Raw genomic sequence first — 98,762 nt, 5'->3', positions numbered from 1 at the left:
CCCGCCGCGCGGGGCGCCGCACCGGCCGCATCGCCAGCCGCCGCGGCAGCCGCGGGCGCGCCTGCAGCCACCAAACCGAAGGAACCGGCACGATGAACCGCCCTCACTATATCCTGCTGCCGGTCAGCCCGCTGTTCATCGCCTTCAGCCTGTTCTGCGCGTTTCTACTGAACCTGCTCCCCTGGGGGAACTTCATCGGCGTGCCGGACTTTGTGGCGCTGGTGCTGGTGTTCTGGGGCGTGCACCAGCCGCGCAAGGTCGGCATCGGCACCGCCTTCTTCCTTGGCCTGCTGATGGACGTGCATGACTCGACGCTGCTGGGCGAGAACGCGCTGGCCTACACGCTGCTGTCCTACTTCGCGATCATGCTGCACCGCCGGGTGCTGTGGTTCCCGCTGCTGACGCAGGCCATGCACGTGTTCCCGCTGCTGCTGATGGCGCAGTCGGTGCAGCTGGTCGTGCGCTTCTTCGTGTCCGGCAAATTCCCCGGCTGGTTCTACTTTGTCGAAAGCGTGATCGCCGTGGCCCTGTGGCCGCTGGCGACCTGGCTGCTGCTGGCGCCCCAGCGCCGCGCGGTCGACCGCGACCACACCCGCCCGATCTGACGCCCCGGCCGGGCAGTGACTGAGCATCATGACTGAACTCAAGGACAACCAACGCGAGCTGCACCAGTTCCGCCTGCGCCTGACGGTGCTGGGCGCGCTGGTGTTCTTCTGCTTCGCCGCGCTGCTGGTGCGCTTCGTCTGGCTGCAGGTCTACAAGCATAGCGACTACGTCGCCCAGGCCGAAGGAAACCGCATCGCCCTGGTCCCCATCGAGCCCAATCGCGGGCTGATTTTGGACCGCAACGGCGTGGTCCTGGCGCGCAACTACTCGGCCTTTACGCTGGAGATCACGCCGTCCAAGCTGAGCGCCACGCTGGACGAAACCATCGACGAGCTGTCCAAGCTGATCACGGTGGAGCCCAAGGACCGCAAGCGCTTCAAGAAGCTGCTGGAGGAATCCAAGGGCTTCGAGAGCGTGCCGCTGCGCACCCGCCTGACCGACGAGGAAGTGGCGCGCTTCTCGGCGCAGCGTTTCCGCTTCCCCGGCGTGGAGGTGCAGGCGCGCCTGTTCCGCCAGTACCCGCTGGGCGAGATCGCCTCGCACGTGATCGGCTACATCGGCCGCATCAACACGTCGGAGGCCAAGGCCATCGCCGATGGCGAGGACGCCGCCAACTACAACGGCACCGACCATATCGGCAAGGAAGGCCTGGAGAAGAGCTACGAGAAGCAGCTGCACGGCGTCAGCGGCTACGAGCAAGTGGAGAAGTCGGCCGGCGGCCGCGCCATCCGCACCTTGTCGCGCACGCCCGCCAAGCCGGGCAGCAACCTGATACTGTCGATCGACATCGAGCTGCAGAAGGTGATCGAGGAAGCCTTCGGCGAATGGCGCGGCGCGCTGGTCGCCATCGAACCGGAAACGGGCGACATCCTGGCCTACGTATCGCGCCCCGGCTACGACCCCAACCTGTTCGTCGACGGCATCGACTCGCAAAGCTGGAACGAACTCAATACCTCGCTGGACAAGCCGATGGTGAACCGCCCCCTGTCGGGCACCTATCCGCCGGGGTCCACCTTCAAGCCCTTCATGGCGCTGGCCGCGCTGGAGCTGGGCAAGCGCACGCCGGGCCAGACCATCTTCGATCCGGGCTCGTTCACGCTGGGCGGCCACAAGTTTCGCGACGATAAGCCGGGCGGCCACGGAACGGTCGACATGTACAAGTCCATCGTCGAATCCTGCGACACCTACTACTACATGCTCGGCAACGACATGGGCATCGACGCCATCACCGACTTCATGAAACCGTTCGGCTTCGGCCAGTTGACGGGCATCGACCTGGAACACGAGAAGCAGGGCGTGCTGCCGTCCAAGGAATGGAAGCGCAACCGTTTCAAGAAGAATCCGGCGGCGCAGAAGTGGGTCGGCGGCGACACCATCTCCATCGCCATCGGCAACGGCTTTAACAGCTACACGCCGTTGCAGATGGCGCACGCGGTGTCCAACCTGGCCAACAACGGCATCGTGATGAAGCCGCACCTGGTGAAGATCATCGAGGACAGCGTCACCCGCGCGCGCAAGCTGACGGTGCCCAAGGAAAGCTACCGCATCCCGCTCAAGCAGGAGCACATCGACATCATCAAGAACGCCATGGTGGGCGTGACCACCGGCGGCACGGCGGCGCGCGCGTTCGTCGGCGCCGGCTACACCTCGGGCGGCAAGACCGGTACCGCGCAGCTGGTGGCGATCAAGAAGAACGAAAAGTACAACGCCAACCTGATCGCCGAGCGCCTGCGCGACAACGCGCTCTATACCGCCTTCGCCCCGGCCGACAAGCCGCGCATCGCCATCGCGGTGGTGGTGGAGAACGGCGGCTTCGGCGCCGGCGTGGCCGCGCCCATCGTGCGCAAGGCGCTGGATTACTACCTGCTGGGCAAACGTCCGAACGAAAAAGAAACCACCCGCGTGCCGAAGGAGGACGCCGAGCTGCGCTCCGTCCAGGACGTCCAGGCCGAACAGGGCGTCAGCGACGACAACAAGCCGGGCGCCGAAACCCCCGGCAACAAGGAATAAAGGACCAGCATGCGTATCAACGAAAGGCGCTCCCTGGGGCGCCGCCTTCGCCCGTACTTCACCGTGTTCGACCTGCCGCTGATGCTGATCATCTGCGCGCTGCTGTCGGTCGGCCTGGTGACGCTGTACTCGGCCGGCATGGGCATTCCCGGCAAGGTGGAGGACCAGATGCGCAACATCTTCCTGGCCTTCATGGTGATGTGGTTCGTGGCCAATATCACGCCGCAGATGATGATGCGGATCGCCGTGCCGGCTTATGTGGTCGCGGTGGCGCTGCTGGTCGCCGTGGCGCTGTTCGGCACCGTCAAGCTGGGCGCGCGGCGCTGGCTGCACGTGGGGGTGGACATCCAGCCGTCCGAATTCATGAAGATCGCCATGCCGCTGATGCTGGCGTGGTTCTTCCAGCAGCGCGCCGGCCATTTGCGCTGGCAGGATTACGCCATCGCCGCCGTGCTGCTGGCGATCCCGGTGGCACTGATCGTCAAGCAGCCCGACCTGGGCACCGCCTTGCTGGTGGTGGCCGCCGGCTTCTGCGCGATCTTCCTGGCCGGCCTGGCGTGGCGGGCGCTGATCGCGCTGTTCGCAGTCGCCCTCGCCAGCCTGCCGGTGATCTGGACCGTGGGGATGCACGACTACCAGCGCGACCGCGTGATGACGCTGATCGATCCGTATCTCGAACCGCTGGGCAAGGGCTTCCACATTATCCAGTCGATGATCGCCATCGGCTCGGGCGGCGTGTCCGGCAAGGGCTGGACCCACGGCACGCAGGCCCACCTTGAATTCATCCCCGAACGCACCACCGACTTTATCTTCGCGGTGTTCTCCGAGGAGTTCGGCCTGACCGGCAACCTGGTGCTGATGTTCCTGTACCTGCTGCTGATCGGCCGCGGCCTGATGATCGCCGGGAACGCGCCCAACTTGTTTAGCCGCCTGCTGGCCGGCTCCATCACGATGATTTACTTTACCTACGCCTTCGTCAACATGGGCATGGTCAGCGGCATCGTGCCGGTGGTCGGCGTGCCGCTGCCGTTCATGAGCTACGGCGGTACCGCGCTGCTGACGCTGGGCCTGGGGGCGGGCATCCTGATGAGCATCCAGCGCCACCGCAAATTGGTGCAAACCTGATGCGCGTGCAGGACGGGCGGCTCGCGCCGCGGGTGTGGGGAGCGGCGGCATGACGGAGATTAAGGATACGGAGCGCGAGCTCCAGCAGTTCCGCGCCCGCATCACGTTGCTGGGGGCGATGGTGTTGCTGTGTTTTTGCCTGCTGCTGGCGCGCTTCATCTGGCTGCAGGTGGTCAAGCACAACGACTTCGCCGTCAAGGCGGAGGAGAACCGCATCGCCCTCGTACCCATCGTGCCCAATCGCGGATTGATTTTGGACCGCAACGGCGTGGTCCTGGCGCGCAACTACTCGGCCTTCACGCTGGAGATCACGCCGTCCAAGCTGACGGCGACGCTGGACGAAACCATCGACGAGCTGTCCAAGCTGGTCGAGATCGAGGTCAAGGACCGCAAGCGCTTCAAGAAGCTGCTGGAGGAATCCAAGGGCTTCGAGGGCGTGCCGCTGCGCACCCGCCTGACCGACGAGGAAGTGGCGCGCTTCTCGGCGCAGCGTTTCCGCTTCCCCGGCGTGGAGGTGCAGGCGCGCCTGTTCCGCCAGTACCCGCTGGGCGAGACGGCGTCGCACGTGATCGGCTTTATCGGCCGCGTCAGCCGCGCCGAGGCCATGGCCATCGCGGACGCCGACGATGCCGCCAACTACAAGGGCACCGACCATATCGGCAAGGAAGGCCTGGAGAAGAGCTACGAGAAGCAGCTGCACGGCACCACCGGCTACGAGGAAGTGGAAGTGTCTGCGGGCGGCCGCGCCGTCCGCACCTTGTCGCGCACGGCGGCGGTGGCGGGCAGTAACCTGATCCTGTCGATCGACATCGAGCTGCAGAAAGTGGTGGAGGAAGCCTTCGGCGAGCGGCGCGGCGCGCTGGTGGCGATCGAGCCGTCCACCGGCGACATCCTGGCCTACGTGTCGCGGCCCGGCTACGATCCTAACCTGTTCGTCGATGGTATCGACGCGCAGAGCTGGAACGACCTCAATACCTCGCTGGACCGGCCGATGGTGAACCGTCCCCTGTCCGGCACCTATGCGCCGGGTTCGACCTTCAAGCCCTTCATGGCGCTGGCCGCGCTGGAGCTGGGCAAGCGCACGCCAAGCCAGGTGACCTATGATCCGGGCTTCTATAACCTCGGCGGCCACCAATTCCGCGACGACGTGGTTGGCGGCCACGGCGCGGTGGACATGCACAAGTCCATCGTCGTCTCCTGCAATACCTACTACTACGCGTTGGGCCACGACATGGGCATCGACGCTATTCACGATTTCATGAAGCCGTTCGGCTTCGGCCAGCAGACCGGCATCGACCTGGAGAACGAAAAGACCGGGGTGCTGCCTTCGCAGGAGTGGAAACGCAAGCGGTTCAAGGGTGCGGCAGGGAAGTGGGTAGGTGGTGATACCATCTCGGTCAGCAACGGTTCCGGCTACAACGCCTACACGCCTTTGCAGATCGCGCACGCGGTGGCCAACCTGGCCAACAACGGCGTGGTGATGAAGCCGCACCTGGTCAAGATTGTGGAAGACAGCACGACGCGCAGCCGCAAACTGACGGTGCCCAAGGAGAGCTATCGGATCCCGCTGAAGCAGGAGAATATCGATTTTGTCAAGAATGCCATGGTCGGCGTGACCACGGAAGCGGGAGGCACCGGCGTGCGCGCCTTCGCCGGCGCCGGCTACACGGTGGGCGGCAAAACCGGCACCGCGCAGGTGATCACGATCCGCTCGGGCGAGAAGTACAACGCCGCCAGGCTGGCCGAGCGCCTGCGCGACAACGCGCTGTTTACCGCGTTCGCGCCGGCGGACAAGCCGCGCATCGTGCTGGCGCTGGTGGTGGAAAACGCCGGCAAGGGCGGCGCGGAAGCGGCGCCGATCGCCCGCAAGGCGCTGGACTACTACCTGCTGGGCAAGCGCCCGGCCGAAAAAGACACCACCAAGGTGCCGAAGGAAGACGCCGAGACGGTGCTGCCGGTGGAAGGGCAGACGCTGGAAGAGCAGGCCGCGGCGGCCGAATTCGAACGGCGCGCTCCGGCGGCGCCTGCGGCACCGCCTGCACCAGCGGCACCAGCGGCACCAACCGCGCCTGCTCCGGCAGCCGCGCCGCCGACCGTGCAGCCAGTGCCGCCGGCGCGTAAAAAATCGTAAGGATGAAGTGATGCGTATGACCCGTAGCCGTATTTTGAATGTCTGCACCACGCTGGCCATGCTGGCGCTGGTCGGCTGCGGCACCGCGCCGACGGTCACCGATACCGGCACGCTGTCCAAGACGCCCCGTACCTCCAAGCCGGTGATCAAGGCGCCGTCCAACGCCAAGCCCGATGGCGGCCTGCCGGCGCTGCCGCCGGCGAATTCGGGACGTGGCGGCTACTACCAGGATGACGGTCCCGGTGACGCGCCGCCCGCCAACCTGGCCGACGTGCCGGACGCCGACGTGCGCAACGATCCGCTGCTGCCGTACTCCAACCGTCCCTACGTCGTTTTCGGCAAGACCTACACACCGATCACCGGCAACCAGCCGTTCACGCAGATCGGCATCGGCAGCTGGTACGGCAAGAAGTTCCACGGCCAGCGCACCTCGTCCGGCGAGATCTACGACATGTACAAGATGACGGCCGCGCATCCGACGCTGCCGATTCCTTCCTACGCGCGGTTGACGAACCTGGTGAGCGGTGCCGTGGTTATCGTGCGCATCAACGACCGCGGGCCGTTCCACGCCAACCGCGCCATCGACGTGTCGTACACGGCGGCGCTCAAACTCGGCCTGCTGGGCAAGGGCAGCCACGAACTCCAGATCGAACGCATCCTGCCGGATGAAGTGGACCGCATGCTGGCCACGCGGGCCGGCGTTTCGGGTACGGTGTCGCCGCGCCTGCAGTCGCAGTCGTCGTCGCAGAAGGCGTCGCCGGGTGGCCTGGGTGGCGGCCCGCTGTTGCTCACGCCATCGACAACCTTGAGCGGCGAGCCGCTGGTGTTGGCGCCGAAGGCCATGCCGGCAGCGGCATCCTCCGATGCTGCTGCGGCGGCGGTGATGCTGACCGACCGCGCGCCGGCCGATGCCGAAACACTGGCCGCCAGCACCGCCAAGGGCGGCTTCTACCTGCAACTGGGCGCCTACTCGCGCGCCGAGAACGCGGAAGCGGTGCGCGGCAAATTGTCCGGCAAGGGATTGAATGGGCTGGAAGTCGTGCAAGGCGGCGCCGTGCATCGCCTGTTCACCGGACCGTTCGCGACCCGCCAGGAAGCGCTCCAGGCGGCGCAAGGCTTGCCGTCAGCGTTGCACCTCAAGCCCATCGTCGTCCAGCGCTGATCCGATCACAGGACCGGCCACAATACGGCGGCGGTTGTCGCCACCTCGACCAGGTCGACGGCCAGCATGTAGGCCGCCGACAAGCGTCCCTGCATGTATGCGCCCAGCGCCCAGAAGCCTCCCATCGCCGCTGTAATCGCCAGCGCGGAACGCGCGTAGGACAGCGCCGCCGAATGCCACAGGCACGCGGCGGTGGCCGTCACGCAAAGGCCGAACTGCGCCGCCGCCATGCAGCGCTTCCGCGCCGTCAGCGGCGGATCATAGCTTTGCCTGGCGGCCTCCAGGTCGAACGGCTTGCCTGGCAGCGCGAGTTCGGCGGGCCGCCAGCCAGGAGGCTTCAACCAGATCTTCACTTTGTCGGACCAACGCCCGGCCTGCCGGGACAGGTTCAGCAAGACCCAGTATTCCGACACGATGGCCCAGGCAGGGTCCCAGCTGTTCAACGGACTGCGCGTGCCGTACACGCACGGCTCCCGCTCCTCGGCGAAGGTGCCGAACATGCGGTCCCAGATGACCAGCATGCCGCCATAATTCTTGTCGAGGTATTGGTCGTTCACCGCGTGATGCACGCGATGGTTGGATGGCGAGGAAAACACGCGATCGAACCAGCCGAGTCTTCCGATATGTTCGGTGTGTATCCAGAACTGATACAGCAGCACGATCAGGCCGGCCACCGCGAACTGCTCCGGCGGCACGCCCAGCAGCGCCATCGGCAGATAGAAGGCCCAGCCGATGAAGATCACCGAGCTTTCCTGCCGCAGCGCGGTGGAGAAATTGAAGTCCTGGCTTTGATGGTGGACCTGGTGCGCGGCCCACATGACGGCGCACTCGTGGCCCATGCGGTGCAGCCAGTAGTCGCAAAAATCGAACAGCACGACGGCGGCGATCCAGCCGTACCACGCCGGCCAAAACTCCGTGAACGACACCAGGCGGACCTTGTCGAACACCCAGGCATAGAGGCCGATCTGAAACAGCTGCGTGAGCACCGCGACGAGTTGGCTGATCAAGCCCTGACTGAGGCTGCTCAGCGCGTCGTTGAGGCGATACGTATTGCGCCGTTTCGCCCACCCATACGCGAATTCCGCCACCATCAGCAGGAAAAATACGGGGAAGATCAGGACGATGAATTGTTCCATATTGAAGGCAGCATTGAAAGTAAGCCGATAGTTTGCCAGATTATCCTGAATGCGGCTGGAGGCGCCGCGGACGCTAGTCCGCCGACAGCAATTGCGCCAGCCGCTCGGTGCGGAAGCGCTCGACGACAAATTCCACGAAGGCCCGCGTCTTGGCCGGCAGGAGCTTCTGCGCCGGATAGTAGATCGATACGGCGCCGCCATCCACATGCCATCCGGGCAGCACGCGCACCAGCGTGCCCGCTTCCAGATGCGCCAGCGATTCCGAGTAGTTGATCAAGGCGATGCCCAGGCCCAGGGCCGCCGCGTCGCAGGCCGCGCCGGGATCGCTCATCGTCATGCGGACGCGCAGCGTGATGGGCGCTTGCTGCTTGCTGCGGTTGGTCAGCGCCCACGGGCGTATCCGCCCCGTTTGCGGTGAACGAATCAGAATGCCGTCATGTTCATGCAGGTCGGCGGGCGATTTCGGCGCACGATGTTCTGCCAGGTAGGCGGGCGACGCCACCAGCACCCGGTTCGCCGGCGCCAGCCTGCGCGCCACCACGCCGGGCGACAAGTCGATTCCGCCGCCCAGCGCGGCGTCGAAGCTTTGCGCGATCAGGTCCACCGGACGGTTGTCGAAAGCCCAGTCGGGCGAGATGGCGGGATAGCGCTGCAAAAATTCGCCCAGCATCGGCACGATGTACTGGCGGCCAAAATTGACCGGCATGCTGACCCGCAGCGTGCCGGCAGGCTGGCCGCCGGCGCTGGCCAGGTTGGCGACCGCGTTCTGTATCGTCGACAGGCTGCCGCCCACTTCGTCGAGGAACTGCTGTCCGGCCTCCGTCAGCGACAGGCTGCGCGTGCTGCGCTGGAACAGGCGCACGCCCAGCCGCCCCTCCAGCCGCGCGATGTTCTTGCCGACGGCGGCCGGCGTCAGGCCGAGCCGGCGCGCGGCTTCGGAGAAACTGCCCGCTTCGGCGCTGCGCACGAAGCACTCGATGCTGATCATGGTTTCCATGGCTTTTATTTTAAACCAAATGGATCAACTGCTTATAGCGATTACCGTCTAGTCACGACATAATTCGAGGCGGATACTGAAGGCTCCAAATCACCAACAGGAGCTTCACATGAACAACGGTAAAATCGCATTTGTACAGGGCGGCTCGCGCGGCATCGGCGCGGCCATCGCAAAACGGCTGGCGCACGACGGCGCCACCGTGGTGCTGACGTATTCCAGTTCGGCCGACAGGGCCGCGCAAGTAGTGGCGGAGATCGAAGCCGCAGGCGGCAAGGCGCAAGCCGTCAAAGCCGACAGCGCCGACGCCTCCGCGCTGAAAGCCGCCATCCGCAACGCGGCGGAAGCCCACGGCCGCATCGACATCCTGGTCAACAACGCCGGCGTGCTGGCGATCGCGCCGCTGGAAGACTTCACGCTGGAGGATTTCGACCGCACGCTGGCCGTCAACGTGCGCAGTGTATTCGTGGCGACCCAGGAAGCCGCGCGCCACATGGGGCAGGGCGGGCGGGTGATCACCATCGGCAGCACCAATGCCGATCGCATGCCGTTCGCCGGCGGCGCGACCTACGCGATGAGCAAGTCGGCGCTGGTCGGCCTGACCAAGGGCCTGGCCCGCGACCTCGGACCACGCGGCATCACTGTCAACAACGTGCAGCCAGGCCCGGTCGATACCGAGATGAACCCGGACGGCAGCGATTTCGCCGGCGCCCTGAAAGCCATGATGGCCTTGCCGCGCTATGGTTCGGTGGAGGAAATCGCCGGTTTCGTGTCGTACCTGGCGGGGCCGGAAGCCGGCTACATCACCGGCGCCAGCCTGTCGATAGACGGCGGTTTCGGCGCGTGATGCGGTAACACAGTCCGGCGGCCTTCCTGCCGGTGATAATCCACGCATTTTTTGACGCGGCGGGATGCTAAGCTTCCCGCCGCGGCATTCCATCAACTCCGGCGACGCGTTGTCGTGACGCTGTCGTGCCTGCGTCGTGCCCCTGTCGTGGCGCGTTTCAATCCATTGGTCATACTGGCGGCTCCGCAGAAGGAGATATTTATGTCGATTCAAAAAATGCGCCTCAAACGAGGTTGGTCGCAACAACAGCTGGCGGATGCCAGCGGTTTAAGTTCCCGCACCGTTCAACGGATCGAGTCTGGTCATCCTGGCAGTGTGGAGTCGCTAAAGTCTATCGCTGCGGTCTTTGACGTTGATTTTTCAACCCTTACCAAGGACGTAATCATGGCAGACGACAGCATCACCGCCCAAACCACCCAGGAACGCATCGCCTTTAAAAGGGTGCGGCGTGTCCGCGACTATTATTTGCATCTGCTGATGTATTTGGTGGTCAATCTCGGGTGCATCGCGGTTAACCTTCTAACGACGCCCGCGAAGATCTGGTTTATCGGATTGACTTTGTTCTGGGGGCTCGGCCTGCTGGCCCATACGTTGACGGTTTTCGTCTTCGATAAATACTTCAACGGCCAGTGGGAACGCGCCCAGGTGGAGAAGTTCCTGGGCCGGCCGCTGTAGGCGGCCATGGGGGACCATGTGCTACATCAATGGTCCCCCTGAGTTCGCTGGCTAGACTGGAATTCCACTAACGATGGAGGTAATCATGGAAATCCAGGACGATACCGATGCACTGCGCAAACTGTTTGCCGAAATGAATCCCGACTCGGGCGAGGTGGAGTCGGTCCACCGGGCCGAGTTGGATCCCGAGATGGCGCTGGCGCTCATGGCCAATCCCAAGGCCGCGCTCAAGGCGATGAATATTCCGGTCAGCACCGAGTCGCGGGTGGACCTGACGATGAAGAACCGCGCCGACCGTGCGACGATGGAGCTGGGCTTCACGTCCATGGCGCGGCTGCGCCGCATCTTCATCATCGTGATCCACTACCGGAACTGCGATTCTGACATTATCATCATCGCTACCCGTTAAGCGATCACCCCAGGGCGGATTGGGACGCACAGATAGATGAAAGCGAATTTTGATGGAGATTCTTGAAGCTACCCAGTCCGAACTTGGGGATGTCGCGAGCTTGTATGCCGAAGCAGGTTATGGCGCCGCGATCGATCCGGCGGATATCGTCATCGTCGCGAAAGATTGCGGTGTGCTGGCCGGCGCGGTGCGGCTCTGCACCGAAGAGGAAGTCACGGTCCTGCGCGGCATGCAGATCCGAAGCGCGTTTCAACGGCAGGGCATCGGCTCCCGGTTGCTGGCTGCGTGCGTGCCTTTTCTGGACAGGCGGCAGGCGTTCTGCCTGCCCTACGCGCATCTGGTGACGTTTTATGCCGCCGCCGGTTTTGAGCTGGCGGCCGACGCTGAGCTACCAGATTTCCTCAAGCGGCGCCGGGATGCCTACAACGCCCAGGGGCAAAACGTTGTCGCGATGCGCCGTGCCTGATCTTACTTGCAGGCGTGGCTTTGCGCGTTCGGATAGCCGGCGCGCAGTTGCTCCAGCTTGACCTTCAGTTCCGTATCCACGTCGCGGAACTGGAAGGCCAGCAGTTTGCTGCCGCTCATGCGCGGCGCCACGCGCGCGGTGCGCACGCCTTGCTTCATCAGCGCCGCCAGCTGGTTCTGCGCCGCGCCTTCGGTCTTGAACACGCCCAGCGAAATCCCCCAGCGCAGCGGCGAATTGTCGTTCATGATGAAGTAGTTGGTCACGCCCAGCCCGCGCAGTTCGGCGGCCTTCTTGTCGGCGCCTTCCTTGCTGCCCTGCGGCGGCATATAAACGATATAGCTCGATACCTCGTTGCCCGGCAGGTTGTGGCGCGACTGGCGGTCGCCCAAGTTCAGCGGCGCCAGCTGGGTTTCGAAACGGCGCGCGTCGGCCAGCACGAAGCTGCCGATTTCCACGCAGGCCAGCACCTCTGGGGCCGGCTTGGCTGCCGCGGCGGCGCTGGCCGCGGCGGCCGTCGCGGCCGAGGCGTCGTTGGCTTTTTCGGCGGAGATGATGGCCAGCTTGCCGGCGTTGAGTTGATTGAGCATGCGCTCCGGCTCGCGCTCGTTGCCGCTGAAATGGCCGAGATAACCTTTGCCGTACGCGAACAGCGCGGCATTGATGGCGACCAGCGACCAGAAAATAAATTTCAGCACGAAGCTTCCCTTGCGAGCTTATTCGGCGCTGCCGGCGGCAGCATGCAAACCGATTAACACGATGTTCTCGACGATACGGTAAGGCACCTTCAGCATCGGCGCGATATAGGGCGCCGCGCCGCCGGAGATGATGCACTCGCTGGCGCCATGCCGCGCGTACGCATGCTCGATGGCGCCGCTCTGCGCGGCCAGGCAGCCGCTCAGGATGGCGTCGTCGGTATTGTCGGCGAATCCGTCCGGCAGCTTACCGTCTTGCGCAATTTGCGGCAACTGCGCCGTGTTGCGCGCCAGCGAGCTGGCCATCAGGCCCAGTCCCGGCAGGATCATCCCGCCCAGGAACATGCCGTCGGCCGTGATGGCGTCGATGGTGGTGGCGGTGCCGCAGTTGGCGACGATGACTTCGCGCCCGGCCGCCAGCGTGTGGCCGGCGATGGCGGCGGCGAAGCGGTCGCACCCCAGCTGCGCGGGATTGCGGTAGACGTTGGTCACGCCGGCCAGCGCGGGCAAGGAGGCAAACCATTCGATGGCCTGCTCCGGCAGGATCATGGCGGGGAAGGTCCGCTGCAGCACATACTCCAGCTGCACGCGCAGCGCGCCGCCGGCCACGTTGGCGATGACGATGCGGTCGACGCCGCGGTCGGCCACCGCTTCGCTCAGGTGCAGTTCCAGCTGCTGCAGGTCGGCGTGCATGACGGCGCCGTGGGCGATCCATGTGCCGGGCGCCGTGCCCAATTCGGCCAGCGCCCATTTGACGCGGGTGTTGCCGGCGTCGATCAGTAGAATCATGTTAGTCCGATAGAGGTGGCGAAGGTTGACGATAAGCGCAGCGAGACGTCGCCGGACAGCACTTCCGCGCGGCCTTGCTCCGTGTCGAGCATCAGGCGGCCGATGGCGTCGACGCCGGCGGCGCGGCCCTGCTGCAGCACTTTGCCGTTGTCGAGGATGACCACGTCCTGGCCGCGCCACGCGTGCAGCGCGTTCCAGCGCTCGGCGAAGGGAGCGAAGCCGGTGTCGTCGAATTCGGCCAGCACGGCGGCCAGGCGGCTGAGCAGCGCGGCCATCAGCTGGTTGCGGTCCATCTTGGCCAGCCATGGCGCGGCGGCCACTTCGCGGCCGATCTGCGCTTCCAGCTCGTCCGGCATGAGCAGGTTGATGCCGACGCCGATCACGGCCCAGATGGCGCCATCGTGGCGCGAGGTCTGGGTCTCGACCAGGATGCCGGCCAGCTTTCTACCGTCGCGCAGCAGGTCGTTGGGCCACTTGATCTGCACCGGCACGCCCAGCGAGGCGATGGTCTCGGCCAGCGCGACGCCGACCGCCATCGGCAGGCCGGACATCCGGTGCAGCGGTCCCTTGAAGCGCCAGGCCAGCGAGAACATCAGCGCGGCGCCGGGCGCGGACAGCCAGCTGCGGCCCGCGCGGCCACGGCCCGCCGTCTGGTTGCCGGCGATGCGCAGCACGGGACCGCTCAGCGTGTCGACGCGGGCCAGCAGGTCGGCGTTGGTGGAGCCGGTTTCGGTGACGGTTTCTATCGCCACGTGCGTGGCGCTGGTGGCGCAGTGGCCGTGGATGGCGGCGGCGTCGAGGCTCATGGCGCTGCCTTGCGTGGCTTGTGCGGGGCCTTGGCGAAGGCCAGGTCGTACAGTGGATTCGGCAGCATGCGCAGCACCTTGGCGACGATGCCCATCTGCCACGGGATCACCTTGTAGCTGCTGCCGGCGGCGATGGTGCGCGCGGCCTGGGCGGCGAATTTGTCGGGCGCCATCAGGAAGGGCATCGGGTAGGGATTCACCTGCGTCATCGGCGTGTCGATGTAGCCGGGGCAGATGGTGACGACGCGGATGCCGTACGGCTTGAGCTCCAGCCGCAGCGATTCGCAGTAGCTGATCACCGCCGCCTTGGAGGCGCTGTACGCTTCGGCGCCGGGCAGGCCGCGTATGCCGGCCACGCTGCCGATGCCGACCAGGCGCGCCGGCGTGCGTTGTGTTTTCATGGCCGGAATGAAGGGCGCGAAGGTGGCGGCGGTGGCCACCACGTTGGTGGCGATGACGGCTCCGAAAACGGGAATGTCTTCGGCGAACTCGGTGAGCGTGCCGACCGAGATGCCGGCGTTGGCGATCACCACGTCGATGCCGCCGGCGTGCGCCATGAAGGCCTGCGCGGCGGCGGCGATGGCGGCGTGGTCGCGCACATCGGCCGCGTAGGCGCGGTGGCGTCCGGGATTGGGGAGGGTGGCGATCAGCTGGTCCAGCATCTCGCTGCGGCGGGCCAGCAGGCCCAGTGTGGCGCCTTGCGCGGCATATTCGGCGGCGAGGGCCGCACCCAGTCCGCTTGAGGCGCCGGTGATGAAGACCCGCTCCGGCCCGGCGCCTTGCTTGTTCATCTTTATTTCTTTTCCGCTTTCGCCTTGGCGACCAGGAAGTCCATCACCTGCACGGCCTGCGCATGCAGCTCGGCTTCGGTGGTGGCGGACTTGGAGCCTTCGTTGGCCATGGTCGGCGAGGTGACGTATTTGCCGTCGATGGCGATCATTGGCCACGAGTCGACGCCGTAGGCATCCATCATCGATGCCGAGCGGCGCACGCTGCCGGCCACGCCCAGGCCGCGGTAGGTCTCGATGAACTTCTGGCGGTCCACGCCCTGCTTGGCGACGAAGTCGAACGCCATCTCGTCGCGGCTCATGCGGTTGTGGTTGACGTGCATCTCGGTGAAGATCCTGGTGTGCATGGCGTCGGTCAGCAGGCCCATGGCGCTCAGCGTGAAGAACATTTTCTCCTGCGGCAGGTCGGTGCCGCTGCGCGAGATGTGCACGCGCTTGAAGACGATGTTGTCGCCCTGTTTCTTGACCCAGGCCGACAGCGTCGGATCGAAGGCGAAGCAGTGCGGGCAGGCGTAGTCGAAGAACTCGATGACTTCGACCTTCTTGCCGCTGTCGACCGGCTGCGGCGCGGGCAGCGTCTTGAATTCGACGCCGTTCTTCGGCGCCGCCGGGGAGGCCGACGACAGGGCGGCTACGCTCAACATCAATGCACCAACCACGAATTTCATGAATCGCATCTGCATACTCCTGGCTTATTTTTGATTGCGCACGACTGCGACGTCGACGCCGTTTTCGGACAACTTGCTACGAACCTTGTTCATCGTTTCGACCTGGTTGAAGGGGCCGAGGCGCACGCGATGCAGCACGCCGGTGTCGGTGGCGCGGTCCGAGACGTTGGCCTCGAAGCCCAGCAAGGCCAGCTTGGCGCGGGCGCTCTCGGCGTCGGCGATCTCGCGGAAGGCGCCGGCCTGCAGGTAGTAGATGAATTTGTCGTCGCCGCTGTCGGCCGCGGCGGCGGTGGCCGGCTTGGCTGGCGTCGGCGCCACGTTGGTCGCGCCCGGGGGGGCGGCGGCGGCCTTCGGCTTCTCGGCCAGAGCCGGCGCCGGCGCGGCCGGCGCGGGCGTTCCCTGGATCTTGTCGACCACCGCCTGCAGCGGATCGGCCGGAGGCGGCGCTTTCGGCGGCTCCTTGGGCGTGTCCTTGGCGAAGTCCTTGGCCGCTTCGCGCACCGCGTCCTTGTTGCCGTACATCGGCTTGTTCGGATCGGCGGCCTGTCCCGCGGTCGGTTCCACCGCCTTGCTGCTACGCCCCTTGTCGGTGAAAGGCGTCGCGCCCTTGTTGATCACCAGGGCGACGACGACCGCGATCGCCAGGCCGATGATCAGGCCGATGACGATGCCGATGATGGTGTTGCCGTGCTGGCGCGAACGTGGGGTAAGGCGGGAGCGGAAATTCATTGTGCGGGATGTCCTTCGCAATTACATTTTGTTGGGAGCGGAGACGCCGATCAGCGCCAGGCCGTTGCGCAGCACCTGGCGGGTGGCGACCATCAGCGCGATACGGGCCGCCTTCAGCGCCTCGTCGTCCACCAGCACGCGCTCGGCGAAGTAGAAGCTGTGCAGGTTGGCGGCCAGGTCGCGCAGGTAGAACGCGATCTGGTGCGGGCCCAGCTCCGCTTGCGCGCGCGCCAGCGTTTCAGGGTAGGCGGCCAGGGTGGCCAGCAGCGCCGCTTCGGTCGGCGCGGTCAGCGGCGACAGGTCGACGTTGGCCAGCGAGGCTTCGTCGCCGGTCCACTGTTCCAGCATGCGGCAGATGCGCGCGTGGGCGTACTGCACGTAATACACCGGATTCTCGTCCGAGGTTTTCAGCGCGACGTCGACGTCGAACACGAATTCGGTGTCGGCCTTGCGCGAGATGAGGAAGAAGCGCACCGCGTCGCGGCCTTTTTCGATGTCGCCGCCGCCCGACCATTCGATCAGGTCGCGCACGGTCACGTAGGAGCCGGCGCGCTTGGAGATCTTGACCTCTTCGCCGCCCTTCATCACGGTGACCATCTTGTGCAGCACGTAGTCGGGGTAGCCCTGCGGGATGCCGACGTTGACCGCCTGCAGGCCGGCGCGCACGCGGGCGATGGTGCCGTGGTGGTCCGAACCCTGGACGTTGATCGCCTGGGTGTAGCCGCGCTGGAACTTGACGATGTGGTAGGCCACGTCCGGCACGAAGTAGGTGTAGGTGCCGTCCTTCTTGCGCATCACGCGGTTCTTGTCGTCGCCGTAGTCCTCGGTGCGCAGCCACAGCGCGCCGTCTTCCTCGTAGGTCTTGCCGGACTTGTTGAGCATGTCGACGGCGGCGTCGACCTTGCCGTCGGCGTACAGCGACGATTCGAGGTAGTAGTTGTCGAACTTGACGCCGAAGGCTTGCAGGTCGATGTCCTGCTCGTTGCGCAGGTAGGTCACGGCGAAGTGGCGGATCGATTCGATGTCTTCGACGTCGCCCGAGGCGGTGGCCGGCGAGCCGTCCGAGGCCGACACGGTTTTCTTCAGCTTGAAGTCTTCGGCGATGTCGGCGATGTAGTCGCCGTTGTAGGCCGATTCGGGCCATTGGGCGTCGCCCGGCTTGTAGCCGCGCAGGCGCGCCTGCACCGAGTTGGCCAGGGTCTGGATCTGCACGCCGGCGTCGTTGTAGTAGAACTCGCGGGTGACCGCGTAGCCCTGGGAGCCGAACAGCGACGACAGCGCGTCGCCCAGCGCCGCCTGGCGGCCGTGGCCCACGTGCAGCGGGCCGGTCGGGTTGGCGGAGACGAATTCGATGATGACGCTCTTGCCCTTGCCGGCATCGGCGGTGCCGAAGGCGGCGCCTTGCGCCAGCACGGCCTTGACCACGGCCTGCTTGGCGGCGGCGCTCACGCGCAGGTTGATGAAGCCCGGGCCGGCGATGTCCGCCGATTCCACCAGGCCTTTGCCGGCCGGATTGGCCAGCAGCGCGTCGACCACTTTGGTGGCCAGTTCACGCGGGTTCATTTTCAGCTGCTTGGCCAGTTGCATGGCGATGTTACAGGCCACGTCACCATGCGACGGGTCGCGCGGGCGCTCCAGCACAACGTTGGCGGCGACTTCTGTGCCGGCCAGGATGGGGGCGAGGGCGGCCTGGAACAGGGCGGTGATATCTTGTTTTTGTTGGGCGAGCATGAGCAAATTGGCGGCTGAACCGCGAGTATGAATACATCCGAAAGCGAAAACGGCCGGCGCGCTGGCACCGGCCAAACAGCGGTAATTATACTGGTTTGCCGCAGCCGGGTCACCGCAGCGGGACGCGATCGTTACAAGCGTTACAATCAGCTTCGTCCCCTAGTCATATGCACTGCTGTATACTGCGCGATCACGCCCGCACGCCAGACCTGGAATTAGCATATGAACAAGCGCCCGACGCTCTCTTTGAAGTCCCCCGCCAAGGCGGCAGCGCCCAAGCTGCGCGCCAGCCATGCGCGCGACCTGAAACCGGCGCTGCAAACCAGCTTCCAGACCGGCCTCAAGCCCGATTCGCTGGCCTACAGCCTGATCGGCGCGGCCCAGGCCGTGGCCCAGGTCCGCACCGGCACCAACCTGCCGCAGGCGCTGGCCCAGGTCTGGGCCAAGGGCGACGCCAGCCCGCAGGCGCGCGGCGCGATGCAGGACATCGCCTACCGCTGCATGCGCCAGCTGGGCCAGAGCGAGGCGCTGATCGGCCTGATGGCGCCCAAGGCGCCCGAGCCGCTGGTGGCGGCCCTGCTGGCCTGCGCGCTGGCGCTGATGACGGCGCCGGACGAGGTCCAGCCGTACGAGGAATTCACCGTGGTCGACCAGACCGTGACGGCGGCCGACGCCCATCCGGACACGGCGCGCGCCAAGGGCATGGTCAACGCCGTGCTGCGCCGCTTCCTGCGCGAGCGCCAGGCGCTGCTGGAGTCCGCGCTGATGCAGCCGGTGGCCAAGTGGAACTACCCGCAATGGTGGATCGACGCGGCCAAGGCGGCCTGGCCGCAGGACTGGCAGGGCGTGCTGGCGACCGGCAACAGCGCGCCGCCGCTCACTTTGCGCATCAACGCCCGCAAGACCACGATGGAACAATACCTGGCCACGCTGGAGGCGGCCGGCATGGCGGCCACCCGGATCGGCCCGTACGCGGTGCGCCTGGCCAAGCCGGTCGGCGTGAGCTTGATCCCCGGCTTCGCCGACGGCGTGGTGTCGGTGCAGGACGCCGGCGCCCAGCTGGCCGCGCCGCTGCTCGATGTCCAGGACGGCATGCGGTTGCTGGACGCCTGCGCCGCGCCCGGCGGCAAGACCTGCCACATCCTGGAACTGGCCGACGCCCGCGTGACCGCGCTGGACGCCGATCCCAAGCGCCTGGCGCGGGTCGGCGAGAACCTGGAACGCCTCGGCCAGCAGGCCACGCTGCGCACCGCCGACGCCCAGAGCGCCGGCTGGTGGGACGGCGTTCCCTTCGACCGCATCCTGGCCGACGTGCCGTGCACCGCGTCCGGCATCGTGCGCCGCCACCCGGATATCCGCTGGCTGCGCCGCAAGGGCGACACGCTCCAACTTGCAACACTTTCGTCCAAAATCCTCGACAACCTTTGGCAGATGCTGGCACCGGGTGGTAAATTGCTATTCGTGACATGTTCCTTGTGGCCGCAGGAATCCGAGGCGCAGGCAGCCGCGTTCGCAGTACGCAACCAGGCTGTGCGGCTCGACGCGCCGGGCCAGTTGCTCCCCGCCGGTGGCGCAGGGCAGGATCACGATGGTTTGTTCTACGCGCTGTTCCAGAAAAATGCGTAACCGTTTTGCCTGTTTAGTTGCCGACTTAGGCGCCTCTTTGCTACCGACGGACCTTTTGAGCACCGGCCCCCACGTGACATCACGATTTTTCCGCCTCCTGATCGGACCCCTGCTGCTGATGATGGCCTGCCTGCTGCCGCAGACGGCCAGTGCGGCCGACGGCGTGGAAATCCGCCGCTGGCAGATCGAGGCCAGCGACGACGGCTACCGCCTCAACGGCCGCTACGGCTTCGAGCTGACCCACGACATGGAGGACACGCTGCAATACGGCGTGACCCTGTACTTCACCACCGAGATCGAGTTCACGCGGCCGCGCTGGTACTGGTTCGACGAGAAGGCCATCGTCAAGCGCCAGACCATCAGCCTGTCCTACAACGTGCTGACCCGCCAGTACCATGTGACGGTGGACGGCAACGTGCGCCAGACCTTCTCGTCGCTGGACGACGCGCTGTTCCTGATCCGCAGCCCCAACCGCTGGCTGGTGGCGCAGCGCGGCCAGCTGGAGGTGGGCAAGACCTACAACGTCAAGCTGAGCATGGGACTGGACCCGAACTATGTGTCCAAGCCGCTCAAGGTCACGGCGCTCAACAGCAATGAATGGCGCCTGGCGTCCGACAAGAAAATCTTCCAGTACAAGGCGGAGTAAGTGAGCACTGCCTTGCGGTACTTCTCCGTCGTCGGCGGCGCCATCGTCAGTATCCTGCTGTTCCTGCTCGCTTCGGCGTCCGACAACTCCGGCTTCTTCGACCGCTACTACGCCTGGCTGCTGGGCCTGAACGCGGCGGTGGCCGGCGCGCTGCTGCTGCTGGTGGCGGTGTCGCTGTTCCGGCTGTACGGCCGCTACAAGAGCGGCAAGTTCGGCTCCAAGCTGATGACGCGGCTGGTGCTGCTGTTCGCCGCCATCGGCGTGCTGCCGGGGCTGGTGATCTTTTTGGTGTCGGTGCAGTTCGTCTCGCATTCGATCGATTCCTGGTTCAACGTGCCGGTCGAGGAGGCGCTGGAGTCCGGCATCAACCTCAGCCGCGCGGGCCTGGACGCGGCGCTCAAGGAACTCACGTCCACCGCCAGCCAGACCGTGCAGCAGTTGTCCGAACAGCCCTACGGCACCGAGCGCGCCGCGCTGGCCGGCCTGGTCAAGGAGCACGGCGGCATGCAGAACGCCATCATCGTCGACGGTGACGGCGGCCTGATCATCAGCGCCCGCGCCAGCCGCAGCGGCAACCTCAGCGCCGACCTGCCGACCCGCGAGATGATGGCCAAGGCCAAGGACGGCGACGGCTACGGCGCGCCCGAGGGCGGCAGCGAGCTGCGCAGCAACCTGATCAACGCGCCGGTCAATCCGCAGGACAACGCCACCCAGCTGCGGCTGCGGGTGGTGATGGCCATCCCGGACCGGGTGCAGGCCAACGGCACCCACCTGGCGCCGCGCTACCTGCAGCTGATCCAGCTGGCGCCGGCCCAGCTGGCCGCCGACGGCGAGACCATCCGCAGCGCCTATTCGGACTACAAGGAACGCTTCGTGGCGCGCGTGGGCCTGCGCAAGATGTACATCGTGACCTTGACGCTGACCCTGCTGCTGGCGGTGTTCGGCGCCATCGCCAGCGCGTTCCTGATCGCCAGCGACCTGGCCCAGCCGCTGCTGCTGCTGGCCGAGGGCACGCGCGCGGTGGCCGAGGGCGACCTGTCGCCGCGCCCCATCGTCGCCACCTCGGACGAGCTGGGCACATTGACGCAATCGTTCAACACCATGACGCGCCAGCTGTCGGACGCCCGCAGCGCGGTCGAGCGCAACCGCGCCGCGCTGCAGAACGCCAAGGCCCACCTGGAATCGGTGCTGGCCAATATGTCGGCCGGCGTGATGGTGCTGGACCACGAGTTCCACCTGATCAGCTGCAACGACTCGGTCGAGCGCATCCTGCAGCAGGCCGGCGTGACGATGATCGGCCAGAAGCTCGACCAGATCGAGGGCCTGCAGGAATTCGGCGGCGCCATCGTGGCGGCGTTCGCGGCGCAGAGCGCGCAGTCGGCGGCCGGGCGCAACCTGCAGCGCATGCACTGGCAGCGCCAGATCGAGGTGCCGCGCCGCTCGGCCAGCCTGGACGACAACGACCTGACCCTGCTCACGCGCGGCTCGCGCCTGCCGGTCGAGGGCGGCGGCAGCGGCTACCTGGTGGTGTTCGACGATATCTCGGACGTGATCTCGGCGCAGCGCTCGATCGCGTGGGGCGAGGTGGCGCGCCGGTTAGCGCACGAGATCAAGAATCCGCTGACGCCGATCCAGCTGTCGGCCGAGCGTTTGCAGATGAAGTTGGACGGCAAGCTGTCGGGGGCCGACAATGAATTGCTCAACAAGGGCACGGCCACCATCGTCAACCAGGTGGCGGCGATGAAGCGCATGGTCGACGATTTCCGCGACTACGCGCGCACCCCGCCGGCCGTGCTGGAACCGCTGGACCTGAACGCGCTGGTCGAGGAGATCCTGCATCTGTACCTGCGCGGCGAGGGCGACGACATCATCCATCCGCAGCTCACGCCCGGCCTGCCGCTGGTGATGGGCGACGCCACCCAGCTGCGCCAGGTCATCCACAACCTGCTGCAGAACGCGCAGGACGCGATGGCCGAGCTGCCGGCCGGTTCGCCGCAAGCGCACATTGACGTGATCAGCGAAGCCATTCATTATCAGGGCGCGGACGGCACCACGCGCACGGCGGTGCGGCTGGCGATCTCCGACAACGGTCCGGGCTTCGCGCCCAAGATCCTGGCGCGGGCGTTCGAGCCGTACATCACCTCGAAGGCCAAGGGCACCGGCCTGGGCCTGGCGATGGTGAAAAAAATTATCGATGAACATGGCGGACGGATCGATATCCAGAACCATGTCGATAGAAGTGGCGCGTCGGTATTGATTTTGCTGTTAAAGTTAGCACCGGCGTCGCAAAATACCTGAGAAGCACTGATTAAAAAAATCATTGCCGGCCATGAGCCGGCGAAATGAGGAAGGCAAGGGAAGATGGCAAACATTCTGGTAGTGGACGATGAAATGGGTATCCGCGAGTTGCTCTCGGAAATCTTGAGCGACGAGGGACATGCGATACAACTGGCGGAAAACGCCCAGCAGGCGCGCGAGGCGCGGGCCGGCGGCGCGCCCGACCTGGTGCTGCTCGATATCTGGATGCCGGATACCGATGGCGTCACCTTGCTCAAGGAATGGCAGCGCGACGGCTTGCTGACCATGCCGGTGATCATGATGTCGGGCCATGCGACTATCGATACGGCAGTCGAGGCGACCCGCATCGGCGCGCTCAATTTCCTGGAGAAGCCGATCGCGCTGCAAAAGCTGCTCAAGGCGGTCCAGCAGGGCCTGACCCGCGCGCAGGAGACCGTGCGCGCGCCGGCACTGGCGCCGCGTCCGGTGGCGGCGGCCCAGCCCGAGGAAGCGCAGGGCTTCAACCAGCCCAACCCGGCGGCGGCGATCTCCGTGCGCGGCGGCGCCACCGTGGCCGGCGCCGACAACCACATGTTCAACCTGTCGTTCGACCTGCCGCTGCGCGAGGCGCGCGACGCCTTCGAGCGCATGTACTTCGAGCACCACCTGGGCCGCGAAGGCGGCAGCATGACGCGCGTGGCCGAGAAGACCGGCCTGGAACGCACCCACCTGTACCGCAAGCTCAAGCAATTGGGCGTGGAGCCGGGCAAACTCGCAAAAAAGGGCGCCTGAGCCCGTGACCGGACCCATGTCCACCGGCGCTGCCCCAGTCAAGCGGGCGCCGGTGCCGACCTGGCTGGTGACGGGCTCCCGCGCCACCGAGCGCGAAGCGGCCATCGCGGCGCGCCTGGAAACAGGCGTGTCCTGCGTCGCCATCCTGGAAGGCCTGGCCGATGGCGGTTCGGCGCTGGCCTTCGACGATCCCATTCCCTACGATCCCCCACCGCAAGTGTTGCGTATCGCCCCCGGCTGTCTTCATTGCAGCGGCAATCTCATTTTGCGAGTAACATTGAACCGAGTGCTGCGCCATCCTCCCGCGCGGCTCTACATCAGCTTGGCATCGGCCGAGCACCTCGAGCTGCTGCGTTCCTGGTTGTCCGAGGCGCCCTACGGTGACTTGCTGGATTTGCAATCCGACATCGCGGCCTAAGCCCCGCCCGCTGATCGGCCTTGATTTGGCCTTGAATCGTCCGCTTTCAGCCCCATTTCGGTACTGAAGGCGCAACCGAGTAGTGTTACGCCCCCTTGTGAAAGGAAGCAACATGAACCTCATCTATAACAGCGAGCAATATAGTGTTGTCGAATTTGGCGCGGACCGTACGCTGGACGCGCTGCGTTTCGGCGGCTACGAGATTGTCGACAAAGGCGGCAAGCGCGAAATCTTCATCAACGGCATCTTGGCGCAACATTTCCGCCGCGACGTCAACGAGTTGATCGCGGGCGAGCCGACCATGGCGGAAATCGATGAATTCCTGGGCAGTTACGATGAGCTCATGAGCCAGCCGGTGCTGCTGCACTAAGCAAAGCAGGCGGCGCATGGTATGGTTCTGCTGTAACAACAGAGAACCCGACCATGTGCCAACTTCTAGGAATGAACTGCAATGTCCCGACCGACATTGTGTTCAGCTTTACCGGCTTCGCCATGCGCGGCGGCCAGACCGATACCCACCACGACGGTTGGGGCATCGCCTTTTTCGAGGGCGCCGGCGTGCGCCACTTTGTCGACCACCAGGCCGCGATCGCCTCGCCCATCGCCGAGCTGATCAAACGCTACCCGATCAAGTCCACCAACGTCATCGCCCACATCCGCAAGGCCACGCAGGGCCAGGTGGCGCTGGAGAATTGCCATCCCTTCGTGCGCGAGCTGTGGGGGCAGTACTGGGTGTTCGCCCATAACGGCGACCTGAAGGAATTCGCGCCCGTGCTCAACGGCGCCTACCACCCGGTCGGCACCACCGACAGCGAGCTGGCCTTCTGCTACATTTTGCAGCACCTGCGCGCCCGCTTCGGCGAGCAGCGCCCGCCGCTGGCCGAGTTGCGCGCCGCGCTGGCCGACATGACGCGCGAGATCGCCGGCTACGGCACCTTCAACATGCTGCTGTCGTCCGGCGGCGAGCTGTTCGCGCACTGCTCGACCAATCTGTACTACCTGGTGCGCCAGTATCCGTTCGATACGGCCAAGCTGTCGGACGAGGATGTCAGCGTGGATTTCTCGCAAGTGACCACGCCCAACGACCGCGTGGCCATCATCGTCACCCAGCCCCTGACCACCAACGAGCAGTGGACGGCCTTCGCGGCCGGCGAGCTGAAACTGTTCATCGATGGCGTTCCGCAGGCCGAAAGCTGAGCCAAATTATCCAAGACAGGGCTAGATATTGCTGTCAGAATATTAGTACGGCGAAATACAAGCCCCATGTTTTGTACTGACAGAAGCGATGATCGATCTTACCCTACACGATACCGGCCCCCGGAGCCTGCGCGTGCGCGAGTTCTATCTGGGGCGCCAGCCTATCCTGGACCGCAATCAGACCGTGTTTGGCTATGAGTTGCTTTTCCGCAACGCTCCGGTCGGCCCGGCGCACATCACCAATGAATTGTCGGCCACGGCCGCGGTGATCGCGCACGCTTCGCAACTGGGCATGGAAAAGACCATCGGCGACGCGCTCGGCTTTGTCAATGTGGACGCGGACGTCCTGATGACCGACATTTTTTCCTTCCTGCCGCGCGAAAAAGTGGTGCTGGAAGTGGCCGAAAGCATGCCGCTGACGCCGCAGGTGCTGGCGCGCATGACGGACCTGGCCAGCCACGGCTTCCGTTTCGCGCTGGACGACGTCAGCGGCGAGGGCGTCAACTTGGCCGCACTGTTGCCGCTGACCGACTATGTGAAGATGAACATGCGCGCGCTGCCGCCGTCCACGCTGGCCAGGCTGGCGCCGCGCTTCCAGCAGGACAAGAAGAAGCTGGTGGCCGAAAAGGTCGAGACGCGCGACGAATTCAAATCCTGCGTGGACCTGGGCTTCGATTACTTCCAGGGCTATTACTTCTCCAAGCCGGTCATCATGAGCGGCAAGAAGCTGTCGCCGTCGCAGCTGGCGGTGATGGAGCTGATGACCCTGGTGACCTCGGACGCGGACAACCAGGAAATCGAGCGCGCCATCAAGCGCGACGTGTCGCTGGCGCTGAACCTGCTGCGCCTGGTGAACACGCCGGCGGTCGGCGCGCGCCAGCGCATCGATTCGCTGAGCCAGGCGGTGACGATACTGGGCCGCCGCCAGTTGCAGCGCTGGCTGCAGATCATGCTGTACGCCGAGCCGAGCAAGCGCGGCCACAGCATGACGCCGCTGCTGATGCTGGCGACCACGCGCGGCCGCCTGCTGGAGCTGTTGGCCGGCAAGCTGCGCCCCAGCCACCGCCATGTGGCCGATATCGCCTTCACGGTCGGCATCATGTCGCTGATGGACACGCTGTTCGGCATGCCGATGGCCGAGATCCTGGCGCAGATCCCCGTCAACGACGAGGTGTCGCAAGCCTTGCTGCACCGCGCCGGCTTCTTCGGCGACCTGCTCAAGCTGGCCGAATGCATCGAACGCATCGAGGACATGGACGACCAGATCATGCCGGCGCTGAACGACCTTGCCATCTCCACCGATGAACTGGTGGAGCTGGAGATGTCGGCCTTCGAGTGGAGCGACAACGTGGTGCGCTACGCGCTGTAACGCACCACCGCTTCAGCTCACCGCCTGCGGACCGGTCACGTTGCGTGGCCCGCGCCCGGCCAGTGCTTGTGCAGCTCGGGATCGGTCTGCATCTCCCACAGCGCCAGCACCACCACGGCGATGCCCACCACCACCGAGTTCCACATCAGCTCGCGGTTGTCGGCGATCCGCAGCACCCACGGGGACACCGCGATCCATATCCCCACCAGCAAATTCAGCACCACAGCCCAAAAGTAGGTCTTGTACAGATCGAAGGCCGCCAGGATCGCCACCACCGCGCCGGAAATGAACGCGGTCCACGCCTGGATCGACGGTATCGGATATGCAAACACCCACGGTGAAATGAAGAACCACAGCCCTAGCAGCAGGATCACCTGATCCTGCCAGCGTTTGACGGTTGGATTGGTTGCCATATGCGCCTCCCTGGTCACAAGTCAAAATGCCGCCGGCTGGCGACGTTCATTCTTAGGCTGCCCGCAAACGTAAAAGTTCACTCGCCCGCCGCGATGGGCTTGCCATAAAAGTATCGCACCGCTATGCTTGCCGCTTATCGAAAACACACGACGGGATGGCGTATGGCATCGGTTTTACTCAGCGTGAATCAGGTCTCCAAATCGTATGGCGCGCGCAAGGCGGTCGACGGCGTGTCGTTCCAGGTGCAGCAGGGCCAGACCATTGGCCTGATCGGCCCCAACGGCGCCGGCAAGTCCACCACGGTCGGCATGATCTGCGGCCTGCTGCGCAGCGACAGCGGCGGCATCGTCATGGATGGCGAGGCTATTGGCCAGGGGCCCAGCGAGGCCAAGCGCAAGATCGGTTTCGTGCCGCAGGACCTGGCGCTGTACGAGGACCTGTCGTCGCTGGAAAACCTCAAGCTGTTCGGCGCGCTGTACGGTCTCAAGGGCGCGCTGTTGAAGCAGCGTTGCGAACAGGCGCTGGCGCTGGTCAACCTGGCCGACCGCGCCAACGACAAGCCGTCCACCTATTCCGGCGGCATGAAGCGGCGCCTGAACATCGCCGCCGCGCTGCTGCACGATCCGCAGTTGCTGATCCTTGACGAGCCCACCGTCGGCGTCGATCCGCAAAGCCGCAACGCCATCTTCGACACGCTGGAGACGCTGAAGGCGCAGGGCCGCTCGCTGATCTACACCAGCCACTACATGGAGGAAGTGGAGCGGCTGGCCGACCACATCGTCATCATCGACCACGGCAAGGTGCTGGCCGATGAAACCCCGGCCGCGCTGTACCACCGCTTGCCGGCGCAGGCCGCCTTGCACGCCGAGCTGGCCGCCGCGCCGCCGGCCGCGCTGCTGTCGGGCGTGCGGGCGCTGCCCGGCGTGACCGGCGTGCAGGGCGAGGGCAACGCGCTCGACATCGGCCTGGCCGACGCCACGCACGCGCCAGCCACGCTGGCCTGGCTGGTGGAGCAGGGCGTCACGCTGCTGCACTTCGCCACCGCCAAGACCTCGCTGGAAAACATCTTCCTCAACCTGACCGGCCGCAGCCTGCGCGACTGATAGGAATCCCCATGACTGCATTGATCGCCCTGGTCCGCAAGGACCTGATCCTCTACATCAACGACAAGCGCGCGCTGATGCTGCACCTGCTGATGCCGGTCATCCTGGCGGCGTTCTTCGGCTCGCTGTTCGGCGGCGGCTCGGAGGCCAAGACCAGCAAGATCGACGTGGGCCTGGTGCAGCTGGACCAGTCCGACAGCGGCAAGAAAATCGCGGCCGGCCTGAAAGCCGACAGCGCGCTCAATATCGTCGAGCTGAGCGCCGACGACGCCAAGGCCAAGGTCCGCGCCGGCAAGCTGCCGGTGGCGGTGGTGATCCCCGACGGCTTCGGCGAACAGGCGGCCGACGCGCTGTTCGGCGGCCGGAACAAGCCGCAGCTGCCGGTCTACTACGACCCGTCGCAATCGACCGTGCTGGCCATGGTCAAGGGCCTGTTGACGCAGCAGGTGATGCAGGTGACCAGCGCCGCCGTCATCAGTCCCAAGGGCGCCAGGACCACCGAGAAGCAGCTGGCCGCGCTGCGCGCCAGCACCGACAACAATCCCGATAACGCGCAGTTGAGCGACTTCCTCACCAGCCTGAAGAAGTTCCAGGACCAGCGCGCCGCCGCCGAGGCCGAGAGGGAAGCCGCCGCCAAGGTCAGCGGCAAGCCGGCACCGGCCGCCGAGCCGGTCGGCATGACCATGCCCTACACCACGCAGGACCAGGCGCTCAGCAGCGGTCCCAAGTACAACGGCTACGCGCACTCGTTCGCCGGCATGGGCGTGCAGTTCATCCTGTTCATGGGCATCGACATGGGCGTGGGCATTTTGCTGGCGCGCCGCACCGGTGTCTGGAACCGCCTGCTGGCGGCGCCGGTGTCGCTGACCACCGTGCTGGGCGGGCGCGCCATCTCCGGCGCGCTGATCGCCATGGGCCTGATGTGCGCGATGTTCCTTTGCGCCATGCTGATCTTCAAGGTCGAGATCGGCAGCCTGGGCGGCTTCCTCGGCATCGCGGCCAGCTTCTCGCTGATGACGGCGGCGTTCGGCCTGCTGATCGCCGCCTTCGGCAAGACGCCGGAAGCGGCGCGCGGCATCGCCGTTTTCGCCACGCTGATCATGGTGATGCTGGGCGGCGCCTGGGTGCCGTCGTTTGTCTTCCCGGAATGGGTGCAGCAGTTCACGCTGGTGGTGCCGACCCGCTGGGCGATCGATGGCTTCGACGCCGTCACCTGGCGCGGCCTGGGCCTGGAGGGCGCGCTGATGCCGATCGCCGTGCAACTGGGCTTCGCGGCCGTGTTTGGCGGCATCGCCGGTTGGAAATTCCTCAGCGACCACAAGTAGCATGCCGCGTTAAAGTTTCCGTAAATCAATCCGATACATAAGGATACAAATCGTTTTGTGAGTTTTTTGAATGCCGTTATCCGTCAGAGCGCTGATCGCGCATTGCGTGAACCAGGTGATCCGTCAGTATTACCCCGAGCAATATTGTTCGTTGTGCCACGTTTACGCTGTCATCGGCTCCAACCTGGCCAGCATCGTGCTGGGGCGGGTGTACCGGCCGGTGGCGGGACTGGCCGCGGTCGATTGCGGCGGCGGCCAGTTGATGCGCATGATGGATAACTCGGCCTTCGCCAATCCGGCCGGCGGCTCCTATCACTGCTGGATCGAATCGGCCGATGACCTGGTCGCCGAGTGCGAGGTGATTGATTTGACGTTCCGCCACAACCACGTCTACGCGGTCAAGAACGGCTACGGCTGGCAGCGCGAACTGCCGCCGGATTTCCTGTGGGGGCCGCGCAGCGACATCGTGGTGCAGGCGCCGCCCGACGCGATTCCGTCGGCCTTCCCGGACGGCACCGTATGGCTGCACGAAACCGACGAGGGCTGGCAGTGGATGACGCAGCAATTGCTGGCGCATCAGAACGCCTTCGTGGCGCTGACGGCGGAGGCCTTGAGACTATTCCAGGCCAGCCTGCCGCCGGACTCCAGGCTGCTGCCGCAGCCGGCCGAGGCGCTGGCCACCATGGCGGTGGCCGAACTCTGAATCAGGACAGGTTGGGCGCCAGCCAGCGTTCCACCTCGGCCTTGTCCACGTGGCGGCGGGCGGCCATGTCGTTCACCTGATCCTCGCCGATTTTCCCCACCACGAAGTACTTCGATTCCGGGTGCGCGAAGTAGAAGCCCGATACCGCCGCGCCGGGATACATCGCGTAGGACTCGGTCAGCACCATGCCGATTTCCTCGGCCTGCATGGTGTTGAACATCTCGCGCTTGACGGTGTGCTCCGGGCAGGCCGGGTAGCCTGGCGCCGGGCGGATGCCGACATACTTCTCGGCGATCATGTCGTCGTTGCTCAGCGCCTCGCCGGCGGCATAGCCCCACAGGTCGGTGCGCACGCGCTCGTGCAGGTATTCGGCGAAGGCTTCGGCCAGGCGGTCTGCCAAGGACTTGAGCATGATCGACGAGTAGTCGTCGTGCGCGTCCTCGAAGCGCTGCTCGTACTTCTCGATGCCCAGGCCGGCCGTCACGGCGAACATGCCAATGTAGTCCTTGATGCCCGACTCTTTAGACGCGATGAAATCGGCCAGGCACTGGTTCGGGCGCTGCACGCCGTCCACCACCGGCTTGACGCCTTGCTGGCGCAGGCCGTAGTAGGTGAAGTCGACGGTGCTGCGGGTGTCGTCGGTGTAGATCTCGATGTCGTCGTCGTTGACGCTGTTGGCCGGCAGCAGCGAGACCACGCCGTTGGCGGTCAGCCAGCGGCCGTCGATCAGCTTCTTCAGCAGCGCCTGGCCTTCGGCGTACACCTTGGTCGCTGCCTCGCCGACCACTTCGTCGGTCAGGATGGCGGGGAAGGGGCCGGCCAAATCCCAGGTCTGGAAGAACGGACCCCAGTCGATGTACTTGGCGATGGTGGCCAGGTCGACGTTCTTGAACTCGCGGCGGCCGATGAACTTCGGCTTGACCGGCGCGAACGACAGCTTCATCTTGTTGGCGCGCGCATCCTTCAGCGACAGCATCGGCAGCGCCTTCTTGTTGGCGTGCTGTTCGCGGATGCGCACGTAGTCCTGCTCGATCTCGTCGATGTACTGCTGGCGGCTTTCGGGCGTCAGCAGCGACTGCGCCACCGACACCGAACGCGAGGCGTCCGGCACGTACACCACCGGGCCCTCGTAGTTGTGGGCGATCTTGACGGCGGTGTGGGCGCGGCTGGTGGTGGCGCCGCCGATCAGCAGCGGGATCTTCATCATGCGGAAATGCTCGTCGCGCTGCATTTCCTTGGCCACGTGGGCCATCTCTTCCAGCGATGGCGTGATCAGGCCGGACAGGCCGATGATGTCGGCGTTTTCCAGCTTGGCGCGCGCCAGGATCTCGGAGCAGGGCACCATCACGCCCATGTTCACCACTTCGAAGTTATTACACTGCAGGACCACCGAGACGATGTTCTTGCCGATGTCGTGCACGTCGCCCTTGACGGTGGCGATGACGATCTTGCCCTTCGGTTTGGCGACGATGCCGGTGCGTTCTTCCTCGGCCTTCTTCTCCTCCTCGATGTAGGGGATCAGGTGGGCCACGGCCTGCTTCATCACGCGCGCCGACTTGACCACCTGCGGCAGGAACATCTTGCCCTGTCCGAACAGGTCGCCGACGATGTTCATGCCGTCCATCAGCGGGCCTTCGATCACGTGGATCGGACGGCCGTTGGCGGCCAGCACCTGCTGGCGCATCTCCTCGGTGTCCTCGGTGATGAACTGGGTGATGCCATGCACCAGCGCGTGCGCCAGGCGCTTCTCGACCGGGGCGTTGCGCCATTCGAGGTTCTGCGCGTCCTGCTTGCCGGCGCCGGCCTTCAGGGTGCCGGCGATGTCGATCATGCGTTCGGTGGCGTCCTCGCGGCGGTTTAGCACCACGTCCTCGACGCGCTCGCGCAGCTCGGCCGGCAGGTCGTCGTACACGCCCACCATGCCGGCGTTGACGATCCCCATGGTCATGCCGGCCTTGATGGCGTGGTACAGGAACACGGTGTGGATCGCCTCGCGTGCCGGGTCGTTGCCGCGGAAGGAGAACGACACGTTCGACACGCCGCCCGAGATCTTCGCGTGCGGCAGGTTGTCCTTGATCCAGCGGGTGGCGTTGATGAAGTCCACCGCGTAGTTGTTGTGCTCTTCGATGCCGGTGGCGATGGCGAAGATGTTCGGGTCGAAGATGATGTCTTCCGGCGGGAAGCCGACCGTGTTCACCAGCAGCTTGTAGGCGCGTTCGCAGATTTCGATCTTGCGCTCGAAGGTGTCGGCCTGGCCTTTTTCGTCGAAGGCCATGACGATGACGGCGGCGCCGTAGCTCAGGCACAGCTTGGCCTGGCGGATGAATTCCGCCTCGCCTTCCTTCATCGAGATCGAGTTGACGATGGACTTGCCCTGCACGCACTTCAGGCCCGCCTCGATCACCGGCCATTTCGACGAGTCGATCATGATGGGCACGCGCGAGATGTCCGGTTCGGAGGCGATCAGGTTCAGGAAGCGCGTCATGGCCGCCTGCGAGTCGAGCATCGCCTCGTCCATGTTGATGTCGATGACCTGGGCGCCGTTTTCCACCTGCTGGCGGGCCACGCTGAGCGCTTCGTCGTACTGCTCGTTGAGAATCATGCGCGCGAAGGCCTTGGAGCCGGTGACGTTGGTGCGCTCGCCGACGTTGACGAACAGCGAGTCGTCGTCGATGGTGAACGGCTCCAGGCCGGACAGGCGCTGCGCCACCGGCACCTGCGGCACGGTGCGCGGCTTGACCGTGGCGAGGATCTCGCCGATGGCCTTGATGTGGTCCGGCGTGGTGCCGCAGCAGCCGCCGGCGACGTTGATGAAGCCCGCCTCGGCGAACTCCTTCAGCAGCGCGGACGTATCGGCCGGCAGTTCGTCGAAGCCGGTGTCGCTCATCGGGTTGGGCAGGCCGGCGTTGGGATAGATGCAGACGAAGGTGTCGGCGATCTGCGACAGCTCCTCGGCGTAGGGGCGCATCAGCGCCGCGCCCAGCGCGCAATTGAGGCCGATGGTCAGTGGCTTGGCGTGGCGCACCGAGTTCCAGAACGCCGGCACGGTCTGGCCGGACAGGATGCGGCCGGAGGCGTCGGTCACGGTGCCGGAGATCATCAGCGGCAGGCGTGGCACGCCGGGGTTCTCTTCGTAGAATTTGTCGATCGCGAACAGCGCGGCCTTGCAGTTCAGGGTGTCGAAGATGGTCTCGACCAGCAGCACGTCGACGCCGCCTTCGATCAGGCCCTTGGTCTGCTCGTGGTAAGCGTCGACCAGCTGGTCGAAGGTGATGTTTCGGGCGGCGGGGTCGTTCACGTCCGGCGAGATCGACGCGGTCTTGGGCGTCGGCCCGAGCGCGCCGGCCACGAAGCGCGGCTTGTCGGCGCTGGTGTACTTGTCGCAGGCGGCGCGCGCCAGCTTGGCCGCTTGCACGTTCATCTCGTAGGCCAGGTGGCCCATGTGATAGTCGTCCTGCGCGATGGTGGTGGCGCCGAAGGTGTTGGTTTCGATCAGGTCGGCGCCGCCGGCCAGGTAGCGCTCGTGGATCTCCTGGATCACTTGCGGCTGGGTCAGCGTCAGCAGCTCGTTGTTCCCCTTGACGAACAGCTCGCGCGCGCCGCTGTCGGCCGGCGCAGCGAAGTCGATGAACCGGCCGTTAGGGCCGCCGCGGTAGGCGGTTTCGTCCAGCTTGTACTGCTGGATGATGGTGCCCATCGCGCCGTCGAGGATCATGATGCGGCGCGCAAGGATCTCGCGCAGCTGGGCATCGGTCTTGGACATGACGGGGCGGGACACGTTGTTATTCATTTGTTACTTTCTGAGGTCGTGGGCGAGCGCGCCGGGGATGGCTGGCGGCCTAAAATTATACGGCATCACGGAACTTGCTTCAGCGGACTGCCGCAACGCAGCAACAATCTGCCAAATTTGCTTGCTTTTACATCGCGCCGCTTTGCGACACAGTGTGATACCCAGGCACTACAGTGCGCAATCCTCCTGCAACATGGCGCCGGGAGAATGGGCTTTCCTCCATTCACCGCGCGCCACGATGAAAATCTCCGTCATAATTTCGGCGCACCGCAAAGGGCGCGAGCTCGAATGCGTGCTGACCGGCTACGCCATGCAAAGCCGCAGGCCCGACCAGGTCATTATCGCGCAGGACGGTCGTGATCCGGCGATCGGCGCCGCGCTGGAGGCGGTGCGGCGGCGCGGCTGGGCCATTCCGCTGCTGTACCAGAACCAGGAGCAGCGCGGCTTCGGCAAGTACCGCGCCCTCAACCGCGCGGTATTGGCCGCCACCGGCGACCTGCTGCTGTTCACCGACGGCGACTGCGTCCCGCGCGACGACTATGTGGCCAACTTCGTGCGGCTGATGCGGGGCGGGATTTTCTTGTCGGGAGGAAGCCACGTCAGCATCCCGGAAGCCTACCATCTGCGGCACGACCTGCTGGAGGCGGTGCGCGACCAGAGCTTGTTCGATTACCGCTACCTGAGCGCGATACCCGGCTTTTGCAAGAGCGCCAGCCGGCTCACGCGCAAGCGCTGGCTGGCCCGCGCGCTGGACCTGCTCACGCAGCGCAACGCCTTCAGCGGCTCCAACAGCTGCGCCTGGCGCGACGACGTGCTGGCGGTAGGCGGCTTCGACGAGCGGATGGCCTACGGAGGCGGCGACCTGAACATGGGCTTGCGGTTGAACCACATCGGCGTGCGCGGCGTGCGGGCGCGACATACGCTGGTCAGCCTGCACCTGGACCATGAGCGCAGCTACTACTGCGCCGACAAGGAGCGCGCCAACCACGACTGGAACCGGCAAGTACGCCAAAGCCGCCTGGTGCTGCCGCGCGAGTCGCAAATTTGCGAAAGCTTTGCCCAACTTGTCTGAGGCGTACCGCTGATCTACCGCAAGTGAGCACCCAGCAGCCGCGCGCACACTTTTGATGGCGCGCGCAAGTACTGCGCGTTCTATACTGTGATGGAGCGACTATGCTCTATGAATGGGACGAGCGTAAAAATCAGCGCAACATCAAGAAGCACGGGGTCAGTTTTGAAGACGCTTCCGCTATTTTTGAGCATACGACGCTGACCTATTTTGACCCCAATGCTGGGCATGACGAGGACCGCTACATCGCCATCGGACTTAGCGGCGTCCGCATGTTGACGGTTGTTTTTACAGAGCGGGGCGACGATACCGTCAGAATTATCTCGGCCAGAATGTCGTCGCCGTCCGAGGAGAAGCGATATGAACGAGGCTATTGATTTCAGCGATATTCCCGAGCTTGATGACGAGTACTGCAAGGACGGGAAGATGCGGCCGCCGCTGACGCAAAAGAATACGGTACTTTTGGATCACGATATCTACGAGTGGTTCAAAAGTAAGGGGCCGGACTATCAGCAGCGGATTAATTTACTGTTGCGTAGCCATATGAAGCAGTAACGGGCCGGACGGAAAACTCCTATCTCGGCGTTGCGCCGGCGAAGAACATTTCGGTGGCGCGCTTGACCATCGCGCGGATTTCCGGCTGCGACAGCGGTGGCGGGTTGCGCTGGTACAGGCGCACGTCGGCTTCCGCCGTCAGCAGCGCCAGGAACTGTTGCGCGGTCACCGGCGGATCGGCCCGGCGGATGTCGCCGCGCTCCATGGCGCCCGACAGCACCGCCGCCAGCGTTTCCACCGAAGTCCTGGGGCCGGCGTCGTAGAACAGCTGGCCGACGTCGGAGCGGCCCGCTTCGGCCACCACCATGCGGTACACCGCCAGCGCGCTCTTGTCGTTGCCCATCACGCCCAGCATCCGCTCGCCGAAATGCTCCAGCGCCGCCTCCAGCCCGGCCAGGCTGGTCGGCGCGGTCGATAATTCCCGCGTCGCGTCGGCCAGGTGGCCGGTGGCGCACGATTCCACCACCGCCATGAACAGCGCCTCCTTGGACGGGAAGTAGCCGTACAGCGTGACCTTCGATCCTCCCCAGCGCTTCGCCACCTCGCTCATCGTCGCGCCTTCATAACCTGCCTCCTGAAACAGCGCATCGGCTGCCTCGACGATGGCCTTGCGGCGCGCCTCGGTACGTACCTTCATTCCTGCTCCATATCTGAACCCCGTCGTACATTTTATGCGCAAAACACGCTTGACAGTAGTGGCTGATCATTCAATACTGTACGCATGTGTTCAGTTTTGGAAATCCTGGACGCCCGCCTTCTTCCCCTTCAAATAAGGTCTCGCCATGCACTCATCGCTCAAAATGCAGCTTCCGCTCGTCCTCGTCCTGTGCGGCGCCATCGCCGGTTGTGCCACCACCCAGCCGGTCCCATATGGCGGACTGGCGTCCGTGGAGCAGCTGCGTCCCAACGCCGGCGACAAGACCGGGCGCGTACCCTACAGCTATTCGACGGCCGTCACGCTGCGCGATTATTCAAGCATCATCATCGATCCGGTGCAGGTCTATCGCGGCCAGGACAGCCAGTTCGAGGAGGTGACGGACGACGAGAAGGCCATGCTGGCCGCCTACATGCAGGGCGAGTTCGAATCGCGGCTGCGCAACCGCCTGCGCATCAGCCGCGACGCGGGCTGGAAAACGCTGCGCCTGAAGCTGACGCTGACCGGCGCCAAATCCAGCACGCGCTTCCTCAGCACCGTCTCGCGCTTCGACCTGGTCGGCGGCCCGTACAACCTCGTCCAGAGCATCCGGGGCAAGGAGGGCGCGTTCACGGGATCGGTGAGCTACGCGGTGGAGCTGTACGACGCCAGCACCAACCTGCTGGTGAGCGCCTACATCGCCAAGCAGTATCCGAGCCCGATGAACATATCGGCCAGCCTGGGCACGATGGACGCGTCCAAGGCCGGCATACGGAACGGCGCGGACGAGCTACTCGCCGCGTTCAATTGAAAACATCTATACTTGCCGTTTGAAAAATTGAGGACATCCAATGCGCATTTCCCTCCCATTTCGCCTGATCGCTGCCGCCGGCGCGCTGGGCCTGGCCCTGCAGGCTAACGCCGACAGTTTCGTTTCCTCGGCATCGAGCGCCGGCTCCGCGTCCAGCGGCAGCATTTCCGATTCGCTGAACGGTTCGAGCAACAGCTCGAGTGGCGACAAGCGCAAGGTCGCCGACGGCGAGTACCGCATCATCCAGATCGCCGCCACGCCGGACCGCGCCGACCGCACCCGCGTCACGATGCAGGCCAACGATCCGCAGCAGCGCGTGGTGCTGGACCTGCCGCAGGTCACCTTCGACAAGCAAGGCCTGGCCGTCGGCGATGCGATGTATGCACAGAACCGCGCCTACGGCATCGAGTTCGGTCGCGGCGATACGCACCAGCCGTTCTACCTGGTGCTGGCCGACGAGTGGTACGGCGAGCTGGCTTCGCGTCCGGTCTCTCTTTGAAGCCAGTCCGCGCGCTGGCGCTGGCGGCGCTGACCTGCGCGGCGCTGGGCGCGGCGGGGGCGGCGCAGGCTGGCGGTTCGTCGGGGGCGTCGCGCTTCTGCGACCGCGGCCAGCCGCTGACCGCCGCCGAACAAGACCGCCTGCTGCGTTTTGCCGCCGTGCTGCGCGAGGAGTTGGCGGACGTCGGCGACGGCGTGGCGCTGGTCAGCCGCTCCGGCCTGGACTTGTCGCGCTTCGATATCCGCTACTCGCATGCCGCGCTGGCATGGCGTTCGGAGGCCGGCGTCTGGTCCGCGCGCCAGCTGTACTATGCCTGCGATGAAAGCCGTCCCCGCATCTTCGACCAGGGCCTGGCCGGCTTCGCGCTCGGCACCGACGACCCGGCGCTGGGTTACCTCTCCATCGTGCGCCTGCCGGCCGAGGCGATCGCGCCGCTGCGGCCCGCGCTGCTCGACGGCCCGCGCGTGCAGCATCTGCTGGCGGCCAAATACAGCGCCAGCGCCTACGCATTCAGCGTGCGCTACCAGAACTGCAATCAGTGGGTGATGGAGATGCTGGCTGCCGGCTGGGGCGATCTGCCCGACGGCGACGATTTGCGCGAACGCGCCCAGGCCTGGCTGCGCGATGAGCGCTATACGCCGCAACCGGTGCAAGTGGGCTCGCGTTTTTTGATGCTGGCGTCGCACTTCGTGCCGCTGCTGCATCTGGACGACCATCCGGACGAGGACCGCTCGGCGATGCAGCTGCGCGTCAGCCTGCCCTCGACGGTGGAGGCATTCGTGCATCAGCGCTATCCGGCCAGCACGCGCGTGGAGCTGTGCCACGACGATGAGCAGGTCGTCATCCATCGCGGCTGGACGCCCATCGCCGCTGGCTGCAAGCCGGGCGAGGGCGACCAGGTGGTGTCACTGCGAGATTAAGCGATCTCGGTGATCAGGTTCGGGCGCGAACGGCGCACCTTTTTCAGGTTGACCAGCCAGTCGCCTTCCGGCTGGCGGTAGCCGATCGGCAGCATCACCACGCTGCGCAGCTTGCGCTCTTTCAGCGACAGGATCTCGTCGACGGCGGCCGGATCGAAGCCTTCCATCGGCGTGGCGTCGACGCCTTCAAACGCGGCGGCCACCATCGCCACGCCCAGCGCGATGTAGGCCTGGCGCGCGGCGGCGTCGAAGTTGGCCTGCTCGGTGCGCGCGGCCACGATGCCCAGCAACTGCTTGCGATAGGCTTCCCAGCCTTCGTTGATGAAGCCGCGCTGCTCGTTGGTCAGGTCGAACATCATGTTGACGCGGTCGGCGGTGATGTTGTCCCATGCCGCGAACACCAGCAGGTGCGAGCTTTCGCTGATCTGCGCCTGGTTCCAACCCACCGCCTGGATCTTGGCGCGGATGTCCGGGTTAGTGATGACGAAGACTTCGAACGGCTGCAGGCCGCTGGAGGTCGGCGCCAGGCGGATCGCTTCCAGGATGTGTTCCAGTTTTTCGTCGGTCACCTTCTTGGCGGGATCGAACTTCTTGGTGGCGTAGCGCCAGTTAAGCTTGTCAATTACATCGGTCATGTGTGAACTCCAGTGATAAATCGTTAACGCGCCCCCAGCCAGCAAGCTCTGGAGTACCGATCTATAATAAGTTTCAAGCTAACTTGAGAGTCAAGGCAAAAATGAAAATAGGTGAACTGGCCCGTAAAACCGGGCTGACTCCGTCCGCGATCCGGTTTTATGAGGAGCAGGGTTTGCTGTCGCCGATCTCGCGCACCGCCAGCGGTTACCGCGAGTACGCCAGCAATGCCACCGAGCGGCTGTATATGATCCAGGCGTCGAAGCGCTTGGGCTTCTCGCTCGATATCATCCGTGGCATGTTCACGGAAAGCGGGCAATGTTCGAAAACGAAGACGCTGGCGCTGACGGAGATCCGCCTGCGCGAGATCGAGGAGCAGCAGGCCACGCTGGCGCAGCAGCGCAGCGACCTGCTGGCGCTGCGCGTGCTGCTGGAGGACGACAGCGTCAGCTCGCCGTGCCGGAAGAACTTCGCGGTGAACTGAGCGACATCGCCAGCGCGTCGTCCAGCCGGTCGTTCCCCCAGAACATGGCGTCGCCGACCAGGAAGGTGGGCGCGCCGAAGATGTGGCGGGTCTTGGCCTGTTCGGTGCGTTCGCGCAGCCTGGCCTTGTTCTCGTCGGTCTGCGCGGCGTGCAGGATGGCTGCGGCGTCTTGGCCCAGGGCGGTCAATATCTCCGCCATGCATTGCTCGCTGCCGATGTCGCGGTCCTCGGCGAAGTTGGCCAGCATGGTGCGTTCGCAGAAATCGGTCATCCACGGCCGCTCTTCGCACAGGATGCCGATGCGCGCGGCCAGCAGCGAGTTGCGCGGGAAGGTGGACGGCTGCCGCCATGGCAGGCCGTATTTGGCGCACTGGCGCGGCATGTCCTGCCACACGTAGGCGCCTTTGTCCTTTTGCAGCACGAAGGGCGAGTTGTTCCAGCCAGCGTCCTTGAAGATGGGACCGAGCAGGAAGGGGCGCCACACCAGGCCCTCCGGCGCCAGTTGGCGGATGCGCATCACGCTCAGGTAGCTATAGTTGCTGGCGAAGTCGAACCAGAATTCCATTTTCATTTTTTATCTCCCTTGATAAATCAGCAAGCAGCGGATTTCGATGCTTTCCCTTGGCGGCGCATCCGGCGGTGCGTCGGCGTGCTCGAACGCGGCGTGCGGCGTGTAGCGGGCCACCGGGCCGGGTGCGGAATCGAACTGCTTGAACACAAGTACCTCGTCGCGCGTCATCGCCGGGAAGTAGGACCATGCGTGATCCGTATTGTGCACCGCCTGGTAGATTTCGCCATTCCGCTCGGGATAAAAAATGTCGCTGGCCACCAGGTCGGCCGGCGTGGCGCTGCGGGCGTCGCACACGGCCAGCGGTGCGTCGAGCACCGGATGGCGGATCGGGCGCCACAGGTTGACGATGCTGTAGCGCTGGACCTGCGCGGTGTCCCCTTGCAGCTCAAGCTCCAGCCGGCGGTGCGCCGATGCGGGCGTGAAGTCGCAATGCACGCGGCCGGCCGCGCCGGGACGTTGGCCTTCGATGCGGCCGAACGCCTGCGGCGCGCCGGGCATGCGCTTGCGTACCAGGTGGTCGAACACGAAGGCCTGGCTGGCGCCGGTGAGCGCCAAGGCCAGTTCCGCCACTTCGGGATAGTAGAGCCGCACGACTTGCTCCTTGTCGGTGAAGTCGCGTACGGCGCTGGGGGCTGAGCGCAGCAGATAGCCTTCGCGGTCCAGCGACAGGTGCGTGTCGGCGCGGGCGTCGCGTATCGTCACGGGCACGTGCTGGTAGCTGGCGTTCTGCCATGGCTGGCCGTCGGGTGGCGGGTACATGTAGGTGTATGGACGCTCCTGTGTCGGGCACAGATACTCCAGCGTGGTGGTGGTTGTGTATGTCATCGCGTTCTCCCTGAAAGCTCCATTGAATCCGATCGCCGTGCCGCGCTCAAACGATATATCCGGCGGTTTCACATTCCCATTTCGCATGCGTGATACATTCATGGAATGGCTAATCGTCTTCTGGATCTTCCCCCGCTGGACTTGCTGCGCAGTCTGGTCGCAGTCGGGCGGCGCATGAGTATCACGCTCGCCGCGCAGGACATGTGCGTGACGCAGTCGGCGCTCAGCCGCCAGATACAGGCGCTGGAGGCTACGCTCGGCTATCGCGTGCTGGTGCGCGGCCATCGCTCCATCGAATTCACCGCCGAGGGGCGGCGGCTGTTCCGCCACGCCGACGCGATGCTGGAGCAGCTGGGTGAAGTGGTGGCCAGCCTGCGGCCCGGCGATGCGCGGCAGGCGGTGACCATCAGTGCGAGTATCGGCGTGACGGCCTTGTGGATACTGCCTCGCTTGAACGCCTTCCAGCAGGCCGCGCCGCAGGTCGATGTGCGTGTGGCGGCCAGCAACCGCTTCGTCGACCTGGAGCGCGAGCAGGTGGATTTATCGCTGCGCTATTGCCGGCCGCAGGATGCGCCGGAGGGTGCGCTGCGTTTGTTCGACGAGTCGCTTGTGCCGGTGGCGCATCCGGCGTTGGCGGTGTCGGCGATCGAGGATGCGGCGCAGTTGCGCAAGCAGGTGCTGCTGGAGTTTGACGATGTATCGCGCCCGTGGTTGCAATGGCCCGCATGGTTGCGCGGCGCCGGTGTGGGGCGCACCAGGCCGAAGGGCGTGCTGCGCTTCAATCAATATGACCAGGTGGTGCAGGCGGCGTTGGCGGGGCAGGGCGTGGCGCTGGGCCGGCTGGAACTGGTGCGGCCCTTGCTTGAGCAGGGCAAGCTGGCGCTGGCCAGCGCGCTGCCGGCAACCGCCAGCGATTATGCGTACTGGCTGATCGCCCGCAGTGCGCTCAGCGCGGATGCGGTGGTGGTCCGGGATTGGATCGTGGAAGAGGCGGCGCGCAGTGGCGGCCCGCTCAACGCCCGTCGCGCGGCGCGGCACAAGGCGCGCGCCGGCTGAGTTATCAGGCGAAGCTCAAGCCTTCGAGCGGGAAGCCTTTGATGAATTCCGCCGCCGGCAGGCGTTTGCCGCCCGGTTTTTGCAGCTCGGTCAAACGCAGCGAGCCGCTGCCGCACGAGACCACGATGCCATGCTGCGCATCGGCGGCCAGCACCTGGCCCGCCGGCGCCTTGCTGTCGGCTTCCAGTACTTCGGCGCCCCACAGCTTGACGTTGACGCCGTTGACCGTGCCATGTGCGCCAGGGAAGGGATTGAAGGCGCGGATCTTGCGGCCGATCTCCACCGCCGATTGCGAGAAGTCCAGCGCCGCTTCTTCCTTGCTGATCTTGGCCGCGTAGCAGACGCCCGCTTCCGGCTGCGTCACTGCTTCCAGCTGGCCGTGCTTCATCTTGCGCAGCGCTTCGACGATCATCTTGCCGCCCAGGGCGGCCAGCTTGTCGTGCACCATGCCGGTGGTGTCCTGCTCGCCGATGGCGATGCGCTCGATCAGCAGCATCGGGCCGGTGTCCAGGCCTTCTTCCATCTCCATGATGGTGATGCCGGTTTCGCTGTCGCCGGCTTCGATGGCGCGGTGGATCGGCGCGGCGCCGCGCCAGCGCGGCAGCAGCGAACCGTGGATGTTCAGGCAGGGCTTGATGTCCAGCGTGGCGCGCGGCAGGATCAGGCCATAGGCCGCCACCACCATCACGTCGTACGGCGTGGACAGCAGGCGCGCATGCGCTTCCTTCGCCTGCTCGGCGCGCACCGGATCCTTGCTGTCGGTGCGCAGTGACAGCGGCTGCAGCACTTCGATGCCATGTGCCAGCGCGTACTGCTTGACGGCGGACGGCTGCAGGTGCATGCCGCGTCCCGCCGGACGGTCCGGCTGGGTCAGCACCAGCGGAATCTCGAAGCCTGCCTCGTGCAGGGCTTGCAGCGCGACTGCGGCAAATTCCGGCGTGCCGGCGAAGATGACTTTCATGCGGTTTCCCTGTCTGGCTTAGAAGCGGCGGCCGGCGGCGCGCAGCTGTGCTTCGCGCGCCATGCCGCGCTCTTCCTTGACCAGCTTGGCCTTGATGCGGTTGCGCTTCAGCGGCGACAGGTATTCGACGAAGACCTTGCCCAGCAGGTGGTCCATCTCGTGCTGGATGCAGACCGCCAGCAGGCCGTCGGCTTCCACTTCGAATGGCTGGCCCTTGACGTCCAGCGCGCGCACCTTGATCTGGGCGTGGCGTTCGACGCCGTCGTAGATGCCCGGCACCGACAGGCAGCCTTCGTCGTAGACCTGCTTCTCTTCGCTGGCCCAGATGATCTCCGGATTGATGTAGGCGACCAGCGCGTCCTTGGTTTCGGAGATGTCGATCACCACCAGCTGCTCGTGCACGTCGACCTGCGACGCGGCCAGGCCGATGCCGGGCGCTTCGTACATGGTCTCGGCCATGTCGGCCACCAGCTGTTCCAGCTTGGCGTCGAAGACGGTGACTGGCTTGGCGACTTTATGCAGGCGCGGATCGGGGTAACGCAAAATATTTAAGATGGCCATATGCTGTGACTGTGTTGATAACTATGTGAAAACTAAGTGACTGCCTTGATAACGCGCGCCGCGTCGTGGGCGCCGCCGCCGTCATTTTCCCGATCAAAAACGCAACAACCGCGCCGGCTACCGTTGCGCGGTTTCTCTTGCTAGTTCAGGGTTTTATGGGCAGAATTTGATTCAATTTAGCAAGCCTTTTCCGTCGAAGGGCGCTTCTTGCTAGCGTGTGCCTGCGCAGTTGTTTGCGCATTTACTGGATCTACTAATGAAAAATTTTAGCACAGTCGGCACCCGCTTAGTATTGGCGGCGCTTTTTTCGGGCTGGACGGCGGCCTACGCCGAGCCAATCAAATGTGAATTCCGCGCCGACGCGCCGGACCAGCATCAGGTGGTCAAGGGCGATACGCTGTGGGATATTTCCGGCCGCTTCCTGGAACGCCCGTGGTGCTGGCCCACCGTCTGGGGCATGAACCGCGAGGAAATCGCCAATCCGCACTGGATCTATCCGGGCCAGATCATCTGGTTCGACCGCGCCGCCGGCCGCCTGCGCCTGGGCAACCGGATCGACGCCAGCGACGGCAGCAACAGCGCGTCCAATCTGCGCCTGAAGCCGCAGCTGCGCACCGAGGGCCTGGGCAAGGATGCCGTGACGTCCATCCCGGCCGGCGTGATCGAACCCTTCCTGACCCAGCCGCTGATCATCGAAAACGACGAGCTGGCCGGCGCGCCGCGCGTGGTGGCCACGCAGGACGGCCATGTGTTCCTCGGCAAGGACGACAAGGCCTATGTGCGCGGCGACCTCAAGGGCGGCAGCTCGTTCCAGGTGTTCCGTCCCGGCAGCCCGCTGAAGGACCCGGTCACCAAGGCCGTCATCGGCTACGAGGCGTTCTACCTCGGCACGCTGAAATTGCAGGCCGAAGCCCGGCCCGGCAGCGGCAGCGACGTCCACACCTTCGTGGTCGCCAGCGCCAAGGAGGAGATGGGCAAGGGCGACCAGCTGCGCGCGATTCCGCCGATGCCGATGCAGAACTACGTGCCGCATCCGCCCGAGCAGAAGGTGGGCGCGCGGGTGGTGGCCATTTACGGCGGCGTCACGCACGCCGGCCAGAACCAGGTGGTCAGTATTAATCGCGGAAAGCTTGATGGACTCGACATCGGCTCCGTGCTGCAGTTGTACCATGCGGGGAAGACTGTCAGCGACACCACGGCCGCCAAGAGCTGGCTGGGCATGCGCGAACAGCAGGTCAAGCTGCCGGACGAGGAAGTGGGCAGCTTGTTTATCTTCCGCGTGTTTAAGCATATTTCCTACGGCTTGATCATGCAGGTGTCGGCGCCGGTGGAAGTGGGCGACGTCGCCAAGTCGCCGGAGTGACCCGCGCCGTGCAAGCCACGGATACCCCCAATACCCCGTCCCAGCCAGTCAGCGCCGCCGCGCTGGCCGGCTGGCTGCGTTTGCAGATGACGGATGGCGTCGGCCTGGGCAGCGCCCATCGGCTGCTGGAGCGCTTCGCCACGCCCGAGGCGGTGTTCAGCGCCGGGCGCGAGGCCTTGCTGGAGGAGGTCAAGCCCGCGCAGGCAGACGCGTTGCTGCAAGCGCCGTCCGCCGAGCTGGCGGCGCTGGTGGACGCCACGCTGGCCTGGCAGCAGCAGCCGGGCAACCTGCTGCTGAGCTACGACCATCCCGAGTATCCCGAGGCGCTGCGCCACATCGCCGCCGCACCGCTGTTGTTGTACATCAAGGGCCGGGCCGAGTTGCTGGCGCGGCCATCGCTGGCCGTGGTAGGCGCGCGCAATGCCAGCGCGCAGGGCGTGCTGAACGCGGAGCGCATGGCGCAGGCGCTGTCCGAGGCGGGGCTAACCATCGTGTCGGGCCTGGCGCTGGGCATCGACGCGGCGGCCCACACCGGCGGCTTGAACGGGCCGGGCAGCACCATTGCCGTCATCGGCACCGGGGCCGACCGCATCTATCCGGCCCGCAACAAGGCGCTGGCGCGCCGCATCGCCGAGGAGGGCTGCATCGTCAGCGAATATGCGCTGGGCACGCCGCCGTTGCGCGACAACTTCCCGCGCCGCAACCGCGTGATCAGCGGCCTGGCGAGCGGCGTGCTGGTGGTCGAGGCGGCCGCCAAGTCCGGCTCGCTGATCACGGCGAAACTGGCGGGGGAGCAGGGCAAGGAGTTGTTCGCCATTCCGGGTTCCATCCACGCCACGCTGGCCAAGGGGTGCCATAAGCTGATCCGCGAGGACGGCGCCAAGCTGGTGGAATCGGCGGCCGACATCCTGACCGACCTGGGCCGGCTGACGCCCGGCGCGCCCGGCTGCCGGCCGTTGCTGGACGACACCTTCGTCGACCGCGTGCTGGACGCGCTGGGCGAGCATCCGGCCGCGCCCGACCTGCTGGCGCTGCGGCTGAACCAGTCAGCCGCTGACTTGCAGGGGCAGCTGCTGGCGCTGGAACTGGCCGGCCTGGTCGAGCGTTTGCCGGGCGGCATGTTCCAGCGCTTGCGCGGGTAATTGCCTGAAAAAAAGGCGATCTGTGCGGCACTTGTGCGCGATCTGTTTTAGCTGATAGAGTAGAGCCATGTTCGACATCCTTGTTTATCTCTACGAGACCTACTACCGTCCCGATGCCTGCCCTGAACCGGCGGCACTGGCCAAGAAACTGTCGGCGGTCGGTTTTGACGATGTCGAGATTTCCGAGGCGCTGGTGTGGCTCAACGACCTGACCGCCATGGCCGGGGTGGAACATACGCTGACCGCCGCCTCGACCGGCACCCGTTTCTACGTGGACGAGGAGCAGGACGTGCTCGGATCGGCCGCCATCGGCTTCATCCAGTTCCTGGAGTCGGCCAAGGTGCTCACGCCGCTGCAGCGCGAAATCGTCGTCGAGCGCGCGCTGGCGCTGGAAGAGGCGCCGGTGTCGCTGGGCAAGCTCAAGGTCATCGTGCTGATGTTGCTATGGAGCCAAGGCAAGGAGCCGGACGCGTTGATGTTCGACGACCTGTTCGGTTCCGACGAAGACCAGGCGCCCCGCCTGTTGCACTAATATATAGGCGGCCGCAGGGCCGCACTTCCTCTAAAGTAACTATTTAAGCAACAATCGGTCGTGCGATACGCCGTATTGCGGCCGTATTGCGCTGTTTGCTTGCGGTGTGGCCGGCAAGGCGCTTATCATTTGCGCTTTGACAAGACTGTCACGTGCCGGCCTTGCCTTCGGCGACGCAAAAGTGCAGACTGCGACGCGATCCATGTATGATGCGCATGCTGCACCCACCCAAAGTGTTAAAAAACGAGATACAAAATATGACCAAAACCCTCATCATCGCCGAGAAGCCTTCTGTCGCGAACGACATCGCGAAGACGCTTGGCGGCTTCACCAAGCACGATGAGTACTTTGAATCCGACGAGTACGTGCTGTCCTCCGCCGTCGGTCACTTGCTGGAGATCGCCGTGCCGGAAGAGCACGACGTCAAGCGCGGCAAGTGGAGCTTTGCCCACCTGCCGATGATTCCGCCGTATTTCGCGCTGAACCCGATCGCCAAGACCGAGGCGCGCCTCAAGGTGCTCAACAAGCTCATCAAGCGTAAAGACGTCACCACCCTGATCAACGCATGTGACGCGGGCCGCGAAGGCGAGCTGATTTTCCGTTTGATCGCGCAGAACGCCAAGGCCAAGCAGCCGGTCAAGCGGCTGTGGCTGCAATCGATGACGCCGGGCGCGATCCGCGAAGGCTTCACCCATCTGCGCAGCGACGAGGACATGATGCCGCTGGCCGACGCGGCCCGCTGCCGCTCCGAGGCGGACTGGCTGATCGGCATCAACGGCACCCGCGCGATGACCGCGTTCAACTCGAAAGAGGGCGGCTTCTACCTGACCACCGTGGGCCGCGTGCAGACGCCGACGCTGTCGATCGTGGTTGAGCGTGAGGAAAAGATCAAGAAATTCGTGGCGCGCGACTTCTGGGAAGTGCGCGCCGAGTTCGTCTGCGCGGCCGGCGTCTACGAAGGCCGCTGGCTGGACACCAAGTTCAAGAAGGACGAGACCGACCCGGAGAAGCGGGCCGAGCGCCTGTGGAGCAAGGCCGCGGCCGACTCCATCGCGCTGGCTGTGCGCGGCAAGCAGGGCAACGTCACCGAGGAAGCCAAGCCGACCACGTCGATGGCGCCCGCGCTGTTCGACCTGACCAGCCTGCAGCGCGAGGCCAACTCGCGCTTCGGCTTCTCGGCCAAGAACACGCTGGGCCTGGCGCAGGCGCTGTACGAGAAGCACAAGGTGCTGACCTATCCGCGTACCGATTCGCGCCACCTGCCGGAAGACTACATGCCGACCGTGATGCAGGCGCTGGAAGTGGTCAAGGACAATCCCAACTACCACCAGTTCGCCAAGCAGATCCTGGACAAGAAGTGGGTCAAGCCGAACAAGCGCATCTTCGACAACACCAAGATCTCGGATCACTTCGCGATCATCCCGACCACCATCGCGCCGAAGAACTTGTCCGAGCCGGAACAGAAGCTGTACGACCTGGTCACGCGCCGCTTCATGGCCGTGTTCTTCCCGCCCGCCGAGTTCCAGGTCACCACCCGCTACACCGAAGTGGCCGGCCATCAGTTCAAGACTGAAGGCAAGGTCATGACCAATCCGGGCTGGCTGGCGATCTACGGCAAGGAAGCCTCGTCGGACGACGACAAGGAAGGCAACGCCAACGGCAACCTGGTGCCCGTGGCCAAGGGCGAGAAGGTGCTGACCGACACGGTCAACGCCAACGGCCTGGTCACCAAGCCGCCCGCACGCTACACGGAAGCGACGCTGCTGTCGGCCATGGAAGGCGCGGGCAAGCTGGTCGAGGACGACGAGCTGCGCGACGCGATGGCCGGCAAGGGCCTGGGCACGCCGGCAACGCGCGCCGCCACCATTGAAGGTCTGCTGACCGAACGCTACCTGCTGCGCGAAGGCCGCGAACTGATGCCGACCGCGAAAGCGTTCCAGCTGATGACGCTGCTGCGTGGCCTGGGCGTGAACGAATTGACCGCGCCGGAGCTGACCGGCGAGTGGGAATACAAGCTGTCGCAAATGGAGAAGGGCAAGATCTCGCGTGAAGAGTTCATGCGTGAGATCGCCCAGATGACGCAGGTGATCGTCAAGCGCGCCAAGGAATACGACAACGATACGATCCCGGGCGATTACCACACCCTGCACACGCCGTGCCCGAACTGCGGCAGCGTGGTCAAGGAAAACTATCGCCGCTTCGCCTGCACCAAGTGCGATTTCTCGATGAGCAAAACGCCGGGCAGCCGCCAGTTTGAGATCGAGGAAGTCGAGCAGTTGCTGAAGGACCGGACCATCGGCCCGCTGCAAGGGTTCCGCTCGAAGATGGGACGTCCGTTCGCGGCCATCCTGCGCATCGTGCGCGATGAAGAGATCAAGAACTTCAAGCTGGAGTTCGACTTCGGCCAGAACGACGATTCGGAAGATGCGGAACCGGTCGACTTCACCGGCCAGACCGCCTTGGGTCCTTGCCCGAAGTGCGCCGGTGGCGTGTACGAGATGGGCCTGGCGTATGTTTGCGAAAACAGCGTCGCCAAGCCGAAGACGTGCGACTTCCGCAGCGGCCGCATCATCCTGCAACAGGAGATCCTGCCGGAGCAGATGGCCAAGCTGCTCAACGAAGGCAAGACCGATCTGCTGCCGGGCTTTGTTTCGCAGCGTACCCGTCGTCCGTTCAAGGCTTTCCTGACCAAGGGCAAGGATGGCAAGATCAGCTTCGAGTTCGAAGAGCGCAAGGCCAAAGCGCCCGCCAAGGGCAAAGCGGCCGCGGTAGCGGACGAGGGCGCGGACGGTGCGGCGGAAGGCGCGGCGCCAGCGAAGAAGGCTCCGGCCAAGAAGGCCGCAGCGGCGAAGGCTCCGGCCAAAGCGGCCGCAGTCAAGAAGCCGGCCGCCAAGAAAGCGCCTGCAAAGAAAGCGGCGCCTAAAAAAGCTGCCGCCACCGCTGAGTAATTTTTAGCGGCACCAACAAAAACGGGACCTTGATGGTCCCGTTTTTTTTTGCCGCGCCGGACCTTTTGATTGCAACGATGGCGTTTGCGCCACAGTCCAAACTGCGCATATCAATTCTCGCGACGCTATGTTAATGCGCAGGGGGGTATCGCCCCGCATTTGGTCACTGGATGCCGATGGCGCATAAAAGTGACGGTTTGACCATATTGTTTATTCCATTGGCAAGCGTTACGATTTCCGGTTGAGCTTCCGGTTACGCTGCTGCATTCGCAGTGCGGCCGGAGTACGTACGGAGAACAAATATGCAGAACATCATTCCAAAACTGACTTTCAGCGCCTTGATGGCGGTCGCTTCTTTCGCCCAGGCCAGCACCTTCATCGACACGCCAGCGTTTAGCATTTCCTATGTGGACGGTTCCAAACCTTCGCAGTGGAGTATCGGCCTGATGGACACGACAGCCGGCTCGGCCACCTTCGACCTGAACACCCTGAACCGCCAACTCAGCAACGCGTACGCCGGGCCGAACGGCACGCTGGAGAACGAGGCCAGCGCCTACCATTACAGCGTCTTCCACATCGATGTCCACGACGGCTACCGGATCAACAACCTGACGTTCTCCGGCGTGGCGAACGGGATGCACCACTCGTATTGGCAGCCCGGTGAGCAACCGGGCTTTGCCGACAACAGCCTGGACCTGCGCTGGAACGTCACCGGCGCGGAAGGCGGCAACCGTGTCCTGCTGAGCGACAAATCCCTCGATGGCGGTTACACCTTCCGCTCGGAGTTCGGTGCGGTCAACTATGGCAACTCGTTCGACGTCGCGCTGAATGGCTGGGTCTGGGCCTACGTTGTTCAGAGCGCGGACGGGAAATGGGGGCCGACATCGCAGGCAGCGGCAAGTATCCACAACACCGCGCTGACGATCGACTACGCGGAAATCAAGTCGCCGGTGCCTGAGCCGACCACCGGCGCGATGTTGCTGGGTGGCTTGGCGCTGCTGGCCTGCGTCGCCCGCCGCCGCGCCGCCAAGCAGGCCTAAAAGAGCTGGTGCAACCGCAGAGTAATCTTCAGCGGCATTAACAAAAAAATGGGACCTCGATGGTCCCGATTCTTATTGATCGCCAGGAAGCGTGCGATCGCGTGTGCGGCGTCTGCTGTGAATAATTGCCAGGATGACGATGGCATCGGTTTCCACTCGATAGATCAAGCGATAGTGAAAAACCACGCGCTGTCGTATCGCAGGGTTATTCGATTCAGGAACCACTACGCCAAGATGAGGAAATCGGTTCAGGTCGTCGGTGGCGGCCAAGATCTTTTTAACGACCTTGGATGCATTCGATGGAGAGTCCTGCGCGATCCGCTTTGCTAACGTTTCGAGATCCTCGGTCGCAGCTTCCGACCAAACTATCCTTCGAGCCATTTGGCAAGGCGCCGTTTGACATCGTCCTGAGAGAGCGTTCCCTCAGCTTTTACCAGCTCTTCGCTTTTCTCAATCTTGGCGAGTACGTAAAGATGATACTGGATGTCGTCCAATGAGCAGTCGTCTGGCAGCGACTTCAGAAGGCTGATGACGCGTTGTTTGGCGGGTGACATGGCTCGGCTCCAGAATCTGATGTCTTTGTGTGACTTTAGTATATCGCGTCGGCGCGATCTTTGATCTTGCCAAATGTCGTGGTAGCCGGAGCTAAACGCGCCAGGTTGTACCCGGTTTCATGGGCACTTCGACCAGTTGGCCCGCCTGCCATTGCAGCGCATCTTTATTGCTGAGTACGATCGCGGGTATGGACGTCGCCAGGTTGGAGGCGATGGCCGTCCATTGCTGCTGTTCGCATTGATAGACGGTGATCTCACAGGCGCTGGTCGGGCTGCCGCAGGCCCAGGCCATCCAGTTGTCGCTGATCAGCAGATAGGCCAGCTGATCGCTGTGCGGATCGTGCAGCCGCATGCCGTGCATGGCGCCGGTTGGTTCGCGGTACCAGTCTTCTTCGTAGCTGTTGTCGAGGCCGGTTTCGTGGACGTGGTCGGCATCGTCGAAGCGCATCCAGCCGGCGTCGAGCTCGCTGCTGATGGCGGGGTAGGCGATGGCGGGATGCCAGGTGCAGCGCTCGCCTTCCACCACGGTCTCGCCGGCGAAGCCGTTGATGCCGGTGCGGCCTACCGGAATGCGCAGGTCGATGTGGTAGCGCTCGGCCTGGAACCACAATACCTGCGTGGTCAGGTCGCTGCTGCCGTTGCTGCGCCAGATGCCGCTGCGGCGCCACAAGCCTACGTATTCTGCTGGAACCATGTCACTTCAAATCGTCGGTGTAAAAATACACCGTACCACGAATCGCGCTGGCGGGCACATGCAGCGCGTCGGCCAGCGATTGCGCGGTCGGCTCTTGCAGGGCCTGCTTGTTCAGTGTGATGTCCCCGGTCGATGCGCCGCTCGCCGCCAAGTAGGAAACGATATGGTCGAAATCCGGCCGGCTGTCGATCCGCTTGACCAGGTAGCGCTGGCGGCCGCTGCCGATCTGCACGTAGCTGGCGCCGGCATTGGTCTTCTGCGCCGGCGACAGTTGGCGGTACATCAGCACCTTGTCGACCACGATGGTGGAGGCGGGGAATTGCGTCTTGCCGCCTTGCTCGAAGTGGCCCAGCACCAGGTCGGCCTTGAACTGCTTGAGCGGCGCGGCGCTGGCCGGCGACAGGCGCGACAGCTCGAACTTCTCCGGCGCGATGGTCCACAGTGCGGTCTTGCCGTCGAGCCGGCTGCGCAGCGCGGCGTCGGTGGCGGCGTCGGCCACGTGCACTTGCAGGACCACCTGGTAGTCATGCGGCGCATGGAACATCGGCAGGTGCGCTGCGTACAAGCCTTGCTTGCCGCCGAATAACGCCATGCCGTGCTCGCCATATGTGGCGTCCGCCGCGCCGGCGCCGCCTGTGATCAGGGCCAACGCAAGCAGCGCGCGCCTCATGCCTTCACCAGCAGCTTGCCGCGATGCTCGCCGGTGAACAGCGAGTTCAGCGCGGCCGGCAATTGCTCGAAACCGTCGATCACCGTTTCCTCGAACACGATCTCGCCCGCCTTCACCCACGGCGCGACGATGCGTGTCATCTCGTCCATGCGGTGCAGATAGTCGCGCGCCAGCATGCCCTGGATCGTGGCGCGCTGGTACAGCATGTGATGCAGCAGGCGCGGGCCCAGTTCCGGCGTCTCCAGGCCGCCGCTGTACTGGCTGATCTGGCCGCAGATGACGATGCGCGCGCGGCGGTTGATGAGCGGGATGATGGCGTCGGTCACCATGCCGCCGACGTTATCGAAATACACGTCCACGCCGCCTGTCAGGCGCTTGATTTCCGTGCCCAGCGCATCGGCGTCCGCGTAGGCCTTGTAGTCGATGGCCCAGTCCGCGCCGAGCGCGGTGCGCAGCCAGTCGCACTTGGCCTGGCCGCCGGCGATGCCGAGCACGCGCGCGCCGTGGCGCTTGGCGAACTGCACCACCAGCGAGCCCACCGCGCCAGCCGCGCCGGACACCACCACCACTTCGCCCGCGTGCGGCTTGCCCGATTCGGTCAGTCCGAACCATGCGGTGCGGCCCGGCATGCCCAGTACGCCCAGCGCGGTGGTCACCGGCGCCAGCTCGGGATCGATGCGTTTGAGGCCGCTGGCGTGGACGCGTGCGTGCGTCTGCCAGCCGGTGTAGCTCTGCACCCAGTCGCCGGCGGCGAAGCCGGGCGCGTTCGACGCCAGCACCTGCGCCACCACGCCGCCTTGCTGCACGGTGTCGAGCGGATGCGGCTCGGTGTCGTAGGTCGGTTTGCTGGACTGGCCGATGCGCATGTATGGGTCGACGCTGAACCAGCGCGCTTCGATCAGCACTTCGCCATCGCTCAGCGTGGTCGACAGTGGTTGTTCCACGAGCTCGTAATGCTCGGCCGTGATCTGGCCGGCGGGCTGCCGGCGGTAGATCCATTGTTTTTGGATGAGGGTAGTCATGCTCAGATGGTAAGATGCCCTTCGTATCCAGTAAAGCAACTTAAATTCACCTTTTGTATCCTGTTTGGACATTATGAATCTTTCCGACCTGCGCGTTTTTGTCAGTGCTGCCCGTCGTCCGTCGCTGGGCGCGGCCGCGCTGGAGCTGCATTTGACGCCGTCGGCCGTGTCCAAGGCCCTCAAGAGGCTGGAGGACAGCCTGGACAAGCCGCTGTTCGACCGCAGCGCCAAGCAGCTGGTGCTGAACGACAGCGGCCAGTTGTTGCTGGCCCGCGCCCAGACCCTGCTGGCGCTGGCCGACCAGGCCAAGGCTGACCTGATGGGCGAACGCGCCGCCGTCGATTGCCGCGTCGCCGGCCCGGCCATCCTGCTGTGGCGGCACGGCCGGATGTTGTCGCAGGCGCTGCGCGCCTACCCGGAAGCCAGCCTGCGCATGCAGGCGATGTTCGAGGATGAGGCGCTGGCGGCGCTGTTGCGCGGCGATATCAATTCCGCCATCGTCACCGGCGACGTCATCGAGGGACGCGGCGAACACTGGTCGGACGAATGGCAGGTCACGCCGCTGGGCAGCGTGACCTTGCACCTGGTGGCGGGGCGGCAGCATCCGCTGGTGGCGTCGCTGCCGCCGGCGCCGCTGCTGGAGGCAGACACGGCGCAGGTGCTGGCTTACGATTTCGCCTGTCCGTCGCGCTCGCTGTTTTGCGGCGTGCAGCGCGGCGCGCGTTCCGACGGCTGGCGCGACGACCAACTGCCGCGCAAGATCCGCTACTGGACCGACGACCTGCAACTGCTGCTGGCGCTGGTCAAGTCCGGCGAGGCGCTGGCCTACCTGCCGGACTTCGCGCTGGCCGACCCCGAGCTGCGCCGCATCCATGTGACCGACTGCGCTTTCGAATGCGTGGAGCAGGTGGCGCTGGTGTGGAACCGCGCCAAGGCCAGCGCGTGGCAGCGCGAACTGGCGGCCTCGCTTGCGGGATACAACTCGTAACTTTTCTTACGGGAATGCGGTCGTCTGCCGCCGGGGCGGTCGCGTTAATTGCTCAAGACGCTGATGAACAGCGATCTGCCCACCACTAGAAAAGGAAACACAATCATGAAAACCAAATCCCTGATGATCGCCGGCGTGCTTTCCATGATCAGCGCCGCAGCCTTTGCGCAAACCAATCCAGTGGCACAAGTCCATCGCGACAATGCTCAGATACGCCAGGACGTCAAAGAAATTCACCAGGAGACCCGCGAAATCAAGCGCGACAACGCGGTGATCGCGGCCAAGCAAACGCAGGTGGCGGCAGGCGAGCAGCAACTGAAGGCGGAGCGCGGCGAACGCAACGCGCTGGCCCGCGCCGAGCACGTCGATGTGAAGAAGGGCGACCTGGCCGGTGCCCAGCAGCTGGACCAGGCGCGCCGCGCCGAGCAGCAGAACATCAAGGTGGAAAAGCAGGCCATCAAGCATGACGAGAAAGTGATCGCCCACCGCAGCGTCGACAAGCACCAGGAGCAACTGGCGCGCCGCGACGAGAAGCTGGAGCGTCACGCCGACAAGGTCAAGCGCGACCATGACGCAGCCAAAATCTGATTGCTGAAATATCAAGCAAGCCGGGCGCCTCCAAACCGCCCGGCTTTTTTGCGCTTGCGCCACTTGAGGCTAGGAACTATATTGAACTTATCATGACCGTCGCCCTCAACTCCGTTAGCGCAAGTCCGGCTTACCAGCCGTATGTGCCCGTCGTCTCCAGTACGGTGGCGGGAACCTTGTCGTCGGCGGCTGTCAGCCTGTCGGCGGAGTCGGCCGTGGTGGCGTCGCTGGGCGGATCGACCGGCGCCGCGGTCTACACGCCGTCCGGTTTGCTGGATACGCTGCAGCAGGCCGGCACCGCGACCGAGCCGGTCACCGTTCCCGCCGAGGGCAGCAATGTCGACACCTCGGCCACGGCACAGCAGGCGCAGGATCAGGCTGTTCTTTCTTCTTTGGCCTCGGCGCCGTCGGCGTCGGGCGTCTACACCGGCGCCGGGACGGTAGGCGGGCTGTCTGAGCAGGCCTCGGCCAATTGGGCGGAGCTGCTCAAGGCCAATCCCGACCTGGCCGGCACCGTCATCGCCGATTCCTTCAATGCTGGCCTGGTCAGCTCCCTGCAAGTCACCGCCTAATAAAATTGGGGTCAAGTCTGACATTCGGACACGAGCTCTGCCGTAGACGCGCGTCTACGGCAGAGCTCGTGTCCGAATGTCAGACTTGACCCCACCGTTTTGGCTGAGTTCGTGTCCGAATGCCAGACTTGACCCCACCGGTTTACTGGGTCTGCAGCTCCACGTTGATCATGTTGTCGTCCGGCTTGCGGTCGATGAGCTTGTTGTCGGGATCGATGCCGGCCTTGCCTGGACGGCCGTTGATGATGACCGTGTACAGGTTGTCCTTGCGCTCGATGAGCTTGCGCTCGCGGTACAGGCTGTTGCCGTCCTTGTCGTCGATGCCGATGTCGATCCAGTCTTTTAACGCCGTGTCCTTTTCCGCGCCCTGGTCGGTGGCCCGCACCTTGGCCGCGCTGACCGCGAACGTGACTTCGTATTTGCCGTCCACTAGCTTGCGCGCTGTGGCCGAGACCGCATGGTTCTCGTACAGCACGATGCTGTTGAACAGGTCGTCGATCAGGTAGGCTTGTTCGGGCGGCGTGATCTTGCGCAGCGCGTCGATCAGCACCGTCACGCTTGGATACGGCCCGTTCGCGTGGCCGAACCGCCCCAGCACGTCCTTGAGTGCGCCGTTGACCTTGGCCTCGCCCAGGATGTCCTGCAACTGGTACATCGCCAGGCTGCCCTTGCGGTACTGGATGTAACCCTGGTTCTCGTTCTCGGCCAGCGGCAGTTCCTTCTTGCGCTCCAGCGCGCGGCCCAGCAGGTACTGGTCGAGGTCGTAGTGCAGGAAGCGCCGCATCTTGTCCGCGCCGTAACTCTTCTTCATCACCATCAGCGCCGAGTATTCGGCCAGCGTCTCGCTCAGCACCGTGCTGCCGCGCGTGTTGCCGCCCACCAGCTGATGGCCCCACCACTGGTGCGCCACTTCATGCGCGGTGACGTAGAACGGGTAGTCGATGTCCTTGGGGTTGCGGTCGTTGACCCTGGCGATGAAGCCGAACGCTTCCGAATACGGTATCGTGGTCGGGAACGATTGCGCGAACGTGGCGTAGCGCGGGAATTCGACAATGCGCACCAGCTTGTGCTGGTACGGTCCGAAGTTGCGCGTGTAGTAGTCCAGCGATTCCTTGATGCCCTTGTCCATGCGGTCGAGGTTGTACTCGTGGCCGGGATGGTAGTAGAGCTCGATGCCCACGTCCTGCCACCAGTCGCGCTTGACCAGGTAGCGCGCCGACTGGATGGCGTAGTAGTTCAGGATGGGCTGGTCCATCTTGTAGTGGTAGTAGTGCCGCCCCTGCTTGCTCCACTCTTTGACCAGCGTGCCCGGCGCGATGGCGACCTGGTCGGCGCTGGTGCTGATGGTGGTGTCGAGATTGATCCAGTCGGCGTCGTTGCTGACGGCGTTGTTGGCCAGGCCGGCCGGATCGTCGCGCGGCAGCATGCGTTCGCGCGCCGGCAGCTTGTGCTTGCGTCGGTCGCGCGGGTCGTTCAGTTCCATCGCCTGCTGGTAGCCGATGTGCGGCAGCATGGCGTTGTCGAAGAAGGTGCCGTTGCCGATCACCGGCGTGTCCTGGCCCATGCCCAGGATGCCCTCGGGGATGAAGCCGACGTCGAATTCCATCGTCAGCTGCGCGCCCGGCGCCAGTGGCTTGGCCAGCTTGTAGCTGTAGAAGCCGAGCTCGTCGTCCTGGATGCCAGGCCGCGCGTCCTGGCTGAAGCGCACCTTGAATTGCGTGGCGGTGTTGTCCTGGTAGACCAGCACGTCGCTGATCGCTTGCTTGGTCTTGTTCTCCAGCAGGTAGCGGCCCTTGACCACCAGGCTGCGCTGGGTCGGCACGATGGCGACGTCGAGCTTGACGTCGGTGATGCGCGGCTGTGGCACCACGGCGAATTTCTTGTACTTGCGTTCGTAGTCGGCGTGCTCGGCGTCCTTCTGGTAAGCCGATTTGAAACAGTGGGCGACGTGGGTGTTGTAGAACACCACGCTGCCGGCGCCGACAAAGATCAGCAGGCCGGCCGCCACCGTGCTCAGCACCGGCACCGTCAGCGCGTGGCGCGCCAGTTGCCGGCGCTGGCGCCAGCCGTCGTTGGTGCCGCGCGCCCAGAACAGCAGCGACAGCACCACCAGCAGCAAGGCCGCGCCGGCCCAGTACAGCTCGAACCAGCGCTCGCGCGCCAGGTAGTGGCCGTAGCCGTTCATGGCGGAATACACGAAGCTCGGCATGGTGCCGTAGATGAGCATGGGGTCGTCGACGCCCACCGTGCCCAGCGTGATGCTGGCCAGGTAGTAGACGATCATCGCGAAGTAGGCCAGGTATTTCTGGTTGATCAGCACCTGCAGCGCGATCGCCAGCACGGCCGACAACGCATAGCCCGGCAGCTGCAGCAGGAACAGGTTGTACAGGTAGAGGCCGGGTTCGAGGATGAAGTAGCCCTTGCCGATCTGGATAGCCATGCCGCACAACATCACCACCACCATCAGCATCGCTTGCAGGCCGATCAGCGCGATCAGCTTGGACAGCATCGGCAGCCAGCTCGGGATGGGCAGCGCGTCCAGCATCTGGCCCATGCGCGCTTCGCGTTCGCGCCACACCAGCTCGCCCGCGTAGAAGGTGGTGATGACGAACATGAACAGCGCGAAGGTTTCCGACACCGACTCCAGCACCAGGTAAGTCACCGGATAGGTGATGGTGCCGAAGATGGAACCCATGTCCAGCGCGCTGGTGAGCATCATCAGCACGCCGGCCAGCACAATGACCAGGAAGTAGATGTTCTTGGTGGTCTCGCGCAGGTTCAGCCAGCTCATCTTGAACAGCAGCGAGGCCAGGCTGCGCGAGGCGAAGTCCGGCTTCTCCTGCGTGCTGGTGGACTGGGCCGACAGGTGCAGCGGCGTCTCGCCCTCGCCGCGGCTGGTGCTGCCGGAGCCGCTGTCGATGGTGGCGATGAAGTGGAAGCGCCAGTAGCCCAGCAGCAGGCCGGCCAGCGCGAACGAGCACCACAGCACGCGGTTGAGCAGGTACACGCCCTCCGGCCAGAACATGCGGGTGTTGCGCTCGAAGATGGGCCAGTATTCGGTCAGGCGGATCACGGCGGTGGTGCCGAAGGGATCGATCAGCGCGGCCAGCGTTTTGTAGTCGAGGTCGCGCGCCAGGCCGGGCGCGACGATGTAGCCGATCAGCATGACCACGCTGGAGATGTAGACCGGCAGCATGCGCCGCGTCAGCGCGGCCAGGATGAAGAACACGGCGCCGAAGATGAACAGGTCGGGCAGGATGACGATCAGGTAGGGGATCAGGTAGCCCAGCAGGCCCGGCTGGCCGAGGCGCTCGGGATCGATGCCGGGAATGTAGCTGCCCAGCCAGACGCCCAGCACGATGCTGGTGAAGATGATCGCCAGCGTGAAATAGGCGCCGAGGAAGCGGCCGAACATGTACTGGTGCTTCTTGATCGGCGCCGAGAAAAAGAAGTGCTGCATGTCGTATTCGAAGTCCTGCTGCACCGAGCGGCCCATCATGGCGGCCATGACCACCACCCCCAGCGAGGCCAGCACGCTGGTGGTGAACATCAGCGAGCGCGGCGAATCGATCAGCTGGCTGCCGAAGGCGACCGCGGTGCCCTTGAAGACGCCGCCGGCGGCGGCCATCCACAGCATCGACAGCGCCAGGAAGCCGAGGAAATAGACCCAGGTGGACAGCAGCTTGAGGCGCTGGCGCGCTTCAAAGTAGGCGATGGAGAACATGCGGCCGCCTTAATCGCAGGCGGCCGCGGCGTTGTGGCGGCCGGCGATGGTGGCGAAGTAAACATCCTCCAGGTCGCCGATGGCTTCCTCGAAGCCGTCGCCGGGATCGGTCTCGCTGTAGACGTGGATGAGGGTGCGGCCGGACAGCAGGCGCGACGAGATGACCGGGTGGCGCAGCTGGAACGAGGGCAGGTCGCGCTTGTCGATGAAGCGGGCCCAGATCTTGTCGCTCACCTCGTGGATCAGTTCCTGGGTCGGCCCGCACAGCAGCAGGTGGCCCTTGTTGATGATGGCCATGTTGGCGCACAGGTCGGCCACGTCGCTGACGATGTGGGTGGACAGGATCACGGTCTTGTCGTCGCCGATGTCGGACAGCAGGTTGTGGAAGCGCACCCGCTCCTGCGGGTCGAGGCCGGCGGTGGGCTCGTCGACGATGATCAGCTTGGGGTCGCCCAGCAGCGCCTGGGCGATGCCGAAGCGCTGGCGCATGCCGCCGGAAAAGCCGCCCAGGCGCTGGTTGCGCACCTCGAACAGATTGGTCTGCTGCAGCAGGCCGTCCACCACCTCGCGCCGGCGGCCGCGGTGGGACAGGCCCTTGAGCACGGCGAAATGGTCCAGCAGCTCGTAGGCGGTCACCTTCGGATACACGCCGAAGTCCTGCGGCAGGTAGCCCAGCAGGCGGCGCACTTCGTCTTTTTCGTCCAGCACATCGATGTCATCCAGGAAGACCGAGCCGGAATCGCACTCCTGCAGGGTCGCCAGCGTGCGCATCAGCGTCGACTTGCCGGCGCCGTTGGGGCCGAGCAAGCCGAACATCCCGGCCGGGATGGTGAGCGAGATGTTGTCCAGCGCCACGACGCCATTGCCGTAGGTCTTGGACAAGTTGCTGATACGTAATTCCATGCTAACTCCTGAATGATTCTGCCGGTGCCTGGCCGGCATTTCTGCACGGCCATACACTTTTCACATGATGGCATTGTATTGAATTTGCCCTGGACATGGGGCGCCATTGCGATGGGCGGCGCAATCCGCGCGCCAGAGTGCAAAAACAGCGTACCAGACGGCAGCACAATTCAGGCTGGTTGAATAGACAACTTATTCAATTTCTAAACAAAACCTGCTCGCGGTTGAACCACCAGCGGCACACGGCCAGCAAGGCGCCGGCGGTCAGCGTGGTCGACAGCAGGATGACCCAGAACATGCTGTAGTCCATCGTTCCCTTGACCAGCTCTTTCATTGCCAGCGAAACATTAGTCAGCGGCACCATCGCCCATTTCCAGTTCAGCTCCACGCCGGGCAGCAAGGCCACCAGGGTCGGCAGCACGGTGACCAGGATCAGCGGCGAGATCAGGCCGGCCGCCTCCTTGTAGCTCTTGGCGTAGACCGAGATCGACAGCAGGATGGCGGCGAAGATGGCGGCGGTCGGCACCAGCATCAGCGCCACCATGGCCAGGTCCAGCGGGCCGATGGCGCGCACCATCTGCCCCAGGTCGCTGCCGATGACGGGGCCGAAGAAGGTCAGCAGCACGCCCATGCTGGCGATCATCAGCAGCGCCGAGGTCAGGCCCACGGTGAACAGCATCAGGAACTTGGCCATCACCAGCGCGCTGCGCGACACCGGCGCCAGCAGCAGGGTTTCCAGCGTGCCGCGCTCCTTCTCGCCGGCGCCGGTGTCGATCGCCGGATACATCGCCGCCAGCAGGCACACCATCAGCAGGATGTAGGGCAGCATGCCGCCCACCACCGCGCCCATCTGCTCGCGCTTGTCGGCGGTGGAATGGTCCTCCAGCGTGATCGGGTCCAGCGCGAAGCGCAGCTGCTCCTGGTTGAGCTTGAGCGCAGACAGCGCCTGCTCGCGCAGCAGGCGGTTCTGGCCGCCGATCACCGACATCACGCGCTTGCGCGTCAGGTCCACGGTCGCGGCGCTGTTGTAGTGCAGCGCGATCACGCCTTGCTGCTGCCGGGCCAGGCTGGCCTCGAAGCCGGCCGGGATCACCAGCGCGAACTTGATGCGGTCGTCGCCGATGGCGGCCTTGATGTCGGCCGGGCTGGCCAGCACCACCTCGCGGAAACCTTTTTCCCTGGCGAAGCGTTCGGCCAGGTGGGGCGCCTGCTCCTTGCCGAAGATCGAGTAGGCCATCTCGGCCTGGCTGGCCTGCTTGAACATGCTCGACGAGACGTAGCCGAAGCCGGTCAGGATCAGCGGCATCGCGAACACGGGGATGAACACCGTGAAGAAAAAAGTGCGGCGGTCGCGCGCCAGCTCCAGCAATTCCTTGATGTAGATGATCCACATGGCTCAGGCCTCCCGGTTGATGACGCCGACGAAGGCGTCGTACAGGTCGGCGCTGCCGCCCAGGTGGCGCAGCTCGTCGACCGTGCCGTGGAAGGCGGTCTTGCCGTGGTTGATGACGCACACGCGGTCGCACAGCTTTTCCACCTCGTGCAGGTGGTGGGTGGAGAAGATCAGCGGCACGTGCAGCGCCTTGTAGCTGGCGATGAAGTCCAGCAGGATCTTGGCCGACATCACGTCCAGCCCGGTGGTCGGCTCGTCGAGGATGACAATCTGCGGCTCGTGCACCACGGTGCGGGCGATCGAGCATTTCTGCTTCATGCCGGTGGACAGCTGGTCGGCGCGCTTGTTGCCGTACTCGGTCATCTGCAGCAGCTCGAACAGTTCGTCGCAGCGGCGCTTCAGGTAGGGCGGGCTCATGCCGTGCAGGCGGCCGAAGTATTCGACGTTTTCGCGCGCGGTCAGGCGGCCGTACAGGCCGGTGGTGCCGGACAGGAAACCGATGTGCTGGCGCGCGGCCAGCGGATCGCTCAGCAGGTCGATGCCGTTGGCGTGGATGCTGCCCGCGTCCGGTTTCAGGGCGGTCGACAGCAGGCGCAGGGTGGTGGTCTTGCCGGCGCCGTTGGGACCGAGCAGGCCCAGCACCTCGCCGGGCGCGCAGCGGAAGCTGACGTCGCGCACCGCGTGGAACCAGCCGTCGTGCTCGCGCGGATCGCGCCCCTGGGCCGGCTTGCCGCCGCGCGAGGCCGTCCGGAAGCGCTTGGCGAGACCCCTGACCTCGATCATGGTTCTGTCCTTGTTGAGAAAATTTTAAGAGTAGCATGTAAAAAATCTTACGTGCAAGCTACTGGTTGTACAAATGTCTTGCTATAGTCAGATATGGGAGAAGAACAGAAAATGCATCCTCAACTGCAGGAAAAGATCTTGGCCGTGACCCACTGTGGCGTGGACCGGCGCGAGTCCACCGGTTTCTTCCGCGTGGCGCTGGGGCTGTTTTACCTGTCCGGCCTGATGACCAAGGAAACCCTGGACTTCGACAAGCTGGACCGCGAGTTCAACCGCTTCATCTACCACAGCATCGGCAAGGGCCACAGCATCACCAGCATCCTGCAATACATGAGCGGGGAGAAGGTGGTGCCGGTGGTGGAGTCCAAGCGCTTCCTGCGTGCGTTCGCCGAGCACTGCCCGGAAGTGCCGATCGAGAACATCCCCTTCCTGCTGGGCCTGAACCTGAGCGTGGCGAAGGACATTTCCAAGATCGACGTGCGCGGCCCGGTGGCCGACTACATCGAACGCCAGCGCCAGTTGCGCGAGGCGGCCGAGGCAAATTGAGGCGGCGGCCTTTATAATATTGCTTTCGTTTTGAATGCGAGTTTGCCCATGGCCGCCTACCACCACACCCCGCTGGACCGATTGATCGCCGGCGCCGACAAGGCGCTGCGCGTGATCACCGGCGTCGCCTCGGCCTCGCGCCCGACGCCCGCGCTGCACGCGGCCGATGCCCAGATGAGCGAGGCGGAGACCCGCCACAGCGCCGGGCTGATGCGCGTGAACCACGTGGGCGAGGTGTGCGCGCAGGCGCTGTACAACTCGCAGGGCCGCTTCGCCAAGACCGAACAGATGCGCGCGCAGTTCGAGCAGGCGGGCAGGGAAGAGGAAGACCATCTGGCCTGGACCGCGCAGCGGCTGGGTGAATTGAATTCGCACATCAGCGTGCTCAATCCGCTGTTCTATGCGGGCGCGTATGCGCTGGGCACGGTGGCGGCGGTGCTGGGCGATGCGCGCAGCCTGGGCTTTGTGGTGGAGACGGAACGGCAGGTGGAGGCGCATCTTGCCAGCCACCTGGACAAGCTGCCGCCGCAGGACGCCAAGTCGCGCGCCATTGTCGAGCAGATGCGGATCGATGAAATCGAACACGGCGCCGCCGCGCAGGCGCTGGGCGCTGCGCAGATGCCGGCCCCGGTGCAGGCGGTGATGGCGGTGATGGGCAAGATCATGACCTCCACCGCGTATTACATTTAAGCCTCGATAATCTCGAACGAATGCGTGATCTCGGCGGTCTTGCCGAGCATGATGGACGCCGAGCAGTACTTGTCGTGCGACAGCGTGATTGCCCGTTCCACCGCCTCGGGCTTCAAGTCCTTGCCGGTCACGGTGAAGTGGAAATTAATCTTGGTGAACACTTTCGGCTCGGTGTCCGCGCGCTCGGCGGTCAGCGTGCACTCGCAACCGCGGATGTCGGCGCGGCCCTTCTTCAGGATCAGCACCACGTCATAAGCCGTGCAGCCGCCGGTGCCCAGCAACACCATTTCCATCGGACGCGGCGCCAGGTTGTGGCCGCCGCCCTCGGGCGCGCCATCCATGTTGACCATGTGGCCGGAACCGGTCTGGGCCAAGAAACTCATGCCCGACGGGCCATTCCAGCTGACTTTGCATTCCATCGTTTTCTCCGTTATAAATCGTTGCGCGTATTGTAAAGGAGTCCGGCCGGACTGGCTTGCATGAGGTTTTTTTCCTTGCCGTGGGCGCGCCGGGATCGCATAATTTGTTGACATAGATCAAGGAGTCGGCGATGAGTCATGCTATCGAATACCTTTGTTCCTACGGCGAACTGACGGCGCCGGGCACCACGCCGACGGGGCCGCTGGCCGACGATTTCACGCTCAATTCGCCGGTCGGCGTGCATGCCGATAGTTACGGCCGGCTGTGGGTGTGCGACACCGGCAACAGCCGCGTGCTGGTGTTCTCGGCCGACCTGTCCACGCTGTTGCACGTGATCGAAGGCCCCGGCGACGACACACCCGAGGCGCCGCGCCTGCTGATGCCCTTCCATGTCTGCCCCCATCCCACCCACCAGCTGATGTACTGCACCGACATGGGCCACGGCCGCGTGGTGGCCTTCGCCTACGACGGGGACGAAGTCTGGTTCAGCTATGCCTTCGGCCAGGGCGACAGCCGCTACCTGCCGCTGTCCGACCCCAACGGCATCACGGTGGTGCGCGAGCGCGACGGCGTCGATTACCTGTATGTCTGCGACGAGTTCTTCCATACGGCCGACGACCTGGCCAGCCGCTGCGTGAAGTTCACGCTGGAGGGCGAGTTTGTCGCGCAGTTCCGCCATGTGGCGGGGCCCGGCGTCCGCCATGAACTGCTGTGGCCGCAAGGCCTGGCCAGCGACGGGAAGGGCAATCTTTATCTCGCCAACACCGGCCACTACGAGGTGCTGAAGATCAGCACCGACTGGCCCATCGTCAACGAGTGCGTGCAGGCGCCGCACGATACGGTCATGCTGCACCAGCACAGCAAGCCCGGCGGCATCGGCAAGTTCAACGTGATGCGCTCGGTGTGCGTGATCGGCGACCGCGTGTTCGTGCCGGGGCACATCGAGAACGCCATCACGATCTACGACCTCGACGGCGGACAGGTCGGCGTGGTCAATGGGCTGCTGCCGTTGTGGAACCATACGCTGGAGCCGGTGCATTCGCTGTCCGACCTGGTCTACGGCGCGCTGGAGGACGTGGTGTTTGTCGGGCCGTACCAGGTCTGCGCGGCGGAGGACGAGCCGGACGTGTATTTCATCAGCGAGCCGTTCGCGTCCAGCGTGATCAAGGTGCGCATCCCGCGCGCGCGGGGCGAGGAGGATGCGCTGCTGATCGAATCGGTCGGCCACCGGCGCGACGACCAGAACCGGCTGCGCTCGACCTCGCAATTCAACTGCATGACGTCGGTGATCGGCTTCAAGCGCGAGCGCCGCATGCTGCCGCGCGACGCCACCGTGGGCGGCAACTGGATCGACTACTGGGCCCGGACCACCACCAGCATCTACAAGTACTGGTACGACCAGTTCCGCACCCAGCTGGGCTTTGATCCGCTGGCGCGCATGGAGAACGCCTCGCTGAACATCGATTCCGGCAACTGGTGCATGAAGACCTTCAGCACCGAGAGCGATCCCTACCGCCAGTTGCAGGACATGATGCGCGGCTTCTTCGTGCCGGGCGACCTGGCGATGGACGTCTACTATCCGCACACGCCGCCGCTGGGGCAGATCTGTCCGGGCACGCCCATCGTGTTCGTCACCAACTTCAACCTGTGCACGGTGACCATGTACCAGTTCAACCCGGCCGGCTACCTGATCAACTACGGCGTGCCGTTCGGCCGCGCGGGCATAGGCGGCGAGGGCACGCTGAAGGCGCCGCAGGGGATCGCGGTCAACAGCCATGGCGAGATCTACATCGCCGATTCGCTCAACAACCGCATCTCGATGTGGCAGATCCAGCCGACCGGCTACGTGGAGTTCCGCAAAAACTTCCGCTGGCGCGACGACGACGGCTTCACGCCCTGCGACATCGCGATCGACGGCCAGGACCGCTTGTTCGTCTGCGACCAGTTCAACAACTGCCTGCGCGTGTTCGACCGCGAGGGCAACAGCCTGTGGAGCTACGGCCACCTCGGCTACTGCGACGATGTCAACGTCGACTACGAAAACTTCATGCTGCCGGCCAGCGTGTGCATCGACGGCGACCGCCTGATCGTCAACGACCTGGTCAACCGCGCGCTGAAGATGTTCCGCATCGGCGACGATACGCTGCATTACGAGTCCGGCATTTCCGTGTTCAAGAAATACCCGGACGCGGGCGGCGTCTGGATGCCGTACTTCATCTACGCCGACCGGGGACGCCTGTACGTGCCCGACACGACTTTCAATGTGGTCAATGTTTTCAGCTACCAGGCCGCCGCGCCTGATTCCGTCGGGATTGCGGCTTGACTCAGCGGGCGGTTCCAGCTTATACTTGTCGGCTTTCCGTTCGCTCAGGAAAGTAAATAAGAAGGCCGAGTCCGCTGAAGCCATGGCGGAACCACCATTTGAGCGTGTTTTATTATTTAGGAAGTCAACATGAAAACTTTTTCCGCTAAGGGCCACGAAGTCCAGCGCGATTGGTTCGTGATTGACGCGACGGACAAAGTCCTCGGACGTGTTGCCAGCGAAGTGGCACTCCGACTGCGCGGCAAACACAAGCCAGAATTTACTCCTCACGTCGACACCGGCGATTTCATCGTCATCGTCAACGCAGGCAAACTGCGCGTGACCGGCACCAAAGCAACCGAGAAGACCTACTACCGTCACTCGGGCTACCCAGGTGGCATCTATGAGACCAACTTCCTGAAAATGCAACAGCGTTTCCCAGGCCGTGCTCTGGAAAAAGCCGTCAAAGGTATGCTGCCGAAGGGCCCACTGGGCTACGCAATGATCAAGAAGCTGAAAGTGTACGCTGAAGGTTCGCACCCGCACGCTGCTCAGCAACCTAAAGCACTCGAAATCTAAGGAACTGACATGATCGGTAACTACAATTACGGCACCGGCCGTCGCAAGAGTGCAGTAGCTCGTGTGTTTATCAAAGTTGGCACTGGCCAAATCATCGTTAACGGCAAGCCAGCGGCTGAGTACTTCTCCCGCGAAACCGGCCTGATGGTTATTCGTCAACCACTGGAACTGACCGGCAACGTTGAGCGTTTTGACATCAAAGTCAACGTTCACGGCGGCGGCGAGTCCGGCCAGGCAGGTGCTGTGCGTCACGGCATCACCCGCGCCCTGATCGACTACGATGCAGCGCTGAAGGGCGATCTGGCACGCGCCGGCTTCGTTACCCGCGATGCACGTGAAGTTGAACGTAAAAAAGTTGGTCTGCGCAAAGCACGTCGCGCAAAACAATTCTCGAAGCGTTAATTTTTACGCTGTGGTGCGCTGCTTGCGGCGCGCCCTCAAAAAAGCCGCCGGCCTTGTGCCGGGCGGCTTTTTTGCTATCTGGCAGCGGTAATACGGCTGTCGCATATGCCTGATAAAATGGCAGTCCCCTCCACGCATTACCTCATTCAAGGAAAGAACATGATCAAAGTTGGCATCGTCGGCGGCACCGGATACACCGGAGTGGAATTGCTGCGACTGTTGGCAGTCCACCCTGATGTGCAGCTGACGGCTATCACGTCGCGCAAGGAAGATGGCTTGCCGGTTGCCGATATGTTCCCTTCGCTGCGCGGCCGCGTGAACCTCGCCTTCTCGTCGCCCGACAAGGCCGACCTGAGCCAGTGCGACGTGGTGTTCTTCGCCACCCCGCACGGCGTGGCGATGGCGCAGGCGCCCGAGCTGCTCAAGGCCGGCGTCAAGGTGATCGACCTGGCGGCGGATTTCCGCATCAAGGACAAGGCTGTCTTTGAAAAATGGTACAAGATCGACCACACCTGCCCGGAACTGCTGGAAGAAGCCGCCTACGGCCTGGCTGAACTGAACCGCGACGCCATCAAGGGCGCGCGCCTGGTCGCCAATCCGGGCTGCTATCCGACCACCATGCAGCTGGGCTACTACCCGCTGCTCAAGGCCGGCCTGATCGACGCCGGCGCGCTGATCGCCGATTGCAAGTCCGGCGTGTCCGGCGCCGGCCGCAAGGCCGAGATCGGCACGCTGTTCTCCGAGTCGAGCGACAACTTCAAGGCCTACGGCGTGGCCGGCCACCGCCACACGCCGGAAACCTCGGCCCAGCTGCAGAAATTCACCGCCGACAAGGTCGGCCTGGTGTTCACGCCGCACCTGGTGCCGATGATCCGCGGCATGCACTCGACGCTGTACGGCCGCCTGACCAAGGATGTCAGCAACGAACAGCTGCAGGCGCTGTTCGAAGAGCAGTACAAGGATTCGCCGTTCGTCGACGTGATGCCGTTCGGTTCGCATCCGGAGACCCGTTCCACGCGCGGTTCCAACATGCTGCGCCTGGCGCTGCATCGTCCGGACAACGGCAACACCGTGATCGTGCTGGTGGTGCAGGACAACCTGGTCAAGGGCGCATCCGGCCAGGCGGTGCAGTGCATGAACCTGATGTTCGGCCTGGAGGAAACCACCGGCCTGACGCAGATCGCGCTGCTGCCGTAAATCAAAGTGCGGCGGGGCGGGGATAGTAGATTAGAAATTCCCGCCCACCCTGCCAGCAGAAAGCCGCACATGATCGCCATGGACAGCCTGATCGGCGCCACCACCCGCGTGCAAGGCAACTTGCTGTTTCGCGGCGGGATGCGCATTGACGGTGAGGTCGTCGGCAATGTTGTCGCGGAAGCAGGATATCCGAGCTATCTGGTCGTTGCCGAGCACGCTCGTGTGGAAGGCGAGATACATTGCGATCACCTGGTCGTCAACGGCGAGGTGAAAGGTTGTGTTTTCAGTGGGGATTTGCTTGAAATCCAGCCCAGCGCCCGTATCATTGGGGATGTCAGTTATAAAGTGCTGGAAATGCACGGCGGCGCACAGGTGTTGGGCACATTGACCCATCGCGACAGCTCCGGCGTGGAGCCCCTTTTGGCGGTCTCTGGAGCATGATTTACGCCAACGGTCTATAATGGATCAAATGTTTTCACGTAGGAGTCTGAAATGAATGCTGTCGCCGAATCGCAAGAAGTAATTCCGTCGCCCATCATCTTCACCGACAGCGCGGCGCAAAAGGTCGCCCAACTGATCGAGGAAGAAGGCAATCCAGATTTGAAATTGCGCGTGTTCGTGCAGGGTGGCGGCTGTTCCGGCTTCCAGTACGGCTTCACGTTTGACGAAATCGTCAACGAAGACGACACCACCATGATCAAGAACGGCGTCCAGCTGTTGATCGACTCGATGAGCTACCAGTACCTGGTCGGCGCGGAAATCGACTACAAGGACGACCTGGAAGGCGCGCAATTCGTCATCAAGAACCCGACCGCTTCGTCGACCTGCGGCTGCGGCTCGTCGTTCTCGGTATAAGTTGCTGTAGTCCGGCTCCGGCCGGCTGCGATCAACGGCGGACAACTCCGGTTGTGCCGCCGTTTTTGTTTGCCTGTCGTTCCCGCCTGCGCGGGAATGACGTCAACGCGGGTAGAGGGCGCCCAATACCCGATCGCCACTGGCGCCCGTCACGCTCGGTAGGTTGCCCGCCAGCCGCTCGGTGAAGCGGTAGCCCAGCCAGGCGAAGGCCATCGCCTCGACCCGGTTCGGCGCCACGCCCAGCGCCTGGGTCGACGCCACCACCACGCGCGCGCCCAAGGCCGCGCCCAGCTCATCCATCAACACGCCGTTGTAGGCGCCGCCTCCGCACACGTAGACCGCGTCCGCGCCCGCGCCGTGGGCTTGTATCGCCTGCGCCAGCGTGAGCGCCGTCAGCCGCGTCAGCGTGCGTTGCACGTCTTCCGGCGCGGCGGCGGGGAAGGACGCCAGGTGCCGGTCCAGCCAATTGATGTGGAACAGGTCGCGGCCGGTGCTCTTGGGCGCCGGCAGCGCGAAGTAGGGTTCGGCCAGCATATTGGCCAGCAGGCCGGGGATTTCCTTGCCGCTGGCCGCCCAGGCGCCGTCTTGGTCGAATTCCTTGCCCAGGTGGCGGGCGATCCACGCATCCATCAGCACATTGCCCGGTCCGGTGTCGAAGCCGGTCACCTTGCCGTCGGCCAGTACGCTGATGTTGGAGATGCCGCCGATATTGGCCACCACCCGCGTCTGGCCGGCCTTGCCGAACAGCGCCTGGTGGAAGGCCGGCACCAGCGGCGCGCCCTGGCCGCCTGCGGCGATGTCGCGGCTGCGGAAGTCGGCGACCACGTCGATGCCGCACAGCTCGGCCAGCAGGGCCGGGTTATTGGTCTGGCGCGTAAAGCCCAGCTCGGGACGGTGGCGGATGGTCTGGCCGTGCACGGCCACCGCGCGGATGTCCTGCGCCTGCAGCGAGACGCCGTCCAGCAGCGCCTGCACGCAATCGGCGTAGTGCCGCGCCAGCTGGTTGGCGGCCAGCGCCTCGCGTTCGATCTCGTTGTGGCCGGCGGCCTGCAGGGCCATCAGCTCGGCGCGCAGCGCGGGCGGGAAGGGTACGTAGGCGGCCGCCAGCGTGTCGATGGCGTCGCCGCTGAAGCGCGCCAACGCGCCGTCCACGCCGTCCAGGCTGGTGCCGGACATCAAACCGATATACAAAGACATAGCCGCACCCCGAAACTGAAAAGCGTATTTTGCCTGAGCCGGCCGGCGCTGTCGCACACGGATAAAAAAACAGGCCGCTGAGGCGGCCTGTCTTGATGTAGCTTACTTTCGTGCGGCTTACTTCGCCGCGACGCGGGTGCCGCCGGAACCGCCCGGCTGCAGCAGCGCGAAGCGGTGCGACATGTCGGCGGCGTAGGCCTTGAAGCGCGACATTTCGGCGGCCGTCAGCGGCGCCTGGGCTTGCACGTTCATCGTGCTTGGATCCTTGGCTTCGCCGCCGACGCGGAATTCGTAGTGCAAGTGCGCGCCGGTCGACCAGCCGGTGGTGCCGACGTAGCCGATCACGTCACCCTGGCTGACCTTGGTGCCCTTTTTGATGCCAGGCGCAAAGCGGCTCATGTGGGCGTAGGCCGTGGTGTAGTTGGCCCAGTGCTTGATCATGACGAAGTTGCCGTAGCCGTTCTGGGTGCCGGCGAAATCGATCACGCCGTCGCCGGATGCGCGGATAGGGGTGCCGGTCGGTGCCGGGAAGTCGATGCCTTTGTGCTGTTTCCACTGGCCGGAAATCGGATGCACGCGCATCGCGAAGCCAGAGGAGATACGGGAGAATTCAACCGGGGATTTGAGGAAGGCTTTCTTGAGGGCTTTGCCGTCGAAGCTGTAGTAGCCGCCGCCCTGTTTGCTTTGCGGATCTTCGAACCAGACCGACTGGTACGTTGTGCCCTTGTTGGTGAACTCGCCGGCCAGGATGCGGCCCGCTCGCACAAACTCGCCGTCCTGCCAGAACGTCTCGTAGACCACGTTGAAATGGTCGCCGCGCTTCAGGTCGCCACGGAAGTCGATGCTGGTCGAGAACATCTCGACGATCTGCTTGACGATGGTGTCAGGCAGCTTGGCGCCGTCTTCGCTGGAATCGGTGGCCGCATACAGCGTCGAGCTGATGGTACGCGCGTGCATTTCCACGCGGCGCTCCAGCTTGGCCGCTTCTTCTTCCGCGACAAAGCCGTCGCCCTTGCGGGTGATCTTGATGTTCTTGACCGGAATGTCCTTGCCGTCCACCACGACCGCGCGCAGCCATTGCAGGTTGCCTTCGTCGTCGGTCTGCGCCTGGACCCGTTTGCCGGTCTTGAGCTGCATCACGCCTTTCGCCACTTTATCTTTTTTGATAAAGTTCTCGGCCGCCTCGTCGTCCACGCCGAGACGGGTCAACAGCGCGGCCAGCGTGTCGCCGGCGCGGATTTTTTCTTCGTGGACGAAGTGTTCGTTGGAGGATTGCTGTTCCAGCGCGGAGATCTGCGAGCTGAGGTCCGGCAGTGCGACCGTTTCCTGGACCGACTTGACCGGCAGGTCGGAGGCGTCGGGGGCGAGCGGCGCCACGCCGGCTGCACCAAAAGCACACACTGCAAGAAACAATGCAGACGCGCTGATGATGCGCGCCTTGCGCGTGGAACCTAGCAGACTGAACAAGCGTGAGCTTGTGAATTTATGTATTTGGTTCATGCAATCAGTTAAAATTTGCCGCTTGAACTATTCAGGAACGTTTTATTTCTTCTAATTGTTATTAAAGTTCGTTTTCGTACGGCAAGATTGATGGATCGAGGATTATATCAAACTCCTGAAGCCGCCTACCTTTTTCTGAAAAATACCGCAAAAAATTATGACTACCTCTTCTTCGACACCGCCGGCTCCCTCTAAAGTACTGCCGTTGACCGACAGCGTTCTGGAGGCACTCGCCATCACCAAACGCGGTGTCGACGAGCTGCTGATTGAAAGCGAGTTCGCGCAAAAGCTGGCGCGCTCGGAACAAAGCGGCGTACCGCTGCGTATCAAGCTCGGACTGGATCCTACCGCACCTGACCTGCACCTTGGCCACACTGTTGTGCTCAACAAGATGCGCCAGCTGCAGGACCTGGGCCACCAGGTGATCTTCCTGATCGGCGATTTCACCTCCATGATCGGCGATCCGTCCGGCCGCAACGCCACCCGTCCGCCGCTCACGCGCGAGCAGGTCGAGCAGAACGCCATGACCTATTTCAAGCAGGCCTCGCTGGTGCTGGATCCGGCCAAGACCGAAATCCGCTACAACTCCGAATGGTGCGACCCGCTGGGCGCGCGCGGCCTGATCAAGCTGGCCTCGCACTACACGGTTGCCCGCATGATGGAGCGCGACGATTTCAGCAAGCGCTTCAAGAGTGGGACTCCGATTGCGGTCCATGAGTTCCTGTATCCCTTGATGCAGGGCTACGATTCGGTCGCTTTGAAGGCAGACCTTGAGCTAGGTGGAACAGACCAGAAATTTAACTTGCTTGTTGGCCGCGAGCTGCAGAAGGACTACGACCAGGAACCGCAGTGCATCCTGACCATGCCGCTGCTGGAAGGCCTGGACGGCGTCGACAAGATGTCCAAGTCCAAGAACAACTACATCGGCATCACCGAACCGGCCAACACCATGTTCGCCAAGATCATGAGCATCTCCGACGTCATGATGTGGAAATACTTCGAGCTGCTGTCGTTCCGCTCGATCGCCGACCTGGCCGCGCTGAAGGCCACCGTCGACGGCGGCGCCAACCCGCGCGACGCCAAGGTGGCGCTGGCGCAGGAAATCGTGGCCCGCTTCCACTCGCAGGCCGCGGCCGAAGAGGCGCTGAACGACTTCGTCAACCGCTCCAAGGGCGGCATTCCCGACGACGTGGCGGAAATCACGCTGCCGGGCGCGCCGGCCGGCATCCAGCAACTGCTGAAATCGGCGGGCCTGTGCGCGTCGGTGTCGGAAGCTGGCCGCATGATCGACCAGGGCGGCGTGCGCATCGACGGCACCGTCGTCAGCGACAAGGCCGTGAAGATCGAGGCCGGCACCTTCGTGCTGCAAGTGGGCAAGCGCAAGTTCGCGCGCGTCACGCTGACCGCATGATCGGCCTGCTGCAACGGGTCAGCGGCGCCAGCGTGGTGGTCGACGGCGCCACCGTCGGCGCCATCGACGCCGGCTTGATGGTGCTGGTGTGCGCCGAGCGCGGCGACACGGAGAAGGAGGCCGATGCGCTGCTGGCCAAATTGCTGGGCTACCGCGTGTTCGCGGACGACGCCGGCAAGATGAACCGCAGCGTCACCGACGTGGAGGGCGGCCTGCTGCTGGTGCCGCAGTTCACGCTGGCGGCCGACACCAAGTCCGGCACGCGGCCCTCGTTCACGCCGGCCGCCGCGCCGGCCGACGGTCTGCGCCTGTTCAATTATTTTGTCGAACAGGCGCGCCAGAAGCATAAGGTGGTGCAGACCGGCCAATTTGGCGCGGATATGAAAGTGTCGCTGACCAACGACGGTCCGGTGACGTTCTGGCTACAGACAAACGCAAAATAACACCGGCGGTTGGAGAAGAGCATGAAACTTTCGAGCGACAGCTTTCGCAACGGCGGCGCGATTCCGGCGGAAAACGCCTTCGCCGCACTGGGCAAGGACGGGCAGGTGAGCCTGTCGGCCAACCGCAACCCGCACCTGGCGTGGCGCGACGTGCCGGCCGGCACCGAATCGCTGGTGCTGCTGTGCATCGACGGCGACGCCCCGCAGGACGCCACCGATGTCAACCGCGCCGGCCGCGTCCTGCCGGCCGGCCGGCCGCGCGGGGATTTCTTCCACTGGAGCCTGATCGACATCCCGGTCGGCGTGCAGGCGATCGCGGAGGGCGTGCTGTCCGACGGCGTGACCGCGCGCGGCAAGCCGGGCCCGGCTGCCGCGCTGGACGGTCTGGCGCTGCGCCAAGGCGTGAACGACTATAGCGGCTGGTTCGCGGCCGACCCCGCCATGGCCGGCGACTATTACGGGTATGATGGCCCCTGTCCGCCGTTTAACGATGAGCGTGTCCACCATTACATGTTCCGTATCTACGCGCTGGATACGCCGCGCTTGGAACTGGAAGGGCGCTTCACCTGCGCCGACGTGCTCAACGCCATCCACGGCCACATCGTCGACGAAGCCCAATTGATCGGCACCTACACGCTGAACCCGGCCCAGGCCGCCCAGGCGCGCCGGTCCAGAAAAAAGATTGCATGAAAAACAGCACCATTTTGTTGATACGCCACGGCGAGACCGCCTGGAACGCCGTGCGCCGCCTGCAGGGCCACACCGATATCCCGCTCAATGACGAGGGCGCCCGCCAGGCCGCCGCGCTGGCGCAGGCGCTGGCCGCCGAGCAGGTGGACGTGCTGGTCTCCAGCGACCTGCAACGCGCGATGCAGACCGCGCGAGCCGTGGCCGACCAGTACGACGGCCTGCGGGTGCAGACCGACGAGCAGCTGCGCGAGCGCTGCTACGGCGTGTTCGAAGGCATGCTGTACGCCGAGATCGAGCGCCGGTACCCGGCCGAGTACGCGCTGTGGCAGGCGCGTGATATCGACGCCGTGATGCCTGCCGGCGAGCGGGAGGCGGAAAGCTTCCGCCAGTTCTACCAGCGCGCCACCGGCGGCATCGCCGATTGGGCGCGGCGCCATCCGGGCCGCACCATCGCCATCGTCGCCCACGGCGGCGTGCTGGAGTGCGCCTACCGCGAGGCGGTCGGCATGTCGCTCGACAGCCCGCGCGACTTCCAGGTCAAGAACGCCAGCATCAACCGTTTCACGTGGGCGGACGGTAAGTTGGCGCTCACCAGCTGGGGCGAAGTCGATCACCTGAGCCTGGCCGCGATGGACGATATCGTCTGATGTCAAGACTGCACAGGTGTCGTCCACATAAAAAATAGTGCTTATTAATTGAGCACCCCTTCGGTTAAAATAGAGGGTTCCTTCTTCATGTTCAGGTATCGCCAGTGCAAATCGGCCCTCATTTACTGCGCAACAACGTTTTCGTCGCCCCCATGGCCGGCGTCACCGACCGCCCCTTCCGCCAGCTGTGCAAACAGCTCGGAGCCGGCTATGCGGTGTCCGAGATGGCGGCCTCGAATCCGCGCTTGTGGGCGACCGAAAAAAGCTCGCGCCGTACCGACCACACCGGCGAGATGGAACCCAAGGCGGTGCAGATCGCCGGCGCCGATCCGCAGGACCTGGCCGACTGCGCCCGCTTCAACGTCGAGCGCGGCGCCCAGATCATCGACATCAACATGGGCTGCCCGGTCAAGAAGGTGTGCAACGCCTGGTGCGGCTCGGCCCTGCTGCAGGACGAGGTGCTGGTCCGGCAGATCGTCGAGGCGGTGGTCGGCGCGGTCGACGTGCCCGTCACGCTGAAGTTCCGCACCGGCTGGGACCGCGCCCATAAAAACGCGCTGAACATCGCGCGCATCGCCGAGGACGCCGGCATCGCCATGCTGACCCTGCATGGCCGCACCCGCGCCGACGGCTACACCGGCGACGCCGAGTACGACACCATCGCGGCGGTCAAGCGCTCGGTCGGCATTCCGGTGGTGGCCAATGGCGACATCACCTCGCCGGAAAAGGCCCGGTTCGTGCTCGACTACACCGGCGCCGACGCCGTCATGGTCGGCCGCGCCGCCCAGGGCCGTCCGTGGATCTTCCGCGAGATCGACCATTACCTGCGCACCGGCACCCATCTGCCGGCGCCGTATGTGGACGAAGTGCGCGCCCTGATGGATGAACACCTGCGCGCGCACTATGCTTTCTATGGCGACTACCTGGGCGTGCGCACGGCGCGCAAGCACATCGGCTGGTATGTGCGCGACTTGCAGGGCGGCGAGGAATTCCGCCAGGAAATGAACCTGCTGGAGTCCACCGAAGAACAACTGATTGCCGTCGATCAATTTTTCGAATCCCAGTGGAGACACGGCGAGCGGTTACAATACCGCCTCCCGGAAGAATTGGCAGCAGCATAAGACGGCGTAGAGAGCCTAAAAAAGTCGGATCAGAAGGGTAAGCGCCGGGGCCACAAGCCCGCGCGGCGATTTACCAGCGTCAACAGATTAAAAGCGAACGATATAAAATGAGCAAAGAAAGTATCCAGGAAGTAGTCCAGAAGAGCCTCGAAGATTACTTCAACGACCTGGGCGAGCAGCAGGCTTCGAACATCTACGACATGGTCGTGCTGACCGTGGAAAAACCGATCCTGGAAGTGGTCATGACGCGCGCCGACGGCAACCAGTCGCACGCCGCGCAGATGCTGGGCATCAACCGCAATACCTTGCGCAAGAAACTGCAAGAACACGGCCTGTTGTAACAGCGCGCGTTTTTCCGGCATGAGTGGCTGGGGACGGCCGCCGTTGCCGCACCCGCAATACCGAATACGTCGTACCTCTATTCAACCACTAGCCCTCTCAAGCCATGATTAAACAAGCTCTCATCTCCGTCTCCGACAAAACCGGTGTGCTGGACTTCGCCCGCGCGCTGTCCGCCATGGGCGTCAACATCCTGTCGACCGGCGGCACCGCCAAACTGCTGGCCGACAACGGCGTGGCCGTGACCGAAGTGGCCGACTACACCGGCTTCCCGGAGATGCTCGATGGCCGCGTCAAGACGCTGCACCCGAAAGTCCACGGCGGCATCCTGGCGCGCCGCGATTTCCCGGAGCACGTGGCCAAGCTGGAAGAACACAACATCCCGACCATCGACATGGTGGTGGTCAACCTGTACCCGTTCCAGGCCACGGTCGCCAAGGACACCTGCACGCTGGAGGACGCGATCGAGAACATCGACATCGGCGGCCCGGCCATGCTGCGCTCCGCCGCCAAGAACCACAAGGACGTGGTGGTGATCTGCGATCCGTCGGACTACGGCGTGGTGCTGGCTGAAATGAAGGCCACCGACAACGCCCCTGGCTACGTCAGCTACGACACCCGCTTCACGCTGGCCACCAAGGTCTACGCGCACACCGCGCAGTACGACGGCGCCATCGCCAACTACCTGACCAGCCTGGACGCGACCCGCGCCCACGGCAGCCGCAACGCCTATCCGAAGACGCTGAACGTGGCGTTTGAAAAAGTGCAGGACATGCGCTACGGCGAGAACCCGCACCAGTCGGCGGCGTTCTACCGCGACATCGTCAAGACCGACGGCGCGCTGGCCAACTACCGCCAGCTGCAGGGCAAGGAACTGTCGTTCAATAACATCGCCGACGCGGACGCCGCCTGGGAATGCGTGAAGAGCATGGGCAGCTTCGACCAGAGCGCGGCCTGCGTGATCGTCAAGCACGCCAATCCGTGCGGCGTGGCGCTGGGCGCCAACGCGGCCGACGCCTACAAGCGCGCGCTGCAGACCGATCCGACCTCGGCCTTCGGCGGCATCATCGCCTTCAACGTCGAAGTGGACGCGGCTGCCGCGACCGAACTGGCCAAGCTGTTCGTCGAAGTGCTGATCGCGCCGGTGTTCACGGCTGAAGCCAAGCAAATCCTGTCGGCCAAGCAGAACGTGCGCCTGCTGGAAATCCCGCTGGGTAACGGCGTCAACGCCATGGACTTCAAGCGCGTCGGCGGCGGCCTGCTGGTGCAGTCGGCCGACTCGAAGAACGTGCTGATCGGCGACCTGAAGGTGGTCAGCAAGCTGCAGCCTACGCCGCAGCAGCTGCAGGACCTGATGTTCGCCTGGCGCGTGGCCAAGTACGTCAAGTCCAACGCCATCGTCTTCTGCGGTAACAACATGACGCTGGGCGTGGGCGCCGGCCAGATGAGCCGCATCGACTCGGCCCGCATCGCCTCGATCAAGGCGCAGAACGCCGGCCTGTCGCTGACCGGTTCGGTGGTGGCGTCGGATGCCTTCTTCCCGTTCCGCGACGGCCTGGACGTGGTGGTGGACGCGGGCGCGACCTGCGTGATCCATCCAGGTGGCTCGATGCGCGACCAGGAAGTGATCGATGCCGCCGACGAGCGCGGCGTCGTCATGCTGTACACCGGCACCCGTCACTTCCGCCATTAATACCTGAGTAGTTTGCACAGTGCGGCGGACGCATCCGCCGCACTGTTTTTATATACAGCATTCAATGTTCCCGGTTACAATCCGGGAATGATTATTCTCGGCATCGACCCCGGCTTGCGCACGACCGGCTTTGGCGTCATCCACAAGCAGGGCGCCAAGCTGCGCTACATCGCTTCCGGCACCATCAAGAGTGGCGAGGGTAGCCTGCCGGTGCGGCTGAAGGTGATCCTGGACGGCGTGGCCGAAGTGGCGCGCCTCTACCAGCCCGATTACGCCGCCATCGAGCAAGTCTTCGTCAACGTCAATCCACAATCGACTTTGCTGCTGGGCCAGGCGCGCGGCGCGGCCATCTGCGCGCTGGTGTCGGCCGAGCTGAGCGTGGCCGAGTATTCGCCCACGCAGGTCAAGCAGGCGGTGGTGGGCACGGGGCGCGCGGTCAAGGCGCAGGTGCAGGACATGGTGGCGCGCCTGCTATCGCTGCCCGGCCTGCCCGGCACCGACGCGGCCGATGCGCTGGGCGTCGCCATCTGCCACGCCCACAGCCGCGAAACGCTGACCCTGATCGCAGGCGCCGGCAAGGGCACGACCACGGTCGCCAGCGGCCCGCTGGCCGGCCTGCGCATGAAAAACGGCCGGCTGGTCGGGTAAACATTCCTCTTTAAAGGCTACAACACGATGATCGGTCGTCTCTCAGGTATTCTGCTTGAAAAAAATCCGCCGCAACTGCTGGTTGACTGCGGCGGTGTCGGCTACGAGGTCGATGTGCCGATGAGCACCTTCTACAACCTGCCCGGCGTGGGCGAGAAAGTGGTGCTGTTCACGCACCAGGCGATCCGCGAGGATGCGCATCTGCTGTTCGGCTTCGGCAACGCCGAGGAACGGGCGGTGTTCCGCCAGCTGATCAAGATCACCGGCGTCGGCGCGCGTACCGCGCTGTCGATTTTGTCGGGCATGTCGATCGCCGACCTGGCGCAGGCGGTGACGCTGCAGGAATCGGGCCGCCTGGTCAAGGTGCCGGGCATCGGCAAGAAGACCGCCGAGCGGCTGCTGCTGGAACTGAAGGGCAAGCTGGGCGCGGACATCGGCGCCGGCGGCGCGCACGCGGTGCCGGACTCGCAATCGGACATCCTGAACGCGCTGCTGGCGCTGGGCTACTCCGACAAGGAAGCCTTGCTGGCGTTGAAGACCGTGCCGGCCGGCAGTGGCGTCTCGGACGGCATCAAGCAGGCGTTGAAGGCGCTGTCCAAAGGCTGATCCGCCTCAATCGAATCGCAGGCGGCCCCGCCTATGCTCGACCATCGAGCCAAGCGGAGCCGCCGATCATGGACCAGCCGACGCAGGAACTCTTGCTATTTTGCGAGGTCACATACTTGCGCAGAAGGGCTGTGTCATGGTGCTACGGTTTTAATGGGCTAGGATTACTCTGCACAGCTGGCCCTTGCGGATGCGGCGCTTTCAGCGCTACGGAGGCAACATGGACACATCGAATACTGGTGGCGACAGCGGTTCGGGTTCGGATTCGAATGCCTCACCGCGTCAGAAGCCCGATATCTCAGCCGGGCTCGTACAGCTGAGAGCATCGTTGCAAGCCTGGAGGCAGTTGATCGATGAAGGCAAGGTAGAATCACTGATATTGAAAATCGATTCGCCGCCGGAACTGGCGGGCGTCCCTAATCGCATACTGACCGAACCAGAATTGCAGCAGCTAATACTGAGCAAAAAACTGCAAAGCGATTACATGCAGCGAATACGGAAAACCCCGAGACTTGATTAAATAGGCAACCAGCAACTGCATGAGCATCCAGACCGACAGCTTCACCGAACAACGCATCATCGACGCGGCGCCATCGTCGCCGAATGAGGAGGCGATCGAGCGCGCTTTGCGGCCCAAGCATCTCGATGAATATGTCGGCCAGTCCAAGATCCGCGACCAGCTGGAAATCTTCATCGCGGCCGCGCGCAACCGCAAGGAGGCGCTGGACCACACATTGCTGTTCGGCCCGCCCGGCCTGGGCAAGACCACGCTGGCCAACATCATCGCCCGCGAGATGGGCGTGAACCTGCGCCAGACCTCCGGCCCGGTGCTGGAGCGCCCCGGCGACCTGGCCGCCATCCTCACCAACCTGGAAGCCAACGACGTCCTGTTCATCGACGAGATCCACCGCCTGTCGCCGGTGGTCGAGGAGATCCTGTACCCGGCGCTGGAGGACTACCAGATCGACATCATGATCGGCGAAGGCCCGGCCGCGCGTTCCGTCAAGCTGGACCTGCAACCGTTCACGCTGGTCGGCGCCACCACCCGCGCCGGCATGCTGACCAATCCGCTGCGCGACCGCTTCGGCATCGTCGCCCGCCTGGAGTTCTACAACACCGAGGAGCTGACCCAGATCGTCACCCGCAGCGCCGCGCTGCTGAAGGCCAACATCGCTCCGGACGGCGCGGTCGAAGTGGCCCGCCGCGCGCGCGGCACGCCGCGTATCGCCAACCGCCTGCTGCGCCGCGTGCGCGACTATGCCGAAGTCAAAGGCAACGGCGACATCACCAAGTCCGTGGCCGACGCCGCGCTGGTCATGCTCGACGTCGACACCGTCGGCTTCGACGTCATGGACCGCAAACTGCTGGAGGCGGTGCTGTACAAGTTCGGCGGCGGCCCGGTCGGCATCGGCAACCTGGCGGCGGCCATCGGCGAGGCGGCCGACACCATCGAGGACGTGCTCGAACCCTACCTGATCCAGCAAGGCTATCTGCAACGCACGCCGCGCGGCCGCGTCGCCACGCCGGCCGCCTACAAGCACTTCGGCGTCACGCCGCCGCGCACCAATCCCAACGGCGAACTGTGGGACCTGTGATGCAGATCTGGGTCGATGCAGACGCCTGTCCGGCGGTCATCAAGGACATCCTGTACCGCGTGGCCGACCGCGTGCCGTTGCAGGTCACGCTGGTGGCCAACCAGCTGCTGCGGGTGCCGCCGTCGCGCCATATCCGCTCGGTGCAGGTGCCGTCCGGCGCCGACGTGGCGGACCAGGAAATCGTGCGCCTGATGGCGCCCGGCGACCTGGTCGTCACCGGCGACATCCCGCTGGCTTCGGACGTGCTGAAGAAGGGTGGCTACGCGCTCAATCCGCGCGGCGAGTTCTACACCAACGACAACATCGCGCAGATGCTGACCATGCGCGCCTTCATGGACGAGCTGCGCGGCAGCGGCGTCGACACCGGCGGCCCGGCCGCCTTCAACCAAAGCGACCGGCAGAACTTCGCCAACAGCCTGGACCGGCACATCAGCAAGGCGCGGCGCCAGGCCTGATTCATTTGGGCAGGCGCAGCGTGGGCACGAAGCGGGTCAGGTAGATGCTGACGCAGCCGCCGATAAGCAGCAGCATCAGCTGCAGCCAGAGCTTGTCCACGCGCCACATCGAATAGCCCAGCGACGCCCACATGAAGACCAGCACCCACACCTTGCCGCGCAGGGGGATGCCCTTGCCGTTCTCATAGTCGCGCAGGTATTTGCCGAATACAGGATTAGTCTGCAGCCAGTGGTGCAGGTGCGTCGAGCCGCGCGCGAAGCAGGCCGACGCCAGCAGCAGAAAGGGCGTGGTCGGCAGCAGCGGCAGGAAGATGCCGAGGATGCCCAGCACAACGGCCAGGCAGCCAACCAGGTTCAGGAATATTTTCATGTTCTTAGAGGGGGGCGGTTAGTCGGCGAGGTGGGCGCCATCCTTACAGCGGATACAAAAAATATAAAAATGAAATCATTGTAATGGCAACGCGATGTCATGTGACTAACACGTGCCGCGCATCGGTGCGGCATCCATTCACATAATAAAGGAAGACATCAGATGAAATCTTACACTCTCGCCAAGGCCGTGCTGGCCGCATGCGTTGGCCTGTCCGCCTGCGCCGCCCAGGCGGCCGACGTCACCTTCACCTTCACCAACACCGCGCCGGCCGGCGGGGTCGGCGTCGCGCCGCTGTGGCTGGGCCTGCACAACGGCAGCTTCGACAGCTTCGACGTCGGCAGCGCCGCCTCGGTGGCGATCGAGCGCGCAGCCGAGGACGGCAACGCCAGCGTGCTCACGTCGAACTTCGCCAGCCAGGTTGCCGGCGGCCTGCAAACCACGCTGCCGAACGGCCCGCGCTTCCCCGGCGCCAGCAGCACCTTCACGCTGCACAACGTCGACCTGAACGGTGCCAACCGCTACCTGAGCTACGCCGCGATGGTCGTGCTCAGCAACGATTTCTTCATTGGGAATGACAACGCCAAGGCGATCGACCTGTCGTCGCTGGCCGGGGGCGGCAGCCTGTCGCTGGCGCTGGGCGGCGCCGGTCATGTGTACGACGCCGGCACTGAGCAGAACAACTTCGCCTACTCGCTGGCCAACGGCGCCTACGGCATCGGCGGCGGCCAGAGCGCCGCCAACCAGGGCATCGACGAGCACGGTGTGGTGCATGTCGCGACCGGCAATCCCTATCTGAGCTTTGTCGACGACGGCCACTACGTGCCGGCCAACTTCGACTGGACCGCGCTGAACTTCAACAACCAGCAATCCATCGGCCGCCTGGACATCTCGGTGACGGCCGTGCCGGAGCCGGAAACCTACGCGATGCTGTTCGCCGGCCTGGGCCTGCTGGGCGTGGTCGCGCGCCGCCGCCAGGGGCAGGGCAAGGTTGCTGAGGCCGCTGGCGATATCGCCTGAGTCCGGGCCGGGCGGCGTCAGTCCATGCCGGCCTTGCCGGGCGCCCAGTACGCCTTGCTTTGACGCCGCCCGGCCGCCGCACCCTGCTGGCGCAGCAGCCGGCTCATGTGCTGGATCGAGCCGGCCTGCCCGGTCAGCACGATCTCCGCCGAAGGGTGCGACTGCAGCAGCGCCGACATGTGCGCGTCCAGCTCGTTGAAGTGCTCGCCGCCCTCGAGGCGGACGCAGAGGTGCGCGTCATCCAGCCGCAGTTGCCGGATGACGGGCGCCACCTCGGCCAGAGCGGAGACCTCCAGCACCATCCGCAGCGGCGACGCCTGGCTGGACAACGCCACCGCCAGCCCCAGCGACGTTTCATCCCCGAACAAAACGGCCGGCCCGCGCGGCTGCTGCAGCCGCAGCGATCTGCGTGGACCGAAGACGGTGCAGTCGTCGCCCTTGCGCACCAGGCGCGCCCAGTGCGTGCCGGGGCCGTCCGCGTGCAGATAAACCAGGATGCGCGTGCGTCCGCTTTCGGCGTCCCAATCCATCGGCGTGTAGGTGCGCTGCACCCATCCGCCCAGCTGGATCTGGATCTTGTCGCCCGGCGTCCAGGCGATGTTGCGCAACGCGTCGCCGCCCAGCGTGATGAGGCGGAAGGCGGAGCCGATATCCTCGACGTGCAGCACCTGCGCGTTGCGCGTAAACAGCTTCAGTACCGCCGCTTCAAGCCGGCCGGGGCGCCGTTGCAGGGTGGGCGGGAGGATGTCGTTCATTGTTCAGGCTCCTTAAATATTCAGGTTGAGGGGAGGGCGCGTCCGTGCTGATGCAGACGGGCCTTGCGCCGGAATATTGTGGGAGTCGCCGCGCCCATAAAAAAACCCCGCAACTTGCGGGGCTCGATTTGGTTCGTGCGGCGGTGCTTACTCCTGGCGCACCCACACCTGCGAGCGGCCCAGCATCGGCACGCCGATGTAGCCGCGCACGCTCAGCTTCTTGCCGCCGTCGGTCAGGTGCATCTTGCTGCGGTAGACCTTGCCGTTGTCCGGATCGAGGATCTCGCCGCCGTTGTATTCGTCGCCGTCCTTTTTCAGGCCGGTCATGATCACCAGGCCGATGACCGGCTGGTTCTTGCGAGCGTCTTCGCACTTCTCGCATTTGGGATTCTGGTCTTCGGTTGGCGCACGGAACAGCTGCTCGATCTTGCCTTGCAAGACGCCGTTGTTGTCGGTGATGCGTATCAGCGCTTTCGGCTTGCCGCTGACGTCGTCGATGTTTTTCCACAGGCCGACCGGGGAGCTGTCGTCGGCGAAGGCCGGGGCGATGGACAGCGCGGCGGTGATGAGTAAAGCGAGGAATTTCATGGGGGTCTCCAAGGTTATTTTATCCATCGAGTGTAGCAAAAAAATGACCGGTCGTACTATTTTCTCGAGAATTATACATATTGTCTAAAATAAGATAATATGTGCGGATGAAAAAGACGCCCGAACAACAAAATCTCCTGGAGCAGATGAAGCAGGTCGCAGACGGCTTGGGCAAGACCCTGGCGCCGTTCTGCGAGGTGGTGCTGCACGACCTGACCAATCCCGAGCACGCCATCCTGGCGATCCACAACAACCTGTCCGGGCGCGAGGTCGGCGCGCCGGCCACCGAGCTGGGCCTGGCGCGCGCCGCCGATCCCGACGTCGCCCAGGTCATCGCCAACTATCCGAACACCTTCGCGGACGGCCGCCGCGCCAAGAGCACCTCGATCGGCATCAAGGACAGCCAGGGCCAGTATGTGGCCGCGCTGTGCATGAACGTGGACCTGACGGTGTTCCGCAGCCTGAACACGCTGCTGACCCAGTTCAGCGCGGTCGACAACGATTCCGCCGTGCGCGAGACGCTGGAGCCGGCCGGCGCCGACGCGCTGCGCGCCCGCATCGACCAGTTCGCCGCGCGCCTGGCCACCACGCCGCGCGCGCTCAAGGCCGAGGAGCGCAAGGCGCTGATGCGCGAGCTCAAGGAGTCCGGCCTGAGCGACGTGCGACGTGGCATGGACATCGTCGCCAATTACCTGAACGTCTCGCGCGCCACGGTGTACAACGATGTCCGCGATGGCCAATAACCCCGCCCACCTGCTGCTGCTGGACCGCGACCAGGCCGCCGCGCTGCTGCAGCCGGACGACGTGCTGGCCGCTGTGCGCGAGGCCTTCCTGCTGCACGCCAGCGGCGACGGCCGCAACTTCCCGCTGGTGCGCGAGACGCTGCCGGCAGGCGTGTTCGGCATCAAGTCGGGCGGCGCGGCGCCGCTGGACTTGCTGGGCATGAAGGCGGCAGGTTTCTGGCCTGGCAACCGCAACCATGGCGCGGACGGCCATCAGGCCACGATCATGCTGTTCGATCCGGCCACCGGACGGCCGCAATGCCTGATCGACGGCAACGCCGTCACCACCGGGCGCACGGCGGCGGCAGGGGCACTGGGCCTGCTGGCGCTGGCGCGTCCGGACAGCGCGGCGCTGTGCGTGTTCGGCACCGGCGTGCAGGGCAGCGCGCATGTGGACTACGCGTTGCGCGCGCTGCCGGGACTGCGGCGCGTGCGCTACCTGACTTCCGACGGCCGTCGCGATGCCGCATTCGAAGCGCGCTTCGCGCAGCGCTGCGACGTCGCGCCCGGCGCCGGCGCCGATGCGGCGGTGGCCGATAGCGACATCGTCATCACCGCCACCACCGGACGCGGCCCGTTGTTCGCGCCGCAAGCGGTGCGCCCCGGCACGCACCTGAACTGCGTCGGCAGCGACACGCGCGGCAAGCGCGAACTGGCGGAAGGCATGCTGGCGCGGGCCAGCGTCTGGGTCGACGACCTGGCGCAGGCGCTCGCCATCGGCGAGCTGCAGTGGGCGCCGCAGACGCCGGTGAAAGAATTCGGCACGCTGCTGGCGGAGGGCGTTCCCGTGCGCCACGGCACCGCGGCGGACGCCATCACCATCTTCGACATGACGGGTATCGCCCTGCAGGATCTTTCGGTGGCGCGCATGCTGCGGCAGCGCGCTTTGGCAACCGGCACAGGCACCAGCGTGGCCTGGCCATGGTAATCACAAGGACTAACATGAACGATTTGATACTCCCCACCTACGCCGACGTGGTCGCTGCATCGGAACGCATCGCCGGCCACGCGCACCACACGCCGGTGGCCACCTCGCGCACCGCCAACGAGGAGCTGGGCGCCGACGTATTCTTCAAGTGCGAGAACATGCAGCGCATGGGCGCCTTCAAGTTCCGCGGCGGTTACAACGCGCTGGCGCGCTTCACGCCCGAACAGCGCCGCGCCGGCGTGGTGGCGTTTTCGTCGGGAAACCATGCGCAGGCGATCGCGCTGGCGGCCAGGCTGCTGGGCATTCCGGCCACCATCGTCATGCCGCTCGACGCGCCGGCCTCGAAGGTGGCCGCCACGCGCGGCTACGGCGCGCAAGTGGTCACTTACGACCGCTACACCGAGGACCGCGAGCAGATCGGCCGCGACCTGGCGCAGAAGCACGGGCTGACCTTGATCCCGCCGTACGATCACGCGGACGTGATCGCGGGGCAGGGCACGGCAGCCAAGGAACTGTTGGAGACGGTGGGACACCTGGACGCGCTGTTCGTCTGCCTGGGCGGCGGCGGCTTGCTGAGCGGTTCGGCGCTGGCGGCGCGTGCGATCTCGCCGTCGACCCGCATCTACGGCGTGGAGCCGGAGGCGGGCAACGACGGCCAGCAATCGTTCCGCAGCGGCAGCATCGTGCATATCGACACGCCGAAGACCATCGCCGACGGCGCGCAGACGCAGCACCTGGGCAATCTGACTTTCCCGATCATCAAGCGCGACGTGGACGATATCTTGACCGTCAGCGACGAGCAGCTGCGCCACGAGATGCGCTTCTTCGCCGGCCGCATGAAGATGGTGGTGGAGCCGACCGGCTGCCTGGGCTTCGCCGCCGCACGGGCGATGAAGGACCAGCTGCAGGGCAAGCGCATCGGCGTGATCATCAGCGGCGGCAACGTCGACATCGACCGCTACGCCGAACTGCTGCGCCACTGATCAGGCGTATTTTTTCTGCTTGAAATCGCGCAGCACCTCGTGCGCCGCGTTGTGGCCCGGCGCGCCGGTCACGCCGCCGCCGGGGTGGGTGCCCGCGCCACAGGTGTACAGGCCGGCGATGGGCCCGCGATAGTCGGCGTGGCCCAGCATCGGCCGCGCCGAGAATAGTTGATCCAATCCCAGCGCGCCGTGGAAGATGTCGCCGCCGACCAGGCCGAAGGTGCGCTCCAGGTCGAGCGGACTCATGATCTGCCGGCCCAGCACGGACTGCTTGAAGTTGGGCGCGTAAGTGTTCACGGTGTCGATCATCAGGTCGGCCACGGTGTCGCGGTGTTGGTCCCAGCTGGCGCCGTCGGGCAGCTGCGGCGCCACGTGCTGGCAGAACAGGCTGGCCACGTGCTGGCCGGGTGGCGCCAGGCTCGGGTCCAGTGTCGAGGGAATCAGCACCTCCACGATGGGCTTGCGCGCCCAGCCCAGCGCGCGGGCGTCGTGGTAGGCGCGCTCCATATAGTCCAGGCTGGGCGCGATGATGATGCCGCTGCCGTGATGCTCGGCCATCGTCTTGCCGGGCAGGCAGCTGAAGTCCGGCAGTTCCGACAGCGCCACGTTCATACGGAAGGTGCCGGAGCCGCAGCGCCAGCCTTGCATGCGGCGCAGGAAGTCGGCGGGCAGGGCGGCAGCATCGACCAGCGAGGTGTACAGCAGGCGCGGATTGAGGTTGGACACCACCACACGCGCATCAAGCCGCTCGCCTTTCGCGGTGACGACGCCGACCGCGCGGCCCTTATCCAGCAGCACTTCGCGCACGCCGCAGCCGGTGCGGATCTCGACGCCGCGCGCCTCGGTCGAGCGGGCCATCGCCTGCGTGATCGCGCCCATGCCGCCGATGGCGTGGCCCCACGCGCCCTTCTTGCCGTTGACCTCGCCGAATACGTGGTGCAGCAGCACGTAGGCGGAGCCGGGCGTGTAGGGGCTGGCGTAGTTGCCGACGATGCTGTCGAAGCCGTAGGCAGCCTTGATCGGTGCGCTCTCGAACCAGCCGTCCAGGTAATCGCCGGCCGACTTGGTGAACAGGTCCAGCAGCTCGCGCTGGGTGGCGACCGGCAGCTTGCGCATGCGGTTGCCCAGGCCGCCGGCCTTGATCAGCTCGGGCAGGGCGCTGAGCCAGCCACCTTGGACCAGGTTGGGCGGCGTTTGCAGCACGGTTTCGCGCAGCAGTCCGGCGGCGGTCTCCAGATGCTGGGCGTAGGCTTGCAGGCGGCTGGCGTCGCGCGGGGAGAACTTCGCTACTTCGGCCTCGGTCTGGCCGGCGCCGATTTTCAGATAGCGGCCGTCGTCCAGCGGCAGGAAGTTAGACAGCGGGCGCTCGACGATGTGAAGGCCGTGTTTTTTGAGCTCGAGGTCGTTGATCACCTTGGGGTTAAGCAGCGACACGGTGTACGCGGCCACCGAATTGCGGAAGCCGGGATGGAATTCCTCGGTCACCGCCGCGCCGCCGACCACATCGCGCCGCTCCAGCACCGTGACCTTCAAGCCGGCCCTGGCCAGATAGTGGGCACACACCAGGCCGTTATGGCCGCCGCCGATAATGATCACATCGCGCATCGATAGTCTCCTTGGGTTCAGAAGCATCATTGTGCGGACGGCATCGGCAAATTGCATTGCACAGGCCGACGAATTGCGGGAATATACTGAGCAAAATGACGAATATTTCGGCAAAAGGAAATAATGGACGACATCGATCAGCAATTGCTTGCCCTGTTGCGCGAAAACGCGCGCGCCACCACGAGCGAGTTGGCGCGCAAGCTCGGGCTATCGCGCACGACGGTGCAGAGCCGGATCGAGCGGCTGGAGCGATCCGGAATCGTGATCGGCTACACGGTACGCACCAGTGCGGACTATCGTGCCGGGCTGGTGCGGGCGCTGGTGATGATCACGGCCACGCCCAAACTCACGCCCGGCATCGAAAGCGCCTTGCGCAAATTCGCCGCCGTGCGGACGCTGCATTCGGTGAACGGGATCTACGACTTCATCGCCGGCGTCGAAGCCGGATCGGTGGAGGAGCTCGATGCCGTGGTGGACCGCATCGGCGCGCTCGACGGCGTGGAGCGCACCACCACCTCGATCCTCATGACGACCCGCATCGATCGCTAAAGTGGTGCCACCAAAATGGGGTCAAGTCTGGCATTCGGACACGAGCTCTGCCATGGGCTTGGGGTCAGGCTTGGGGTCAGGTCTGACATTCGGACACGAGCTCTGCCGTAACCGCCCGATTACGGCAGAGCTCGTGTCCGAATGTCAGACTTGACCCCATTTTAGTGTTGAGGCCGTGTCCGAATGCCAGACTTGACCCCAAATTGTTTGGAGGTAAAAAAAGCCGCGCGGCTTGCACCGGGCGGCTTTTTCTTGCTAGCTGAACTTATCAGGCGGCTGGCAGCTTGGCGAATTGCTCGCGCATCTTGTCCAGCGTCGCGGAGAAGTTGGCGACGCGTTCCTTTTCTTGAGTTACCACCTCGGCCGGCGCGCGGGCGACGAAGCTTTCGTTCGACAGCTTGCCATTGGCCTTGTTGATCTCGCCTTCAACGCGGGCGATCTCTTTCGACAGGCGCTCACGCTCGGCCTTGACGTCGATCTCCACCTTCAACATCAGCTTGGTCGTGCCGACGATCGACACGGCGGCCGGCGATTCCGGCAGCACATCCACGATCTGCACTTCGGACAGCTTGCCCAGCGACTGGATGTACGGCGCGAACACTTCCATCGCCGCCTTGTCGGCCGCGTTGGTCGGCTCGACGATCAGCGGCACGCGCAGCGATGGCGCCAGTTGCATTTCGCCGCGCAGGTTGCGGGTGGCGTCGGTCAGCGCTTTCAGCTGTTGCATCCAGGCCTCGGCCGACTCATCAATGGCGGCGGTGTTGGCGATAGGGTACGGCTGCATCATGATCGAATCACCAGTCTTGCCGGCCAGCGGCGCAACAGCCTGCCACAGCGCTTCGGTGACGAACGGGATGACCGGATGCGCCAGGCGCAGCACCACTTCCAGCACGCGCAACAGCGTGTGGCGGGTGGCGCGTTGCTGGCCTTCGGTGCCGCTTTGAACCTGCACCTTGGCCACTTCCAGATACCAGTCGCAATACTCGTCCCACACGAACTTGTAGATGGTCGAGGCGATGTTGTCGAAGCGGTAGTCTTCGAAGCCCTTGGCCACGTCCAGCTCGGCCTTTTGCAGCAGCGAGATGATCCACTTGTCGGCGTTCGACAGGTCGGCCACGCTGGCGCTGCAATCCTTGCCCTCGGTGTTCATCAGCACGAAGCGGGTGGCGTTCCACAGCTTGTTGCAGAAGTTGCGGTAGCCTTCGGCGCGGCCCAGGTCGAAGTTGATGTTGCGGCCCAGCGAGGCGTACGACGCCATCGTGAAGCGCACCGCGTCGGTGCCGTAGGCGGCGATCCCTTCAGGGAACTCCTTGCGCGTGGCCTTGGCGATCTTCTCGGCAGCTTTCGGATTCATCAGGCCGGTGGTGCGTTTCTCCACCAGCGCTTCGACGCCGATGCCGTCGATCAGGTCGATCGGGTCCAGCGTGTTGCCCTTGGACTTGGACATCTTCTGGCCGGTCGAGTCGCGCACCAGGCCGTGCACGTACACGGTCTCGAACGGCACCTTGCCCGTGAAGTGCGCGGTCATCATGACCATGCGCGCCACCCAGAAGAAGATGATGTCGAAGCCGGTCACCAGCACCGACGACGGCAGGAAGGCCTTGATGTCAGGCGTTTCCTCCGGCCAGCCCAGCGTGGAGAACGGCACCAGCGCGGACGAGAACCACGTGTCGAGCACGTCGCTGTCGCGGCGCAGCGGGCCGGTGCTGCCCTTGGCGGCGGCCTGCGCGATGGCTTCGGCTTCGGTCTTGGCGACGAAGATGTTGCCGGCGTCGTCGTACCAGGCCGGGATCTGGTGGCCCCACCACAATTGGCGCGAGATGCACCAGTCCTGGATGTTGTTGAGCCACTGGTTGTAGGTGGTGCTCCAGTTTTCCGGCACGAACTTGATTTCGCCGTTGGCGACCTTGTCCAGCGCGGTTTCGGCGATCGATTTGCCCGGGAAGAAAGTGCCTTCCGGCGCCGGCTTGCTCATGGCGACGAACCATTGGTCGGTCAGCATCGGCTCGATGATGACGCCGGTGCGGTCGCCGCGCGGCACCATCAGCTTGTGCGGCTTGACTTGTTCCAGCAGGCCCAGCGCGTCCAGGTCGGCCACGATCTGCTTGCGCGCGACGAAGCGGTCCATGCCGCGGTAGGCGACCGGCGCTTCATCGTTGATCTTCGCTTCCAGCGTCATGATGGTCAGCAGCGGCAGCTTGTGGCGCTGGCCGACGGCGTAGTCGTTCAGGTCGTGCGCGGGCGTGATCTTGACGCAGCCGGTGCCGAATTCCTTGTCGACGTATTCGTCGGCGATGATCGGGATTTCGCGGTCGGTCAGCGGCAGCTTGAGCATCTTGCCGACCAGCGGCAGGTAGCGCTCGTCGGTCGGGTCCACCGCCACGGCGACGTCGCCCAGCATGGTTTCAGGACGGGTGGTGGCCACGGTCAGCATGCCGCTGCCGTCGGCCAGCGGGTACTTGATGTACCACATCGAGCCGTCTTCCTCTTCCGACACCACTTCCAGGTCGGAGACGGCGGTGCCCAGCACCGGGTCCCAGTTGACCAGGCGCTTGCCGCGGTAGATCAGGCCCTGTTCGTGCAAACGCACGAAGACGTCGGTGACGACTTTCGAGCGCGGCTCGTCCATCGTGAAGTATTCGCGCTTCCAGTCCGGCGAGGCGCCCAGGCGGCGCATCTGGCCGGTGATGGTGGAGCCGGATTTCTCTTTCCACTCCCACACCTTCTTGACGAACTCTTCGCGGCCCAGGTCGTGGCGGGAGATTTTCTGCGCGTCCAGCTGGCGCTCCACCACGATCTGCGTGGCGATGCCGGCGTGGTCGGTGCCGGGGATCCAGGCGGTGTTGTGGCCCAGCATGCGATGGTAGCGGGTCAGGCCGTCCATGATGGTCTGGTTGAAGGCATGGCCCATGTGCAGGGTGCCGGTCACGTTCGGCGGCGGCAGCTGGATGCTGAAAGAAGGTTTGCCGGCGTCGAGGGTGGCGGTGTAGTAACCGCGCTGTTCCCACTCGGTACGCCAGAATTGTTCAATGTCGGCAGGCTCGAAAGACTTGGCTAATTCCATGATTTGGCAGATTAAATTTGGAGAAACAACCATTATAGATGACGCGGCAAGCCATGAGCAGATCGCCGCTTGTTAAACTCTGGACATTTCCCGCTCCGGTGTCGAATTCCGCAAGTTTTTTGACTCGCTCCGCCGAAGAGCATACCGTTGCCCGTCCCAACAATGTTTTTTTGACATGGAGACGGAAATGACAACTCGACTCATTGCTGTGCTGGTCGCTGGCTTACTGGCCGGCGCATCGGCTTCCGCGCTGGCCCAGTCCGACAAGGTCTGGATCAGCGTCGGCGACGCCGCCTATGCGCAATTACAAAAAGTGGCGCCGCAGGCGCTGGCGCGCGAAAGCCGCGCCAGCTTCGCCGCCCGGCCCGGCCACGAGCGGGTCCACCTGGTCGAGGTCGACGAGCAGCAGATGCTGGCGCTGTCGGCCGCCGTGCACCGCAAGCTGCGCCGCTGCGGCGGCTTCATGTACCACGCCAGCGAGGCGGCAGGCATCGCCGCGCTGACGCCGTCCAAGGCCAGCGCCGCGCAACTGGCGGTGGCGCGGCCGTCGTACGTGATCGACCAGCAAAGCGTGGTCAATCCCATGCTGACGCAAATGCAGGCCAGTAACATCGGCCAGACCATCGTCGACATGTCGTCCTACGCCAACCGCTACTACACCACCAACAACGGCGTCAACGCGTCGAACTGGCTGATGCAGCGCTGGGCCACGATGGCCGCCGGCCGCAGCGACATCGCGGTGAGCCAGTACACGCACGCGTCATGGCCGCAGAAGTCGGTGATCCTGACCATCACCGGCACCGACAACCCGAACGAAGTGGTGGTGCTGGGCGGCCACCTTGATTCGATCAACCAGGCCGGCACCGGCGAGACCACCAAGGCCCCCGGCGCCGACGACGACGCTTCCGGCATCGCCAGCCTGACCGAGGTGCTGCGGGTGATGATCGCCAGCGGCTACAAGCCGCGCCGCACGATCAAGCTGATCGGCTACGCGGCCGAGGAGGTGGGCTTGCGCGGCTCGCAGGACATCGCCCAGAACCACAAGGCCAACAACGTCAACGTGGTTGGCGTGATGCAGCTCGACATGACCAACTACAAGGGCTCGGTCAACGACATCTACCTGTTCACCGATTACACCGACAATGCCCAGAACACCTTCGTCGGCAACCTGATCACGACCTACCTGCCGACCCTGAAGGTCGGCCACGACCAGTGCGGCTACGCCTGCTCCGACCACGCCTCGTGGAACGCGGCCGGCTACTGGACGTCGATGCCGTTCGAGACGGCCATGGGCGAGGACGATCCCTACATCCACACCGCCAACGACACCTACGCCAACACCGGCAACCAGGCCGACCATGCGCTCAAGTTCGCGCGCATGGCGCTGGCCTACGCGGTCGAGCTGGGCAGCGACGGCCCTGGCGTGACGCCGCCGGCCGACCACACCGAGACCTACACCGGCACGTTGAGCAGGGGCCAGACCCGCGCCTACGGTCCGTTCGCGGTGGCGGCCGGCGGCAGCTTCAAGGCCGCGCTGAGCGGCAGCGGCGACACGGACCTGTACGTGCGCAAGGCCGGCGCGGCCAGCACCACCAGCTATGACTGCAAGTCCGACGGGCCGACCAGCACCGAGAGCTGCACCGTGTCCTACGCCGCCAACGGCAACGCCTACGTGCTGCTGAACGGCTACGCCGCGTCCAGCTACACGCTGACCGTCACCTATCCGCAGCAGTGAGGACGGCGGGGCGGCCCGCTTGTTGCGGCCGCCCCATCTGGGTTATTCTTGAGCGATACCCAACAGGAGACCCCGATGCCCAGCTTTGAAACCGTCACCCTCAGCGTGGAAGACCACATCGCCACCGTGCGCCTGAACCGCCCGGAAAAACTCAACGCCATGAACCTGGCGATGTGGAACGACATCCGCAGCGCGTTCCAGCACATCGACGCGACGCCGGAGATCCGCGTGGCGATCCTGGAGGGCGAGGGCAAGGCCTTCACCGCCGGCATCGATCTGCAGATGATGATGGGCCTGGGCGCGCAGATCCGCGACGAGTGCGACGGCCGCACGCGCGAAAACCTGCGCCGCATCATCCTCGACCTGCAGGACACCTTGACCAGCCTGGAGCGCTGCCGCAAGCCGGTGCTGGCCGCCGTGCATGGCGCCTGCGTGGGCGGCGGCATCGACCTGATCTGCTGCGCCGACATGCGCTACTGCGCGGACGACGCCTGGTTCAGCATCAAGGAGATCGACATCGGCATGACCGCCGACGTCGGCACCCTGCAGCGGCTGCCTCGGCTGATCGGCGAGGGCATGGCGCGCGAGCTGGCCTACACGGCGCGCAAGGTCGACGCCGCCGAGGCGAAGGAGATTCGCCTGGTCAACCGCGTGTTCGAATCGCCCGAGGCCTTGCGCGCCGGCGTGCGCGCGATCGCGGCCGATATCGCGGCCAAGGCGCCACTGGCGATCCGCGGCGTGAAGGAAATGATCAGCTACGCGCGCGACCATTCGGTGGCGGACGGCCTGAACTACAACGCCACGTGGAACGCGGCCATGCTGATGTCGGCCGACCTGCAGGAGGCCATGATGTCCGGCATGAGCAAGCGCCCGCCGGCGTTCAGGGACTAGCGCCGCGCGCCTTACCCGGCCTTCCTGTTTTGTCGGCTGTGTGGGGCGGGTACGGGCAGATTTTCGGCCCGCAAGGCTTCGATGGTCGCGATCAGCGCATCGCGGCCATTGACGATGGCTTCTTCCACTGTTTCACCGTCGGAAATGCAAATCGAGAAATCTGGATAGCTGATCAGAAAACCTCCGCCCTCGTCTGGTGTCAGAGGGCGGATTTCATACGGATAATCGTCAAGGATGTCCATGTTCAGATTCCCTCGGCAAACAAAACAACGGCCATATGCCAAGTGATATTACGCCGTTTTGATCGCTTGAGGGGCTGTCAGCGGAGCGGGCTTACCGGCTTGCCCCTCAAGTAAAGCAGGGCAAGCCGGCGCGGCGCGCTTACGGTTTCAGGTTGAAGTTGGCGTTGCTTTGGTTGGCCAACGAGATATCGACCAGCGGCAGGCTGGCCGTGGTGTAGCCCTCGGCGGATGCTTCGGCGATGTATTTGCCCGCGCCCGGCAGCACGGTGACGGCGCTGGCGAATTGCAGCGGCAGCGTGGCGCTGTACACCGCGTACTGCGGCGCGGAGACCGGCAGGCCGCTGAGCGTGTAGCTGCCGCTGGCCAGGTCGGCGCCGCGATACTTGATGGTGACGGTCGGCCCGGCCACAAAGCTCTGCTTGGCCGCGACATAGGCGGTGGCGGTGCTGCTGGCCGGCGTCAGCGTGACGGTGCCGCCGATGCTGCCGGTGACGCTGGCCGGCAGCGTGATCGGCGCGGCGGACGTGCTGATGGCGACCGTGGCCGAGGTGCTGGTGACCGGCACCGCGCCCACCACGGCGGCGGCGCTGTCGTCGGCCGTGACCACCACGTCGTAATTCCCCAGCGGCAGGCGGCTCAGCGCGAATTCGCCGGTGGTGGCGTTGGGCGCGGTGGCGCTGACGATGGCGCCGTTCTGCTGCGCCGACACCATCACGTGGCGGTTCAGCAGCGCGGTCGAGACAAAGCCGCCGATGCCGTTGAGCGTGGTCGGGATCACCTTCACCACCGGCTTCAGCGCGTACTTGCCGTTGCCCTTGGTGACGACGGATTTGCAGGCGTCGAAGTCCAGCACCAGGTCGACCCGCTGGCCGGCCGCCACGTCAAAGGAGTTGACCAGCTTGATGCCGCTCTGCACCGCGCTCGGGGTGTCGAGCGACACCTCGGCGGTGCTGCCGCTGACCACCACCGAGTTGGCCATGCCGGTGCCGGTGTTGGGGTCGAGCACCAGCCGCAGCTGGTTGTAGTGGCCCGCGCTCAGCGAGGTCTGGCCCAGTGCCTCCAGCGCGCCGTTGGTCAGGTTCAGCAGGTTGATCTTGCGGGCCGGGCTGAGCGTGATGTCGGTCCAGCCGGCGTCGGTGTCGCTGGCCGTGCTGCTCTGGTTGACGCGCACCTTGTTGACGGTGACGTTGACGGCGTCGAAGCCGCACGACGGTGCATCCGTCAACGACACGGACAGCGTGCCCAGGGTGCTGACCGGCGTGCTGTCTCCGCCGCCGCCGCCACCGCCGCCACAGGCGCTCAGGCCGGCTGCGGTGAGGGCCGCAAGCGCGGCCAGATACAGGGTTGGGTGTGCTGGCTTCATGATGAATCTCCCGAAATCGCGCGTGTGGCGCTTGTTGTGGCGACGGTGGTGTCGCTGTGGGGATATTGTCTGTTCCTTTCAGAAACTATTATGTGTGATGCCGCACATAGCGCGCGGCTTTTACATCTGTTACAGATGGGCTAGCTATCCGCGCCATACCAGGTATTGTGGTTTTTTTCACGCGGGACGTTGTCCGCGCGCCGCGGCCGGGCGTATAATCGGCCCCGCTGCCGCAAGGTGGCACACGCTAGGGGTCCTGCGCATTGCGATGCGCGGGTGAGAAATACCCTCCGAACCTGATCTGGATAATGCCAGCGAAGGGAAGCTTAGGACATCGCCGCCACGCCTCGTTGTATCTGTGGAGCGGCGCCGTCCAACCTCCTTTGCTGGCTCCTGTAGCTAACCAAGGAGCCAAATGAACGCCAATCCGAAATTCCTCTCCGCCACCGCCACGGTGGACGAGGCAGCCATCAAGCCGTTACCCAATTCCCGCAAGGTCTACGTCGAAGGCAGCCGTCCCGACATCCGCGTGCCGATGCGCGAAATCACCCAGGCCGACACGCCGGCCTCGTTCGGCTTCGAAGCCAATCCGCCGATCTATGTCTACGACACCTCCGGTCCGTACACCGATCCGGACGCGGTGATCGACATCCGCTCCGGGCTGGCCGCGACGCCGCGCCTGCCGTGGATCCTGGAGCGCGGCGACACCGAGGAACTGGATGGCCCGACCTCCGAATACGGCCAGGCCCGCCTGGCGGATCCGGCGCTGGCCGAACTGCGCTTCAACCTGCACCGCAAGCCGCGCCGCGCGCGCGAGGGCAAGAACGTCACGCAGATGCACTACGCGCGCCAGGGCATCATCACGCCGGAAATGGAATTCGTCGCCATCCGCGAAAACCTGCGCCGCCAGGAATACCTGCAGAACCTGAAGAACTCCGGCCCGATGGGCCAGCGCCTGGCCGACCTGATGGGCCGCCAGCATCCGGGCCAGTCGTTCGGCGCCAGCATCCCGGCCGAGATCACGCCGGAATTCGTGCGCGAGGAAATCGCCCGCGGCCGCGCCATCATCCCGGCCAACATCAACCACCCGGAAATCGAGCCGATGATCATCGGCCGCAACTTCCTCGTGAAGATCAACGCCAACATCGGCAATTCGGCTGTTACCTCGTCGATCGGCGAGGAAGTCGAGAAAATGACCTGGGCCATCCGCTGGGGCGGCGACAACGTCATGGACCTGTCGACCGGCAAGCACATCCACGAAACGCGCGAATGGATCATCCGCAACAGCCCGGTGCCGATCGGCACGGTGCCGATCTACCAGGCGCTGGAAAAGGTCAACGGCAAGGCCGAGGACCTGACGTGGGAAATCTTCCGCGACACCTTGATCGAGCAGGCCGAGCAGGGCGTCGATTACTTCACCATCCACGCCGGCGTGCTGCTGCGCTACGTGCCGATGACGGCCAAGCGCCTGACCGGCATCGTCTCGCGCGGCGGCTCGATCATGGCCAAGTGGTGCCTGGCGCACCACAAGGAATCGTTCCTGTACACGCACTTCGAAGAGATCTGCCAGATCATGAAGGCCTACGACGTGTCGTTCTCGCTGGGGGACGGCTTGCGTCCCGGCTCGATCTACGACGCCAACGACGAGGCGCAACTGGGCGAGCTGAAAACCCTGGGCGAGCTGACCCAGATCGCCTGGAAGCACGACGTGCAGGTGATGATCGAAGGCCCTGGCCACGTGCCGATGCAGCTGATCAAGGAGAACATGGACCTGCAGCTGGAACAGTGCCACGAGGCGCCGTTCTACACGCTGGGGCCGCTGACCACCGACATCGCGCCGGGCTACGACCACATCACCTCCGGCATCGGCGCCGCGCAGATCGGCTGGTACGGTACGGCCATGCTGTGCTACGTCACGCCCAAGGAGCACTTGGGCCTGCCGGACAAGAACGACGTCAAGGACGGCATCATCACGTACAAGATCGCCGCGCATGCGGCCGACCTGGCCAAGGGCCACCCGGGCGCGCAGATCCGCGACAACGCGCTGTCCAAGGCGCGCTTTGAATTCCGCTGGGACGACCAGTTCAACATCGGCCTCGATCCGGACAAGGCACGCGAATTCCACGACGAGACTTTGCCCAAGGATTCGGCCAAGGTGGCGCACTTCTGCTCGATGTGCGGCCCGCATTTCTGCTCGATGAAGATCACGCAGGAAGTGCGCGAATTCGCGGCGGCCAACGGCGTGTCGGACGGCGTGGCGCTGGAGCAGGGCATGCAGGTCAAGGCGGTGGAGTTCATCAAGAACGGCGCCGAGCTGTACCGCAAACTGTGAGGCCGGCATGATCGACATCGAACTGAACGGCGCCCCATACCGGGTGCCGCCGCGGCAAACGCTGGACCAGCTGATCGACGCGCTGTCGCTCAGTGGGCAGGCGTTGGCATTGGCGGTCAACCGCGCGGTGGTGCCGCGCCAGCAGTGGCCGCAGCGCGAGCTGCAGCCACAGGACCAGGTCGACATCGTCCGCGCCATCGGCGGCGGCTAAATTAAATTGGGGTCAAGTCTGGCATTCGGACACGGCCTCTGCCGTAGCGGGCCCGCTACGGCAGAGGCCGTGTCCGAATGCCAGACTTG

At 64.6% G+C, this 98,762-nt stretch carries 101 protein-coding genes and 1 riboswitch; of the genes, 65 read left to right on the top strand and 36 right to left on the bottom strand.

Translation table 11 applies throughout. The features are described from left to right. Positions 1-92: 92 nt before the first annotated feature. The 5 genes from mreD to GTP90_RS13040 are packed head-to-tail and all read left to right on the top strand — an operon-like array spanning position 93 to position 7,034. The gene (gene mreD, locus GTP90_RS13060) at positions 93-605 is read left to right on the top strand and encodes a rod shape-determining protein MreD (RefSeq protein ID WP_116992251.1); all 513 of its coding nucleotides are present in this window, start codon (positions 93-95) and stop codon (positions 603-605) included. 28 nt (positions 606-633) lie between these two features. Next, on the top strand, positions 634-2,616 hold the full coding sequence (mrdA, locus tag GTP90_RS13055) for a penicillin-binding protein 2 (RefSeq protein ID WP_161083955.1): 1,983 nt from the start codon (positions 634-636) through the stop codon (positions 2,614-2,616). Between the two features lie 9 nt (positions 2,617-2,625). Further along, complete coding sequence (gene rodA / locus GTP90_RS13050; RefSeq protein ID WP_161083954.1) at positions 2,626-3,741, top strand: rod shape-determining protein RodA; 1,116 nt, start codon at positions 2,626-2,628, stop codon at positions 3,739-3,741. A gap of 49 nt (positions 3,742-3,790) precedes the next feature. Beyond that, positions 3,791-5,872: a penicillin-binding protein 2 gene (gene mrdA, locus GTP90_RS13045; RefSeq protein ID WP_161083953.1), complete on the top strand. Its 2,082-nt coding sequence runs from the start codon at positions 3,791-3,793 to the stop codon at positions 5,870-5,872. Between the two features lie 10 nt (positions 5,873-5,882). Next, complete coding sequence (locus GTP90_RS13040) at positions 5,883-7,034, top strand: septal ring lytic transglycosylase RlpA family protein (RefSeq protein WP_161083952.1); 1,152 nt, start codon at positions 5,883-5,885, stop codon at positions 7,032-7,034. A 5-nt stretch (positions 7,035-7,039) separates the two neighbouring features. Here the strand turns inward: GTP90_RS13040 and GTP90_RS13035 are convergent, their stop codons facing one another. Both GTP90_RS13035 and GTP90_RS13030 read right to left on the bottom strand, forming a co-directional pair. Then, positions 7,040-8,170, bottom strand: coding sequence for a sterol desaturase family protein (locus GTP90_RS13035; RefSeq protein WP_161083951.1), 1,131 nt, complete (start codon positions 8,168-8,170; stop codon positions 7,040-7,042). Between the two features lie 73 nt (positions 8,171-8,243). Then, the gene (locus tag GTP90_RS13030; RefSeq protein ID WP_161083950.1) at positions 8,244-9,167 is read right to left on the bottom strand and encodes a LysR family transcriptional regulator; all 924 of its coding nucleotides are present in this window, start codon (positions 9,165-9,167) and stop codon (positions 8,244-8,246) included. A gap of 109 nt (positions 9,168-9,276) precedes the next feature. Between GTP90_RS13030 and GTP90_RS13025 the strand changes: the two genes are divergently transcribed. The 4 genes from GTP90_RS13025 to GTP90_RS13010 all read left to right on the top strand — a co-directional run bounded on the left by GTP90_RS13025 (position 9,277) and on the right by GTP90_RS13010 (position 11,561). Next, positions 9,277-10,011 (top strand): 3-oxoacyl-ACP reductase family protein, encoded by a 735-nt coding sequence (locus GTP90_RS13025; RefSeq protein ID WP_161083949.1) that lies wholly within the window; start codon positions 9,277-9,279, stop codon positions 10,009-10,011. Between the two features lie 201 nt (positions 10,012-10,212). Further along, positions 10,213-10,686 carry a helix-turn-helix domain-containing protein gene (locus GTP90_RS13020; RefSeq protein WP_161083948.1) on the top strand — a complete coding sequence of 158 codons (474 nt, stop codon included), beginning with the start codon at positions 10,213-10,215 and terminating at the stop codon, positions 10,684-10,686. A gap of 85 nt (positions 10,687-10,771) precedes the next feature. Further along, positions 10,772-11,095, top strand: coding sequence for a hypothetical protein (locus tag GTP90_RS13015; RefSeq protein ID WP_161083947.1), 324 nt, complete (start codon positions 10,772-10,774; stop codon positions 11,093-11,095). Positions 11,096-11,147: 52 nt separating this feature from the next. Beyond that, positions 11,148-11,561: a GNAT family N-acetyltransferase gene (locus tag GTP90_RS13010; RefSeq protein WP_161083946.1), complete on the top strand. Its 414-nt coding sequence runs from the start codon at positions 11,148-11,150 to the stop codon at positions 11,559-11,561. Between the two features lie 2 nt (positions 11,562-11,563). On the opposite strand, the gene GTP90_RS13005 is transcribed toward GTP90_RS13010, so the two are convergent. Genes GTP90_RS13005 through argS form a run of 7 tightly spaced genes read right to left on the bottom strand, consistent with a single transcriptional unit; the run spans position 11,564 to position 17,764 of the window. Beyond that, positions 11,564-12,256, bottom strand: coding sequence for an SPOR domain-containing protein (locus GTP90_RS13005; protein ID WP_161083945.1), 693 nt, complete (start codon positions 12,254-12,256; stop codon positions 11,564-11,566). 18 nt (positions 12,257-12,274) lie between these two features. Beyond that, on the bottom strand, positions 12,275-13,042 hold the full coding sequence (locus GTP90_RS13000; protein WP_161083944.1) for a type III pantothenate kinase: 768 nt from the start codon (positions 13,040-13,042) through the stop codon (positions 12,275-12,277). After that, positions 13,039-13,848, bottom strand: a complete 810-nt coding sequence (locus tag GTP90_RS12995; protein WP_161083943.1) for a biotin--[acetyl-CoA-carboxylase] ligase — start codon at positions 13,846-13,848, stop codon at positions 13,039-13,041. The genes GTP90_RS13000 and GTP90_RS12995 overlap by 4 nt, the downstream gene beginning before the upstream one ends. After that, on the bottom strand, positions 13,845-14,639 hold the full coding sequence (locus GTP90_RS12990) for an SDR family oxidoreductase (RefSeq protein WP_161083942.1): 795 nt from the start codon (positions 14,637-14,639) through the stop codon (positions 13,845-13,847). The genes GTP90_RS12995 and GTP90_RS12990 overlap by 4 nt, the downstream gene beginning before the upstream one ends. Before the next feature lie 2 nt (positions 14,640-14,641). After that, positions 14,642-15,313 carry a thiol:disulfide interchange protein DsbA/DsbL gene (locus tag GTP90_RS12985; RefSeq protein ID WP_161083941.1) on the bottom strand — a complete coding sequence of 224 codons (672 nt, stop codon included), beginning with the start codon at positions 15,311-15,313 and terminating at the stop codon, positions 14,642-14,644. Between the two features lie 15 nt (positions 15,314-15,328). Continuing rightward, complete coding sequence (locus GTP90_RS12980) at positions 15,329-16,033, bottom strand: SPOR domain-containing protein (protein ID WP_161083940.1); 705 nt, start codon at positions 16,031-16,033, stop codon at positions 15,329-15,331. 21 nt (positions 16,034-16,054) lie between these two features. Further along, complete coding sequence (gene argS / locus GTP90_RS12975; protein WP_161083939.1) at positions 16,055-17,764, bottom strand: arginine--tRNA ligase; 1,710 nt, start codon at positions 17,762-17,764, stop codon at positions 16,055-16,057. 222 nt (positions 17,765-17,986) lie between these two features. On the opposite strand from argS, the gene rsmB reads away from it, so the two are divergent. The 8 genes from rsmB to GTP90_RS12935 all read left to right on the top strand — a co-directional run bounded on the left by rsmB (position 17,987) and on the right by GTP90_RS12935 (position 26,089). Further along, entirely contained in the window at positions 17,987-19,390 is a 1,404-nt protein-coding gene (gene rsmB, locus GTP90_RS12970) for a 16S rRNA (cytosine(967)-C(5))-methyltransferase RsmB (protein WP_161083938.1), read from the top strand. After that, the gene (locus GTP90_RS12965) at positions 19,383-20,036 is read left to right on the top strand and encodes a DUF4390 domain-containing protein (RefSeq protein WP_161083937.1); all 654 of its coding nucleotides are present in this window, start codon (positions 19,383-19,385) and stop codon (positions 20,034-20,036) included. Before rsmB ends, GTP90_RS12965 begins: the two co-directional genes overlap by 8 nt. Then, positions 20,037-22,334, top strand: coding sequence for a sensor histidine kinase (locus GTP90_RS12960; RefSeq protein WP_161083936.1), 2,298 nt, complete (start codon positions 20,037-20,039; stop codon positions 22,332-22,334). Between the two features lie 63 nt (positions 22,335-22,397). Further along, on the top strand, positions 22,398-23,105 hold the full coding sequence (locus GTP90_RS12955) for a response regulator (RefSeq protein WP_117012845.1): 708 nt from the start codon (positions 22,398-22,400) through the stop codon (positions 23,103-23,105). Positions 23,106-23,109: 4 nt separating this feature from the next. After that, on the top strand, positions 23,110-23,523 hold the full coding sequence (locus GTP90_RS12950; RefSeq protein ID WP_161083935.1) for a GTPase: 414 nt from the start codon (positions 23,110-23,112) through the stop codon (positions 23,521-23,523). A gap of 112 nt (positions 23,524-23,635) precedes the next feature. Then, positions 23,636-23,893 (top strand): BTH_I0359 family protein, encoded by a 258-nt coding sequence (locus GTP90_RS12945; protein WP_117012847.1) that lies wholly within the window; start codon positions 23,636-23,638, stop codon positions 23,891-23,893. Between the two features lie 53 nt (positions 23,894-23,946). Then, on the top strand, positions 23,947-24,720 hold the full coding sequence (locus tag GTP90_RS12940) for a class II glutamine amidotransferase (protein ID WP_161083934.1): 774 nt from the start codon (positions 23,947-23,949) through the stop codon (positions 24,718-24,720). Between the two features lie 88 nt (positions 24,721-24,808). Beyond that, the gene (locus GTP90_RS12935; protein WP_161083933.1) at positions 24,809-26,089 is read left to right on the top strand and encodes an EAL and HDOD domain-containing protein; all 1,281 of its coding nucleotides are present in this window, start codon (positions 24,809-24,811) and stop codon (positions 26,087-26,089) included. Between the two features lie 35 nt (positions 26,090-26,124). Here the strand turns inward: GTP90_RS12935 and GTP90_RS12930 are convergent, their stop codons facing one another. After that, positions 26,125-26,502, bottom strand: coding sequence for an SPW repeat protein (locus tag GTP90_RS12930; RefSeq protein WP_161083932.1), 378 nt, complete (start codon positions 26,500-26,502; stop codon positions 26,125-26,127). A 162-nt stretch (positions 26,503-26,664) separates the two neighbouring features. On the opposite strand from GTP90_RS12930, the gene GTP90_RS12925 reads away from it, so the two are divergent. The 3 genes from GTP90_RS12925 to GTP90_RS12915 all read left to right on the top strand — a co-directional run bounded on the left by GTP90_RS12925 (position 26,665) and on the right by GTP90_RS12915 (position 29,634). After that, positions 26,665-27,606 carry an ABC transporter ATP-binding protein gene (locus GTP90_RS12925; protein WP_161083931.1) on the top strand — a complete coding sequence of 314 codons (942 nt, stop codon included), beginning with the start codon at positions 26,665-26,667 and terminating at the stop codon, positions 27,604-27,606. Positions 27,607-27,617: 11 nt separating this feature from the next. Further along, positions 27,618-28,931, top strand: coding sequence for an ABC transporter permease (locus GTP90_RS12920; protein ID WP_161083930.1), 1,314 nt, complete (start codon positions 27,618-27,620; stop codon positions 28,929-28,931). 70 nt (positions 28,932-29,001) lie between these two features. Further along, entirely contained in the window at positions 29,002-29,634 is a 633-nt protein-coding gene (locus GTP90_RS12915; RefSeq protein WP_161083929.1) for a hypothetical protein, read from the top strand. A 1-nt stretch (position 29,635) separates the two neighbouring features. Here the strand turns inward: GTP90_RS12915 and metH are convergent, their stop codons facing one another. After that, positions 29,636-33,397, bottom strand: a complete 3,762-nt coding sequence (gene metH, locus GTP90_RS12910; RefSeq protein ID WP_161083957.1) for a methionine synthase — start codon at positions 33,395-33,397, stop codon at positions 29,636-29,638. Between the two features lie 265 nt (positions 33,398-33,662). Here metH and GTP90_RS12905 point away from each other — a divergent pair, with 265 nt between their 5' ends. The 3 genes from GTP90_RS12905 (at position 33,663) to GTP90_RS12895 (ending at position 35,048) form a co-directional block, all read left to right on the top strand. Continuing rightward, complete coding sequence (locus GTP90_RS12905; protein ID WP_161083928.1) at positions 33,663-34,496, top strand: glycosyltransferase; 834 nt, start codon at positions 33,663-33,665, stop codon at positions 34,494-34,496. Between the two features lie 101 nt (positions 34,497-34,597). Beyond that, the gene (locus tag GTP90_RS12900; RefSeq protein ID WP_161083927.1) at positions 34,598-34,870 is read left to right on the top strand and encodes a BrnT family toxin; all 273 of its coding nucleotides are present in this window, start codon (positions 34,598-34,600) and stop codon (positions 34,868-34,870) included. Continuing rightward, positions 34,854-35,048, top strand: a complete 195-nt coding sequence (locus GTP90_RS12895; RefSeq protein ID WP_161083926.1) for a BrnA antitoxin family protein — start codon at positions 34,854-34,856, stop codon at positions 35,046-35,048. The genes GTP90_RS12900 and GTP90_RS12895 overlap by 17 nt, the downstream gene beginning before the upstream one ends. A 19-nt stretch (positions 35,049-35,067) precedes the next feature. Here the strand turns inward: GTP90_RS12895 and GTP90_RS12890 are convergent, their stop codons facing one another. Next, complete coding sequence (locus GTP90_RS12890; RefSeq protein ID WP_161083925.1) at positions 35,068-35,685, bottom strand: TetR/AcrR family transcriptional regulator; 618 nt, start codon at positions 35,683-35,685, stop codon at positions 35,068-35,070. A 145-nt stretch (positions 35,686-35,830) separates the two neighbouring features. Here GTP90_RS12890 and GTP90_RS12885 point away from each other — a divergent pair, with 145 nt between their 5' ends. From GTP90_RS12885 to GTP90_RS12875, 3 genes are read left to right on the top strand one after another with little or no spacing between them, the layout of a single operon-like run. Further along, positions 35,831-36,493: a DUF3313 domain-containing protein gene (locus tag GTP90_RS12885; protein ID WP_161083924.1), complete on the top strand. Its 663-nt coding sequence runs from the start codon at positions 35,831-35,833 to the stop codon at positions 36,491-36,493. 40 nt (positions 36,494-36,533) lie between these two features. Beyond that, entirely contained in the window at positions 36,534-36,992 is a 459-nt protein-coding gene (locus GTP90_RS12880) for a hypothetical protein (RefSeq protein ID WP_161083923.1), read from the top strand. After that, the gene (locus tag GTP90_RS12875) at positions 36,989-37,912 is read left to right on the top strand and encodes a DUF2145 domain-containing protein (protein WP_161083922.1); all 924 of its coding nucleotides are present in this window, start codon (positions 36,989-36,991) and stop codon (positions 37,910-37,912) included. Before GTP90_RS12880 ends, GTP90_RS12875 begins: the two co-directional genes overlap by 4 nt. Here GTP90_RS12875 and GTP90_RS12870 read toward each other — a convergent pair. Then, positions 37,909-38,547 carry an NAD(P)H-dependent oxidoreductase gene (locus tag GTP90_RS12870; RefSeq protein ID WP_161083921.1) on the bottom strand — a complete coding sequence of 213 codons (639 nt, stop codon included), beginning with the start codon at positions 38,545-38,547 and terminating at the stop codon, positions 37,909-37,911. The two genes, GTP90_RS12875 and GTP90_RS12870, sit on opposite strands and share 4 nt — an antisense overlap. A 101-nt stretch (positions 38,548-38,648) precedes the next feature. Here GTP90_RS12870 and GTP90_RS12865 point away from each other — a divergent pair, with 101 nt between their 5' ends. Beyond that, a complete protein-coding gene (locus GTP90_RS12865; RefSeq protein WP_161083920.1) occupies positions 38,649-39,029 on the top strand; it encodes a MerR family transcriptional regulator in 381 nt (126 codons plus the stop codon). Here the strand turns inward: GTP90_RS12865 and GTP90_RS12860 are convergent. Then, positions 38,992-39,600: a 2-hydroxychromene-2-carboxylate isomerase gene (locus GTP90_RS12860; protein WP_175048073.1), complete on the bottom strand. Its 609-nt coding sequence runs from the start codon at positions 39,598-39,600 to the stop codon at positions 38,992-38,994. The two genes, GTP90_RS12865 and GTP90_RS12860, sit on opposite strands and share 38 nt — an antisense overlap. 3 nt (positions 39,601-39,603) lie before the next feature. After that, complete coding sequence (locus GTP90_RS12855) at positions 39,604-40,425, bottom strand: CmcJ/NvfI family oxidoreductase (protein ID WP_161083919.1); 822 nt, start codon at positions 40,423-40,425, stop codon at positions 39,604-39,606. 105 nt (positions 40,426-40,530) lie between these two features. Here GTP90_RS12855 and GTP90_RS12850 point away from each other — a divergent pair, with 105 nt between their 5' ends. Beyond that, positions 40,531-41,481: a LysR substrate-binding domain-containing protein gene (locus GTP90_RS12850; RefSeq protein WP_161083918.1), complete on the top strand. Its 951-nt coding sequence runs from the start codon at positions 40,531-40,533 to the stop codon at positions 41,479-41,481. Between the two features lie 4 nt (positions 41,482-41,485). Here the strand turns inward: GTP90_RS12850 and fmt are convergent, their stop codons facing one another. Then, positions 41,486-42,442: a methionyl-tRNA formyltransferase gene (gene fmt / locus GTP90_RS12845; protein WP_161083917.1), complete on the bottom strand. Its 957-nt coding sequence runs from the start codon at positions 42,440-42,442 to the stop codon at positions 41,486-41,488. A gap of 18 nt (positions 42,443-42,460) precedes the next feature. After that, positions 42,461-43,003, bottom strand: a complete 543-nt coding sequence (def, locus tag GTP90_RS12840; protein WP_117012862.1) for a peptide deformylase — start codon at positions 43,001-43,003, stop codon at positions 42,461-42,463. Between the two features lie 256 nt (positions 43,004-43,259). Here def and GTP90_RS12835 point away from each other — a divergent pair, with 256 nt between their 5' ends. The 5 genes from GTP90_RS12835 (at position 43,260) to GTP90_RS12815 (ending at position 50,028) form a co-directional block, all read left to right on the top strand. Then, positions 43,260-44,366, top strand: coding sequence for a LysM peptidoglycan-binding domain-containing protein (locus GTP90_RS12835; RefSeq protein WP_161083916.1), 1,107 nt, complete (start codon positions 43,260-43,262; stop codon positions 44,364-44,366). 8 nt (positions 44,367-44,374) lie between these two features. Further along, on the top strand, positions 44,375-45,508 hold the full coding sequence (gene dprA / locus GTP90_RS12830) for a DNA-processing protein DprA (RefSeq protein ID WP_371875049.1): 1,134 nt from the start codon (positions 44,375-44,377) through the stop codon (positions 45,506-45,508). Between the two features lie 67 nt (positions 45,509-45,575). Next, positions 45,576-46,040 (top strand): Smg family protein, encoded by a 465-nt coding sequence (locus GTP90_RS12825; protein ID WP_161083914.1) that lies wholly within the window; start codon positions 45,576-45,578, stop codon positions 46,038-46,040. A 257-nt stretch (positions 46,041-46,297) separates the two neighbouring features. Next, positions 46,298-48,988, top strand: coding sequence for a DNA topoisomerase III (locus GTP90_RS12820; RefSeq protein ID WP_161083913.1), 2,691 nt, complete (start codon positions 46,298-46,300; stop codon positions 48,986-48,988). 302 nt (positions 48,989-49,290) lie between these two features. Beyond that, on the top strand, positions 49,291-50,028 hold the full coding sequence (locus GTP90_RS12815) for a PEP-CTERM sorting domain-containing protein (protein WP_161083912.1): 738 nt from the start codon (positions 49,291-49,293) through the stop codon (positions 50,026-50,028). Positions 50,029-50,100: 72 nt separating this feature from the next. Here the strand turns inward: GTP90_RS12815 and GTP90_RS12810 are convergent, their stop codons facing one another. The 5 genes from GTP90_RS12810 to GTP90_RS12790 all read right to left on the bottom strand — a co-directional run bounded on the left by GTP90_RS12810 (position 50,101) and on the right by GTP90_RS12790 (position 52,968). Continuing rightward, positions 50,101-50,409 (bottom strand): type II toxin-antitoxin system RelE/ParE family toxin, encoded by a 309-nt coding sequence (locus GTP90_RS12810; protein ID WP_161083911.1) that lies wholly within the window; start codon positions 50,407-50,409, stop codon positions 50,101-50,103. Beyond that, positions 50,394-50,582, bottom strand: coding sequence for a hypothetical protein (locus GTP90_RS12805; protein ID WP_161083910.1), 189 nt, complete (start codon positions 50,580-50,582; stop codon positions 50,394-50,396). The genes GTP90_RS12810 and GTP90_RS12805 overlap by 16 nt, the downstream gene beginning before the upstream one ends. Positions 50,583-50,673: 91 nt before the next feature. Beyond that, positions 50,674-51,276 (bottom strand): hypothetical protein, encoded by a 603-nt coding sequence (locus GTP90_RS12800; protein WP_161083909.1) that lies wholly within the window; start codon positions 51,274-51,276, stop codon positions 50,674-50,676. Position 51,277: 1 nt separating this feature from the next. Next, positions 51,278-51,946 carry a hypothetical protein gene (locus GTP90_RS12795; protein WP_161083908.1) on the bottom strand — a complete coding sequence of 223 codons (669 nt, stop codon included), beginning with the start codon at positions 51,944-51,946 and terminating at the stop codon, positions 51,278-51,280. Next, positions 51,943-52,968, bottom strand: a complete 1,026-nt coding sequence (locus tag GTP90_RS12790; RefSeq protein WP_161083907.1) for an NADP-dependent oxidoreductase — start codon at positions 52,966-52,968, stop codon at positions 51,943-51,945. The genes GTP90_RS12795 and GTP90_RS12790 overlap by 4 nt, the downstream gene beginning before the upstream one ends. A 73-nt stretch (positions 52,969-53,041) precedes the next feature. Here GTP90_RS12790 and GTP90_RS12785 point away from each other — a divergent pair, with 73 nt between their 5' ends. The 3 genes from GTP90_RS12785 (at position 53,042) to GTP90_RS12775 (ending at position 55,116) form a co-directional block, all read left to right on the top strand. Further along, on the top strand, positions 53,042-53,956 hold the full coding sequence (locus tag GTP90_RS12785) for a LysR family transcriptional regulator (RefSeq protein ID WP_161083906.1): 915 nt from the start codon (positions 53,042-53,044) through the stop codon (positions 53,954-53,956). A 105-nt stretch (positions 53,957-54,061) separates the two neighbouring features. Next, positions 54,062-54,544 carry a hypothetical protein gene (locus tag GTP90_RS12780; RefSeq protein WP_161083905.1) on the top strand — a complete coding sequence of 161 codons (483 nt, stop codon included), beginning with the start codon at positions 54,062-54,064 and terminating at the stop codon, positions 54,542-54,544. A 92-nt stretch (positions 54,545-54,636) separates the two neighbouring features. Then, a complete protein-coding gene (locus GTP90_RS12775) occupies positions 54,637-55,116 on the top strand; it encodes a hypothetical protein (protein ID WP_161083904.1) in 480 nt (159 codons plus the stop codon). A 142-nt stretch (positions 55,117-55,258) separates the two neighbouring features. Here the strand turns inward: GTP90_RS12775 and GTP90_RS12770 are convergent, their stop codons facing one another. From GTP90_RS12770 to GTP90_RS12755, 4 genes are all read right to left on the bottom strand, one after another. After that, positions 55,259-58,840, bottom strand: coding sequence for an ABC transporter permease/M1 family aminopeptidase (locus tag GTP90_RS12770; RefSeq protein ID WP_161083903.1), 3,582 nt, complete (start codon positions 58,838-58,840; stop codon positions 55,259-55,261). A 9-nt stretch (positions 58,841-58,849) separates the two neighbouring features. Next, a complete protein-coding gene (locus tag GTP90_RS12765; protein WP_161083902.1) occupies positions 58,850-59,743 on the bottom strand; it encodes an ABC transporter ATP-binding protein in 894 nt (297 codons plus the stop codon). Between the two features lie 196 nt (positions 59,744-59,939). Beyond that, positions 59,940-61,136: an ABC transporter permease gene (locus tag GTP90_RS12760; RefSeq protein ID WP_161083901.1), complete on the bottom strand. Its 1,197-nt coding sequence runs from the start codon at positions 61,134-61,136 to the stop codon at positions 59,940-59,942. A 3-nt stretch (positions 61,137-61,139) separates the two neighbouring features. Then, positions 61,140-61,919 carry an ABC transporter ATP-binding protein gene (locus GTP90_RS12755; RefSeq protein WP_161083900.1) on the bottom strand — a complete coding sequence of 260 codons (780 nt, stop codon included), beginning with the start codon at positions 61,917-61,919 and terminating at the stop codon, positions 61,140-61,142. Between the two features lie 111 nt (positions 61,920-62,030). On the opposite strand from GTP90_RS12755, the gene GTP90_RS12750 reads away from it, so the two are divergent. Both GTP90_RS12750 and coq7 read left to right on the top strand, forming a co-directional pair. After that, positions 62,031-62,465: a hypothetical protein gene (locus GTP90_RS12750; protein ID WP_161083899.1), complete on the top strand. Its 435-nt coding sequence runs from the start codon at positions 62,031-62,033 to the stop codon at positions 62,463-62,465. A gap of 48 nt (positions 62,466-62,513) precedes the next feature. Continuing rightward, positions 62,514-63,155 carry a 2-polyprenyl-3-methyl-6-methoxy-1,4-benzoquinone monooxygenase gene (gene coq7 / locus GTP90_RS12745; RefSeq protein ID WP_161083898.1) on the top strand — a complete coding sequence of 214 codons (642 nt, stop codon included), beginning with the start codon at positions 62,514-62,516 and terminating at the stop codon, positions 63,153-63,155. Here the strand turns inward: coq7 and GTP90_RS12740 are convergent. Further along, positions 63,152-63,574: an OsmC family protein gene (locus GTP90_RS12740; protein ID WP_161083897.1), complete on the bottom strand. Its 423-nt coding sequence runs from the start codon at positions 63,572-63,574 to the stop codon at positions 63,152-63,154. The genes coq7 and GTP90_RS12740 overlap by 4 nt on opposite strands. Before the next feature lie 131 nt (positions 63,575-63,705). Here GTP90_RS12740 and GTP90_RS12735 point away from each other — a divergent pair, with 131 nt between their 5' ends. The 6 genes from GTP90_RS12735 to erpA all read left to right on the top strand — a co-directional run bounded on the left by GTP90_RS12735 (position 63,706) and on the right by erpA (position 68,910). Beyond that, positions 63,706-65,898, top strand: a complete 2,193-nt coding sequence (locus tag GTP90_RS12735; protein WP_161083896.1) for an NHL repeat-containing protein — start codon at positions 63,706-63,708, stop codon at positions 65,896-65,898. A 129-nt stretch (positions 65,899-66,027) separates the two neighbouring features. Then, positions 66,028-66,456, top strand: coding sequence for a 50S ribosomal protein L13 (gene rplM, locus GTP90_RS12730; RefSeq protein ID WP_008445136.1), 429 nt, complete (start codon positions 66,028-66,030; stop codon positions 66,454-66,456). A gap of 9 nt (positions 66,457-66,465) precedes the next feature. Next, positions 66,466-66,858: a 30S ribosomal protein S9 gene (gene rpsI, locus GTP90_RS12725; RefSeq protein ID WP_008445137.1), complete on the top strand. Its 393-nt coding sequence runs from the start codon at positions 66,466-66,468 to the stop codon at positions 66,856-66,858. A gap of 159 nt (positions 66,859-67,017) precedes the next feature. After that, positions 67,018-68,055, top strand: a complete 1,038-nt coding sequence (gene argC / locus GTP90_RS12720) for an N-acetyl-gamma-glutamyl-phosphate reductase (protein WP_161083895.1) — start codon at positions 67,018-67,020, stop codon at positions 68,053-68,055. Positions 68,056-68,124: 69 nt separating this feature from the next. Further along, positions 68,125-68,496 carry a bactofilin family protein gene (locus GTP90_RS12715; protein ID WP_161083894.1) on the top strand — a complete coding sequence of 124 codons (372 nt, stop codon included), beginning with the start codon at positions 68,125-68,127 and terminating at the stop codon, positions 68,494-68,496. Between the two features lie 51 nt (positions 68,497-68,547). Further along, positions 68,548-68,910, top strand: a complete 363-nt coding sequence (gene erpA / locus GTP90_RS12710) for an iron-sulfur cluster insertion protein ErpA (RefSeq protein ID WP_117012885.1) — start codon at positions 68,548-68,550, stop codon at positions 68,908-68,910. Positions 68,911-69,012: 102 nt separating this feature from the next. Here erpA and GTP90_RS12705 read toward each other — a convergent pair whose 3' ends face one another. After that, the gene (locus GTP90_RS12705) at positions 69,013-70,107 is read right to left on the bottom strand and encodes an anhydro-N-acetylmuramic acid kinase (protein ID WP_161083893.1); all 1,095 of its coding nucleotides are present in this window, start codon (positions 70,105-70,107) and stop codon (positions 69,013-69,015) included. A 117-nt stretch (positions 70,108-70,224) separates the two neighbouring features. Beyond that, the gene (locus tag GTP90_RS12700) at positions 70,225-71,607 is read right to left on the bottom strand and encodes a M23 family metallopeptidase (RefSeq protein WP_161083892.1); all 1,383 of its coding nucleotides are present in this window, start codon (positions 71,605-71,607) and stop codon (positions 70,225-70,227) included. 157 nt (positions 71,608-71,764) lie between these two features. Between GTP90_RS12700 and tyrS the strand changes: the two genes are divergently transcribed. The 12 genes from tyrS (at position 71,765) to GTP90_RS12640 (ending at position 81,255) form a co-directional block, all read left to right on the top strand. Beyond that, entirely contained in the window at positions 71,765-73,018 is a 1,254-nt protein-coding gene (gene tyrS / locus GTP90_RS12695) for a tyrosine--tRNA ligase (RefSeq protein ID WP_161083891.1), read from the top strand. Beyond that, positions 73,015-73,461 carry a D-aminoacyl-tRNA deacylase gene (gene dtd / locus GTP90_RS12690; protein ID WP_161083890.1) on the top strand — a complete coding sequence of 149 codons (447 nt, stop codon included), beginning with the start codon at positions 73,015-73,017 and terminating at the stop codon, positions 73,459-73,461. Before tyrS ends, dtd begins: the two co-directional genes overlap by 4 nt. A gap of 21 nt (positions 73,462-73,482) precedes the next feature. Continuing rightward, complete coding sequence (locus GTP90_RS12685; protein WP_161083889.1) at positions 73,483-74,151, top strand: YbhB/YbcL family Raf kinase inhibitor-like protein; 669 nt, start codon at positions 73,483-73,485, stop codon at positions 74,149-74,151. After that, positions 74,148-74,798, top strand: coding sequence for a histidine phosphatase family protein (locus GTP90_RS12680; RefSeq protein ID WP_161083888.1), 651 nt, complete (start codon positions 74,148-74,150; stop codon positions 74,796-74,798). The genes GTP90_RS12685 and GTP90_RS12680 overlap by 4 nt, the downstream gene beginning before the upstream one ends. A gap of 104 nt (positions 74,799-74,902) precedes the next feature. Next, positions 74,903-75,919 (top strand): tRNA dihydrouridine synthase DusB, encoded by a 1,017-nt coding sequence (gene dusB / locus GTP90_RS12675; protein WP_161083887.1) that lies wholly within the window; start codon positions 74,903-74,905, stop codon positions 75,917-75,919. A gap of 107 nt (positions 75,920-76,026) precedes the next feature. After that, positions 76,027-76,260 (top strand): helix-turn-helix domain-containing protein, encoded by a 234-nt coding sequence (locus GTP90_RS12670; protein ID WP_008445162.1) that lies wholly within the window; start codon positions 76,027-76,029, stop codon positions 76,258-76,260. 104 nt (positions 76,261-76,364) lie between these two features. After that, positions 76,365-77,951: a bifunctional phosphoribosylaminoimidazolecarboxamide formyltransferase/IMP cyclohydrolase gene (gene purH / locus GTP90_RS12665; protein ID WP_161083886.1), complete on the top strand. Its 1,587-nt coding sequence runs from the start codon at positions 76,365-76,367 to the stop codon at positions 77,949-77,951. Positions 77,952-78,038: 87 nt separating this feature from the next. Continuing rightward, positions 78,039-78,599, top strand: coding sequence for a crossover junction endodeoxyribonuclease RuvC (ruvC, locus tag GTP90_RS12660; RefSeq protein ID WP_161083885.1), 561 nt, complete (start codon positions 78,039-78,041; stop codon positions 78,597-78,599). Between the two features lie 27 nt (positions 78,600-78,626). Beyond that, positions 78,627-79,205 (top strand): Holliday junction branch migration protein RuvA, encoded by a 579-nt coding sequence (gene ruvA / locus GTP90_RS12655; RefSeq protein ID WP_070271126.1) that lies wholly within the window; start codon positions 78,627-78,629, stop codon positions 79,203-79,205. Positions 79,206-79,425: 220 nt separating this feature from the next. Next, entirely contained in the window at positions 79,426-79,725 is a 300-nt protein-coding gene (locus GTP90_RS12650; protein WP_161083884.1) for a hypothetical protein, read from the top strand. 19 nt (positions 79,726-79,744) lie between these two features. After that, on the top strand, positions 79,745-80,800 hold the full coding sequence (gene ruvB, locus GTP90_RS12645; protein ID WP_161083883.1) for a Holliday junction branch migration DNA helicase RuvB: 1,056 nt from the start codon (positions 79,745-79,747) through the stop codon (positions 80,798-80,800). Next, positions 80,800-81,255, top strand: a complete 456-nt coding sequence (locus GTP90_RS12640; RefSeq protein WP_161083882.1) for a YaiI/YqxD family protein — start codon at positions 80,800-80,802, stop codon at positions 81,253-81,255. The genes ruvB and GTP90_RS12640 overlap by 1 nt, the downstream gene beginning before the upstream one ends. Before the next feature lies 1 nt (position 81,256). On the opposite strand, the gene GTP90_RS12635 is transcribed toward GTP90_RS12640, so the two are convergent. Beyond that, a complete protein-coding gene (locus GTP90_RS12635; RefSeq protein ID WP_161083881.1) occupies positions 81,257-81,625 on the bottom strand; it encodes a YbaN family protein in 369 nt (122 codons plus the stop codon). A gap of 162 nt (positions 81,626-81,787) precedes the next feature. On the opposite strand from GTP90_RS12635, the gene GTP90_RS12630 reads away from it, so the two are divergent. Continuing rightward, positions 81,788-82,645, top strand: a complete 858-nt coding sequence (locus GTP90_RS12630) for a spondin domain-containing protein (RefSeq protein WP_161083880.1) — start codon at positions 81,788-81,790, stop codon at positions 82,643-82,645. A 17-nt stretch (positions 82,646-82,662) separates the two neighbouring features. Here GTP90_RS12630 and GTP90_RS12625 read toward each other — a convergent pair whose 3' ends face one another. Beyond that, positions 82,663-83,400: a siderophore-interacting protein gene (locus GTP90_RS12625; RefSeq protein WP_161083879.1), complete on the bottom strand. Its 738-nt coding sequence runs from the start codon at positions 83,398-83,400 to the stop codon at positions 82,663-82,665. 147 nt (positions 83,401-83,547) lie between these two features. After that, positions 83,548-83,988 (bottom strand): DUF2147 domain-containing protein, encoded by a 441-nt coding sequence (locus GTP90_RS12620; protein WP_161083878.1) that lies wholly within the window; start codon positions 83,986-83,988, stop codon positions 83,548-83,550. A gap of 107 nt (positions 83,989-84,095) precedes the next feature. Here GTP90_RS12620 and GTP90_RS12615 point away from each other — a divergent pair, with 107 nt between their 5' ends. From GTP90_RS12615 to GTP90_RS12605, 3 genes are read left to right on the top strand one after another with little or no spacing between them, the layout of a single operon-like run. After that, on the top strand, positions 84,096-84,731 hold the full coding sequence (locus tag GTP90_RS12615) for a helix-turn-helix transcriptional regulator (RefSeq protein ID WP_161083877.1): 636 nt from the start codon (positions 84,096-84,098) through the stop codon (positions 84,729-84,731). Continuing rightward, positions 84,712-85,698, top strand: coding sequence for an ornithine cyclodeaminase family protein (locus GTP90_RS12610; RefSeq protein ID WP_161083876.1), 987 nt, complete (start codon positions 84,712-84,714; stop codon positions 85,696-85,698). Before GTP90_RS12615 ends, GTP90_RS12610 begins: the two co-directional genes overlap by 20 nt. A gap of 14 nt (positions 85,699-85,712) precedes the next feature. Further along, a complete protein-coding gene (locus tag GTP90_RS12605) occupies positions 85,713-86,681 on the top strand; it encodes a threo-3-hydroxy-L-aspartate ammonia-lyase (RefSeq protein ID WP_161083875.1) in 969 nt (322 codons plus the stop codon). Here the strand turns inward: GTP90_RS12605 and GTP90_RS12600 are convergent, their stop codons facing one another. Continuing rightward, entirely contained in the window at positions 86,682-88,286 is a 1,605-nt protein-coding gene (locus GTP90_RS12600; protein WP_161083874.1) for a phytoene desaturase family protein, read from the bottom strand. A gap of 123 nt (positions 88,287-88,409) precedes the next feature. Between GTP90_RS12600 and GTP90_RS12595 the strand changes: the two genes are divergently transcribed. Next, complete coding sequence (locus GTP90_RS12595; RefSeq protein ID WP_161083873.1) at positions 88,410-88,835, top strand: Lrp/AsnC family transcriptional regulator; 426 nt, start codon at positions 88,410-88,412, stop codon at positions 88,833-88,835. 268 nt (positions 88,836-89,103) lie between these two features. Here the strand turns inward: GTP90_RS12595 and GTP90_RS12590 are convergent, their stop codons facing one another. Next, positions 89,104-91,899, bottom strand: a complete 2,796-nt coding sequence (locus tag GTP90_RS12590) for a valine--tRNA ligase (protein ID WP_161083872.1) — start codon at positions 91,897-91,899, stop codon at positions 89,104-89,106. Between the two features lie 187 nt (positions 91,900-92,086). Here GTP90_RS12590 and GTP90_RS12585 point away from each other — a divergent pair, with 187 nt between their 5' ends. Beyond that, positions 92,087-93,634 (top strand): M20/M25/M40 family metallo-hydrolase, encoded by a 1,548-nt coding sequence (locus tag GTP90_RS12585; protein ID WP_161083871.1) that lies wholly within the window; start codon positions 92,087-92,089, stop codon positions 93,632-93,634. Between the two features lie 75 nt (positions 93,635-93,709). Further along, the gene (locus GTP90_RS12580; protein ID WP_161083870.1) at positions 93,710-94,525 is read left to right on the top strand and encodes a crotonase/enoyl-CoA hydratase family protein; all 816 of its coding nucleotides are present in this window, start codon (positions 93,710-93,712) and stop codon (positions 94,523-94,525) included. A gap of 11 nt (positions 94,526-94,536) precedes the next feature. On the opposite strand, the gene GTP90_RS12575 is transcribed toward GTP90_RS12580, so the two are convergent. Next, a complete protein-coding gene (locus GTP90_RS12575) occupies positions 94,537-94,767 on the bottom strand; it encodes a type II toxin-antitoxin system HicB family antitoxin (RefSeq protein ID WP_161083869.1) in 231 nt (76 codons plus the stop codon). Positions 94,768-94,906: 139 nt separating this feature from the next. Continuing rightward, positions 94,907-96,130 (bottom strand): DUF4382 domain-containing protein, encoded by a 1,224-nt coding sequence (locus GTP90_RS12570; protein ID WP_161083868.1) that lies wholly within the window; start codon positions 96,128-96,130, stop codon positions 94,907-94,909. A 239-nt stretch (positions 96,131-96,369) separates the two neighbouring features. Further along, positions 96,370-96,470, top strand: a riboswitch (TPP riboswitch). Positions 96,471-96,545: 75 nt separating this feature from the next. Here GTP90_RS12570 and thiC point away from each other — a divergent pair. Both thiC and thiS read left to right on the top strand, forming a co-directional pair. Continuing rightward, on the top strand, positions 96,546-98,462 hold the full coding sequence (thiC, locus tag GTP90_RS12565; RefSeq protein ID WP_161083867.1) for a phosphomethylpyrimidine synthase ThiC: 1,917 nt from the start codon (positions 96,546-96,548) through the stop codon (positions 98,460-98,462). Between the two features lie 7 nt (positions 98,463-98,469). Beyond that, the gene (thiS, locus tag GTP90_RS12560) at positions 98,470-98,673 is read left to right on the top strand and encodes a sulfur carrier protein ThiS (protein ID WP_161083866.1); all 204 of its coding nucleotides are present in this window, start codon (positions 98,470-98,472) and stop codon (positions 98,671-98,673) included. The last annotated feature ends 89 nt before the right edge of the window (positions 98,674-98,762 follow it).

It is taken from the genome of Duganella vulcania (assembly GCF_009857655.1).
Lineage (GTDB): Bacteria > Pseudomonadota > Gammaproteobacteria > Burkholderiales > Burkholderiaceae_D > Rugamonas > Rugamonas vulcania.
Note: the sequence above shows the minus strand (reverse complement) of the source record. Positions and strands in the feature narration are given on the sequence as shown.

Bases quoted from the DNA above. Each gene is read 5' to 3' on its own strand.
- mreD (WP_116992251.1), top strand. From the start codon at position 93: ATGAACCGCCCTCACTATATCCTGCTGCCGGTCAGCCCGCTGTTCATC.
- mrdA (WP_161083955.1), top strand. From the start codon at position 634: ATGACTGAACTCAAGGACAACCAACGCGAGCTGCACCAGTTCCGCCTG.
- rodA (WP_161083954.1), top strand. From the start codon at position 2,626: ATGCGTATCAACGAAAGGCGCTCCCTGGGGCGCCGCCTTCGCCCGTAC.
- mrdA (WP_161083953.1), top strand. From the start codon at position 3,791: ATGACGGAGATTAAGGATACGGAGCGCGAGCTCCAGCAGTTCCGCGCC.
- GTP90_RS13040 (WP_161083952.1), top strand. From the start codon at position 5,883: ATGCGTATGACCCGTAGCCGTATTTTGAATGTCTGCACCACGCTGGCC.
- GTP90_RS13035 (WP_161083951.1), bottom strand. From the start codon at position 8,170: ATGGAACAATTCATCGTCCTGATCTTCCCCGTATTTTTCCTGCTGATG.
- GTP90_RS13030 (WP_161083950.1), bottom strand. From the start codon at position 9,167: ATGGAAACCATGATCAGCATCGAGTGCTTCGTGCGCAGCGCCGAAGCG.
- GTP90_RS13025 (WP_161083949.1), top strand. From the start codon at position 9,277: ATGAACAACGGTAAAATCGCATTTGTACAGGGCGGCTCGCGCGGCATC.
- GTP90_RS13020 (WP_161083948.1), top strand. From the start codon at position 10,213: ATGTCGATTCAAAAAATGCGCCTCAAACGAGGTTGGTCGCAACAACAG.
- GTP90_RS13015 (WP_161083947.1), top strand. From the start codon at position 10,772: ATGGAAATCCAGGACGATACCGATGCACTGCGCAAACTGTTTGCCGAA.
- GTP90_RS13010 (WP_161083946.1), top strand. From the start codon at position 11,148: ATGGAGATTCTTGAAGCTACCCAGTCCGAACTTGGGGATGTCGCGAGC.
- GTP90_RS13000 (WP_161083944.1), bottom strand. From the start codon at position 13,042: ATGATTCTACTGATCGACGCCGGCAACACCCGCGTCAAATGGGCGCTG.
- GTP90_RS12995 (WP_161083943.1), bottom strand. From the start codon at position 13,848: ATGAGCCTCGACGCCGCCGCCATCCACGGCCACTGCGCCACCAGCGCC.
- GTP90_RS12990 (WP_161083942.1), bottom strand. From the start codon at position 14,639: ATGAACAAGCAAGGCGCCGGGCCGGAGCGGGTCTTCATCACCGGCGCC.
- GTP90_RS12985 (WP_161083941.1), bottom strand. From the start codon at position 15,313: ATGCGATTCATGAAATTCGTGGTTGGTGCATTGATGTTGAGCGTAGCC.
- GTP90_RS12980 (WP_161083940.1), bottom strand. From the start codon at position 16,033: ATGAATTTCCGCTCCCGCCTTACCCCACGTTCGCGCCAGCACGGCAAC.
- argS (WP_161083939.1), bottom strand. From the start codon at position 17,764: ATGCTCGCCCAACAAAAACAAGATATCACCGCCCTGTTCCAGGCCGCC.
- rsmB (WP_161083938.1), top strand. From the start codon at position 17,987: ATGAACAAGCGCCCGACGCTCTCTTTGAAGTCCCCCGCCAAGGCGGCA.
- GTP90_RS12965 (WP_161083937.1), top strand. From the start codon at position 19,383: ATGCGTAACCGTTTTGCCTGTTTAGTTGCCGACTTAGGCGCCTCTTTG.
- GTP90_RS12955 (WP_117012845.1), top strand. From the start codon at position 22,398: ATGGCAAACATTCTGGTAGTGGACGATGAAATGGGTATCCGCGAGTTG.
- GTP90_RS12945 (WP_117012847.1), top strand. From the start codon at position 23,636: ATGAACCTCATCTATAACAGCGAGCAATATAGTGTTGTCGAATTTGGC.
- GTP90_RS12940 (WP_161083934.1), top strand. From the start codon at position 23,947: ATGTGCCAACTTCTAGGAATGAACTGCAATGTCCCGACCGACATTGTG.
- GTP90_RS12935 (WP_161083933.1), top strand. From the start codon at position 24,809: ATGATCGATCTTACCCTACACGATACCGGCCCCCGGAGCCTGCGCGTG.
- GTP90_RS12930 (WP_161083932.1), bottom strand. From the start codon at position 26,502: ATGGCAACCAATCCAACCGTCAAACGCTGGCAGGATCAGGTGATCCTG.
- GTP90_RS12925 (WP_161083931.1), top strand. From the start codon at position 26,665: ATGGCATCGGTTTTACTCAGCGTGAATCAGGTCTCCAAATCGTATGGC.
- GTP90_RS12920 (WP_161083930.1), top strand. From the start codon at position 27,618: ATGACTGCATTGATCGCCCTGGTCCGCAAGGACCTGATCCTCTACATC.
- GTP90_RS12915 (WP_161083929.1), top strand. From the start codon at position 29,002: ATGCCGTTATCCGTCAGAGCGCTGATCGCGCATTGCGTGAACCAGGTG.
- metH (WP_161083957.1), bottom strand. From the start codon at position 33,397: ATGTCCAAGACCGATGCCCAGCTGCGCGAGATCCTTGCGCGCCGCATC.
- GTP90_RS12905 (WP_161083928.1), top strand. From the start codon at position 33,663: ATGAAAATCTCCGTCATAATTTCGGCGCACCGCAAAGGGCGCGAGCTC.
- GTP90_RS12900 (WP_161083927.1), top strand. From the start codon at position 34,598: ATGCTCTATGAATGGGACGAGCGTAAAAATCAGCGCAACATCAAGAAG.
- GTP90_RS12895 (WP_161083926.1), top strand. From the start codon at position 34,854: ATGAACGAGGCTATTGATTTCAGCGATATTCCCGAGCTTGATGACGAG.
- GTP90_RS12890 (WP_161083925.1), bottom strand. From the start codon at position 35,685: ATGAAGGTACGTACCGAGGCGCGCCGCAAGGCCATCGTCGAGGCAGCC.
- GTP90_RS12885 (WP_161083924.1), top strand. From the start codon at position 35,831: ATGCACTCATCGCTCAAAATGCAGCTTCCGCTCGTCCTCGTCCTGTGC.
- GTP90_RS12880 (WP_161083923.1), top strand. From the start codon at position 36,534: ATGCGCATTTCCCTCCCATTTCGCCTGATCGCTGCCGCCGGCGCGCTG.
- GTP90_RS12870 (WP_161083921.1), bottom strand. From the start codon at position 38,547: ATGACCGATGTAATTGACAAGCTTAACTGGCGCTACGCCACCAAGAAG.
- GTP90_RS12865 (WP_161083920.1), top strand. From the start codon at position 38,649: ATGAAAATAGGTGAACTGGCCCGTAAAACCGGGCTGACTCCGTCCGCG.
- GTP90_RS12860 (WP_175048073.1), bottom strand. From the start codon at position 39,600: ATGAAAATGGAATTCTGGTTCGACTTCGCCAGCAACTATAGCTACCTG.
- GTP90_RS12855 (WP_161083919.1), bottom strand. From the start codon at position 40,425: ATGACATACACAACCACCACCACGCTGGAGTATCTGTGCCCGACACAG.
- GTP90_RS12850 (WP_161083918.1), top strand. From the start codon at position 40,531: ATGGCTAATCGTCTTCTGGATCTTCCCCCGCTGGACTTGCTGCGCAGT.
- fmt (WP_161083917.1), bottom strand. From the start codon at position 42,442: ATGAAAGTCATCTTCGCCGGCACGCCGGAATTTGCCGCAGTCGCGCTG.
- def (WP_117012862.1), bottom strand. From the start codon at position 43,003: ATGGCCATCTTAAATATTTTGCGTTACCCCGATCCGCGCCTGCATAAA.
- GTP90_RS12835 (WP_161083916.1), top strand. From the start codon at position 43,260: ATGAAAAATTTTAGCACAGTCGGCACCCGCTTAGTATTGGCGGCGCTT.
- GTP90_RS12825 (WP_161083914.1), top strand. From the start codon at position 45,576: ATGTTCGACATCCTTGTTTATCTCTACGAGACCTACTACCGTCCCGAT.
- GTP90_RS12820 (WP_161083913.1), top strand. From the start codon at position 46,298: ATGACCAAAACCCTCATCATCGCCGAGAAGCCTTCTGTCGCGAACGAC.
- GTP90_RS12815 (WP_161083912.1), top strand. From the start codon at position 49,291: ATGCAGAACATCATTCCAAAACTGACTTTCAGCGCCTTGATGGCGGTC.
- GTP90_RS12810 (WP_161083911.1), bottom strand. From the start codon at position 50,409: ATGGCTCGAAGGATAGTTTGGTCGGAAGCTGCGACCGAGGATCTCGAA.
- GTP90_RS12805 (WP_161083910.1), bottom strand. From the start codon at position 50,582: ATGTCACCCGCCAAACAACGCGTCATCAGCCTTCTGAAGTCGCTGCCA.
- GTP90_RS12800 (WP_161083909.1), bottom strand. From the start codon at position 51,276: ATGGTTCCAGCAGAATACGTAGGCTTGTGGCGCCGCAGCGGCATCTGG.
- GTP90_RS12795 (WP_161083908.1), bottom strand. From the start codon at position 51,946: ATGAGGCGCGCGCTGCTTGCGTTGGCCCTGATCACAGGCGGCGCCGGC.
- GTP90_RS12790 (WP_161083907.1), bottom strand. From the start codon at position 52,968: ATGACTACCCTCATCCAAAAACAATGGATCTACCGCCGGCAGCCCGCC.
- GTP90_RS12785 (WP_161083906.1), top strand. From the start codon at position 53,042: ATGAATCTTTCCGACCTGCGCGTTTTTGTCAGTGCTGCCCGTCGTCCG.
- GTP90_RS12780 (WP_161083905.1), top strand. From the start codon at position 54,062: ATGAAAACCAAATCCCTGATGATCGCCGGCGTGCTTTCCATGATCAGC.
- GTP90_RS12775 (WP_161083904.1), top strand. From the start codon at position 54,637: ATGACCGTCGCCCTCAACTCCGTTAGCGCAAGTCCGGCTTACCAGCCG.
- GTP90_RS12770 (WP_161083903.1), bottom strand. From the start codon at position 58,840: ATGTTCTCCATCGCCTACTTTGAAGCGCGCCAGCGCCTCAAGCTGCTG.
- GTP90_RS12765 (WP_161083902.1), bottom strand. From the start codon at position 59,743: ATGGAATTACGTATCAGCAACTTGTCCAAGACCTACGGCAATGGCGTC.
- GTP90_RS12760 (WP_161083901.1), bottom strand. From the start codon at position 61,136: ATGTGGATCATCTACATCAAGGAATTGCTGGAGCTGGCGCGCGACCGC.
- GTP90_RS12755 (WP_161083900.1), bottom strand. From the start codon at position 61,919: ATGATCGAGGTCAGGGGTCTCGCCAAGCGCTTCCGGACGGCCTCGCGC.
- GTP90_RS12750 (WP_161083899.1), top strand. From the start codon at position 62,031: ATGCATCCTCAACTGCAGGAAAAGATCTTGGCCGTGACCCACTGTGGC.
- coq7 (WP_161083898.1), top strand. From the start codon at position 62,514: ATGGCCGCCTACCACCACACCCCGCTGGACCGATTGATCGCCGGCGCC.
- GTP90_RS12740 (WP_161083897.1), bottom strand. From the start codon at position 63,574: ATGGAATGCAAAGTCAGCTGGAATGGCCCGTCGGGCATGAGTTTCTTG.
- GTP90_RS12735 (WP_161083896.1), top strand. From the start codon at position 63,706: ATGAGTCATGCTATCGAATACCTTTGTTCCTACGGCGAACTGACGGCG.
- rplM (WP_008445136.1), top strand. From the start codon at position 66,028: ATGAAAACTTTTTCCGCTAAGGGCCACGAAGTCCAGCGCGATTGGTTC.
- rpsI (WP_008445137.1), top strand. From the start codon at position 66,466: ATGATCGGTAACTACAATTACGGCACCGGCCGTCGCAAGAGTGCAGTA.
- argC (WP_161083895.1), top strand. From the start codon at position 67,018: ATGATCAAAGTTGGCATCGTCGGCGGCACCGGATACACCGGAGTGGAA.
- GTP90_RS12715 (WP_161083894.1), top strand. From the start codon at position 68,125: ATGATCGCCATGGACAGCCTGATCGGCGCCACCACCCGCGTGCAAGGC.
- erpA (WP_117012885.1), top strand. From the start codon at position 68,548: ATGAATGCTGTCGCCGAATCGCAAGAAGTAATTCCGTCGCCCATCATC.
- GTP90_RS12705 (WP_161083893.1), bottom strand. From the start codon at position 70,107: ATGTCTTTGTATATCGGTTTGATGTCCGGCACCAGCCTGGACGGCGTG.
- GTP90_RS12700 (WP_161083892.1), bottom strand. From the start codon at position 71,607: ATGAACCAAATACATAAATTCACAAGCTCACGCTTGTTCAGTCTGCTA.
- tyrS (WP_161083891.1), top strand. From the start codon at position 71,765: ATGACTACCTCTTCTTCGACACCGCCGGCTCCCTCTAAAGTACTGCCG.
- dtd (WP_161083890.1), top strand. From the start codon at position 73,015: ATGATCGGCCTGCTGCAACGGGTCAGCGGCGCCAGCGTGGTGGTCGAC.
- GTP90_RS12685 (WP_161083889.1), top strand. From the start codon at position 73,483: ATGAAACTTTCGAGCGACAGCTTTCGCAACGGCGGCGCGATTCCGGCG.
- GTP90_RS12680 (WP_161083888.1), top strand. From the start codon at position 74,148: ATGAAAAACAGCACCATTTTGTTGATACGCCACGGCGAGACCGCCTGG.
- GTP90_RS12670 (WP_008445162.1), top strand. From the start codon at position 76,027: ATGAGCAAAGAAAGTATCCAGGAAGTAGTCCAGAAGAGCCTCGAAGAT.
- purH (WP_161083886.1), top strand. From the start codon at position 76,365: ATGATTAAACAAGCTCTCATCTCCGTCTCCGACAAAACCGGTGTGCTG.
- ruvC (WP_161083885.1), top strand. From the start codon at position 78,039: ATGATTATTCTCGGCATCGACCCCGGCTTGCGCACGACCGGCTTTGGC.
- ruvA (WP_070271126.1), top strand. From the start codon at position 78,627: ATGATCGGTCGTCTCTCAGGTATTCTGCTTGAAAAAAATCCGCCGCAA.
- GTP90_RS12650 (WP_161083884.1), top strand. From the start codon at position 79,426: ATGGACACATCGAATACTGGTGGCGACAGCGGTTCGGGTTCGGATTCG.
- ruvB (WP_161083883.1), top strand. From the start codon at position 79,745: ATGAGCATCCAGACCGACAGCTTCACCGAACAACGCATCATCGACGCG.
- GTP90_RS12640 (WP_161083882.1), top strand. From the start codon at position 80,800: ATGCAGATCTGGGTCGATGCAGACGCCTGTCCGGCGGTCATCAAGGAC.
- GTP90_RS12635 (WP_161083881.1), bottom strand. From the start codon at position 81,625: ATGAAAATATTCCTGAACCTGGTTGGCTGCCTGGCCGTTGTGCTGGGC.
- GTP90_RS12630 (WP_161083880.1), top strand. From the start codon at position 81,788: ATGAAATCTTACACTCTCGCCAAGGCCGTGCTGGCCGCATGCGTTGGC.
- GTP90_RS12625 (WP_161083879.1), bottom strand. From the start codon at position 83,400: ATGAACGACATCCTCCCGCCCACCCTGCAACGGCGCCCCGGCCGGCTT.
- GTP90_RS12620 (WP_161083878.1), bottom strand. From the start codon at position 83,988: ATGAAATTCCTCGCTTTACTCATCACCGCCGCGCTGTCCATCGCCCCG.
- GTP90_RS12615 (WP_161083877.1), top strand. From the start codon at position 84,096: ATGAAAAAGACGCCCGAACAACAAAATCTCCTGGAGCAGATGAAGCAG.
- GTP90_RS12610 (WP_161083876.1), top strand. From the start codon at position 84,712: ATGTCCGCGATGGCCAATAACCCCGCCCACCTGCTGCTGCTGGACCGC.
- GTP90_RS12605 (WP_161083875.1), top strand. From the start codon at position 85,713: ATGAACGATTTGATACTCCCCACCTACGCCGACGTGGTCGCTGCATCG.
- GTP90_RS12600 (WP_161083874.1), bottom strand. From the start codon at position 88,286: ATGCGCGATGTGATCATTATCGGCGGCGGCCATAACGGCCTGGTGTGT.
- GTP90_RS12595 (WP_161083873.1), top strand. From the start codon at position 88,410: ATGGACGACATCGATCAGCAATTGCTTGCCCTGTTGCGCGAAAACGCG.
- GTP90_RS12590 (WP_161083872.1), bottom strand. From the start codon at position 91,899: ATGGAATTAGCCAAGTCTTTCGAGCCTGCCGACATTGAACAATTCTGG.
- GTP90_RS12585 (WP_161083871.1), top strand. From the start codon at position 92,087: ATGACAACTCGACTCATTGCTGTGCTGGTCGCTGGCTTACTGGCCGGC.
- GTP90_RS12580 (WP_161083870.1), top strand. From the start codon at position 93,710: ATGCCCAGCTTTGAAACCGTCACCCTCAGCGTGGAAGACCACATCGCC.
- GTP90_RS12575 (WP_161083869.1), bottom strand. From the start codon at position 94,767: ATGGACATCCTTGACGATTATCCGTATGAAATCCGCCCTCTGACACCA.
- GTP90_RS12570 (WP_161083868.1), bottom strand. From the start codon at position 96,130: ATGAAGCCAGCACACCCAACCCTGTATCTGGCCGCGCTTGCGGCCCTC.
- thiC (WP_161083867.1), top strand. From the start codon at position 96,546: ATGAACGCCAATCCGAAATTCCTCTCCGCCACCGCCACGGTGGACGAG.
- thiS (WP_161083866.1), top strand. From the start codon at position 98,470: ATGATCGACATCGAACTGAACGGCGCCCCATACCGGGTGCCGCCGCGG.